The organism is Lysinibacillus sp. F12, assembly GCF_057773605.1.
This window is the reverse complement of sequence record NZ_JBYMLP010000005.1, coordinates 115,344-230,241: the sequence shown is the minus strand read 5'-3', so window position 1 is coordinate 230,241 and position 114,898 is coordinate 115,344. Positions and strand designations below refer to the sequence as shown.

The window sequence follows — 114,898 nt, the reverse complement described above, 5'->3', positions numbered from 1 at the left end:
TGAAATTCCTTTCTAAGAATATATACGATATTTTTTCTTAAACGAGCATCATCTTCTGCAAGTAATATTTTCAAAGTTGTTTTCCCCCTGTAAATTATATTCAATATACTATACAACCCTAAAATGAATTTAAACTGAAAATTGTAGCTTTGAAAAAAAGATGCGATGCTTTTTTTAAAGTAGTGGAGGTTTGACCATCGGTAATCAATATGAGAGCCGCACGATCAAGATGTATCGTCGATTTTTGAAATTATGATTTGGGTAAATCTTTTATTTCTGTGCAATGTGCCAGCCAATAGGTTTTGATTCGGGCATTGATCTACTCCCTTAGTTGGTTGTGATAAAAGTATACTACGAATATCACAGCAAGCGGCATAAAACGGAAAGAGCAAAATGAATCCCATAAAAATTATGACTGAACCTTGAAATAAATGAAAACACCTCTCTGATTAAGGAGGTGTTTTTATGAGAGGTATAGAGGGGTATTAATGGTTTTGGTTAATACTTTTAAATAATAATAATATTTTTCAATTTTTTCCTTTTGTACATCATTGTAAAGCCTCAATAGAATATGCATCATGTGATTTTAAACACCATTAGCATAATTTTCCGTTTGTGTATAAGGTATTTCTTCATATGTAGGAGATAGAGATCAAGCGTGTGCAAAAACTTATTTTTGTTCTAACGTCTAAATACTTTTTCGTTAATTGGCACTCATTTCTGAGTCTGAACAAAAATGCAGAAGTTTGTTTTAATTTTTAACAGGAACTAGTAAACAGTATATATGTACATAAGCTGAGTGGAGCTATTTTTATACTAAGTGTCTATACTGTTTAACCAATCAAATGTAAAATAAGTGATTCTTATGTATGTAATATGTAGATTTATCGAAAAAGGGACTTAAATAAACTAAACAGCTTGTATTCCTGTCAACATTATCGTTCTTTTTTTCTTCTGGTTAGAAGTAATTGATATAGAAAAATAATGGCCAAAAAAATTACTCCAAATAAATAAAACCAAAATATGGTTGTTTTTTCTCCCCAGTGAATACTTACTTGGCGTAAAAGAGCAATAAATAAGATTAGTAACGGGATAAGTATAGCTTTCCTATTAATCAAAATTGTTCACCACCTCTAATTTTCAATTTATGTTTCTGCATGCCTATCCAACTTTGAAACATTTTTTCAAATCTTAGCTAAAGTAAATGGAATCCCCTAAAAGCAAAGTGTTTCGCCATTTTAAACAAATGTCTATAACACCGATTACTAAAAGGGGATGATACAAATAAAAATTTAAATTCAATTACTTAGAACTATGTAATTAAATTATAATCAAAAAGTCAAAACTAAGTTTATTTTAGTTAGTCGTTACCTAACCATACTCCAACTACCCCACCTACTACGGCACCAGCAGCAATTCCCCAAGGTCCACCAAGTCTACCCACTTGAGCCCCTTTTTTTGCTCCTTGTACTAAAGCAACACCTGTCGCGCCAAGACCTGCACCTGTAGAAAAATTAAGAACAGAAGATGCAGCGCTCCCTCCACTAATCGATTTCAATCTTCAAGCCATCGCCATCTATCTCCATTAACTTTGCTTCAGATAATTCGTTCATCCCTAACTACCTCAACCTTTCTAGTAATTGGAATAAAACTAACAGTTATATTTAAATATATAGTACTTTTTTGATGTGGTTTACAACTGTGTAATTCCGCAAAGTACCAATTGCGTAATCACACAGTTGATTACAGATAGTAGCTCTTTTTAGGGGGAAATTAACACAAATTCATTAGCATTCTTTATGTAATTTTTACCTGAATTTTGATTACCTATTTTAGAAATATAGCAAAATATTAAAAAAACAACAAAATTTTACTATTCCATTTTATTGTTAGATGTTTATAATGAAATGTAAATATTTTAAATTAAAAGTGGGCGATGGATGGATTTGTTGTATCAAAACAATATACTTAAGGAAATGAAAGAATTAGTCGTATCGGAAGATTTCCATGAGTCTTTCAGAACTAACATTTTAAATTATATTGATGAAAAAAAAGATTCACATATGATTTTTGGCCATCTCTGTATGATTCACTATCAAGAGTTTGCCCAAGATGATAACTTGGAAATTATAAAGATAGCTGCCGCTATTGAACTAATAATTTTAAGTTTTGATATAATAGATGATTTACAAGACAATGATTCAGATTATATCTGGTGCAATGAACCTGCTTTTGCTATGAATGCAACTTTAGCCATGATTTTTTTAGCTATAAAGCTGATAAGTGAAAGTTCCTTTACTCATAAACAAATAGCTATAGGTGTTTTAAACGATTTTGTCTTAAGAAGTATTAACGGACAACACTTAGATTTATTAAATAATTGTAGAGTTGAAGAAAGCTATATAGAAATGATTACTTTAAAATCTGGATCATTGACTGCCTTAAGTAGTCAATTAGGCACGGTTCTAGCGTTAGGTAAATATGAACCCTGTGTAGAAGAGTATTCAAGCTATATAGGTGTTATTCAACAAATAAAAAATGATATTGAGGATTTAAACATGTGGAATAAGAAAAATGATTTGCTAAATAAAAAATTTTCCATACCTATTATTTTTTTATTTGAACAAAGTGAGGAGTATTCGAAAATTTTAACAGATTATTATTCAGGTACTACAGCATACTTAGATAATCAAATTTTTGAAGATGCTTTGATGAATAACGGAGCTATCCATTATACCGTTGCATTAAAAAATACGTTTAAATTTAAAGCACTAGATTTATTAAAGATAATGCCATTTAGCAAAAAAAGTAGGCTATATTTAGAGAAATTAATGGAATGAGGGCTGTAATTTGAGAAAATTAATTCAGTATTTATTAGAAAATCCTAGTTTAATTGTTTCCTTAAAAGAAAACAAATTGTCATTAGTAGGTGTTACAACACGAGAGCAACAGGCTATTTTAGAAGCATTTAAAGAGCCTATCTATTTTAGAGGGCTTGGATGGCGCGGGGCAGTGGATGAAAATAAAATATAGTGCGTTTTTATTTACGATTATTAGCTATACATTAGCGATCGTATATATGTTGTCTATCAGTTTCAGATTTCCATTGATCGGCATTGAAGTCGAAAGAGTACATAATGATTGGGTCATAAAGAATTTTACCTATCCTGAGTGGGCAAACCTCAATGATGCAGAAAAAGGGGATACTATTTTAGAGGTAGATAATAAAGAAATAGAAACAGGAAAAGACACAAAAGAATATATGATAAGAAGTGCAAATAGTATCTTGTTAGAAGATTCACAGGGTAATTTAAAGACTATACAAATTAAGTATTCAGAGTTGCCATATCAATTTCTGCATGCTTTCATTATTCCATTAGTTTATTTCTTTATCAATTTAACGTTAAGTATTTATTTATATATATATAAAAGAAAAACCTTTCAATCCTTGGGCATCTTTATTTTATTTATACTGACAGTTTCATTGACTTATAGCAGTGTGGGAGCTTCTACTCGATTAGATAGTTTAGGCATATTTATAATAAGCAATGGTTTAATATTAAGCTTAATTTTATTAATTCATTTTTTATGTAATTATCTTAAATCTTTAAGTATTCATTTCACTTTTATAGTGAATAAAATGATCTTATATGGATTTACTTGTATTGTTGGTTTATTGACGCTATGTGAGATGGTTGATCCTTTGATAAGACCATTCAATACAATTCTAATTTTAGTTATATTTTGTGTTCTAATACTTTATGCTATTTTTATAATGGGTATGTCTTACATAAGATATCGTAAGCAACAATTTTTGCTATTATTTTTATGTTTGATAGTACCATTCCTCCCGTTTGTGCTACTCTACGTTCTACCGATTCTTTTATTTAAACAATTTATCATATCATCTTCGGTTAGCGCTTTGTTTTTATTAGTTATCCCTATTTCTTTACTATTGGTGCAATTTCCTGAGCGGTTGTTTGATTTAGATTATCAAATTTCCAAGATCCGTAATTATAGTATGTTTTCATTAACGTTAGCTGCTTTAATATGTACAGGGATTTATCTTACTATTCATATTTATTTAATGGATTTACTGTATATCTTTTTATTTGTGTTTATATTATTGGTAGTTGCACTCTATATTAAAGAAAAGATAGATTATGCTAATCGGAAGCTACTATATTCCCCTAAAGGAGATTATATTCACGTTGTCCATAAAACTATCGAACGCATTATAAAAGTGACAACAGTTGAAGAATTATTAGAGCGCTTTACAGAGGAACTATCACAACAATTAGCTGTTAGTAATATTACTATTTATATCTACTCTACAGTTGATGGAACAGTTATTAAGAATGATTTACCGTCTGTTCCCGTCTTTAATTTTGATACTATTGAAAAATTAAGCTTAGGTGAGATAAAGAAAATAGGGGACCTTTATATAGGTTGTTTACATGAAACCTTAGATCAAAAATACATTCTTACGATTGGGGATAAAGATAAAGTTTATTTAAAAAGAGAAGAGTTATTATGCCTTGAACTGTTGATTATGTACATAAGTAACTTTATTGAAAATACGCAATTGGTTGAAGACTTAATCTACCAATTGAATACTTCTCAAAAACCAGGTAAGCCATATCCTCCATGGCTAAGGAAATTCGTTTGGATAAAGCTCGAAAACGAAAAATATCAGCTAGCTCAAGAGCTCCATGATACGATTCTTCAAGAACAAATCCATCTAATTAGAGAGATAGATAAATTTCAAGACAAGCAAGTACAAAAAGAAATACAACAACTCATTCAGCAGCATCGCGAAAATCTGGTTGAGCTTAATCACCAATTACGCTATTATTGTGGAAAATTGAAGCCACCACTACTAGAAAAGCAAGGTTTAAAGGCAGCATTAAATAAATTATTTGCAGAGACAGATCAGCGTGCGGATTTCGCTATCATTCTTGAAATTGAAGATGTAGAGTTAGCGAATGCTGATTATCCTTTACTCATTTATCGAACAGTACAAGAATTATTAAATAACGCAATAAAGCATTCACAAGCTACCTATGTGAAGATACAACTTATCTCTACATTATATGGCTTTGAGCTGGTGTATTTGGATAATGGTGTAGGCTGCGATTTGTCCGAAAGTGAACGGAAAAATTCTATGGGACTCCAAGGAATAATAGAGCGTATTTATGCTTATAACGGTTTTATCCAAATTGAGTCTGCTCCTGACGAAGGGATGCGCGTCCATATAAAAATAGAGGAAGGAGTTACTTATGATTAAACTACTTATAGTAGACGACCATCCTATGATTTTGGATGGCAGTAAAAAGCTTTTTAACGCCGTATCAGACATTTCAATTGATACATTAAATGATATAGAGTCATTTGCAGATGTTATTGAGAAAAAAGTGTATGATGTTTTTTTAATTGATGTTAATCTCGGTGCTTGCAGTGGTCTAACATTTGCTGAATTAGTGAAGGAAAAATATCCATCCTCAATTGTAATTTTATATACGGGTGATGATATTAAAGATTACTATTCCTTAATTATTGAAAAGAAAATTAATAATGTGATTTCGAAAACAGCAACAAAAGATCGGATATTAAAAACCATTTACGCAGCCATGAACAATGATCTGTTACTTCCTGAAAACTTTATTGATTATGTTAATGATCGGTATTCAGGGAACTCTCTCAAAAAAATATTGCGCTTCAATAACAGAGAAAAAAGAATACTCGAGCTCGTAATGGAAGGATATACGAATCAGGCTATTGCGCTTGAACTGGGTGTAAAGCAACGGACAATTGAAAATAATTTAACACAAATCTATGCACTGTTAAATGTGGGGACACGTGCTGAAGCGGTAATAAAAGCGAAGGAGATGGGGTTGATTTGAAAATTAGGGAGAGTAGTATAACGCTTATACTGCTCTTTTTATCCATAACCTTTCGAACTTAAATACTAAAAATCCTCATTAGAAGTCTTATGTAATTATTAACGTTATTGTAGGTTACTTTCAACTAGTATATAAAAATTTGATTAAACTCGTATAAAGGTAAATCATTTACCTTTATACGAGTTTTAACTTGGTGTAGCATTTTCTTTTTATTGGAATTACCTATCAGTCTCTTTCTCGGAAAATGCCTGAAGCATTTTTTTAATATCTTAATGCCGTAGCAGTCATAATATCTCGAATAGAAGTTTGGTTGTAACCTTGTTTATTAAATAAACTTAGTGAAGTTTGGATAATAAGATCACGTATTTGATCTTCTTTATTCATTGAATTTCGTCCATTTTGCACAATGATAGAAGCAATTAATGCTTAACTTTAAAGTATGCCTTACTTACAGTTTAAATATTATTTTTATAAATTTAATCCAAATCTTTTTAGTTCAATGAAAATCCCTTCCAAGCCTTTTCCCTTTTTTGTTAGCGTATATTCCACGCGAGGGGGAACCTCAGGGTATACCTTTCTTTCTAATATTCCTTGGTCCTCTAGCAACTTAAGTCGGAGGGAAAGTGTTTTCGGGCTAATTCCATCCATTGATTTCAATAGGTCACTAAAGCGCATCGTTCCTTCTATAAGCAGATCACGAATAATCAAAAATGTCCATTTAGTCCCAATCACATCCAGCGTTTTAGCAATGGGACAAGTCTCACCTGGAGTTCCTTTGGTCAACACGACTGGCTCAATCACATTCATCAGAAGCAGCCTCCTAAAATTTCTTTATCTAATTCACCCTATACTACCACAATAGTATCCTTTTAGAAACTTTATATAATAAATATCACTACTTCCATAAATGAAGTTACTGTATATATAATAGCGTTGTGGCTGGATTGAAGAGGTGATCTTAATGAGACTTCTGATACCCATTAAAAATTAATGCTTGATATATACATGCAAGAGAAATTAAATGTTTAATTTACCATTGGTAAATATAGGGGGGTAAAAACATGTTAAAAGATAAAAAGATTGTCATTATTGGTGGGAGCTCAGGAATTGGCTTGGAATCTGCGAAACAACTAATAGCCGAAGGTGCTGAAGTAATCATTGCAAGCCGATCTGAAGATAAATTACGGAATGCAAAAGAGCAATTGGGGGCGAAGGCTATAGCTTACATACTAGATACAACACAAGAACAGCAAGTTGTGTCTTTCTTTGAAAAAGTTGGTCCATTCGATCATCTCGTAGTAAGCGCAGCAGAAACATCCGGTGGCTCATTTCTCCAAACAAGTACAGCTCAAGCTCGACAGTTGTTTGAAAACAAATTTTGGGGGCAGTATTATGCAGCTAAATATGGCGCGTTAAACATTTTACCAAACGGTTCCATTACTTTGTTTTCTGGGGTTGTAGCCTATAAGTCTATGATTGGTTCAGCAAATCTAGGTGCAGTCAATGCAGCTGTTTCAAATCTGGGTCAAACTTTGGCATTAGAACTTGCTCCGATTCGAGTGAATATTATTTCACCAGGTATCATTGATACACCTTCTCGTAATAAAATGTCAGAAGAAGTACGTAATAATTTCTATGCTTCTGTTGAAAACAAACTTCCAGTGAAACGTATAGGGAGGGCTGAAGATGTTGCACAAAGCGTATTATACTTACTAAAAAATAGTTTCGTGACCGGAACCATTCTTCATGTAGAAGGAGGACACATTTTAGCTTAAGTCCGTAACTAAATGAAAAAATGCATACGGATTTAAGAAATGTTCAGATACTGATACTATTAAAAGGGAAAAGCTTCAATTTCATAAACAAAAGTCTGTGAGATTAAACAAATATAGCCTAGTAACCTTAGGCTTCATTTAAAAGGCAAATTTAATGATGTAGAATAAGAATTGCTTATGACCAAAGAAGTTATAAACAGGTTTTTTCTATTTTGAACAATATCTTGGAATATAGTATGTAATTTTTGGTATAATTACATATAAATATATTAAGGAGTGTACTATATGAAAAAACTACTTATCATAACAAGTTATTTAGGCTTTTTTATATTAGGAGGTTTAACCTTCACCTACCTTTCAACAACAGACGCAGCAAGCAGTTTGAAAAAAATAAATGTTTATCAAGATACGATTCATTACTATGTAGATAAGGTGGAAAAAAAGCCACAAGAGGGTCAATCTGGCTTTATTTATGAAGGAACTACCTATGTTCCGATGCGATTTATTGCTGAATCATTAGGAAAAAATGTGACATGGGATGGCAAATCAAAATCCGTTTATATTGGTGATGTTCCTAAATTCATCTCTTTAAAAGATGTAAAACCTATTGGGAGTGATGAAGATCACTTCTTCCATAACCCGAGCTCTATTGTTATTAGTACTGGAGAAAAGTTTGAACAATCCTATCAACTAGGAGGTTTCCACGGTGGAGGGGCTGTACAAGATCATACAGTTGAATACTTAGTTAATGGAAAGTATAAGACATTTGAAACATCTCTAACGCCTGTTAAAAAGCTAGCAGCGGGCTCATTCGGCATAGGCTATATGAAAATTTACGCGGATAATAAATTGATCTATGATAGTGGATCAATAAAAGAAAAGGTAAAGGTTAATGTTAATTTAGACGGTGCTTCAAAAGTGAAGTTTGAAATGGAAGGCAGTGGCCTTGGTATATTAGACCCTAAATTTACGCAATAAGCTTTAATTTAAAGGCGATGACAAGAATGTGTGTCATCGTCTTATTTAATGGGGTGAATATTGTTTAACATTGATCTTGAATAACTATAGCAACATAATTAAGTGTCCATACATTTTTGTAAATATTTTCACATTTACATATAAAATAGTTGGTATATTTATGGTATAATTTCAAACGTTGTAGTTAAGGAAGAAGAAAAGGGAGAGAAAATCTTATGATAAAAAAGATCATGAAACGTACAAGCGCTATTTTGCTTGGTGCTTCATTGATGCTAACAACGGTTGTACCTGTGATTCATGCGGAGGAGCAGTCACTGCCTCTAACACCGTCAATTAGTGAGTGGGCAATATCAACATTAAATGAGGGTGAAAAATACGGAATCTACCCAATGGAATGGTATTTTGATGGTTTCCTTCAAGAAATTCCGGTAGATAAAGTAAATGAACTACTAGCTTTAACAGAAAAGAAAATTGCATCTCTAGGCTTAGAAGAAAACAAACAATATAAACCAGTGAGTGTGAAGAACGATAACACACGTGGGGATATTGTAAAACGTTTATATAATATTGTAGCGCGCTATGATTTATCTGTGGGTAAAGATCCTATTCAATTTATGAAAGAGCATAATATTTTACAAGGCTCTTCAAACGGATTGCAACTGGAGAACAAGGCAACGACACAACAAGCTGTTATATTAGCTGTGCGTTTCATTCAGAGTACATATGCGCTTGCAGAGCAAGGTTCGAACGGAGTAGCTTGGGTTGTCGAGGATGAGGATACACTTGTATATTTACTAGGTTCTATTCATCTAGGAACACCAGACTTATATCCATTTAATAAAAAGCTAGTAAAGGCATTCAATGAATCGGATGCGCTATTAGTAGAGGCGAATATCTTGGATACGAAAGCACTCGAATACTATGCAGAAAAAGCAATGTATACAGATGGTAAAACACTAAAAGATACGGTTGCACCAGAAACATACGCGAAGCTTGAACAAGTCGCTAAGCTTTACAATCTTCCAATGGAGGAACTGACAGTGCAAAAGCCATGGATGCTTTCTAACGCATTATCAATGCTGGCAATGGACGATTCCTTTGGAATGACACCACAAGAAATGGCAATGCATGGGATTGATATATACTTTTTATTGAACGCACAGTTACAGCAAAAGCCAGTGATTGAATTAGAAGGTACAAGAGCACAGGTTGATATGTTTGAAGCATTATCCCCAGAGGCACAGGAGGAATCACTAGTTGCTGTGTTGGATAATATCATAAATCCATCTGAAGAAAATCAATCCGAAATGCTTCAAGAATGGTTTACAAGCTGGCAGCAAGGGAATGTTGAAGAATTCGCAAAAAGCTTCCAAGCAATGGAGGGTACATCATCTGAGTTCAATGAAATGCTTTTCGGTTTACGTGATGAGCAAATGGCCAAGAAGATCATGAATGTACTGGAAGAGAAAAAAGGGACGTACTTCGTTGTTGTGGGATCAGGACATTTCCTAGTAGATAAAAATATTCGTTATCATTTGGAGAAAAACGGATACAAGGTAAAGCCGTTTTATCAATAAAATTTGAAAAGGCTACCCAAAGCTATGAATTTAGCTAGGGTTGCCTTTTTTTTAGTTGCACCCATAATATCCTAACCCAATGATATAATCTAAAGCTAAAAAACAGAGGGTTTTAGATATCCTATCATAAACACTATTGCTACCTGTTTTTATTGTGAGGTTAATTGAATTACATAACAAGAAAGTTCTAAAAAAGATGAACCATTTCTAATAGTCATTTGTTTATAAAGTAGAACAGTCAGAAAGGAGTGACTCAGATTGACAGAACGAGAATTATTTGATTCATACAATAAGGATGTATACCGTACCTGTTACTACATGCTAAGAAATGCACAAGATGCAGAGGATCTCTGCCATGATGTATTTGTCACCGTGTTCCGTCAGGATTGGAAAAGCATTGAGCATACACGTGCTTGGATTATGCGCATTGCGATGAACCAATGCTTAAACTTGTTAAAAAGAAAGCAGGCTCAATTGAAAAAACAAGGTCAGGTTCAACTTCTCCATGAGCAGAATACGGCATTGGTCAAGTCCGTAGACACTATTGTCATGGAGAAGGTAGCTGGGGAGGAATGGGAGGAATTGCTCAAGCAGCTGCCAGAAAAGCTCATGGCCGTTGTCACCCTTCGTTTTATCGGTGAGTTGTCGTTAGTAGAAATCGCAGAAGCGTTAAAAATTCCTGTAGGTACAGTGAAGTCGAGGCTGCATAAAGCATTAAAAATAATGCGCAAAAAACTGGAACAAAACCAAAATCTATGGTTGAAGGGAGAGAATCAATTTGGAACGCACTGAACAGAAGCTGAAAAAATTGATGAAGGCAGATCATAATATGGTCTACCCTGACTTTGAACAAATGTGGAGATCTATTGAACAAGATGAGTTAAAGATGGCTGAAGGTGAAACGATTGAACAACGCCCCCGCAGAAGAAAGAAATTCGCTTTGGTGGCTGGACTAGCTGTCGCGCTCATGGCCACGCCAGTTTATGCAGCTCTGAATTATGATTGGTCAAACATTCTTTCATATAGAGCTGGTATTCAATCGGCATTAGCACAAGGCTTAGGTCAGACGATTGAGCAATCCATTACGAAGGACGGATTTACGTTAACGGTACACACGGCGTTTATAGATGATAATAGAACTTCTTTACTGTATAGCCTGAAACCTAACACCTCTTGGGATGGAAATGATGTAAGATTTGATCAGATTGGATTAAAAGATTCAGAGGGGAACTTTATTGAGGGAGTGTATTTACAGGATTGGAACGAAGAACTTGGTATGTTCCAAGGTATATTTGAGACAGAATGGGTGGCAAAAGACCAGACGACTAATATTGATTTTACGATAGAAGGAATTCAAATCATCGATGTTGGAAAGCAGTCTATCAACTATGATCCTAACAACTTTAATACTCAAGTCTTACCTATTCACAAGGATGGCATTGATAGTGTAACCTTACATTCCTTTGAACATTCAAAAGGGAAAGTACTACTTCAATCAACGGTTACATTTACAGATCCTGATATGCAGGATAAAGGGATTTTTATAGAGGCTATGAATGTAAAAGATAATTCCATCCAAAAATCTGAAACTTTTAGTTTCCACCCTCCAGGGGAAGTTACAGAGAGATACTTGAGTCAGCAAATATTTAAATCGGATGTGTTACAGGCTGAAGGCGCAAAATTCCAGCTTACTTATGATTACATCACAGAGACCAAAGAGAGTACCTGGAATATTAATATGGACCTATCAAAAAAACACTTGGAAAATGGGTCATTTAAACAAGTACTAAATATTCCATTGGACAATGAAATTGCTGTTGGGGCTAAAATCCATGAAATAAAAGTGACCCCGACTCAAGTACGATTGATTTTTACATCCAAAGATAAAGAGACATACATCCGTGTGCCTTACAATGACTATTACCTTGATGTAGGTGGAACACTATTAAAAGGAAGATTAAATTTAGAAGCAAACAGAACGGAACTTCATTTTGAAATGGTAGGTCTGAATGCTACTGCCTTAGCCAATCAACCTGTAACGCTTGTTGCGAAGGAACGAGTTAATGAGTTCGAAGGGGATAGTCAACCAGTTCGACTGACTAATATATCGGACAAACCTCAAACTAAAACGTCTAGTATTGGTGGATATCCTATCACATGGACATATTATAAGAAAGACAATTACTTCTATGTGGAGTCTTCTAGTACAAATCCATCGTTCGGTGGAGTTGGGCAAACATATTACTTGGATAATAATGAAAGAGTCGGTGGAATACCGCGCATACGCTTGGATCATAATAAAATAATAGACGAGTATGATAATTTCAATAAAAAAGACATTGATATTTATATTTGGAAGTACGCAACTCTCCAACCTGATGAAGAACTCCGTATACCTCTAAGAATAGGAGAATAAGGATGAAAATCCCCCCCATCTATTTGGACAATCAAAACTCAAATAGATGGGGTTTTTTACTCATTATGTCCATAATTGCTTTACTTACAATAATATTTAATATATAGTTAAGTTAACTTAACTAAATTATTAAATAGGAGAATCATTGTATGCCCTCTATTGAAAAACAAAAGTCCATTGCCTATAAATTGGGTATCGGGATTATTATTTTTTCACTTTCGTTGTGGTTAATTCCAATTATTACACCATTCACACCTATTCCTACGAAAGTAAAAGCAGGTATTATTCCAGGCAGCATCATTGTAGCTGAAATCTTATTTTGGTTGGGCGCTTTACTTGTCGGGAAAGAAGTAGCTAACAAATTTAAAGGCTATCTTAATCCTAAAAAATGGCGTGAAAAAGGTGATACTCAAAAAAATGAAGACTAACAATGTAGCAGAGCAAATTAATCATACAATTGAAGATATTTGGATTGTTCTTGAGAAAATGGAAAGAGACTATACTAAGTTCAATTTAAATAATCAGCAAGCGGTCCTTTTGGCATTAGTGATTCGTCATCCTTCCATTTCACCATCAGAAATAGCCGAGAAAATGACGATTACCAAAAGTGCCGTGAGCCAGCAGATAGCAAAGCTTGAAAAGGATGGCTATATTATAAAAAAGCAGCATGCCAAGGATAAACGTGGCTTTTCAATTGAATTAGGTGAAAAAGGGTTGCTGTATAAACAGGAAAGTGAAGCTTTTAATCAAGTAATCACTGAGAAATATCAAGCGCAGCTATCGGATGAGGATTTGGCGAATGTGCTAGAGGCACTAGAAAAGTTAAAAAAAGCGCTACTGTGAAATTATGTAAATAATTAGATATTTAACTTATTTAAATGCCTATAGTATCCCTAAACATAAAAGGGGGAATACATATGACAATCTACTTTGTCCAATCGTACACAACCAAACATCATCATAGTCAGTAGTCTTGCTATCTTTATTATTTAATTAATATTGAATAGGAAGACTTTTTCTCATGTAATCGTATAAATAAAGCTGATGGAGAGCTTTATCGAATACGGTTTTTTTATTTGTCAAAAAATGAGGAGGCAAAAGTGATGAAAAAAATGGATTACCAAAATGTACGTGGTACACAAGATTATTTACCTGAGCATGAGGTTACTAGGCGCACTTTAAAAGACACGCTTATGGCTGTAAGCAGATTGAGACACCTATACTTGATTTTCAATTTAAACGTAAAAGCATGTAGTCATTCATTGGGCTATATGCTTTTATTTTTATTTCACAAAAAGGAAAATTTTACTTGCATATTTGTATCGATGTGTATATATTGTATATAAAGTATATATACAATATTTCAAGAAGAGGGATTTGCATGCAAATTATTATTTCGAACAGTTCTAAAGAGCCTATTTATGAGCAGATCTATGCACAGATTAAAAAGCTTATTCTAACAGGGCAATTACAAGAAGGTCAGCCATTACCTTCTATGCGCCAACTTGCAAAAGATTTAGAGATTAGTGTCATTACGACGAAGCGGGCATATGAGGAGCTTGAAAAAAATGGCTATATTTACTCTATTGTTGGGAAAGGCTCATTCATCTCTGAACAAAATTCAGAAATGATGAAGGAAAGAAAAATGAAGGCCATTGAGGAAAAACTGTTGGTGGCGATTCAAAATGCGAAGGAAATGGATATTAGTTTGGCGGAGTTAAAGGCTATGCTTACTTTATTGTATACGGAGGATGAATAAATGGAAAATGTTATTGAATTACAGCATATACAAAAGTCCTTTAATGGTTTTCAAATAAAGGATTTTTCAATCCACGTTAAAAAAGGGTTTGTTACAGGGTTTATTGGAGGAAATGGTGCAGGGAAATCAACGACCATTAAAATGATTATGAATTTATTGCAGCAGGATAGTGGGACTATTTCTATTTTTGGTAAAAATTATGATAAACACGAAAAGGAAATAAAGGAACGTATCGGTTTTGTTTATGATGAGAATATATTTTATGAAAATATCACACTCAAGGATATGAAAAGGATTATTAAACCTGCCTATAAAAGATGGGATGATGAGGCATTTCAGCATTATGTGGAACAGTTTGAGTTGCCCTTGAACAAAAATATGAAGACCTTTTCGAAAGGGATGAAAATGAAAGCATCATTAGCCATCGCGTTAGCACATCACGCTGAGTTAATCATAATGGATGAACCAACATCTGGCCTTGACCCTATTTTTCGCAGAGAATTACTCAATATTTTACATGAGTTAATGCAAGATGAGGACAAAACTATATTTTTCTCCACACATATTACTACAGATTTAGATCGTATCGCAGATTATATAACGTTTATTCATAATGGCGAGCATATTTTTACAAAGGAGTTTTACAAAATTCAAGAGGAATACGCTATTGTTAAAGGAACCTTGGATTTATTAGATCGTGAAACGGAGCAGGAATTCGTCTCCCTTCGTAAAACAAACAGGGGTTTTGAAGCATTAACAACCAATAAACATCGGGTAGCTACTATATTTGGCGATACAGTTGTGATTGAAAAGCCTACGCTTGAAGACATTATGTATTATACAAAGAAAGGATGGTAAGGATATGTTGAATCTTATTCTAAAAGATATATTAATTCAAAAAAACATTCTAGTCATTTACATAGCAACGATTATTCTTTATTTAATGGTCAATGTTCCATCAGTATATATAGTATTTATATATAGTATCGTATTTGTTTTAAGTGCTTTTTCGAATGATGAAAAAGATAATGCTAATATTTTACTCAATTCATTACCTTATACAAGGAGAGAAATTGTTAGTTCAAAATATATTGGAGCTTTAATTTTTACAGGGCTTTTTATGTGTTATACGTATTTGTTCGACTTTCTTTTAAATGGGAAACAGGTAGCTGTATTGTGGAAAGAAATATTGCTAATTATGGGCCTCGTTATGATTGTCATTTCTTTTATTCTGCCGATTTCCTATAAATTTAAAACAAAGTATTTAACTATTGCTATTATGGGGTTATTGGGTGTTTATATGGTGATCATCAATTATTTTGTCCCTAACTTAAATAAACAAATAACAACTGTTGTGCAAAATTTCATGACTGTACAGGAAATACAACTATACCTTATTGTCTCATTACTAATCGTTCTAATATATATAGGCTCATGGATGCTCTCGGTAAGGATATATAAGCGCAAGGCATTTTAAAAGAAAACGGCCGGTCCCATATAAGGTGGGACTCGAGCCGTTTTTGTCATTTGAAAGCTAACTTCCATACTAGCATGTTGATGAAAAAAAGCACTATGAAATAAATAGTAGGTCCGAATGCCGCTTGACTAACAATTAAATAGTGGAGACCTGCCAGCATAGCTAAAGGGATAAACAATAAAACAGTTTTCCAGCCTTGAGCATCTCCAACCTCATCATATGGTTTGGTAAAAGGTATTTTATTGCTCATCATCAAGAAACAAAATAGTGTATATAACCAGCTTGTCACTAAAACTACTAGTAGATCTGGGATAATTCGAATACCGTAAATATAGCTAAAGACCAAACTTAGTACTAAAAATAGTGGGACATACAATTTGATTAAAAAAGCCTTTAAACTGCCTTTTTGTAAATTCGTATAATCTTTTAATGGAAGTATCTTATAAATCCACGCAGCTTTATATTTAGCCGAATGACCAAGTAAAAGTACTGCAGCTGGAATAATCATCATACTAAAATAAATATTTAAGTAGCTCATACTAGTAGCGTAATCAATCTTTTCGGATCTGCTAAAGGTAAATATAAAAATAAATGGGATAATAAATGAAAAACCTAATGAAGGGTAAACTTTGAGCTTAAACTCTCGTTCTTGTTTCATCATAAGAGAGGCGAAACGAAAGAATGCTCTTTCTTCATGTGTTCTACATAGCATTGCTAATGAATACGTCTTCAGTCGATTGTGCTTCTCTTTTTTTGATTTACTTGTACTTAATAATTTTTGAAGGTTACGTTCAAAGGTTGGAATGAGTTTAATATATAAGCCAATCGAAAGTATCGGTATGATTACGGCAAAGATGCTGTATAGTATTGTTAATAAAGAAGTATCACCATTTAGTAATAAGTCAAAGGGCGCTGCGAACCACATGGGTATTAGGAAGAGACTCCACCAATGAAATGACACTGTCATATCCAAATCAACGAATTCAAAGGATCGAATGAGAACCTGATAGCCGATCATGAGCATTAACGACAAGGCAATTTGTACATAGTTAATCATATCCTTCAGCTTTTCACCATCAAAGAAGCGTAAAATGGCAATATATAAAATGGCAGTGATCGCTACAATAAACAAATTAATTAATATAATCTCTAGAACGGTTAAAAGGAAAAATACAATTCCTTGCGTAAAAAGGCTGACAAGTAAAGGGATACCTGTTAAGGCAATCGTTAAATAGAATAAGTAAATGAAAATATGCATAAATTTTGCAGCGTTAATGGTTCTAGCAGAAATCGGCTTAGTTGATAGTATACTTTTATCTCGTACATCTAATAGTACTGAGGAAAAGTCAGAAATCAATGAAGTCATAATTAAAAAAATGATCATGGCAAACGCAATGCTCATTTGAAATAGAAAATTTTGACCAAACCCCATGAGTGGAATAAGAATAAGGCCGAATAAAACATAAATCCATAGCGATTTAATATAGCCATATTTTTGATTGTCCTTCTTTTTGTTCTGGTTAAATAGTGTGGGTACTTTACGTTCATCCATCGTTAATTTGATATGAAGAATTTTTCTCATTATGTCATAATCAATGCCCATTTTTACAAAGAGCCAGCGGAATAAATCAAGCAATTGGAGTGTTTTAAAATCGGTCATGATTGTACTCCTCGAACGATGGATACAAATTTCTCACCAATCTCCTGATGCTCATGAAATCCTGTTAATTGATTAAAGATCCTTTCTAGCGTTCCCTCAGTGTTACCGGCTTGTAATTGCGCAAATGTACCGTCCGCTGCTATGTTGCCATCATATAGCAGGATGATGCGACTACTGATCTTTTCCACGACATCCATAATATGAGATGAGTAAAATATTGTTTTTCCATTGGCTGCAAGCTGTGTTAAAATCTCTTTAAAAATCATTACACTGTTTGCATCTAAACCATTGATCGGTTCATCTAAAAATAGTAAGTCTGGATTATGTATAAGACTAGCAATGATTAATAGTTTTTGTCGCATGCCCTTCGAATACGAGGAAATTCTAGAATGGTATGCCTCACCCACTCCAAACAATTCCATGAGCGATTTCGATTTGTTAGCTGCTTCCTCTAGCTCTAGCCCATATAACTGACCGATAAAGGTTAAATATTCATAGCCTGTCAAATTGTCATATACATCCGCAATTTCTGGAACGTAACCAATTCTCCGCTTATAGTCTATTTGATCTTGCCCAATACTTTTGCCAAAGAGCTTAATTTCACCGCCATAATCACCTTCAAGTCCCAAAATAATTTTAACAGTCGTGCTTTTGCCAGCACCATTAGGACCAATATATCCGATAATTTCTCCTCTAGCTGCATGAAGGTTTACACCTTTTAATATTTCCTTATTTCCATAACTTTTCGTTAAATTTGTAATCGTTAAAATGTCTTCCAATTTCGTGCACCTCCATATTATAGAAAAAATATCCATTAATACACTATAACATATAAAAAGAAAATATATTCCTATTGGGAATGGTCCATTGTTGACCTAATGGACCATGAAGGAAGGTTAATGTCTTTTCGTCTAGGCGAATCATTTTTAAATCAATCACTATGTCCCTTATCATGTTAACAGTGTAAAAGATCGTTATCACGTTTGATACGGTTGACATTTTTGAAATAAGATAGAAAGAAGAACAACCACTATAATAGGAAATTACATGATGAGTGGACCTTTTGAGTTCGCTCTCGTTGTGCAAGAATGAAGCAAGGGGGTCAGGGATTGTTTAATGATTTTAAGATGGTGGATGATCGTCCTGTTTATGTGCAATTGAAGGATTATGTTCAAGACATGATTGTCAAAGGGCATCTGTTAGAACATCAAAAGCTTCCATCTACCCGTGAACTTAGTAAGCTATTAGCAGTTAGCAGAAATACAGTGTTAAATGCATATGCCGAGCTAGAGCAGGATGGCATCATTTATGCAGTGAAGGGAAAAGGCAACTTTGTAGGTAAGGTTACTACTTTGAAAACGTCCACTATCGAACTTGATTGGAAGAATAGGCTTAATACTGCAACTTTATTAGCTGATGAAATCGATTTAGTACGACAAGATATAAAGTGGCAAAAAGGAATGATCTCCTTTACCAGCATTGCTCCAGAAGAAAAGCTTTTTGATGTGGAAAATTTTAAAAGGGCTTTTCTTACACGGATGTCTCTTGAAGGCGATATTGTGCTGAATTATGGCTATGCAAAAGGGTATAAGCCTTTAATCGATTATCTCCTTCATTATATGGAAATGAAGGGCGTAGATATTTCTAATAAAGATATTTTAATTACTAACGGCTTTACGGAGGGATTAGATATTTTATTATCCTCAATAGCCAAAAAATCTGGGCGTGTACTATGTGAAAATCCTACACACCACGCAGCATTGAAGCTTTTTCGTTTACATGGGCTAGATATACATGGCATTGATATGAGAGATGATGGGATTGACATGGGGCAGGTGGAAAAAACGTTAGCCAAAATGGATTATGATTTTGCCTATCTTATTCCGTCCTATCATAATCCAACAGGAATTGTCACTTCTTCTGAGAAGAGGAATGCTATCTTTCAGCTATTTTCCAACTTTGAAATACCTATTGTAGAAGATGGCTTTAATGAGGAATTAAGGTATTCAAGCTCTCATTTGGCGCCACTCATCGCTTTTAGTGGGTCAGGTAATAACATTGTCTACATTGGCAGCTTTTCTAAAATTCTTTTCCCAGGTTTACGTGTTGGCTGGATTTTAGCAGATAAGGCGTTAATTGCCAGCCTAGAAAGCATGAAAAGAGCGCGAACAATTCATACATCGACATTGGATCAGGCAGTGTTATATCAATATTTACAGGATGGTTATTTTGAAAAATATTTAAAGAAAGCAAGATCCGTTTACAAGAAAAAATATGAGCTTGCTCGTCAAGCCTCTATGCAATATATCCCTTTTTGCAAAATCAGAGGGGATGGAGGACTTCATCTCTTTATTGAACTAGAAGAGGGCATTGATGCTCGCGAATTATTAGAAAAATGTTATGACAAAGGCGTGGTGTTTTATCCAGGAGATGTATTTTACACAAATGGACTTGGTAGAAACACATTTCGCCTAGGGTTTTCACGGTTATCAGAAGAAGATATTGTTCGGGGTATTCAAATTATCGGTGATACATTAAGAAATGATAGAAGGGGTTGAAAAAATGCGAGTTGGCGTAATCATGGGTGGCACCTCCTCTGAAAAGCAGGTCTCGATGATGACAGGGAAGGAAATGGTTGCTCATTTAAATAAACAAAAATACGATGTTGTTGAAATCTTATTGGAAGACCATCAAGAGGTAATAGAAAAAGTGCAAGGTATCGATGTAGCTTTATTAGCATTACACGGTAAGTTTGGGGAGGATGGCACGATTCAAGGTGTGTTAGAAACATTGGGTATCCCTTATACAGGAAGCGGTCTTCTAGCAAGTAGTTTGTGCATGGATAAAAATATGGCCAAAAAAATACTGCGCTATGAAGGGATCGCAACACCAGATTGGATGCATCTCATAAGGGGAGAGGTGCTACCATTACAGGACATAGAGCTGATAGGTTATCCGCTTGTTGTTAAACCAAATGCTGGTGGCTCTAGTGTAGGTGTTCAAATTGTCCATGATCGAAATGCCTTATTGGCAGCTGTTTCAGAGGTATTTAAGTGGGATAACGAAATCATTATTGAGCAGTACATGATTGGTGACGAAATTACATGCCCAATCCTCAATGATAAGCTATTACCAGTCCTCTCAATCAAACATACGGCAGTATTTTTTGATTACCAGGCGAAATATGATGATGCTTCAACAATAGAGGAGCCTGTGGAACTCCCACTTGCTATTCATGACCGTGTGGCAAAGGCTGCGATGACCAGCTATAAGTCTTTAAAATGTAGTGTGTATGCTAGAGTAGATATGTTAATTAAAGAGGGCGTTCCCTATGTGTTGGAGGTTAATACATTACCTGGCATGACCCAAAATAGCCTGCTACCCAAAAGCGCCCTTGCCGCTGGAATAAGCTATTCTGCCCTATTAGATAGCATAATTGATAGCTCCTTACAAATTGATAATAGATAAATAGAAAAAACACCTTTTTGTTGTCACATCCAAAAGGTGTTTTGACTATCTTATGATTTTGCTAATTCAATAAAGCCTTCTCCAAAAACATCCCTTACATCATGAATGGCAATAAAGGCATCCTTGTCGACTTCTTTAACTATTTTTTTGAGCTTTACAACTTCTTGCTTACTAATGACGATATATAAAATTTCTTTTTGTTCCTTTGTATAATAGCCATGACCAGAAAGTACCGTAACGCCACGGTTCATGTAAGCAGTTACCTGTCCAGCAATGTCTTCAGGTTTTTTAGAGATGATTGTAATTGCTTTTTTAGGATTAACTCCTTCGATAACGAACTCCATCACCTTTGTACCAACATAAAGCATGATTATCGTTAACATTAATGCCTCTGCACCGATGATAAAATAAGATGAAAAAGCAACGATTAAATCAAAGAATAAAAGTCCATAGCTAATACTCCAACCAAGGTATTTGTTGGTGATTCTAGCTAAAATCGTAGAACCAGCAGTTGTACCTCCAACTCGAATAATTAAACCAATACCGACCCCAGCAAATACTCCACCAAAAATCGTATTAACGATAATTTCATTTGAGGAAATCGACCAAGATTCCGTTAAATGTAAGAATAAAGAATGGAATGAGACGGCAATAATCGTATAAATTGTTGTTTGTCTATTTAGAAATTTATAGCCAACTATTAGTAAAGCTGCATTCATAATAAAGCTGACAATACTCGGAGACCATCCGAAAAGATAATAGGCTATAATCGTTAAACCCGTTACGCCACCTTCACCCAAATCATTCGGAATAACAAATAAGTTAACTGCCAGGGCAAAGAGCAGTGATCCAAGCATAATCATTAAAATATCCATTACGTATTTTTTCATTCACATAACACCACCATATCAAATTAGATTTTTTCTTAAATCCATACTATATCAGGTTTTCACCAAATGATATACTTTTTTTGTAATGTTCATTTAGGATATATCGTCCTTTTTTTACATGTCTTTAGTCTGGAAGACCTTGACTAATTAGAAAAAATATTTATAATAGTCATAACACTTTTTGGGAGGGTTATTAAAAAATGACATATTCGATGAGGCGACGTTGCCCTGATTTAAGCCAATAACTGAATAGGGTCAAAACGGTTTGTGAAGCCAGAGTATACGAGATAGTCTGTCCTTTTTTAATCATCTTCTATCATACAAGAAATAGAATAGCTCACGCCTTTATGTAGAGACATATTCTCTAAATATATTCTAGTTACTTGGATTACAGGCAAATTGTCTGTGATTGGTTGCTTTATCCAATAAGGAGGAATAGATCATGCATATGCTATTATTCTTTTGATACGAGCTTGAACTAAAAGCTCGTATCGGTACCATAGCTATCGATACGAAATGATTCAATTTCGGGAGGTAGTCGTATGGAAAAAGTTTGCTTTGAATTAGATCGCCTAATTGTAAGTTATTTAGATAAAGAGATTTTAAACATTGAAAAATTGGCCATTCACCAATTTGATCGTATCGGTATCGTTGGGAAAAATGGCGCTGGGAAAAGTACATTAATGAAGATACTGGCTAGCAAGATTCAGCCCACAAGTGGGATAGTAAAAAGTCATGTACATTTCGGTTATTTTGAACAAATGGAAGCACCAATGCTCGTAGAGGCGGAGGGACAGTTATTAGGGAAATTAGCTATTCCATCAAATTCTGAGGGACTAAGTGGTGGAGAGCAAACGAGATTAAAGTTAGCACAATTATTCTCCTATTATAAGGAGGCACTGCTCATTGATGAGCCAACGACACATTTAGATCAAGAGGGTATTTCATTTCTAGTGGATGAATTGCGTTATTACTATGGTGCGCTCGTACTAATTAGCCATGATCGAGCGGTTCTGGATGAATTGGTCACAACAATTTGGGAGATTGATGGGGGCACAGTAAACATTTATTCGGGCAATTATAGTAATTATGCTTGGCAAAAGCAGCTGGAGCGAGATCAACAACGTCATGCGCATGACTTGTACTTGAAAGAAAGAAGTCGTCTTGAAAAAGCTGCTGAAGATAAAATGAAAAAGGCTGAAAAAATTACCCAAGCAGGTAACATGTCAAAAAGAGAAGCTCATGCAAAACCGAACCTTACGTTTATGACAAAGTCCAAAGGTACAAGTCAAAAAAACGTACAACGGGCAGCCAAGGCAATAGAACAGCGAATAGAGAAGCTTCAGAAAGTAGATGCGGTGCAGGTAGACAGAAAAATAGTTTTTCGACAATCGAAAGCTTTAGAACTGCACAATAAATTTCCGATTATAGCAGATCAATTCACGTTACACGTTCCGGAAAAAGCACTATTGGAAGAAGTAAACTTCCAAATACCATTGGGTAAAAAAATTGCGCTTACAGGTAGTAATGGTTGCGGAAAGAGTACATTATTACGATATATTGCAACTAATGGGGAGGGATTGACCATTTCTCCTAAGGCTAAAGTCGGCTATTTTAATCAAATGAGCTATCAATTTAAAAGTGAGGAAACAGTTCTCCAATTTTTAAAAAATCGCGCTGATTACGATGAAGGCTTTTTAAGAAATATTTTAAGTTCCATGCAATTTGTAGGAACTGATATACAAAAGAGTGTGAACTCATTAAGCGGTGGGGAAGCAATACGCCTCCAGCTATGTTATCTGTTTTTGGGAAACTATAATATACTGTTATTGGATGAGCCAACCAACTTCTTAGATATTCAAGCATTAGAAGCGCTAGAGCAATTTATAACGGCTTATGAGGGGACCGTAATCTTCGTGACCCATGATAAAAATTTTATCGAAAATGTAGCAGACATACATCTCACAATAAAAAATAATAAGATATTTTAAATGTAAGGGTGCGATTCTACCATGAGGGGAATCGCATTTTTTTATTAAATTTTTAATAAAAGAGAGGGAAGAGGGATAATTTGGCGAATGTGATAGATAGACACTATAAAAAGGAAGATGATCGATGATGAATACGAATGTGACGACTAAATTAAAAATCAAGCAGCCAGCTCATAAAGTTTTTGAAGCCATTATTTCCCCTACTGAAATAGGACATTATTGGTTTTCTAGTAGCTCTGAAAGATGGGCAGAGGGGAAGAGGATTACATTGAGATACGAGGAGTATAGTGCAGAAGGAATTATCTCTGTACTTGAAATAGAGACTAACAAAAAAATTGTATTTTCTTGGGGGGAGGAGCATGGTGAAGTGACGATTGTTACTATGACTCTTGAGGAATATCAAGGTGAGACAATCATTGAGGTAGTGGAATCAGGACTGAACGCACATGATCCGGAAATTGTGACGAAAATGATGGGCCAAAAAGAAGGCTGGATTTATACATTAACCTGTCTCAAAGGATACTTAGAAAATGGCATAAATACTTTAAGAGCTTCATTAATTCATTAGAGTATTTAGCTTATAATGTAATGACCTTAAATATTGATGCCACTATGAGGGACAAGTCTTTTTTTAAAAGTCAGGATTTAAAACGTGTCAGGTAAACTATGCTTAATATTTAAAATAGACATAATCATTTAAATCTAATTTTATTAAAGATTAAAATGATTATGTTTTTTTTATTAAAAATTGAAAAGGTCTAAGATAACATAAATGAATGTTTTAATATTTTCCATATATGTTACCATATTAATTAGTTGTAAAATATTTTCCAAAATTAAATAGGATTGAAGTAATGAGATACTTATTGTTAACATTTTTAGGATTATTGTTATTTTTAGGGTTTTCAATTACACCAAGTTCTGCAGCAGAATTAAATAATGAGGAAATAGTAGTCGATAGAGCAAATTACAATTCTGAATTAGATTTCGAAAATGCTGTCAATAGTTATATGAAGATGAAAATATTTTAACTGTAACAGTTATTGATAGTAATAGAACAATTGAAGAAAATGTCGAAGAAAATTTACGTGTCCAACCAATGAGCGCATTCGTACCGTATGCAGACAATGTATTTCTTGCCGGTAGAACTCAAGGTACACAATTGCTTAATACGTTATGGGGAGAACCAGGAATAGAGATGAGCTTAACTAATACTTTTTCAGCTTCAGCTACTCTTGATGGTACAATAAGCGGTTTTAATAAAAATGCTGTTTCCATTGCAGTTGGGTTTAGTGTTTCAAGTACACATGCGGTAAGCTAAACTGGTAAATATACAGCTTCAGCTAACCACAATGGAAAAAAGTAAGACGAGTAGAATTAAGCGCTTATCCTGTACTTGATCAGTATCATTTTGATTATTGGGTTCCTGAAAGACAAATTATTTCTACTAAATATGTTCGTGCTGGGAGTGGGGTTGCAGGAAAACCAGTGGGAGTATCCTATACAAAAACTTATAGATATGTATAAACAGAATTGATAGGTGATTTTTTGGATAAAAAAATTTTTTCAACTTGTATAATTTTTATTGCTGTTATTTCGTTATTTAGTCCGACAATTATTTCTACTTTAATGCTACAACAAAGTTCAATACTTAATACTCATTATTACATTCAATACATTGCTAATTTATTAAGTTTCCATCTAAGTTTATTCTTTTTGGCTTCATTAGCATTAGTTTTATTTATCAAGAAGAGGGGCGATGACTAAATTAACACATTCAAAACCCACCTAAATCTCACGTAAATGGAGATTATAGATGGGTTTTTGTTTCTTACTATCAAATTAAATAAAGCTTTGGTATTAAAGCAAGACTTCTTCAGCTTTTGAAAAATAAAAAAGTGCTAACCGTCGTGTTTATTTACTGAACAATGATACAGTAACATTGGTTGCGCTAGATCAATGTTACTGCTAGTTATATGTTTAGGTCCGTCGAAAAAACGCTTAACCAGCAGTAATGTCATAAAGATGAAGTAAACACAGAAGTAGCGTTGCGATTAAACCAGTTGTCTACAGCATTACAGCAATGGTTGGTGGAAGTAGCAGAGTGATGGAGGGATTAAAGTGAAAAAAATATACTGGATGATGGGTGGCCTTTTAATTTGTGCAGGGTTTGTCATAGGTATAGTATTTTGGAAATTTCAAAAAGAGATGCAGAAGGATGACCCAGAATATATTGTTCAATTTATAAAGGAACATAGAGCTGATAAAAATGTTTCCGTAGCCATTCAACACAATCAGCAGTATTGGGTGGAACTAAACACCATGGAACAGCTACCATTAGCCAGTACAGTTAAAATCATCGTAGCTATCGCATATGCTCAACAAGCCGCAGATGGACATATTAATCCTCAGCAACAAGTTCGCTTAAGGGAATTAGAGACATTTTATATCCCTAAAACAGATGGAGGCGCCCATGAAGCGTGGCTAGCGCAGTTAAACCTCAATGGCAAGGAAAGTGTACCGCTGAGCGAGGTTGCGAATGGAATGATTACTTATAGTTCTAATGCCAATACAGATTATTTAATGCATATACTAGGGCTTCAAAATATCAATAAGGTTCTCACTCAACTGGGTGTAAAAGGTCATGAACCCCTCTATCCAATCACAAGTGCTCTCTATATCCCTATCCAACTACGAGATGAAAAGAGCCTAACGGAAAAAGAAACACTAACTGCCTTAAAAGATATGGGGATGGCTGAATATCGAGAAAGGGCATGGGCTATTCACAAAAATTGGCTAGAAGAACCTTTAACAAAAGAGCAGAAAGCTCAGGCCATAAAAATGCTCAATATGGATGTTCAAAGGGTATGGTCTGATCGTTTAATAAGGGCTTCAACAAGTGATTACATATCTATTTTAGAAAAATTGAACAGTAAAAATTACTTTACTGAAGATGTACATAAATATTTAGATCCTGTAATGGAAAAGTTGATGCAAAATCCGAAAAATCAAGAATGGCTTACACACGCAGGTCAAAAAGGAGGGTCAACAGCCTTCGTATTGACACTAGCTGCCTATGCGAAGGATAAGGAAGGGAATCAGACGGAGATAGCCTTTTTTGCTAACGATTTAAATACAATGGAACAAATTAAACTATCTACTAGTATGAATAGTTTTCAATTGAAATTTCTTACAGATGAAAAATTTAGGATGCGTCTTCAAAGTGAATTATCTGAGTGATGCATTGCCTCTAAAATCATCTATGTTCATCAAGCAACCTTTCAAGACAATCTGAGAATGTAGGATCATGTCATTCAAATAAGCCATAACACAGGATGGGAAGCTCCCCATCCCTTTTTTTATAATGATATCCAAAGAGCGTCCGTATAGCCGAGGTAGCTAGAATTCGTACATTCCTTCAACCGTCTGCATACTATACATTAATAATATGTGAGAGGATTGAGATGGATGCATTACCCTTATTATCATAATTACCCCGTTTATAATTACGGCTATCACCCTGTTTATTGGGCTTATCCAGCACAGCAACAAGGGAACAGAAGTAATATGCGGACAGATTATGGACCAGAGCCATTCGTTGTAGACATTGAGGAGGTAGCGAAGCATAATAAAAATTTCCGTACTGCGTTGTGGACAGGGTCCAACTTACAAGTAACTGTGATGAGCATCGATGTAGGAGATGATATTGGCTTAGAGGTGCATCCTCATGTTGATCAGTTCATTTGTATTGAAGAGGGTAAAGGAGTTGCCCAAATGGGACCGACGAAGGATTATTTAAACTTTCAAAGAAATGTTTCTGAAGATACAGCCATCATGGTACCCGCAGGGACATGGCATAATATTATAAATATAGGAAATGAACCATTAAAGCTTTACACGATTTATGCGCCACCCAACCATCCATTTGGGACTATTCATGTGACGAAGGCAGATGCAGTGGCTAAAGAAGCGGGCTATGGTCAAAATAACTAAAAGATAAAAAGCGTGTTTTATTAAACATGCTTTTTTTTCGATATATGGTAGAATGTTTTTTAATTGCAGATAATAAAGGTCCTTATTTAATGAAAGAAGGTAATGAATGATGAAATATTCAAAAGCAACAAACTATGCGTTACATACAATGGTGTTTTTGACGAATATGCCTAAAGGTAAATCAATGAATGTCGAGACGCTAGCAGACATGCAGAAACTATCCCCAACCTACCTTTCGAAAATTTTAACAAAGCTTGTAAAGGCTGGTTTAATTGAATCGAATCCAGGTGTTAATGGAGGGTATCGTATTTCTAAGCGACCTCAAGAAATTTCCTTTTTAGATGTGATTTACGCTATCGAAGGACAAACCACATTATTTAGTTGTTCCTCTGATCATGAGGATTCCTTTCATAACGAAGGTTGTCTCATTGAACAAGTAATGGTGGATGCTGAGAATAATATGAAAGAAGAGCTAAGTAAGAAATTTATTATTGATATAGCCCATGAAATCGATAAAAAATGAGGTAGGCGGATAGAAGGTTGAGACTGGCGGATAGGAACTAGGGGGACCCTAGTTCTGTTATTATTTCAATTGCATAAGGGCCCCGAAGTATTGCTGTGCGGTGGTGAAGCAAATAAATGCCAGTAGTTCACTGATTTCTGCCTCTGTTAAATAGTCCTTTAAGAGAGCAGTGATATAGGGTGCAGTATGCCCCTTAGTGACTAAGAATGCTTCAGCAAAACCTGTGCAAACAGTTGTTTTCTCATCGTAATGCTGAGGGTCTGGTAGACCTTTTGCCTGACAGTACTGACAACCATTTTTTTGTGCCAATGTTTTTCGGACCTCTTCTTTCAAATGTGCAGATAAATGACCGTCCTTTTCGACTGCTTTCCCAAGTTGTAACCAGTGCGACTGTATGTCCTCGTTATAGCCTAATAGTTGTTGAAATGGTGTTAATCCCTTGTTATATAAATGAATTAGTGTCATTAGTCTTCCCTCCTTTTAATTAGTGTAAAATATGAATAACGTAGTTAACATGCGAAATAGAAGGGAAATGTTTTCTTTCTCTTTTAAAATGAAGGGAATTTTCTATAATGGATTTCATTAACGAAAGAATACTAGAAGAATTGAAAAAAGACAGTCGAATTTCTATGAGTGAATTAGGCAGAAGAGTACACTTATCGGCACCTGCAGTTCGTGAAAGAGTACGGCATTTAGAGGAGCAGCAAATTATAAGGAACTATACGTTGGACATTAATACAAAGGCGCTAGGCTTTCCTATTGAAGCTTTAATTGAGGCAACAATTAAAAATAATCGCTATAGAGATTTTAAAGAGCATATCCAGACATTTACAAACGTAGATTTTTGCTATCGAATATCGGGAGAGACTTGTTTCTTATTAAAGGCTCATTTTCAATCTTTTCCTGATGTAGAGCAGTTTATTGATGATTTACAGCGATATGCACATACAAAAAGCAATTTTATTTTTTCTGATATATGTGAGGACAAATAAAAAAGGAGATTTTTATGGAAATCAAATTATTTACGGGTGAAGTAGATGCATGAGTCCATTTACTAACTCAAAATATTTGGATGTACCACACAAATCAGCACATAAAAGAAGAGACAGTTCGGGCAGCATTTGTAGAGGGCTATTATGGGAATGATCGTGAAACCCATTGGATACTGGAAAATGGAAAAAGGATAGGGATTATCTTTATTCATGATATCAGTGATACCATCCCACTGTTTGATATCCGTCTAGATGAAAATTGTAGGGGAAAAGGATATGGCGTAAGGGCACTTCAATGGTTACAAGAGTATCTATTTGAGGTAAAGGGTAAAATTCGTATTGAGGGCTATACAAGGGTTGATAATATAGGGATGCGGAGATGTTTTAGCAAAGCCAGTTTTGTGAAGGAAGGCTATTTACGAAATGCTTGGGAAAATGAAGATGGTACAGTGACTGATAGTATTGTCTATGGCGCAATTAAAGAAGATTGGATTTTAGGAAATCTAACGCTTATAAGCATAGATGACGTTCCATTTTAAGGAGAATAGTATGAAGATAAATGTACTAAATGCTTTAAGGCAAGCTTGGTCAGCTCAATCAAGTTCTAAATGGCGTATTGGGAACCCTGCAAAAGGACAATGTGGTGTTACTTCTCTAGTGGTACAAGATATTCTCGGCGGGGAAATTAGGAAAACACGTTTGGATGAAGGCTGGCACTTTTATAATGTAATCAATGGAGAGAGAATGGATTTTACGGAGGAGCAGTTTTCATCAAAAATTGATTATCAAGATATTGATTCAAATAGAGCGGAGGCTTATCTAGATACGAATCGTGCTCAATATAGCTATTTAAAATCACAAGTTAATAGACATTTAGAAAGGGCAGAGGGATAGATTCCTCTGCCTTTTCTAAATTTTAAAAACAAAGGTGTTGACGTTTAGGAAAGAGGCGTGTTATTATTATCTCGAATTCAAGATAAATAAATTCAAGATAAATGAATTCGAACCTTTAGCTTTCGTAAGGAGGTACAATAATGGGTTTTTGGAATAAATTATTTTCTTCAAAAAAAGAGGAGGAACAAACAATGGCAGAATTAAATATCGGTATTATTATTGGATCAACACGTGAGGGACGTGTAAGTCCTCAGGTGGCACAATGGGTAAAGGAAATCGCAGATCAGCGAGGCGATGCAAACTATACAGTAATTGATATTGCGGATTATAAATTGCCATTATTAGGAGAGCCAGGGCAAGATGCTTCAGGTGCACAGGCTTGGTCAGAAATTATCGCTAAACAAGACGGATTTGTGTTCATCGTACAAGAATATAATCACTCTATTACAGGTGCTCTAAAAAATGCGCTAGATTATTTACGTGTTGAGTGGAATAACAAAGCAGCAGGAATCGTTTCTTATGGTTCTGTAGGTGGAGCTCGTGCGGCAGAGCATTTACGTGGCATTATGGGTGAGCTTTTAATTGCAGATGTACGTGTTCATCCTGCCTTATCCTTATTCACAGATTTTGAAAATGGTTCAGACTTTAAACCAAAAGCTGTACAAGCGGACTCAGTCAATCAAATGTTAGATCAAGTAATCCCATGGTCAAAAGCTTTATACACAATTCGTTAAGCTTGCCTGTTTGAAATAGGACGATATTGGATAAAGTGTGGGAGAGAAAAATTAGACAGGAAAGGGCATGTTAACATGAAAAAACATACAGCAGGTATTCACCATATCACAGCTATTGTAGGCCACCCACAAGAGAATATTGATTTTTATGCAGGTGTGTTAGGCTTGCGTTTAGTGAAACAAACTGTAAACTTCGATGATCCTGGCACATATCATTTATATTTCGGTGATGAAGGTGGGAAACCTGGAACAATTATTACCTTCTTCCCTTGGGCCAATGCATATCAAGGGCGTATTGGTGATGGTCAGGTTGGTGTCACAACGTATGTTGTACCAGAAGGGGCACTACCATTTTGGATTAATCGCTTAGCAAAATTCTCGATTCCTTTCCAAAAAGCTGAACGCTTTGGTGAGCAAGTCATTCAGTTCGATGATCCACATGGTCTGCATATTGAACTCGTTGCCCGTGCTGCAGGTGAATTAAATAACAGGACATTTGGAGAAGTAACGCCAGAGGTTGCCATTAAAGGATTTGGTGGAGCTACATTATATTCTAGCCACCCTGAAGAAACTGCAAAAGTTTTAACAGAGGTAATGGGTCTTGAACGAGTAGCGACAGAAGGTGACTATACTCGTTTTAAATCCAATGCAGAGATTGGCAATACAGTTGATTTAAAAATGGTTGTAGGCCAACGTGGGCAAATGGGTGTAGGGACGGTTCACCATATTGCGTGGAGAGCACAAGATAATACGGATCATTTAGAATGGCAAGAGTATGTTATGAATCATGGACAACATGTAACGGAAGTCAAAGATCGTAATTATTTTAATGCGATTTATTTCCGAGAACCCGGTGAAATTTTATTCGAAATTGCTACAGATCCTCCAGGATTTGCTCATGACGAAACAATAGAGACGATGGGAAGTCAATTAATGTTACCATCTCAATATGAACAACATCGAGAGCAATTAGAAAGAACACTAATTCCGATTAAAGTACGTGAGCTTGACTAAGATATAGAATCTACTTAAATGAATGCGAAATGTTGAGAACTCAACATTTTCGCATTTTTTTGATCCGGCAAATCCTCATCTGCCGTTGAGCGCACGGGCCATGGCATTTTCTATGATTAAAGACAAATCACATATTTATAAAGCTCAACATAAAATGAATCTATAATTCTTTACAAGCCCAAGCATCGATTTCAACTTTTATGGCCGGAGCAGCCAGTGCCACTACATACAGCAAGGTTGTACATGGAAGATGCTCTTGCAAAAAATCATTAATTATTTCTTTTCGTTGATGAGCCTCCATATCGCCTACCAAATAAAACACGAGCTTTGTAATGTCTTGAATCCCCATATTAGCATGATCCAGATTTTTCCGAATATTCTCTAGCGCTATCTTCAATTGGGCGACAGGATCTTCAGGTATAGACCCATCAATATTCATGCCAATTTGTCCAGATAATGTTAACCATCTGCTTGGTTCTGTTATTTCAATTTGATGTACATAAGGGGCTACAGGTGGATGAATGTTTTCAGGATTTCTACTAATTTTCATGGAATCAGTCCTTTGCTATTATTCATTATTATCTCTCCATAAAAATAGCATAAAGTATTCATGGGTAAAAGTTATACAAATACCATTATAAATGAACTTTCAAATTGGATATGTGGTTTCAAAGGGTTATAATAGATTCATAAAATAAAGGCTTATACGCTGATAAAGCATTCAAAATAGATAAAAGTATTAACTTTTTAATTTGACTAGACATACAATTCACTTCACGCCCTTAGGTTTGATACAGATACTTCTAAAGAAACATGAATTTCGTCTTATTTTGAAGGTGGATGGTTATACTCATTAAATGAGAGGGAAATTTTTACATAAGAATGATGCGTATTGATGTAAATTAATGTTTACTACTGATGTTTAGTTACTAGTGCAACCTTAGGTAGCAGAGGCAGCGAGGCCGTTTTGTAGAAGGAGTGAATAAATGAGTAAATTCTTTCAGAGTAATGGATTTAAACGTTTTATTATTCTAGTTGGAATTGCTATTGCATTATATTTAATGCGAAGTATGATCAACTTAATTTTGCTTACGTTTATTATTACCTATTTGATGAATCAGCTTACTACGAAGACAACAAAAAGCATAAGAAAATACACACCTATGAATGAAAAAGCTGTTACTGTAACATTATATTTGTTACTGGTCGCTGGTATTGTCGCTGTGATCTATAAATACTTGCCAATTGTCACACAGCAAGTTACACAGCTTTTTGATCTTATTGCCAGTTTTAACCTTGATCCAGATGACAATGAGATTGCGAGATATTTAGCTCCAACTTTTGAGAAGATTGAGCTTGGCAAGTATTTAGAACAGGGTGTGGATATAACTCTCAAAAATATTACGAATATTGGTAAAATCATTATGCAAATTTTGATTTCCCTAATATTGAGTTTGTTCATATTGTTGGAAAAGAAGCGAATCATTGAATTTACGGCAAAGTTTAAGGATAGCAAAATTGGACCTCTTTACGATGAACTGAATTATTTTTCAAGAATATTCATCCGTTCATTCGGTAAAGTGATTGAGGCACAGTTTATTATTGCTGCTGTTAACTGTGTATTATCAGTGATTGCCCTTTCGATTATGGGCTTCCCACATCTAATTGCTCTTGGGATTATGCTCTTTATCCTTGGCTTAGTGCCAGTTGCAGGTGTTATTATTTCATTAATCCCACTCAGTATTATCGCCTATAGTATTGGTGGCTTAATGTACATTGTCTACATTTTAGTAATTGTTATGGTCTTACATGCAATTGAAGCTTATTTCTTAAATCCAAAGCTTATGTCAGCTAAAACAGATTTACCGATTTTCTACACATTCATGGTCATTCTTTTCTCAGAGCATTTCCTTGGTGTTTGGGGATTAATCATTGGTATCCCACTGTTCATGTTCTTGCTTGATATTCTAGGTGTTACTTCCTCGGAAGAAACTAAACAGAAAATGGACGCCGTAGAGAACAAAAAATTGATGGAATAGCTTTACAAAAGGATTCATCTCGTACGTAGAGATGATCCTTTTTTACTTTCTGGCTTAGCTCATTTAAAATAAGTAGGGGGTGTTTTTTACAATGATGGTAAAGGGACAGAAGGTATATTTAAGGGAAATCTCTGTTAATGATAGTGAAAGCATTGAAAGATGCTTTCAAAATGAGGAAATCATGTATATGACAGGGACTCGTAACTTGCTAACAAAAGAACAGATTAAAGAGGCTATCTACCGCTTTAAAGAAGATTCTACACGCTATGATTTTGCTATTTGTTTAGTAGATAATGATCAAGTAATTGGTGATTTAGCTATTATGGAAGTTGATCGAGATAATAAAAAGGCAATGTTTCGTATAGCCCTGCATGAGTTAGAGGATTGTGGCAGAGGATTTGGATCAGAAGCAGTTCAACTTGCTCAAAAATTCACATTTGAGGAGCTATGTCTGAATCGTTTGGAATTACAAGTGTACTCTCATAATATAAGAGGGATTAAATCCTATGAAAAGGTCGGCTTCAAAAAAGAAGGAGTGTTGAGGCAGGCATTATTGATGAACAATACCTATTCAGACGAAATCATTATGAGTATTCTTCTGGAAGAGTATATGAACATATCAAAATAGACATGGAGCCAGCATAAAAATTCTTTGTGCTGGTTTTAATTTTGCTAAAAGAAAAAAATGTTAATCGTGTATAAAAAAGTATGTTATTATAGGTGTGAATCTTTGTTGAAGGGGGCGGTCATTATGACAAATACATTTATTTTTATCGTTCAATACTGGGGGACAACGCCTTATTAACAGAGTGTTTAGTGTTTCCCTAAATTCGGAAGGGGACCATATATGTCTAGCAATACTGTAAGAATCGAAGAAGTAAATAATAATAATTGGTATGATTGCTGCCTATTAGAAATATCAGAAGAGCAAAGGGATTATGTTGAATCCAATGCTATTTCTATTGCGCAATCAAAGTTCGAACCGACTTTAAAGCCGTACGCCATTTACTATAAAGACCAAATTGTTGGGTTTTTAATGTTCAATGCTGTAAAGGAAGAGCTTGGCGGGTACTGGATCTATCGCATAATGATTGATCGGCACTTTCAAGGCAAAGGTATTGGCAAAGAAGCCACAAAGCAAATAATAAATGAAATAGCTAAGTTACCTGATGCTACAAAGGTTATAGTAGGCTATCATCCAGAAAATAAAGCCGCGCATCATCTGTATGCAAGTTTAGGGTTTGTCGATAACGGTGATCGTTTCGGTAAAGAAATGGCTGTTATTCAATATTTAACTGAGTAAATAGTAGGGAAAGGGACCTGTTTAATGACAAGGTCCCTTTTCATTTAAGCATCGCCAGGAGAGGCAATTATTCGTGGATTTTTTTTGATATACCCGTAAATAAGCAAGGCTGTAATCCCTTCTGCCACTGGGAAAGTCCACCAAATAGCTTGAGAGCCAAACACTTTAGGTAGAAGAATAAGCGTTGGAATAAATAAAATAATACTCCGAAGTAACATAATAGTCGTGGCAATACGAATTTTTTCGATAGATTGAAAGAATTCGGCGAGCACCATATTGATACCTAAAAATACATAGCCTATAGCAAAATGAACAAAGCCTTGAGTTGCCATATGACGAATTTCGAATGAACTATCTCCGAATAACGCCATGAGCTGTGAAGGAAAAAGCATGGCTATAAGTGCTGTTGTTAATCCTAAAATAAAAGCCGTAGCTAATCCGATTTTTAGTAATGCTGTTAACCTCTCCAATAATCTTGCCCCATGATGATAGCTAACTAATGGCTGTAGGGCCATGCCAATACCTAGAAAAATTGTTAACAGGACTGTATGAATATAATTGACCATTGCATAGGCTGTCACCCCACTTGCCCCTAGATAGTGTAAAAAGGTAACGTTATATAAAATGATAATAACTGCTACAGAGGCCTCGACAATAAAACTAGGTAAGCCTATAGCAAAAATTTTTCTTAAATCTGTTTTATTGAAGAATGAAGAGACAAACTTTAATTCAGATTGTGGACGGAAAAAATGAAGACATAGTACAGCTGTACCTATGATAGTAGCTATTGCTGTTGCTAATGCACAGCCTGTTACACCATAATCTAGAACGAAGATAAAAATATAATTTAAGATAATATTCAATACGGATGTTGTAATTAAACCTAGCATAGCTAGCTTTGGATTACCATCATTGCGAATAAAAATACTTAAAAGATTTTCAATTGTATAAAACACCCCAAATAACAAAATAACGTGTAAATACTCTTGCACATATGGATACGTATCATCACTCGCACCGAATATATAAGAAATATCTTTTAAATTAAACGCAAGGAACCCGATAATTGTTAACACGACCACAAGCATTGTAGTAAACGCCAACGTAAAGAGCTGATGGGCTCGTTGCTTATTGCCCTCCCCAAGAGAAATGGAATAGAGTGTAGCTCCACCCATCCCAATCCAAAGAGAAATAGACAGCAGAATAGAGAAAATCGGAACAGCAATATTAACGCCTGCTAACGCTGTAGGACCCACGCCGTGACTGACGAAAATGCCATCCACTAAAATATTCACGGACATTAGGAGCATGCCAATCATTGCTGGAAATAAATAGGATAAAAACAGTGGTTTGAGCGGCCTTGTTTCTATTGGATTAATGGTTGTCATGTCCATGCACCTCTAAGACCATTACTTTTTCCCCTTTATCATCTAGTTCACCATTAAATATAAAGCCAAACTGTTTATATAGCTGAATAGCTACTACATTATTGTCATAAACACTTAAATATATTTTGTGACAGTTGAATTTTTCTGTTAAGTAATGTATAAGCTGCTGTAAAAAATGTTTACCTAAACCTTGTCGCTGATAGCGCTCATCAATTAAATAACGATCAAGCCATACTCGTTGACTATGATCCTCATGAGGAAATACGCCATACATAGCGAAGCCTATCACGGTGCTATCCTTATACAAGCCTAAAGGTGTAAAGCGCCGATCCATTTCCGCCTCTGCTAAGCATTGGTCTGTACTTTCGATAAAATTTTGCTGATTGTCAGCAATGCGTAATGTTAATATTTCTTGTTTGTTAAAAGCTGTAATGTCACGAATCTCCGTGAACATAATGTCAAAACCTTTCTATTTTTATTGTGAATAGGTACAATTTAAAGTATATAGTTACTATATAGTCAAGAGAGGATACTCAAAAAATGCTTAATAAAAATGTAAAATATTTTACAACTGGTGAATTTGCTAAAATATGCAAAGTTAATAAACAAACTTTAATTTATTACGATCAAATTGGCTTGCTATCTCCTGTTATGAAAGATAGTAAAGATTATCGATATTATTCACTCGCTCAGTATGATTTTTTTGGTGTCATTGAGTTATTAAAGGCTGTTGGCATGTCTTTGAAAGATATTCAGCAGTATATGGCTGAGAAATCACCTGAAAATTTTTTAGAATTGATGCATCTACAAAAGGAAATTGTTGCGAAAAAGCGGCAAGAACTGGAGATGATTGAAGGTATTATTGATGTCAAAATTGATTTAACCAAGGAGTCCCTACAACTTGATTTTGATAGCATTACAATTGAACATTTTCCAGAGGCAACCTTGTATTTAAGTCAAAATATTGAGGATTCAACGGAAGAACAATTTGTGAAGGCGGTCTCTGATTTTATTGATGAATTGGATCGCTCTCGCTTAGACACAGGTTATCCCATTGGCGGAATTACCAAAAGGGAGCAGGTATTAGCGGGCAACTATGATAATTATAGGTATTTATATATTGAACAGCCACATCCACAGGAAGGTCATCCTTATTTTAAAGCGATTGAAGGAAAGTTTATTGTTGGATACCATGTTGGAACATCTACGACACTAGGTGAAACTTACAAGCGATTATTTCAGGTCATGAGAGAACAGGGGTATGAACTGGGGCAATATGTTTATGAGGAATATATTTATGATGCGGTTATTAAAAACCGTGAAGAAGAATATGTAACAAAAATTATGGTGGAAATAAAAGAAGGCTGTTGATGCATCTCTGCCTATCAACAACCCCAAATGTACTTAATGCAATGTTAAGTTTATTTCCGGATGTGCCTTTTGTATTTTATTTAATTTATTGTCTTGGATTCCTTTTAAATTTTTATCGAAAAAGCCAAGTGATAATTCATTAATCAATTTATAAATTGCATTTACGTCTGCCCCAGATTCATTAATAATCGGCGAAACGGCTGCTAAATCTGTAAAACTTCCGTGATTTGTTTTTGGAATAATAGCTGTGTAGACACCAGGCTTTTCAATTGTTTTATTTCGTAGATAAGCTTCTGCAAACAATTCATCACGATTACCAGGCTGCTGGTTATACGCATCTTTCATAAAGTTAATGGATGCCTCAGCATTCATCAGCATAAAAGGCTTTTTAGGACCATTTTTTGGCATTGGATCGCCATATAACCCACCATCCATATCAATGGCTGCTTTAATACGATTATCCTTTACTAGCATTTGAGCTGAAGTAGCACCGCCAAAAGAATGACCTAGCATACCAATGCTATCGTAGTCAATTAGTGAGGCTATTGCACGAAAGTTCTTATCAAAATCGCCTTTAATGACTTCATCTAAAACAAATGATGCATCCTGCTCCCAAAGATGGATTCGATTATTCAAGAATGTAATGGTGTTTTCAATTGGTGTAAAATCAACCCGATCACCATCGGGGAATATTGTTGTTGCCGCATCACCTGTAAAGTTAAGAGCAACGACAATATAGCCATGACTCACTAATTCTTCTAGTTGGAAGGTATTTTGGCGACTATATAAACTCATACCATGTGCAAATAATAAAAGTGGAAATTTTTCTTTAGACTTTATAGCTGTCGCATCTTGATAAGAATGGGTTTTCGTCAGTCCTAAATGCGTTGTCGCGATATTGGGAAAACCCTGTGTCGTTGCTAACTGTTGTGTTAACGCATCTATATCTTTAAAGTAGGGTGACGGTTGTCCTGTCTCTTTTTCAGCAGGATAATAAACTTGAATCATCAGTTCGCGATTTACCTGATGATTAGGTACGACAAATTCTTTGCGATTCTTATCGGTCAGGTGAAATGTCTGTGTTCCTACTGTGTATTTTCCTGTTGGCTCAGGAAAAGAAATGATTGGAAATAACGTTGGTAATGTGAACATTGTAATAGTGGCCACAACAATACCTGAAGTTTTAATTATTTTCATCCTTAATTTTTTTGAAACAATTGTACTTTTTGGCTTCACAAAAACTTGTAATGTTAATAACATCAAAACAAAATAAGCAGGGATCATGCGCCAGTTAGCACCAATTGTCATAATTGTTCCAATTAACAAAACATAATTGGTAGCTATCATAATAAGATTTATTGTAGTTACTCCACGTTGTCTAAAAGTTAGTGAGATACTCGATAGTATTAAAATAAGTGTAAATAGTACTTCTAAGGTTTTCATCATTTATCTCCTTTTTCATACATACAAATGTATGAAATTAATTAAAAATATTTTTAAGTATATATACATACGAATGTATGTATAAGATTAAAATAATAAACTACATATAGTAGTTTATTATTCCTGCACTTTATCAAATAATGCTAAAAAAACATCTTTCAATTCATCATTCATAAGTGGTATGCCAATTCCTTTGAACATCAAACTTATATGTTCAATTTTATGAATAAATTCAGCTCGGCTTACACGAAATATTTCAGGATTCATCCAAATGTCGAAAAGCATTGTAAAAGTTTCAGCTGCTTGCTTCGGGAAAGCAACTTGCAGTGAGCCGTCTTGATTGCCCTCATCAATAATTTTTTGAATTCCTGGTGCAACAACCTGAATTCCTTCTGTGATGCGGCTATAAACAAACTCGGCAGAATTCATTTTCAAATGAATCGAGGATAAGTTTTCTTCCTTTCCGCTTTGAGAAATTGAGAAAGAAATGCCTTGTCTTAAACGCTCTAAAGCATTTAAGTTTTCCAAATCTGAGATGTCATTAAAATAATTATTTGCTGTTAGAATTTCCTTTGTGATGGCATCAATAACATCAGCACGCGTTTTAAAATGATGATAAAATGCTCCTCTAGTAATATCCCCTACATCATCGACAATTTCTTGAATCGTTACATTATCCCAACCGTTTAAAGTAAATAATTTAACAGCTGATTCAATGATTCTTTTTCTCGTAACTTCTGGATATTTATTTCTGGCCATAAAATATCTCCTTATAGATACATTCGAATGTATTTATAATAATAGGCGCATCCTTCCAAATTGTCAACATGATACGATTTATGAGAATTGCTGAAGAAAACTAGAAAGAACTAGTAAAGGTAAGTAATTTAGCATATATTTTGAATTTAAATAGAAGTAAAATCCGAGTGTTTTTAGGCAAAGTAAAACCAAACTCTAATACATAAATGACTTTCTGACGATACATTAGTAGAGAAAAAAGTAGAGCATTATCCGAAATATTTTTCTAAGCATGGAGGAATAGATATGCAAATATGGGTTGATCGATGGACGCAATTATTAAAACAGCTTGAACAGCAGGGTGCTTGGATTCATCCACTGGAGATAAAGCCTATGGCTACTGTGCATGAACTATCAATGGTAGAGATGCGGCTCGGCGTCCCGATTCCTTCTGAGTTCCGTGATGTATTACTTCATTGTTCTCGACAAGTGGGGGTGTATTGGTCTTTACCTGACGAGGCACTACTTCCTATTGAGCTGGAAGACACACCTTTAGGTGATTTTGGCTGGAGCTTGGAAGAACTCGAATTCCCTGATTTTGGTGGAGACAGTGATAATGCAAAAGAACAACTATACCTACAATTTCATACGGCTGGCAATGGTGATGCGCTTCTTATTAAGATTGAGGATGGTTCCGTTTGGTATTGGAGTCATGAGGGGGGTGAGTATGACCTTCTTGCCTTGAATTTTAAAGATTATGTAGAGAGAGCTACAACTTTAGGATGCATAGGGGCAGATTGTGGACAGTATCTACAGTTTTGTAGTGAAGGTGGACTAGATTTAAGTCTGACCACTTCTCAAATCTGGCTGAAGTGGTTTGAACAATTTTTAACTTCAACGTGGGAGAACGTTATGTATCAACTGGATACTTTACTCCTATATGTGTCGATGCATGGTATGAAGGATACTAGGGTTCGTGAAGCATTTACACGGTTAAATACTGGGGAAGCGTTTGCCGCACTTCAAAATCAAATTGAACAATCACGGCGTTTATCAGATAAAGAAGTATGGTGCAAAGTGCTAGTAGAGGTTTGTGCAACAGAGGCAAGTCAATGGGTGATGACACTTTGGGAAGACCAAAATGATTTGCCTACTAGTATTAGAGATTATTTAACCGCCTACTGTCTACCAGAAGAAGTGGGGTTATCACTTGTTCTTCAAGATATTGAAAAAAGGAGAATTGAATCTTATACAGCTTTACATCGACTACGTCATTTTCATAACCCAAGAACAATAGCATGGATGAAACGTTATGTTTCTTTTCCGATAGAGGGGTGGGATACGCTTTTAGTAGAATCACAGCCGAGTGCAGAAACTTTATTTGAGTGGTTGAATGGTAGGGAAGTAGAGCGTCAAATAGCAATACGAGCCGTATGCCAAATGTTGCAGCAGGGAATTAAACCGACAACTCCAGTGGATATGGAGAAATGGCTGTCATTGCTTATGTTTTGGAAGGACAATGAAGTACTACGAAAACATAAACAATTTTTTAGCCAAGCTCTAGAGGGCATTGAACTTTGGTGAAATCTAATAATTGTAAGGGGGAGAAATAATTGAACAATTTCACTATATTCGCTTCTATGAATAATACAAAAGAAATCGAATGTAAGATTTTCGATGTTTTTAGTAAAGGTTTTGCTATTGAAAAAAATGAAGATAACTATCTTATAAAATCCAAAGCATTTTTTAACAAATATAAATTGATGGTTAGGGTGATGTCTGAAGATACAAACTCAGAATACTTTGTCAATAATATCCCTGGAATGATGAGCTATTACAACAGTATTCCATTTGAAGATAACCATTTAAAAGAATTAGTTTTAACGCAAATTTCTGTGTTAAATACAGTAATTGCGATCGAATGTGAAAAAGAAATAAAGGATGAACAAATGCAGTTATGTTTGAGCCTGCTATTAACCATTGGAGGAATTGGATTTTTACCAAATGGTACCTTGTTAGACAAAGAAGGTGCAGTCATTGTTTATCCTGATGGGCAATCAGGGCCATCTAACTTTAGGCCTTATACTTGTACACTGAAGGTGAGGGGACAAGAGGTGACATCGGAAGAAGGTCATCAAAGAAAGAATAAAACGATAGCGTATTTAAAAGAAAACGGTATTCCATACACAGATTCACTCCCGCAACTTCCGCCAATTGGAGCTTGTCAGCTTAAAGCCAAAGAGGATATTGCTAGAAGAGCTGTAGCTTTACTAATTGTTATTCAATTTGCTTGTGATGTGGCACAAGGAGAAAATGTTGAAGAATCAAGAGATTTCTTCATCAATATGTTGCATAAATATGAAGTGGAGGCAAATCTAACGGACAATGAAAGGGCCTTTTTATATGATCAACAACCAAATGCACAAGACGCCATTAATATTTCATGGCAATATGAAGCTTATTGGATACTGATTTGGGTACTGGGATTTGTTAAAGAGCTTGATTTCCCTGATGAAGTATGTGATTGTGAGTACGCTATTCAAGTTATTTCTAACTGCGAAACGTTTGAGCAATTTTATCTTCAAATTATGATGCGTAGTCAGAAAGAAATAATGGATGAAGCCGACAAGATATTCAGATTACACTGGGCGTGCGTAAATAGTCGTATACAAGAAAGACCGGCTCCTGTTGGAATGAATGAAAGTATTGTTATGGAAAGACGTAGAGCCTTATTCTGGTTGATCGGTCATCAAAATGAAGAGTGGGAAACGATATCAATGGATACTTAGAAAGTAATAGCAAACTAGGATACTAGTTTGCTATATTATAAAGGTTATTTTACATATGTGGGTTTATTCACCTTATCAATTAAAAGAATACCATCGTATTGATCTCGTGGAACAAGACTTTCTTGGATAACTCCCCAGCTATAGGATAAGCGAGGTTCAAACATCCATGAGTTACCACGTTCATTTTGACGATTACGTAAATCAATGAATGTGTAAGGTTCGTTGACTGACGATACAATATCTTCTATGGATCCTTTTATAGGTGGTAAAACGGCCATCGTCTCGCCTATATTATTGGCAGTCTCTCCGCTTGTCATATATAGACCTAATACATAGCTGTATTTTTTGTAGATATCCGGTAAACGTTCACCCATTAATTTAACTGGATATGGGGAGCCCATTACATCTGATTGTGCCTTACGAATATGGTCATTATGCGCCCAAACGATAAACTTTTCGGTTGGATAAACTTCCTCAGCTAGCCAAAGTAAGTTCTCCATCATTGCCTGATCACGCCACTCCATTGTTTTTAAAAATGAATCATAATTATTTTGCTCCATCTCGATGTTGGACTGAATTGTTAGCTCTACATATTCGTCTGCCAAACGGATACGGTCTGCTAAAGTGCGCTCCATCAATTTTACTATTTGAAGTTCATTCGGATAAACCTTTTGAAGCTCTTTTTCTTTCTGTTGAACTTGAGATTTTACTTGTTTATACACGTTGATAATAGCTGTTTTTTCTTTCTGGTAGCCTTTTAGATCTTTGCTAGAGCTCCACTCCGCGAGTTGCTTCTCCGCATCCCTAAACTGCTTAGCCAATTGTGGGGTTTGCAACCAATCCCCATTTGTAAATGCCCCTTGCTGTTGAATATCAAAGCCTGCTAGAACAAGAGGCTTCTCTGTAGCTTGAGTTGTTTTTGCATATTCAAAAAGAGGTAAAGTTTCTTTTGTCCACCATACTCCAAAAATAGCATCCTTCATTGTTTGTTGAGCAGCTTGTTTGTCAATTTTTCCTTGGGCATTCATGACATCGCCAAGACCACTTTCAAAGGCTAAAACATTGTAACCCATTTCTTGATGTAAAAATTGTATTAAACGTGTTTTAACGAGATTAAACTGTGCCACTCCATGAGAGCTTTCTCCTAAAAAAACAATGCGTTTATCGTGTAATATCGGCTTGAGCATCTCTAAATCCTCGAATTTATTAGAAGGGATTTTTTGCGAACTAGCTGGCTCTGGCTCAATGGAAGTCAAGCTGTAAGCATGATCATTCATCCATTTTTTCCAATCCTCTAATGTTTCAGTAGTAGTTCTAGCCTGTTGAACCACTCCGTATTTTTCCTGCTCCTTTAACGCAGGGGTAGCCGCTGAAGCACTTGCTATACCACTAAATACGATTAAGCCTGTCAGTGCTGTGTTTAATAAAGCTTTCCATTTTCTATAACTTTTCATTAAGAATCAGCCCTTTTCTTTATGTTAATCTCCTAAGTATAAGGGGCTAAGTTTAAAGCATAGGAGAAGTTTGTTTAAATTTTGTTTAAATTTGGACTGATTATAAAAAAGAAAGCATCTCCATTTGTAAGGCAAGAAATACAAATGGGGATGCTCAATAGCTATTTATAATGATACGTACTAGCTCTAACATGGTTACGTTGAATTTGGTTAAACCATGCCCGATCCTTTTCCTCTTGATTTAGGGTGCCAATAATAGAGGAGGAGCAGCTCACGCAAATTTTCGCTTGAGTAATTTGTCCACATCTTTCACAAGGTGCTCCTAAATTTGGGAAAATGGAATTTTTTAATTTTCCGGCTTTGACCCATTTGTACAGTAGCTCAGATGATACACCTGTCAAAGTCACGACCTCTTCGTTTGTTAAATAACGATTATTTTTTCTTAATAAAAAGTGATGTAGCTCTGAAAAGATATCCTCTTCTCTCACATCTATCTTTTTTTGAAATAGCAACATAACTAGTCATCTCCTCGATACATCAATGAATGCTTTCATTAACTGTTATAGGTTGTTCATCATATTTATAATTTTCCCAACGATTACGTGCTAGCTTTCGATATTTTGGCGAGACGTTCCTATCAGCAATTAACCTTGAAAATCCTTTTTTAGCTTCTGTCATATCACCAAGTCGGAGGCTTAGCTCGGCATGTAAAAATTGAATTCGCTCTCCACCTTCCTGATTAGAAGCAAATGATTTACTGTAAAAATCTCTAGCGGCAAAAAGGTAGCGTTTTTCTGATTCTTCATCGTTTTTTATACGATATAACCAGGCAATTTTTAAGGCGAAATTAGCCATCAAAAGCGATTCTTCCATTGATGCGCGAGATACTAAGTAAGCAAGCTTAAAGCTTATAATGGCATCATCGATTGTACGCTCTTGACAGATACTCATAGGTTTCTGTAGCTCTTTAATGTATAGTTCATCTATAAGCTGCATGAAAGGTCCGTATGTACGTGTCATGGATTTATGGAAGGCAAAGCCACAATGTGGGCACACGGCAACTTCATACAGCAAAGGGTTAAGACCATCATAGACGGGCATGAAATCTGTTTGTTCCTCGATAATTTTATATCGATTTGGGCGTACTTTATACGTTGTAAAATGCTTTTTGCAAAATTTACAATCTACGCTACTTTCATAGTAGTAGATGTTAAATGCCATAAGAATCAACTCCTTTGCATGCTCAATAATATTATTTCTTTTGTTCTATTTATACATAATCAATAATCGTTCAATGTATTTAATTCATTATCTTCCATTTTAACAATTCTGTGTTCTTTGGTATACTCCTTTGGAATTATAAAATTAAAAATAATACTCGTTTTTTTAGTTAAATATCATTAGAAATGTGCTTGTAATAGTATTTATCGGTGTAGTTAAAGTAAGTTATATAGTTACCGAAAAGTTTGTCGAATTATGTACAATTTATTTAATGGACGGTTCGAATTGTATAGTTCAAAAGTTTACTATGAGAGGGTGGAGCAGATGACGTATAAAATAGTATTTTTTGATGTGGATGGTACACTAATCAATTATGAGAATGGTGCTGTGGAGGAAAGTACGAGGCAGGCTATTCGACTATTACAGGAAAAGGGAATCTATCTTGTGGCTGCGACAGGAAGACCGTTGTCCATGTGTGAAGAGCTGAAAAATTTAGGGATTGAAACCTTTATTACGGCGAATGGGGCATATGTGAAACACAAGGATGTTGTGATACATAAAATTCCGATTGAGAAGGGCATTGTTCAAAATGTTCAAGCTTTTGCACAGCAACATCAGCATTCCTTAACATTTTTTACAGAACAACTTACGATGAATGATATACAAAATCCATTAGCCTTAAGCGCGATGCAAGAGACATTGTCTTTATGTGATTTTCCAGTTAGAAAAGAAAGCATTATGGATGAAGAGGTTTTTCTTATGTGCCTTTATGCTGATGAACAGGCTGAAAAAAGATTAGCTCGTCAATTTTCGAATATATTACGGCAACGATGGCATCCTTATATTGTGAATGTTTTACAGCAAGATGTGTCCAAGTCGATAGCCGTAAAGGCTGTACTGGATTATTTTGAGATTAATGCTAAGGATGCCATAGCTTTTGGAGATGGAGAGAATGATATAGATATGCTAGAGCTGGTTGGCCTTGGGGTAGCTATGGGGAATGGGAGCCAAGCTCTAAAAAATGTTGCAGATTTTGTTACAAAGAAATCCATTGAAGGCGGCATAGATTTTGCTTTACGAAAGCTGCACATTATTTAACGATATGGAAAGGAAGTAAAGTGGAGGCTTGAGAGACTCTTTTGGTATACAGTTATGAGTATATAGAACAATGTATTAGGTGGGATGAAAAATGGCGCAGCATGTGCAATCTCTAATTGAACATTACGGGTATTTTGGCATCATCGTGATCCTAATTGGAGGCATTGTTGGGTTGCCACTTCCCGATGAAGTATTTTTAACTTATGTAGGCTATAGTGTTTATCGAGAAAGCCTTGGACATATCCCAGCTTTAGTAAGTGCTCTGATTGGCGCAATGGGGGGGATTACTTTAAGCTACTATATCGGCCGTCGATTTGGCTTACCGCTCTTGCAGAAATATGGGCCAAAGATTCATATAACTGAGCAAAAAATTGAATTTACTAAAAAAATGTTTATGAAAGTGGGGCCTTTTTTATTAATTGCTGGCTATTTTATTCCTGGTGTACGCCATCTAACAGCCTATATCGCCGCTATCAATAATTATCCATATAGGAAATTCGCTTTCTTTGCTTATACAGGGGCATTTATATGGACTTTTACATTTATAACCTTAGGAAAAGTGCTAGGAGAGAAATGGCGATTCGTCGGTTACTATTTATCTCATTACAGTATGTACGTCATCTTGCTGTTTGTCCTAGTCATGTTAATTATTTATTATTTATTTAAAAAAAGAAACGTACAAAAGTAAAAGTCAGTAGGATTCCTACCGACTTTTTGTTATGGCAATATGGCAAATGAACGTACAGGGAATCCAGATGCTTTTTCAGGCTTGGGTACTATATTAAAAATAATAGCACCTTTAGGAGGTAGCTTGTCTAAATTAGTCATGAGCTCAATTTGATAAGTGTCTTGATTGAGGACAAAATATTCACCAACCAATTGGCCACTTTGACGAAAATCAGTGGCAGAATCAGTATCAAAAGTTTCATGACCTATTGCACTTACTTTACGTTCCTTGAATAGAAATTGTAAGGCCTCCAAGCCCCAACCTGGAAGATGATTATCTCCATTGACATCTTTATTACTAAATGCCTCTTTATCTGGCCAACGCTTACTCCAATCTGTTCGCAGTGCCACAAATGTACCTTCTTCAATCTGTCCATAGTGTGTCTCGAATTCTAGAATATCTTGTACACTGAGTGTAAAGTCATGATTACTAGCAGCCTCCTGTGATTTATCAATGACGATAAGCGGAAGAACAAGCTCCTTTAGTGCTAATTCATCTAGAAATCGAGTATCTCTTACAAAGTGAATGGGTGGGTCAATATGTGTTCCATATTGTCCAGGAAAAGAAAACTGCTGTGCAAAAAATCCATCATCATGCGAGAATAATGTTTCAAATTTAGCATCTTCAAACATGAAAAAATGAGGTGAGTCTGGGCCGAAGGTATGTGTCAAATCGACCCACTGTTTTGATTTTAGTAAGTGCAATGCTTGTAAAAGTTCGTTAGACATTAAATTCCCTGCTTTCTAAAAGTAGTAGTCAATAAAAAAGAGTCCTCAATCGAAGAGGACTCCCGGAATCAAACATAGGTAGTGCGTCTTCTCATCTTTCAGGCTTAAATTTTGCCAATAGGAATTAGCACCATACTGCTTGAGCTGGTTGCTGAGACTTCATCGGGCCGATCCCTCCGTCTCTCTAGATAAGAAATAGGATATAAGAATTTTCAGAAATAATAGTATAAATACTTTAACATATATTTTTATAGTTTACAACTTTGATAGGATTACAGGGTTAAAATTAATTTACTTACCAATTCAAAATTAACGTTACTCGACAGCAGGCACTATCCATAAGCTGTATTCTAAAATTATCTGGTGTATAGTTGGTTTCAAATTTTGTAGTAATGCCTGTGGATGTAATTAATTTTTCGACCTCTGTTTTATTTGAAAGCTGTGCAGCATTCTTTAAGTCATGTGCAAATTGTTGAGAACTATCAATTTTATCTGTAAGTAATTGTGCCTGCTGCATAATCGTCTTTATCCGCGTAGCTGAAGATATTAATTTTTGTGTATCAACAGGGGGAAAGGGACTATTACTAGTCGGCATTGCTAAATGTTGTGAAAAGGTTCTAGCTGCAAGTTGATGGTCTGTCGATGGTATCGGGTAATGGTAGGGGTGAATAAAATAAGGATAAGGATTATAATACAAATCAATTCCTCCTAGCCAGAAGCTGATATCTTATCTTATGTATCATGATCTTTTTAGGTGTTTGAATAACGCCATTCCTGTACTGAAGTGTTAATATACTATGCTGAATGGTATGCCACACAAACTAAAAAAGGAAGCGATGGAGCGCTTCCCTTTTGTTCTTTAGCCAAGAACGTTTAATACATCATCTATTTTTTTGCTATGTGACAGGATTCCATAATTCATCCACGTTAAAAAATCCACCTCATAGACACAGTTTCTTTTAACAGCCCTTAGGTTTTTCCACATAGAGGATGTTAAAATAGTACGCTCTTCATTCTCATAAATGGAGTGTTGCTTGTCGAAGGTGATAAACAAATGATCAGCGTCTAGTTGTTGCAGCTGATTTGAAGTCAGATGAGCTTTACGCTGATTAAGCGGTATTTTCCACACCAATGGATCAGGCGTTAAGCCTAAGTCACGGTATAGAATTGGCCCTGTATAACCGCAATCAGGGCCAGCATACAGTGTAATGCCAATGGCTGAAATGCGAAGAAATGCCACACTTTGTCCGTAAACGGATCTACCTAGAATTTTTCGAGCCCTCTGTACCTTGTCCTCATATTCCGTAATAATATCTTGCATCATAGCGGTTTTCCCTGTTAAATCTGCAATTTTAAATAGAGTCGATTGCCAGTCCTCTCCAGGGTTGTTTAGGTGACAGATTGGGGCCAACTTATTTAAATGAAGACAGGTTTCCCAACGCTCTATACCAGCATCTAACATAATTAATGTTGGTTTATAGTGAAAGAGGTGTTCCATTTTTCCATACTGTACATCGATATCAGGCACATCCTGTAGACCTAAATAGTCTTGTTTTCCCCACTTGGAATGACTGAATTGCGCAATGGGCGTAATACCTAAAGCTACAAAGAAGTCCTCTAAGAATGGTGCGAATACGCGTACATTATTGCTCTGACTTCGTCGGAATTGCCCTGGGGAAATACCTACATGCTCTTTAAAACGACGATTGAAATAGTATTCATTATTAAAGCCAATAGACTGACTTATTTCAAATAAACGATCATTCGTTGTCATTAATAACTGTTTGGCTTTTTCAATACGTATACTATTTAAATAATACAGAGGTATTTGTCCCGTAATATCTTTAAAAATGCGTGAGTAACTCCATTTTGGTACACCTGCCAGTTCTGCTAGCTGTTCGACAGTCCAATCCTTTCCAAAGTGGTTGTGCAAATATTGGATAGATTGCTCTACAGATTGACGATCACTTTGTTGTAGAGGCTTCGTTCGGTTTTGCTCAAAAATAAATAATATCAATTCTTGGAAACGAACATGCTGCTCAAAAACAGTGTGCTCATCTTTTGTTTGACGACACCGATAAATAGCTTCTAATAGTCTATTGCATTGAGAGAAGGGAAGAAGACGTAGTTCTCTAACACTTGTAAAGAGACTAGTAGGAGAATGAGCTTCACTAAGATAGATCGTATTAAATGTCAATTGGTAAAAGCAGAGTGTCTCATCGGCAATGTGAATTTCGACAGGGCTATTAGGTGGAATAATCACACATTTTCCTTTCATAAGGTGGATAGTTTCATGGTTTGTCTTAAGTGTTCCGTTACCACTAATAAGGATGAAAAGAGAATAGTATGTATTGCTATATGACTGCATACCTGCTGAAAGAATAGTATATGAAATAGTTTGTAAATGATAGATTTGTATTAAATTACCCATTGTCCACGCACTCCTAAGTAAAGTTTAAATTTGGAAAACAACACAAAGAAAGCCCCCTAAAGAGCTTTCTATTGTAAATTATTTCACGAACCATTTCTCAAGATCATCATATTTTAGTAGGTTTGCAGTAATGGCACCAGACTGCCAATAAGTTCGATCAGCAATATAAACTTGTCCATTTTTTACAGCAGGAACTGTTTTCCAAAGCGTACTATCTAACCATTTAATCGCCTCTTGATTTTCTTCAGTTTCCCAAGTGCCATTTGAAGGGAAGAGTATAATATGATCAGCATCTAATTCTGGAATAGCTTCTTCAGACAAGACCTCGTGGAACTCTGTCATATCCCGAGCTAATGGATGTGGATTTAAACCAGCTTCCGTATAAATGTAGCCCGTGTAGCGATTCTTTATACCGAATAATGCCAACGTTTTATCTGCCACATTTAGGCGGACAACGGCAACAGTTTCGTCACCAACGGATTCTTCTAACTTAGCTTTTAAATTCGTAACACGTTCCTCATATTTATCAACGATTTCATTCGCTTTCTCAGGGATATTTAAAACATCAGCTATCGTTTTCACAATTTCACGTGGATCTTGTAGTATGTCTTCTTTTAAGCGATAAGTAGGTGCAATCTTTGAATATTCTTCATACTTTGCCTTATCTGCTGCACCATCTACAATGATTAAATCAGGCTTAGCTTGAAGTAATGTTTCTAGACTACCTGTAACGTCAAACTCAGGTACGTCTAAGCCTAAATAATCTTGTTTACCCCAGGAAGGGTGATACCATTGCACAATAGGCTTGACATCTAAGGCAGTTAAATAATCTTCCATATAGATGGCTGCTACTCGCTGTGGATTTGTTGGAATTGTTACTTCTCCAAACTCATCCTCTACAACTCGCGTATCTTCTTTTGTTGGATTCACACTCTCTGAACTTGTTTGTGTTTCATTTGAACCACAGGCACTTAAAACGAACAGCAGTACAAGAATAAGTACAAATGTAAAATATCGACTGATACGCATGGCTATTCACTCCTATAAATTTACTAAAAACTGATAAATGTTTATCTTAATTTAGAATGATAATCATTCTCGTTTGATTCAAATAAATTATAGGATACCATATAAAAACAAACAATACATATTCTCTACATCTTTTTTATACAAAATGAAGAGTTTAGAGTCCTATTGATTCTTTTTATCAAAAAGTAGCCATAGGAGTGTAACGACCGCTGCCAGCATAACCATAAGGAATCCATATACAGGCGTTTGTGCTAATGATTGATGACGAATAATAAAACCACCAATATAGGAACCTAAAAATATACCAATATTGAAAGCAGAAATATTTAATGCAGAGGCCATTGAAATAGCTGATGGTATATATTTTTCAGACAGTATAACTGCATATAGTTGCAAGCCTGGGACATTCATGAACATAAATAAGCCCATTAGTAGGACCATGAATAACCCAATAATTGGCGATTCAAGAGTAAAGCCAATACCAAGTAAAGCTAATGCAAGTCCTACAAAAATAATAAAGATGGAACGAAGCGGATTTTGATTTGCAAAATGGCCTCCTAGTGTATTACCAATAGCAACGCAAATACCATAGACAACTAATATAATAACTACCGCGTGTGGTGAGTAACCCATATATTGCTCTAATATAGGTGAAACATACGTGTAGACCACAAAGGCACCACCATAGCCAATTGCTGTAATGAAAAGGATTAATAACATTCGAATATTGCCTAATACTTTACCGATATCACGAAGAGAGATTGGGTTACCTTTTGATAATTGGCTTGGTACTAACAAAGCATTACTTATTAAACCAATTATCCCTATAGTAACAATAAATATGAATGACATACGCCAGTCTGTTACTTGTCCAATGAATGTACCTAATGGGACACCCGTCACAGTAGCCAATGTAAGTCCAGTAAACATAAAGGCAATTGCACTTGCGCGTTTATTTGGTTCAACTACATCTGCCGCTATGACAGAAGCGATGGACATAAACACACCGTGTGCTAATGCTGAAATAATACGCCCTATTAATAAAATCGAGAAATTTGGTGCCATAGCTGCAGTTAAGTTCCCAATTATAAAGATTGTCATGACTAGCAATAAAACAGTTTTTCGACTAAGGCGAGATGTTAGGGCTGTTAATAATGGAGCTCCAACAGTAACGCCTAATGCGTATATTGAAACAGTTAAGCCGGCTGTGCTTAAAGATATACCGAAGTCATCTGTCATTAACGGTAAAAGCCCAACACTGATAAATTCAGTGGACCCTATTCCAAAAGCACTGATTGCCAGTGCTAGCAAAGTTAATTTAGCACTTGGCTTTTTTGAATGTGACATACTACTAATATCTCCTTTGATTTTTTTTATCATGTATAGTAATATTCATACATACCTAAAAGATATGTAGAGTACTTTTGGTTACTTTTGAATATTACGGGGGGTTTACAATGCAAAAAATTTATAATATTGGTGTAGAAGCTACACTTGAAGTCATTGGTGGTAAATGGAAACCAGTCATTCTTTGTCATTTAAACCACCATGGTAAAATTCGCACAAATGAGTTTCGACGATTAATTCCAGGAATCTCGCAAAAAATGCTCACTAGTCAATTAAGAGAGTTAGAGCAAGCTGGATTGATCCTTCGAAAGGTCTTCAATCAAGTTCCGCCGAAAGTTGAATATTCCTTAACGCCTTATGGACAAGGAATGGAGCCTATTTTAAACATGCTTTGTACTTGGGGCGAGAAGCATGTTGAAGTATTACAGGATAAAGGCGAAGATGTACTATTAAAACAACGTGACGAAGATATAGCTATGCAGCAAACATCGTAATGAGGGAAAAAGAGACTGTCAAACACGCGGCAGTCTCTTTTCCTTTTTAATGCTTATAGAGCAAAGTCATATTCATCAGGATTAGGTCCAACACGTTGTTCAAGGTTCATCGCATTGATGATAGCCATCTCTGCTTCTGTTAAAGTAAAGTCAAAGATATCGGCGTTTTGTATCATGCGTTCTCTACGCACAGATTTAGGAATAGTAATCACGCCATTTTGTACATCCCAACGCAAAATAACTTGAGAGTTTGATTTTCCGTATTTTGCTGCTATTTTAGAAATTGTTTCATCTTCAAGAAGCCCACCTTGCATTAAAGGTGCCCATGCTTCAAGTTGAATTTGGTGCTCTTTACAGAATGAACGAAGCTCCGCTTGCTGTAAGCGTGGGTGGAATTCCACCTGATTCACAACAGGTTTAATACGAGCAAATGATAATAAGTTTTCCAAGTGTGCCACAGTGAAATTACATACGCCAATGGCTTTGATCTTACCTTGTTTATATAGGTCTTCAAGAGCTTTCCAAGATTCAGCAAACTTATCTTTACCTGGCCAATGAATCAGGTAAAGATCTAAATAATCTAACCCTAACTTTTGTAGGCTCTCTTCATAGGCAGCCTTCGTTTCATCAGAGCTTAATCCATCATTCCACACTTTTGATGTTATAAACAGATCTTCACGATTTAAGCCAGTCGATGCTAGCGCCTGTTTAATGCCATCCCCGACACCTACTTCATTGCCATAAATAGCGGCAGTATCGAGGCTGCGATAGCCAACTTCTATAGCGTTTTTAACCATTTCAGCAGTAGCATCATTTGCTACTTGAAAAACACCTAATCCCATACCAGGCATTTGAAGACCGTTATTTAATGTAATTGTATCTTGTAAATGATTAATCATTGCGATTCCTCCAATTGTTTGGATTGCTTATTGCTTTTTCATTATGCTGCTAACATACCTTCAAAAAAAGTACGCACTTTTTTGTGTCATAGAAACGTAGAGGTAACTTTTGTGAGCTAACAATGGCTAGAGGGATAAAAATATTCATCAGCCTCTTATTCAATATCAGATAAATGAAGTTGTCCAATAAAATAGTAAGCACCTTTATTGGCTATATCTACTAGTCGTTGTGGCAAGATAATTGTCTACAAAATGAACAGACGGAAATCTTGGCTTTATTTAAGTAGTAAAAGGAAATGTTTGTTCGATGGAGAATATATGTAGTAATACTGTAAAAGGGGTTTTGAAGATGAATCGTTTAAATTTAATTACATTAGGTGTTAAAGATATGGTGAAGTCTCTCGCTTTTTACCGAGAAGGTCTAGGTTTTGAGGTTGTAGTTTACGGAGAGGAAACAAATCCTGATGTTATATTCTTTAATAATGGTGGGACAAAAATATCACTATTTCCAATTGAAAGATTGGCAAAAGATATTAATGAAGCTAACCCACCTGAAATTGACCATGGCTTTGGCGGAATCACTCTTGCTTATAATGGTAAATCAAAAGAAGAGGTGGACAGTATTTTTGCATTAGCTAAAAAGGCTGGTGCAAAAATTATTAAAGAGCCTGAAACTGTATTTTGGGGTGGTTATAGTGGCTACTTCCAAGATCCGAATGGCTTCTATTGGGAAATTGCTTACGGCGATATGTGGCAGTTCGATGAGAACGATATGCTGATTATTCAATAATTGATATAGATAATTTAGATAAGAAGAGCGTCTATTTTTTATTTTATAACATAAAACGCAACTTTTTTAATTAATAAAAAGTTGCGTCAGACTGTCGACAAAAGGAATTGAGAAGTTCACACTCGATTCCTTTTGTCACTTTTTTTCTTTCATTATGTTTAAAAATGGTAATTTTATATCCCATAAAACAGACTCTTCAAGTATAAGAACTCTTTTAAACCGCCAGCCACGTCCAAGTAGCTAGTTTCTTTAAATTCATGGCAGCAAGAGTAAGCATCGCCTACATGGACAATTTTTTCAGACCTCTAGGCTGTCCATCGCATACCCTGCTTTTCCTTTGCATCGGCAAAGACACGCTCAATCGTTTCTTTACGCTTGCATAAATTTGTTTGATGTCATAGGAATGGCGTAAATGTTCAGCTTCCTCCGCATACAGTTCCCCAATATGGCGTTGAATGAATTTTTTGTGATTCTTACTTTCTGTACATTGGGAAAGGCTTGACACTTCGCACCATTCAAAGGTTTCGATGTATTATCACCCCAAAAATTTACCTATGTAGATGGGGTACTTTATGTAGAAGTTGATGTGAAAGAAGGGCGGTGACTCCAGCGGGAAAAGCGGGAGAAGCGGGAAAGTCGAGATCCTGGACTGAGTGAAGCGAGGGAAGCAGTTCGACCCCGCCCGCGGAAAGCGTCCGCCCGTAGTGGAAATCAACGGCTTTACTTTATTTCATTGAGTTTGTCTACAGTCTGATGCAACTTTTTTAAATTAGTAAAAAGTTGCGTTTTTTTCACTTTCACGTTAAAAAATAGGAAGAAAATAAGTAGGGGATTACCATATAATAACCAAGTATGGAATTTATCTTGTACTTCAATTTAAGATAAATGTATAATGCAAAATATGGTATTTTGGGATAGCTTTCGAATAGATATAAGGAGGGTGAAACAATGATTCGTATATTATACATAGAGGATGAAAAGGAAATAGGATATTGGGTTAGTAAAGAGTTAACTGAGAGGGGCTATGAAGTAACATGGTTAGAGTCTGGGGACGGTATGGAGCAACATATTTCCTCAAAGGATATTGCCATACTGGATGTGATGTTACCTGGTTTAGACGGCTTTTCTATCGGTAAAAGAATTAAAAGGGAAAATAAAGAACTGCCGATTTTAATGCTATCTGCTAGAACGGCAGTCGAAGATAAAATAGAAGGTTTGAACTTCGCAGATGATTACTTAACAAAGCCTTTCCATCCAGATGAATTAGTAGCAAGGCTAGAAGTATTACTAAGAAGATATCAAAAAAATGATGATGTGTTGGAACTACAGCATCTTAAAATGTATACAAAAGATATGAGGATAATGAATACATTGACTGAAGAAGAAATTCTCTTGACGGGTAAACAGTTTTATCTTTTACAGTATTTCATTCGCCATCTCAATCAAATTTTAACGAAAGAGCAACTTTATGAGGGGGTTTGGGGTGAGAGCTATATCGAAGGTGATAAAACATTGATGGTACATATTCGATATTTAAGAGAAAAGATAGAAATAAATCCCGCAAAGCCAACGATTATTGAAACGATTCGAGGGATTGGTTATAGGGTGAAACTATGAAATTCTTCCAATCATTACAAGCTAAATATATGTTGATCATCATATTAGCCTTATCAATTGTTCAAATTTCTTATATGGTAACAGCCATGTTTGTATTAGGAATTACAAAGACTGGGGTGGGCGAGTTTTCTAGTGAGGTACTTTTGGAAAGTGAAATCGAGAAACAATGGCATGCACAATCTAAAAATATAAGCAATGTATCAAATGATGCCATTACCCAGCTTTTTCAAAAGTGGCAAGAGCAATTACCTTCGGCTTCTATGTTCTGGGTAAGTGAGGATGGGACATTATTGACTACAGTAAATGTTCAGGAGGAGCTTCCAGCAAAGTGGACACCCGCATTTACTACTAAATTCATAAAACAGCGGTATGGGGAAGACCCATTTACAGTTATTTCCTTCTTGGGCGATGATGTATCCAATGGCTTTATTGTTTTAGAAGTTCCAAGGAACGTATTTAATCCGCCACTTATCAATATTTATGAAAACTATGGTAACTTCTTATTTCTTGGCGTTATAGCCATTATTCTATTTTTCATAGTCGTATCTTGGTTATTTTTCAAAGGAATCCGAAAGAGACTTTTACATCTTCAAGATGCCATGGAAATACGGGATGTAGATGGTTTACCTATTGAAATCCATGTGAAAAAGAAAGACGAAATTGGGCAACTGGAGCATAGTTTTAATAGGATGGTTTGTGAGCTGAGAGAAAGCAAACAGCGTCAGCAAAAAGAAGAGCAACTAAGACGGGAGCTGATTGCGAATCTCTCACATGATTTGCGAACACCTTTAACAAAGGTAAGAGCTCAATCCTACTCAATTAGTAAAGAAGCATTGTCAGAGGAAGGTACGCATGCATTACGAGCGATGGAAACATCTATAGTGAATATTGATGCTTTAATCGAAAATTTAATGTCCTACACATTGCTCATGTCAAGTAAATATAAATTTGAACCGAAAGAAATCAATGTTATTCGTTTTGTACGAGAGCACCTGACGACCTGGTATCCCGTTTTTGAACGAGAAGGCTTTGCCATTGATATTGAGCTACAAGCATTTGAGCATCATGAATGGTATATAGACCCCATTTGGTTAGGCCGTATACTGGATAACCTCTTCCAAAATGTACTACGACACGCCAATAGCGGGAAATACATAGGTGTGAAAACAGAGTCGACAGCGAGTTATACGGCATTTATTATTGAGGATCATGGAAATGGTATGAAAAATGAATCAAATGCAAAGGGTGCAGGAATAGGTTTATCAATTGTAGATGTTATGGTAAAGGGCATGCATTTAGATTGGGATATTTGTTCGGATCCATCGGGTACAAAAATTATAATAAAACATGTAAATCCATCTGCGAAGCTTGGTCTGTAAAGGCTCGCAGATTTTTTTAGTCTTTTTTAAACAAAATTTAAACTTAGCCCTTACCTGTTTTTAAACTTCTATTCTTATGATAGTTAAAGAGGTGAGGAGATTGGAATATATCGTACAAACACAAAACTTATCAAAAAACTTTGGAAAAGAACAAGCTGTATCAAATATAAATTTGCAAATACGCAAAGGTGAAATTTATGGGTTTTTAGGGCCTAATGGAGCGGGGAAAACAACAACGATTCGTATGCTTCTTGGTCTAATGAAGCCATCCTCAGGAACAATAAAAATTTTTCAAAAGGACATAGTGAAGGATCGTATTCAAATATTAGCGAATGTAGGTTCATTAGTTGAAAATCCATCTTACTACCCACATTTGACGGCCTATGAGAACTTGGAGGCACTACGAAAAATACTAGGTGTTCCAAAAACCAGAATCGATGAAGTTCTGCAAACTGTTCGTTTGAAGGAAGCTGCAAATAAGAAAGTAAAGGGCTTTTCACTAGGAATGAAACAACGCCTTGGTATTGCTGCTGCTTTACTGCACAACCCGGAGCTACTCATTTTAGACGAACCAACGAATGGTCTCGACCCTTCAGGTATTATTGAAATTCGCAATTTAATTAAAAGACTACCAAAGGAATACGGGATGACCATTATTATTTCCAGTCATTTATTATCAGAAATCGATCAAATGGCTACACAGGTAGGTATTGTTTCTAAGGGGACATTGATTTTTCAAGATTCCATTGAGGGAATGCGTAAATTTGCACAACCAAAGGTTACTTTTAAAGTGAGCAATGGTGAAAAAGGATGGCGTTCCCTTTTAGCAAATGGCATTAAGGCAAACTATCAGGATGACGTCATTTTCTTAGAGGAATGTTCTGACGAGAAAGTAGCACATATTGTTCAGGTCCTGGTTCAGGAAGGGATTTCAGTATTTCGAGTAGAGGAAGAAAAACGCTCATTGGAGGATATATTCCTGCAAATGACGGCGGGAGAGCTAAAGTTATGATGAGTAAACTATTAATTGCTGAATTTTTAAAGATCAAACGGAAAGGTATATGGTTTTTAACGCTTTTAGGTCCCGTTGGCGTAGTTGCTCTGCAAATGGTCAATTACGGTGTGAGGAAAGACTATCTTTTACAGCAGAGCGAGAATGATTGGGGTTATTTTTTACTGAACATTCATTCCTTTACACCGTTGGCAGTTGTATTAGGTATTGCTATCCTAACGTCATTCATGGCGAGTATAGAAAACGAGACAAATGCGTGGAAACAGCTCATCGCTTTACCTGTTTCAAAGCTATCCGTGTATTTATCTAAATTTACAGTATTAACGATTCTGTTATTTTTGTCTTCAACACTATTAATGATTTTTACACTGAGTTACGGACTAATTTTAAGCTTAGGTGAAACGGTCCCTTACTTAGAGCTCGCCAAGTATAGTTACTTCCCAGCTCTTGCAGCATTACCAATACTAGCTCTTCAGCTGTGGATTGCTAGTGTTTGTCATAACCAAGGTATCTCGATTACTGTAGGAATTTTCGGAGTGATTTTTTCCTATTCTTCCTATGTTTTACCGGATTGGATGATATGGAAGTGGCCATCATTGATGAATCAATGGGATGAGCCGATCATCAATGTCATGTTAGGAGTGGGGATTGGTATCTTACTCTATATTGCTGGCATGATTGATTTTGCAAGAAGGGACGTGAAATAATGACGGCTATACTGCGAGCTGAATGGTTTAAATTACGAAAATCAAAAATGGTACCAATTATCTTAGCAGGACCCATTATTGGGCTATTTATCGGATTATCAGCCAATTTAGAGGATAATATGTCAGGGGTATCAATCAATGAATGGTATATTGCGTTGTTCTCCATGAATTTAACATATGCTTTATTATTCTTACCACTTATTACGGGGGTTTTGGCTAGCCTCATTTGTAGGTACGAACATCATTCTGGTGGCTGGAAGCAGCTATTAGCATTGCCTGTAACGAGGGGGAAAGTATTTGTAGCTAAATATGTGTTAATCGTACTGCTTGTTATGGCGATGCAGCTACTGTATCTATGTTCAGTTTTTGCTGTAGGGATGATAAAGGGGTATACGGATCCTTTTCCAATGGAGATTGTATGGAAAAGCATTGTGGGAGGATGGGTAGCGACATTGCCTTTAGTAGCCCTTCAATTATGGATGTCGATAATGTTTAAAAGTTTTGCTGCTCCTTTTGCAGTCAATGTGGTATTTACCTTACCCTCTATTTTTGCTATTAATTCTGAACGTATTGGACCTTACTATCCATGGGCACAGCCCTTTTCGATGATGTATATTGGTGGAAGTACAGACGATGTATTTTTTGTGCCATGGGAGCAATTGTTAACAGTTGTCGGTGGTGGCTTCATCCTATTTTTTCTTGGTGGGTATTTCTACTTCCAACGAAAAGCCATTTAACCTAAAGGGGAGAATTGACATGAAAATGAAACGAAGTTTGAGAATATTAACTACATGTATACTACTAGCAGTTTTAGCTGGCTGTGGACAGGGGGCGGCTGTCAAAGATGCCTCTCAATATAGTAGTGAAATAAAAGATATTACTATACCTGATGATGTAAAAGTTATTGGCTTTGGAGAGGCAACACACGGAAATGTGGAATTCCAAGCCTTAAAAAAGGATCTATTTGAAGCAATGATGAAGAATGAAAATGTTCGTGTCTTTGTTTTAGAGGGGGATTTTGGAGGAGCCCAACAAATAAATCAATTTATTGTCAATAGTGTTGGCACGGCGCAAGATGCTATTAAAGCACTGGATTACGGCATTTATCAAACTGAACAAATGGTGGACTTTGTGCAATGGATGCATGACTATAACCTAACAGTCAAGGAAGAAGATAAAATTTATTTTTATGGTAATGATATGCAGCGCTATGATGATAGCAAAAAGGGCTTACTTGATTATTATGGGGATGTCGATGCTGAAACAGCTAAGCAATATACGGCTCAGCTTGAACATGTGTCCAACAAAACAATGAGAGATTTATCGAATAGCCAGTTAGTAGAGCTAGATAAAACAATTGATGCCATCATCAAAGATTTACAATCAAACAAGGAAGCCTATGAGAAAAAGTCATCAAAGGATGCCTTCTCTTTTGCGGCGCAATATGCACAAATTTTAAAGCAACGTACGCAATTGTTTTTAAACGATGGTAATTACATGAATTTACGTGATGAATACTTAGCTCAAAATTTACAATGGATTGTTGATTTCGAGACGACGAAGGGCCATGATAAAGTATTGATGTCTGGTCATAATGGCCATATAGATAAAACGTCTGCTACAATGGCAGGTTATAAGTCGATGGGACAATATTTAAATGAGTACTATAAAGATCAGTACTTTGCCATTGGTACGGATTTTGTGACAAATACATTCCAAGCACCGAATGGGTCTGGTGAACGTAAGGAGTATACGATAGAACATCATAACGCTCTAGTGGATGCCTTTAGTGATATCCATGACAACATCTTTTATGTGGATTTTGAAAATGCTAGTCAATCAGAAGAGCTATCAAATATCCTTACAAAGGAGCAAAGAATGGGCAATATAGGCGATGATTTTCGTCCTTGGTATAAGCTTACAAAAATGCTCTATACCATTAAAATGACACCAGCAGACGCATATGATGGTCTAATAATTGTGCAGGAAGCGACACCAACCAAAGTAACCGATTAGTTAAATATAGCAATCTCCATCAAAAAATCTTTGTTCTTCTCCATTATGATAAAAGTGAGGTGAGAAATATGGAGTATAGTCAGGCAACACAAAGGATTATTACTTATATCGAGGAGCAATTGATGGAAGAAATAGAACTTGAGTTTATGCCGAGTATTACGGGCTATTCGAAGTTCCATCTAAGTCGAATCTTTAAACAAGAAACAGGGCTTACGATTGGTGAATATATTCGGATGCGGCGATTAGCTGTGGCTGCCAGTTGTTTAATATACTCCAATGCATCAATCATAACGATTGCCTTTAAATTTCAGTTTCAATCTCAAGAGGCTTTTACAAGAGCTTTTAAAGAAGTGTATGCTTTACCACCAGGAAAGTACCGAAAATTGATGCAATCATTAGCTATGATGGAGGAGGAAAAGTTGATGGAATTAAATGAACAGGTTAAGGGATGGATGCTGAGCGGCGCAAATCCAGAATTATATCAATTTCATACGGATGATAAGGTATTTCATTCAGGAAAGCGCAGTGGTGTATTATTTTCCACCAATGCATCAGCAAATAATGGGCAATTTGCTACGATGATGCAAGGATTTCAGGCAGCTGACTATAAAGGCAAGAGGCTGAAAATGTCATGTTACTTAAAAACGGCTGAAGCTACAAAATGTGGGGCGTGGATGCGTATAGATAATGGTACGGGTGATACGATTCAATTTGATAATATGGATCAGCGCTCTGTGACAGGAACTACTGAATGGAATCATTATTCTATTGTTCTAGATGTACCCGAGGAAGGTGATTCCATTTATTTTGGTGTGTTGTTAATCGGCTCAGGAAAAGTGTGGGCAGATGGTTTCCGCTTTGAAGAAGTCAACAATTGGGTACCCACAACCAATATGCTTTCGCAGGAACGTTTACCGAAACAACCAGCTAATTTAGACTTTAGCATGGAGTGAATTGGATACGCTACACTCACGTGTGAACCGAGAATGGACTTTGTTGAACAACGTATTGTTTATCTCTAATTTGTTAAAGCTAACAAAGAGGAGGTGTGAAACGATGGCACAAGAAATTCTTTGTGAAGTCAATAACTGCACATTTTGGGATTCTGGAAACAAATGCACAGCAGAAAAAATTTATGTTGTCAGCCAGAAGGGACAACATGCTTCCAACAGTGAGGAAACTGACTGTAAAACTTTTGAACCTGAAACGCATTAATGCAAAAAAGGGTAGCCACTTATATGGTTACCCTTTTTCCCTGTCTTTATTAATAAGCATCGACCTTTTCTTTATTAAATAAAAGTTCATGTGCATTGTTTACTTTTTCCTCTACGTAATCCAAGGAGTACTTACCCACCGAATCTGTTAAATCACCAATTGCCCGCGACAAGTTATCAATGATCGAGATTAATTTATGCATTTCCGTGTGGTCTTTTTCTTGGTGCATCTCATCCATAATTTCATATGCAAGACGCTGAATTTTCCTTAGTCGCAATTTCTCAGAGTGCATTGAATCCTCCTTATTGAACCAATTTATGATGTCTAAATATATGAAAAATAAGTAGGTTTCATGAATGACTTTTTTTAAAAGTAATTGTTAGGATCATTAAGGGACAATGAAATTTCCTTTATACCAACATCAATTTTTGACTCTTCCACATTGGAAACATTTAATTTCAACATTCGCTCATGAAAAAATCCCTCTAAATAATTACGGTTAATCGAATCTAAAAGTATATTGCTTTGTTTCAAGTGCTGGATAAGCTTATCGATATTGACCTGTCTTGGTAGAATAATATGGCTATGCATACAGATTTCCTTAGAAGCTTTAAATTTTGCTAAATGGGCTGTTATAGATTGTTGAAGTCTGTTAGCACGTATGGCATAAGACTCGCTGACCTTCTTTTGATAACGTTCAAACATACCACTTTTTAAGTAAAGCTCTAAGGCTGCCTGGGAGATCATTGAGCTATCAATATCAGTTGTATTTTTAAATTGCCTAAATGTTTGAATGAAGACCTCTGGTAAAACGGCTAGCCCTATACGTAAACCCGGAAACATGATTTTAGAGAAACTTTTTAAATAAATGACATGTTGCTGTGTATCATCTGTATAAATAGGATCTATTTTCGAATTTTGCTCGAAATCCGCTAAATAATCATCCTCAACAATGTATACATGATATTGATAAGCAAGTTGACGAATCATATCTTTCTCCTGTTTGCTATAAGAAGTCCCTAGAGGGTTGTGCAAGCGAGGCATAGTGTAAAAAAACTTAATGTCATAACTATTAAAAATGCGCTCTAACTCATATAAATTAATGCCATCTGTTGTTCTTTTTATGCCGATGGCAGGAATTCCATAGGTTTTCAAATAATCCATATACAAATGATAACTAGGTTGCTCCACTAAAATTGTTGAGCGACCATTTGGAAATGGCATAATACTCAGCAAAGACAGGGATTGTTGTACGCCCGAAGTGATAAAAATGTTTTCTTCTTTAGTGAACACTTGATAGTTTGTTAATAGTTTTTTTGCCTCTTTTATTAAGGAGGGTAAGCCTTGTGATGTCCCATATCTAAATAGGTCTGCTTGGTATGTATCGATTGCCTTGTTGAGGCAATGTTGAAAGTCTTGGTACGGAAAAGCATGCCAGCTAGGTGAGGAGGTAGCAAAATCTATATGGTCTTGAACCTGTGGCTGAAGGGGTAATTGATGGTCAACAACATAGTGGCCGCTTTTCGGTAATGCATAGATAAGATGCTGATCCTCAAGTTTTTTTAAAGAAGTTAAAATAGTACTTTTACTGCAGGAATATTGTAGTGATAACTGGCGTATTGAAGGGAGCTTTGCCCCTGATTGAAGAGTACCTGTTTGTATTTGAGTCAAAAGCTGTGAATAAATCCATTCATATTTAAGCATATATAACCTCCAGCACACCTGTATCGGTACAGATGCGTTTTTTTCATATCGTCAATGTGTGTTCTTTTTTATACGATAACATTACCGGCCAGAAATGATGGAGAAGGAGCGTTATCGTATGTTAGAAAAAAGAAAAGCCTATATAGCAGCAATTTCGTATGCATTTGTTATTGGACTTTCATTCCTATGTGTGAAACTTACTTTGTCGGTGGCGAGCCCTATTGATACATTAGCTCACCGCTTTACAGTTGCTTTCATCGGCATTGTTATTTTACTAGTATTTACGAAAAATAAGCTAACAATAAAAAAACAGGATTTATTAAAAATTTTACCTTTAGCCCTATTGTATCCTATAGTTTTTTTCACGTTTCAAGTGCTTGGGCTTGCTAGAATTTCATCCTCAGAAGCTGGAATTATTCAAGCAACAATCCCTATTTTTACATTAGCACTAGCAAGTTTATTGTTAAAGGAAAAAGCTACATGGGGACAGTATGTTGCTATCTCGATTTCTGTACTTGGTGTGATTTATATGCTAATGATGAATGGGGCAAATGCTACTACTGGAAATATTTTTGGCAGCGGATTTATTTTGCTTTCAGCTTTTGCAGCATCAATTTATAACGTCTTTGCAAGAAGGCTTACAAAGCAATATTCTTTACTGACATTAACCTATGTCATGACGTTATGTGGATTTGTTATTTTTAATGGGATAGCTATAGGAGATCATGTGATGAAGGGCACCATCCATGATTTTTATAAGCCATTTCTACATGTTGACTTTATCATTGCCATTTTATATTTAGGCCTATTATCCTCGCTAGGCACGTCTTATTTATCAAATTATGCTCTATCTATATTAGAGGCCTCTAAAATGAGTGTTTTTAGTAATTTGGCTACGCTTATTACTATATTTGCGGGTGTTTTATTTTTACATGAAACCTTCCAGAAGTACCATTTAATCGGGGGAGTCATGATTGTTATGGGGGTTATAGGAACAAATTATTTCGGCATGAAGAGGGTAGCGAAAAATGAGCAAATATAGCCTCTTATTATTAATAAGCTGTATATGGGGGTCTCAATTTTTCTTTGTAGCGCTAGTGACAAATGATGTTGGTGCAATAACCTTATCGTTGTTGAAAGCGCTAATAGGTGCCATTTGTTTAAGCGTCATTAGCATATTTTTGAAAAAGGACAGCAATCATGTGAATAATAAATACTATTGGGCAATCGCCATTTTTGAAGTAGTAATTCCATTTGTCCTGATTGCACAAGGTCAAAAATATGTTAGCAGTAGTAATGCATCTATTGTAATAGCTATGGTTCCCATAATCACGTTAATTTTTGTCGTTTTTTTCTTTAAGAAAAAGGTTAGTAAGTTCCAACTCATTAGCATTTTATTAGGTCTCGTGGGAATCAGTATTCTTTCATGGCCAACACAAGAGATGGACGGTTCAAGTACAGTATTTGGCAATGCATTACTGCTCTTGGCCGCAATGAGCTTTGCACGATCATTAATATTAATGGAAAAGCTGGGGGCTGGCTCACCTATCGTACATATGCGAAATGTTTTAGGAATAGCCACGGTCATTTTATTACCAATGGCGATGATCTTTGAACAGCCATTCCAACTAAATATGAGTGGCATACAGATTGTTGCCGTAACCATTTTGGGGATTTTCCATTCGGGGATTGTTTACATGCTTTATAATTTATTGATAAAAAAAGAGGGTGCCTTATTTGCATCTCTTAGTAATTATGTAGTTCCTGTAGTAGGTGTACTATTGGGTTATTTTATACTAAAAGAGACATTGGAAATCAGACAATTCGTAGGCATATGTATTATCCTTTGTGCCCTGTTATTATCTAAAGAGCGGGTTGTTCATAAAAAGACAAATGATGAAAATTAATGATTTGGGATTATTTAATGACGTACAATTCTAATAAAACTACTTTTTCAAGACGGGAGGCATTTATGAGTAATATCTATGTCATTAGACATTGTCTTGCACAAGGGCAATCACCTGACGCCCCTTTAACACAGACAGGCATAAGGCAAGCAGAAAGCTTAGCTGATTTTTTCAAAGATACTACCATTCATCGAATTTTCTCAAGCCCCTTTTACGCGCAGTCCAATCCATTGAAGCTATCAGTAAAGAAAAAGGTATTCAAATTGAAATAGATCATCGATTGTCTGAACGACTTTTAAGTACAAAAGATTTGCCAGATTGGTACGAAAAATTACAGGCAACATTTATGGATATGGACTTATCATTTGATGGGGGAGAATCCAGCAAAGAAGCAATGGACCGCATTGTGAATGTTGTAGAGGAGGCTATTGCTCGAAATGTTGAAAATACCTTACTAGTGAGTCATGGAAACATTATAATAAAGATATTGATTTTCAATGTTGGAAAGATTTAAGTAATCCAGATGTTTTTGTATTACAGGTAAAGCACAATAACATCGTAATAGAACGGGTATGGAATCCACAGTAGGAAAGCCTTCTGCCGTTGCTTCGCTGAAGGCTCAAATCGTTCAATATTGAAAGTTCACACGGACAGAGGCATTTATGTCGATTTGCCCTTGTTCAATAGGTGTCATATCGGAGGAAATTGCCATTGAGCGATATAGAATAGGCGTATTAACTTGTTCTTCCACAATTTCAGTGGGGAGTAGCTGCAAAGGTAAATGCATCGTTTCAGCAATGGTTTTCGCCTTTGCCTGAGCATTATGCAGCGCTAAACTCAATGCTTGCTGATAATAGGCATCTACATGGTCAACTTTGAATTGAATGTTTGTGATACGATTTGCCCCATTATCTACTGCTGTATCAATGATTAAGCCAATACGTTCAGGATTTGATACATGGACGGTAATGGCATTAGTTACTTCATAACCATTAAAGATTTGTTGGCCGTCTTCAAAATGATAAAGTGGGGTAATTGTATAGGCAGCTGTTTGAATTTGTTCGCTTGGAATGCCAAGGGCTGTAGTGGATTGAATAACTCGATTCATAGTTGCCGCATTCTCCTGCTGTGGCTCTTGTACATTTTGGCCTCGCGTTTGAACTTCTATTTGAAGTTGAATGGAGCTTGGCTTAGCCTTTACCTGCCCATCGCCCCTTACAGTTATAACACGTGGGGGAATGGATGCCTGATGATGGAGCTGAGCATAGTACATACAATACCACCTTTCATAAGATTTTTTATTCATCATAGTATGCAAAAAATGATTTTATTTGTTTAATCTCTTTAAATATTTATCATGGAGCTTTGTCAATAAAAGCAAGGTAATAATAGAACCTAGCAACGCTAAAGACATGTCCCATTGAGCGTCCCAACGATCTCCCTGCATCCCTAAAAAGTCTTTGGCCCCTTTACTGCCCTTGGAGATTCGGGTGCTTAACCATTCAATGATTTCATAAAATGCAGCAATCGCAAGTAAAATACTAATGGAAATGAACGATAGCCAAGCGCCTTTTGTAAGAGGCGTTTTTCGAATTAAAATTTCCCTTATAACAATCGCCAGCAAGCCTTTTAAAAAATGTCCGAAGCGATCGTAATTATTACGGTGCAAATTAAATTCTTCTTTTATCCAATTAAATAGTGGCACCTCCGAATACGTATAATGCCCACCAATAAATGTTAGAATCGATAATAAGGCAATGATTGAGTAAGAAATGGTTGTGAATCGAAATTTAGGATAGATACAAACTACAATAATAATCGCAACTATTCCTGGGCTAACTTCAGCCAGCCAATCTAAGTAGGAAGATGGTTTAATAACAGACCAGATCAAAACAATTAAAGTGATGGCAAGAAAAGTTACATGTATTTTAAAATGCTTATTACTATTCATGACAACACGCTCCTTTGTCCCACAGTATGGGGAAGTAGGAGTTTGCTTATTCAACCGATGCTGCGTTAAAAAAAGGAAAAGCGTCTAGTTATTCGTTCTAAAACTGACGCTTTTGTACACATTAAATCATTTTTAAAAGTGCTTCGACACCACTCATACCTTCTGTAATGCCAAGTTGCTCGGCTTCATAAGTCACGGATTCTAACGGGGCTGTTAATAACTCATCAATCGTTTTTACACCAACTGCCCGACCAGCAATGATTTTTCGATCCACTAAGCGACTATTTAAAAGACCTACATCTAATGCGCCGCACATAATGTAGCCTGTATTATTGGAAATGGTTAATAGTGTTGTTTTAGGTAATTGAACAACTACTGCAGTAAAGAAATGCCCCTTAATCATGATAGGTTCAATTGTCACCATTGAAATCACTCCTTTTCTCTATATACATATGGCGATAACTAGCAAGGTGTTCGACATTTCTAATAAAAAATCTTTTAATAGTAAAGAAAAGAAGTCCAATATCAAAATAAAAGGAATCTACTCTTGGCGAATAGATTCCTTTTAGCATTTACTTGGTATAAGACAATAAAGCTGTTTGTTTAAATGTATTTAATGCAATGGTTGCTTCACTTTTAGAAGTATATTCAAACATACGATACGTGTTTTCTTCAAATACGGTAATGATCCACATTTATATTATCCCCTTTTGTGTTGCATAACATTTATTGAATTTAATTAATTGTTATATATCAGTGATGATTTTATTTTACATGAATAAAGAAAAAAATAAAGGAATATTAATGATGTTTCACATTTCGTTCAAATTTATAAAATTTTTTTAAAATAATTAAAACAGGAAAACAGACAATCCTTCACAAGTATAATTCACTGTAAATCGCAAATAGTAAGTTGACGGAGTTCTGTGAATATGGACTTGGGAGGTGATGCTATGACACGTAAATATGTAAGGGTTTTAACGGTTTTCGTTTTAATCATCTCGGGATTTTTTGTAGGATACAAAGCCCAGGCTAATAAAGGACGTCCGTATTATGAGGAAACAGGAAAAGTTGTGTGGGATATTAACACAGAGGATAAAATAGTGGCACTTACCTTTGATGATGGACCACATCCCAAATACACAGCGGCGGTGCTTGATTTATTAGCCAAATATGATGCCAAAGCTACCTTTTTTATTATTGGAAAAAATGCTGACAAATATCCAGAGCTTGTTTTACGTACTTATACAGAAGGGCATGAATTAGCGAATCATACGTATACACATCCGTTTAAAGTTTCCATCAATAAATTGCAAGAAGAGCTTCGACAGACGAATAACACGATATATGGTATTACTGGATTTTCCCCAGTTTTATTCCGTCCTGTTGGTGGAAATTACACAGATGCTATGATAAATGCCGCTGTTAAGGATGGCTACAAGGTCGTGATGTGGTCTTGGCATCAGGATACTCAAGATTGGAAAGAGCCCGGTGTAAAGAAAATTGTACAAAAGGTTATGAAAGGCACAAAGCCTGGCGATGTCATATTATTTCATGATGGTGGCGGTAACCGTACACAAACCATTAAAGCATTAGAGGAGATAATACCGGCATTAAAGAAGCAGGGCTACACATTTGTTACAATATCCGAGTTGATTGAAAGTAAACAGCAGCAAGAACAAGTTCAATAATGAAAAATGAGCCATCTCAACAATGTTTGAAATGGCTCGTTTTTCACATATATAAAATCGCTTAGGCTAGAAGAAAATAATTGGAGCTAGTGCAATACCTAGAACAGTCCCTAGTGCAATACCAACGCCAAAGCCGCCTCCACTAAATCCCCAAAAGCCTAAACCATAACCACCATATCTTCTATCAGGTAGAATCCATACCTGTCTTCTGTCGACCCTCGTGATTTCCCCAACATGTACTCTACCAGATGTATCCGAAATTCTAACTCGTTTACCGTGATATTTACAACAAAGATTGTAAGCATCAGTTGGATTCACAATAATCCCTCCTTTCTACTTCATTACAAGTTAATATATGCTAATTAATGCATTTATCTTTAGCCGATTGTCTATCCATCACATATACTATCAAGAGGTGATGACATGGCAGTTATGCCTACAGATAAGTGGCTTGAGGAGTATGAATTTTCCAGAAAATCTAAGAGCAGTGATGAGCTATATAGCTTACAATGCTCGGTGCTATGTGATCGTTTGATCAAACTATTTCAAGAGGGATATACAGAGGAAATACACTTTGAATTACAGCAGCAAGGTCTTTTCCTACCAGAGGAAGAGATTAATTTAAAGAGACTAAAACAGATGAATGTGTGGGGCTGCGTGGAGCAGGAGTTTATGTATCTACAGCAGAAGTGGAATGGTCCAGCTATACCTATTTATATCTTTCCAATTACAAGGCAGCAGAATATCACTAATAAAAATGGTGTGGCTTATCCTCATTCGCTTTTTTTATTTGTGGGAGAAGTAGAAAAACAGGAGCTTCAAGCATTACTCGCCCATGAATACAACCATGTTTGCCGTTTACATTATCTTAAAAAATCCTTAGATGAAATGACTTTATTGGATTCTCTTATATTAGAGGGTTTAGCAGAATGTGCTGTGAAAGATCTTTACGGAGATAGATGGCTAGCACCATGGTTAACTAACTATACATTTGAGAAGCTTATCAAACTATGGAAATCTCAGTTTTTGCCAAACCTACAACTGCAGGGATTGGAAAAGCATCGACCATTCTTATACGGTGGGGAGCTTCCGCTGTGGATAGGCTATTGTATAGGCTATCAAATTGTTCGGTCATATATGAAGAATCTTTCATCACAGCTTCCTTTATTAATAACAAGCCAAGATATACTTGCTGGCTCAGAGTTTCCGCTACAATAGAGTAAAGGAGTGATTGCTGTGTCTAGTGAAATAAAAAATGTATTATTACCAATTGTAGATTCATCCACAAAGGTGCTAATTGTTGGATCCATGCCAGGAAAACAGTCATTAGTAAAACAGCAGTATTATGGTAATCCACGCAATCACTTTTGGCCTATCATTGGCCAGCTATTACAGGTCGAGGTTCCTGAAGATTATTGTGAGAGAATAGCTTTATTAAAAAAGCGTGAAATCGGTCTTTGGGACACAATTGAAGCCTGTGAGAGAGAAGGGAGCTTGGATGCAGCGATTCGTAATGAAAAGCCAAATGATTTTCAAACCCTTTTTGAAACCTACCCGAACATCAAGTTAGTACTCTTTAATGGGGCGAAGGCAATCGATGTTTTTAAAAAGCATATTGGATTAGAGCTTTTAGCAGGACGAGCCTATAAAAAAATGCCATCAACGAGTCCGATACCCGGGAAAAATATTAAATCCTTTGACGAAAAAGTTGAGGAATGGCGAATTATATTGTCATATTTATCACAATAGTTTGCGGGTCATTCAAGCATTGCTTTGTACATAAAAATTTACATAGTTAAGGGTGATGATATGGCGAGAAAGAATGATAAAAAATCGTTAAAGAACTCGTTTTCGCTTCCTGCATAAAAAGATGTATGAAGAATGTTCATAAGAAAAGTCACGAAAACGTTGATATCTCAACATTCGTGGCTTTTTGATGTGTTTTCAAACTTTTATTTGGGAACGTTTTTTTGTTTGAAATTTATATTATATTTACTAAAAAAGCGATAGTCTATCAGCCTTCTATAGTTGGCTAGAAGAAAGGGAATAAAAAAAAGAGTAAGAGTAGCAACTTCTAATCCATTTTAATTTTCTTATACTTTGTGAAATACATTATAGAAAAAAATATAATCCAAAAAATAATTATTAAATACACAAGAGCAGTGAGAGGTTCGGTAAACGGATTAACATTATTTTGATAATCTTTAATAATTAGAATAGCTAACACCAAAATTGAACTCCAAAACATAATCATCAAATATAATTTCATAAGATTCTAGACTCCTTTCTATTAACATTTTTTTATTTATAATGTAAATTATGGATATATCGTTAAAAGGGATGGAGGAAAAGTATACGACTGTTAAAACTAGTAACAATTTAAAATTTTTAACTTCTTTCGTTACCATCTTTTTATTAAGTGTAATTTATTTTTCGGAAAATTCCAACGTTGAAGAAAATATTACTCATACAGTAATTGAAGTGCATAAACGTGAAGAAAGTAAGAGCATGGAGCGTTAGAAAGAGATGTATATTTTTAAAACAGAGTTTTTTTCGGAGCAAATAATAAATATATATTTATTATTAAAATGATTAATTACTTTATTTATATTTTGGATAGGCTATAAACCTTAGAGCTGCAAATGTTTCAGGTTTTAAATGTGTATTTAAAATCGTTCCTAAAGACGCAACTTATCCGTTAGTTTGTTGTTGAAAATAAAAAGACATATCAAAAAATACTTTTCCTATGCGATAAAGTTGGAAATCATAAATATACTTTATTAGAAATGCCAAAGGTTATAGGATGAGGAAAATTGGCCTGTTATTATCTTCGCTTAGGTGGGCAATGGCTCAACGGTTAAATGCCCTATTACATATATTGAATTATGTAAAAGGAGGGCTTGTGTGTACAATAATCCATTTAGAGAAGATAATTTTAGAAGACCTGGCTGGGGTGGCAATGATAATTTTGAAACACCGCCATTTGGTCCACCTAATTTTGGTCCGGCTCCAGCTGGACAAATGCCAATGAGTGCACCACCAGGCTTTTCACCGCCAGTGCCCGCACGGCGAGAAGGATCAAGTGGTATTCACTCCTGCTTATTTAGAAACACCTTTATTTGGTTGAATACAGGTAGGAGCTTTTGGTTTTTCCCCACAGTTATAGGAAGAGATTTCATTGCGGGTTTTCGTTGGAGTAATCGGTATGGCTGGTATTTCCGTACCATAACAAGAAATCAAATTCGTTCATTTGAATGTTTTAGATAAAGCTCACACAAAGAAAGTTTCATTTTCAAAAAAATGGTGTTACAATGACGGTAATAAAAGATGAAGGGACGATGGGTGGCTAATGAATAACTAATCTTATTTTTTAAAGATGAAATTAAAATTTCACCAGCAATAAAAATAGGATTAGTCTGCCCATTTTCCATAAATAACACTTGTATTGGTCTTAATCTGCCAATATAAAGCGATTCCGCAAGCTTATTTTACTATGTCTAAAATAAGTAATGGAGTAACAAATATAGCTGTTGCAACAGTTTATTTGTGTATATGTAGCGATGACTAATCCTTCCAAAATACTTGGAGGGATTTTTTTGATTCCTCCTACTGGAGAGGATGAATGTTATGAAGGAGCTTTTAAAATTACAGGATATTAGTTATGAAATAAAGGATACATTCCTATTTGAACATGTGACTGCTACCGTAAAGCAAGGTGAGGTAATCGGCATTATTGGTAGAAATGGTGCTGGAAAATCCACATTGCTTCAATTGATTCGAGGTATGTTAGTGCCCACAACAGGAGAAATCAAGGGGCTACAAACTGTAAAAACGGCATTTGTAGAGCAGGAATTAGCTCATTTTAATAGGATGGAAATAACAACTAAAGAGGCAGATTTGCTATCTAAATGGAAAGTGCCGAATGTGCCATTTGCAGCATTAAGTGGTGGGGAAAAACTCAAAATGCGCCTGACGGAAGGTTTCTCGCAGGGAGTTCAACTTCTAATGCTGGATGAACCAACCAATCATTTAGATGAACAGAGCACCAATTTTTTGATTAAACAAGTACAAAACTATAGGGGAACGGTTATTGTTGTCTCGCATGATCGATACTTTTTAGATAGCGTAGCGACCAAAATTTGGTCGATTGAGGACAATAGACTTATAGAACATAACGGCAATTATTCAAACTATATGGCTGAAAGAGAGCATCGAAGATTAACACAACAACGTGCATACGACAAGCAGCAAAAAAATATTGAGCGCATTGAGGCACAAATGCAGGAATTGACAGCATGGTCTCAAAAGGGCCATGCTCAGTCTACAAAGCTAGAAGGTTTTAAGGAATACCATCGTGTGAAAGCAAAGCGTCTTGATTCCCAGGTGAAATCCAAGAAAAAGCGATTAGAAGCAGAGCTTGAGAAGGCAAGGGTGGAAGCTGTAAAGCCTGAGGCAGAAATACGCTTTTCTTTAGGCACCCATCAACGTGTCGGTAAACGCTTTTTAGAGACCAAAAATGTATTCTTACACTTCAATGACAGAGTGTTGTTTAAGGATGTGAACGTCACTGCGCAGTTTGGAGATAAAATTGCCATCACAGGAATAAATGGTAGTGGAAAAACAAGTTTTTTAAAAGTCATCTTAGGTCAATTAAAGGCAGAGGGCAGAGTATGGCTATCTCCGGCTGCTAACATTGGTTATTTATCACAAGAAGTCTTTGATCTACCTCTTGAACAGACACCGGAGCAGTATTTTTATCAAGAAACGTTTGAAGAGCGAGGGAAAGTCCGCAATCTCATGAAAAATCTAGGATTTACTTCTACTCACTGGACATCTGTTATAGGGGAGATGAGCATGGGTGAGCGGGTAAAATGTAAACTGATGGCTTATATATTAGCAGACAAGAACGTTCTTATTTTAGATGAGCCAACGAATCATCTTGACCTGCCTTCCCGTGAGCAATTAGAGCAAACGCTTGCCCAATATAATGGGACATTACTTGTTGTCTCACACGATCGCTACTTTCTAGAAAAGGTAACGAATAGTGTATGGGAGATTCATGCTCAACAGATAGAGAAAAAATGGAGAAAAGAGGTTAAGCAAGACGAGGGTGTAGTGACACTTCGCTTAAAGCTAGAAACCGAGCGGCAGGAAATATTAGGTAAACTTAGCTTTCTCACAGCTAAAGATAAGGACTATGTAATGCTTGATGAAAAATTTAATGAACTGACGAAGCGAATTAACGACCTAAAATAGGTAACGTTTAAGATGGTTTTCACTAGGGAAAAATACCGAGAGAGGGAAATTAATAGATGGAGGTACACGCAATGAAAAGAATGCTAGTTCTCCTTTTTTTGAGTATTTGCTTTATAGGTGCTTGTGCTAATCGGGAAGAAAATCAACAAGCACATGAAAGTGAGACCCAAATACCTGTCGAACAAGCTAATCAACATGATAATGGAACAGCTATGGAACAAACAGAGGTCCTGCAACAAATCAAGGATCAAATACAAGCTGATTTCACCATAAAAATGCCAACAACTTTACCTATTACACAGGATTCTTTTTTATCAGCTACTACAAGGACAGAAGGGAATCAGGTGGAAATTGTCTTTTATGAAAGTAAAGAGAGTATGCCGATTAATGATATTCGATTAAAGAAATCAGCAAACGTTATAGCACGATTGCTCGTTAAGCAATACAATAATGCAGAAGGGGCAAGCACCCAAATAGCGTTTGATAATTTTAATCAAAATGGTGGACAAAAAGTGGATCTTGGTGACAATATTAAAGGTTATCAAGACGCGGGGGCAGGCTCCTTATGGACTGGATGGAATGAAGGACGCTGGGCAATTGCCACACATACCCGAACAGAAAATCCTGAGGCTGGTGTCAAGCTTGCAAAGCAAGTAGTAGAATATTTAAAAAGTCATATGCTCCCTATTCCAAAGCAATATGGCATGGCTCAATTGGACGTTTATCAAACAGGCAATTTAATCGTTTGGCAGGATGAAAAGCTTGTGTATACACTCGATTCCATAAAAGACCCTCTAAAGGCCATAGAAATAGCTACAGCGTTTGACCAATAATTAAAACCCTAGAGTCTTGTGGCTCTAGGATTTTTTTAGTTGTTTTACTTTATAGAATCAATAAGGCCACTGTAGTCGTGGAATCGCTGTTGCCAACTCTCCATTGGGAAATTTAGTTGTTCCTTTCTATCTAGCAAATCAGCCAGCAAGTTTAGACATATATGCCACCCCGCTAAATCCTTTGGCGTATGCTCTGTCAATTCTTGAAGTGTCTCTACTAATAGGAGGAATGTGCCCTCGTCATTAGAAGAAAGTTCGAATCGTACCGTATCCGTACCCCAATCAAATTCGAGAGTTTCATTTTCTGCATAATCGGTAATGGCTATTGTTTCATAGGCATCTATTCCATCGTTCATATTAAAATGCATCTTCCCATTCTTACGAAGATCAATGATTTCTAAATTGCTCATCCACTTTTGCAGCTTGTCATTTTCAGTGATTGCTGCCCAAACAACATCTATTGAATGAGGGAGCTGGCGTTTGAATGTTGCAACATGATGATTGGATTGTTCTTCAATAGTAGCTAGCATAGTATCCTCCGTCTTTTATGTGATTTTGTCCTTATTATAGGTGTTCTTTATGAACTGTTCAAAGGAGAACATCCCATAAATATATTATTTATAAGAAGTGAGATTTGGGATACTATTGTTAAAAAGGGGGCGTGAACATGACATATGAACAAGCATTAGAACGTTATATCCAAGCAACAAATACTCATGATTTTAATAAGGTAAAGGTTATTTTGCATCCACAGGCTGTCTATTGGTTTTCGGATAAAACATGTACGACTACAGAAGAAATTGGTGCTTACTTCAATCACGCATGGAATGTAATTCAAGAAGAGGTCTATTCAGCAACTGATATAACTTGGCTAACCGTTGATGAAAAAACAGCCACCTGTATTTATACATATCACTATGAAGGCTATCATAATGGGAAATCTGTATCAGGTAGCGGTAGGGCGACAAATATTTTTACATGGATGAATGGTGAATGGAAGTTAATTCATGAACATTTGAGTGGATATATTAAATAATTTCCCATACCATCTGAATAATCAACATCGAGATAATCACAGTTAGTAGTCGTTTGGCTACTTTTATTGGAATGTGTGGTAGCACTAGGAGGCCTAATTGAGAGCCTATAATGGAGCCTAAGGCCATGGCAATTGCATAATGCCATTGAATAAAGCCTGTTTGATAAAAAACAATAAAAGCTCCAGTACAACTTCCAAAAAGCAGTGCACGCGTGAGTTGTACGGCCTTTATGTAAGTGTGTTGGCAACGCCAATAATATAAAATACTAAAAGTTGAAGAACCAGGACCAAACCCACCATCATACATAGCGATAAAAAATGGCTGCCAAAGGGAGGACGTTGTATGCTCTGTAGGATTCACAGTGTCAGTCCAAGCCTTGTTTTTTAAAGTGACAACTAATGCAAAAATCAGTAGGATACAGGCTGTAACATTCATATTTTGTTCGGATTGTGACACGGCTAGAAGTGCACCACCAGCTCCTCCTATAACAGCAATAGCTATGTATTTTAAAATAACTTTGAAATGTAGCTCCTTATGATACAGTAAATAAAAAATGCTAGATAAAGCCGATATACCGGTCGAAAATTTATTTGTAGCAATACTAGTTTGAATGGGAATACCGACCAGCATCATAGCGGGTAGCGTCATAAGACCTCCACCTCCCGCAAGTGTACCGATAAAGGCAGCTATTATACCAATGCATACGAGGGTTAAAGAGATTTTTGTATAATGTGCCATGAAACTAAGGAGTACAAGGAACAATATCCATAAAATTTTTTTCATAGGCTACTCTCCTCACTTGGATAGCTTTAGGGTAAAGGTATTTAATTTATAAATCTAATATATTATTTTTGAGTACATATAAATATTATTTATCTTTTGGAAGACTAAGGGAGATTGCTGCATACAAAGGAAGAAAGAGGCGAAATCCAATGCTGCGAGACAAAAAGTCGATTATTAAACACTATGAACATTCTCTTCATTGGGTAAAGAATTTGAGGAATTTAACTGAGGAGCAATGGCGTATGCCAATTGAATCTGGAAAATGGTCAGTTGCAGAGGTGATAGGGCATCTTACACCCTGGGATAAATTTGTGTTAGAACAACGAATACCATATTTATTTACTAATACATCGTTACCTAAAGGACCAGATGTCACGAATATGAACAGGAGGGCAGCTGAGAAAAGTCGTGAACAGCAGTTAGAAAAAACGATTATTGAATTTGTTTTGACAAGACGTCAATTGCTTCAAACCATTCAGCAATTTACAGATGAGCAATGGCAGCAGTCGTTCAATATTGGACAGTCTAACATAACGATGGCTGATTATTTTGGCGGATTAATTGACCATGATTTACATCATTTTTCACAAATTCAGAGTGTTTTACATGTATAGGAGCTAGCACATGGATATCAAGTATTTAATAGATTACTTTGCACAGGCATCTGTAAAGTTTACCGATGTCTTTACCAAAAGAATGGAGCCAGGAGAGGTTGATTTAGGGAGAACTACTGCACCAGAAAAATGTGGAATTATTGTGCCGCTTGCAGGAAGTGCTATCTTTAGCTTGAATGGAACGCCATATGTGATGGAGCCAGGAGTAATAGTGCATGCTGGTCCTCAAATGCCAATTGAAGTGAACGTAACAAGTCAGAAGGTTTGGGAATATGCTGTAGTTCACTATAATCTACCTATGGAGGAGACGGCATTATATCCACTGGTGGAACAACATTTTCTCATTAAAACAGGACATAATACGCAAATTATTACCCAGGTACAGCAGCTAGTAGAAAGCTATTCCTTTCCAGGTAATATGGCCGTATTTAAGTCCAAGACATTATTCATGAACTTGCTGGAACACATTCTTATAGCGGCAAAAGTGAAGGTTCTGGATAATGCCAATGAATTAATGGAGCAGGCTTTACAGTATATACATGAGCACTATGCGGAGCAGATTTCGGTATCAAATATTTCTAGTGAATTTGACATTGAACGGCGTCGTTTTGCCTATTTATTTGAGCAGCATACAGGTATGAATCCAAGCAAATATATAACAGAATACCGTATACGACGTGCGAAAGACTTACTAGAATATGGTGGAATCCCTGTAGCTGAAATTGCAGAATGTGTTGGATATGTAGATTGTTTTTATTTTAGTAGAGTATTTAAAAAGTGTACGGGTTTATCTCCCTCAGCCTATCGCAAGTTAAAAATAGAGGAAGCCAAATATGTATGAATGACTGTTTCTTATAAAAAAGGAGCAGTTTTTTTATGGCATAAATCGGCAAAAGTCCATGTCATTTTCGAAATCGTCCATTCACAATCTATTTTCACTTTGTTAGGATAGTATCCGTAAATGATAATGAGTATCAATTATATGTTGACATACATATGTAAATGATTATCATTATCAATATGAGCTTGTTAGGAGAGAATATCTATGAATAAATATTTTAAAATGTGTGCACCAGCACTTTTAGCACTATCATTAGCTGCATGTGGAACAGATAAGGCAGAGGAGTCTACTTCAACAAATAATACAACGGAGACAAGTGTAACAGAATCACAGACAGAACTAGCTAAGACACAGACAATTACGTACTTGGGTGAGAAATATGAGCTTTCAGTAGAAGTGAAAAATATTGTCGCTGCAAGTCTTGAATCTATGGAAGACGCTGCAATGCTTGGAATTAAGCCCGTAGGTGTACTTGAAGTAGGTGGCAAAGTGCCAGCATATCTAGCATCTGATTTTGAAGGTGCTACACTGGTAGGAAATAAAATGGAGCCAAATGCAGAGGCCATTCTTAATTTGGATCCAGATGTCATTGTAGGTACTTCAAAATTCCCTAAAGAAACGGCTGAAAAGTTGAACAAAATTCAAACAATGATACCTTACTCACATATTTCAACAAACTGGAAGGAAAATTTGACAGTGCTTGCACAGCTAGCTGGTAAAGAAGATGATGCTAAAAAAATCATTTCTGACTATGAGGCAAAAGTTGCTGATGCACAGGTTAAATCGAAGGAGCAATTAGCTGATAAACAAGTATTAATCATCCGTGTTCGCGGTGGTGTAATGTACATTTATCCAGCTGGTGTTTATTTAAATCCTGTTTTGTATGAGGATTTAGGTGCTCCAGTTCCAGAGGTAGTGACGACAGCTAAAGCGCAGGCAGAATTATCGCTAGAAACATTAGCTCAAGTAAATCCAGATGCAATTTTCCTTCAATTTGAGGAATCCGAAAATAAGGATACTCCTAAGGCGTTAGAGGAGCTACAAAAAAATCCAATTTTCACTAGCTTAAAGGCATCACAAAATAATGAAATTTATGTCAATACAATTGACCCGTTAGCACAAGGTGGTACGGCTTGGTCTAAGGTTAAATTCTTAGATGCAGCAGCTGAAAAATTACTTAAATAGTATACACAGGCTGGTAGTAGGTTTGGTGATATCACCAGGCTATTACCGGCCTTTTGTTCAGTAGAAGTTTGGATACTAAAATGGTATAGAAAAAGGTGTGAAAGTTGAAAAAAACAAACGTAGTGTCATTTTCAATATTAGCAGTATCTCCTCTCCTTATTGCCCTTGTGGCGCTTGTTTCTGTTATGTATGGAACAAAGGATATTAGTGTAATCACTGTGTGGCAAGCAATATCAGCATTCGATCCTTCTAATGTTGATCATCAAATTATACGGACAGGACGTATTCCTAGAATAGGCGCAGTCTTGTTAGTAGGAGCCTTTTTGGCAGTTGCGGGTGCAGTTATGCAGGGAATTACACGAAATTATTTAGCATCTCCTTCATTGATGGGTGTCAACGATGGCTCTGCATTTGTTATAACATTAGCCATTGTCTTTTTCCCAGGACTGCCTAATTATCAAATGATTTTATTGTCAATGCTAGGTTCTGCACTGGGTGCGGGCATTGTTTTTGGCTTTGGCTCGTTAATTCGGAATGGTTTATCACCAGTAAGGCTAGCCATTATTGGAACCGTTATTGGGACATTTTTAAGTAGTATAGCTACAGCGATTGCGATGTATTTTCAAGTATCACAAACAGTCAGTGCTTGGTATAACACTAAGGTACATATGGTAGATATGGATATGTTGATGCTCTCTATTCCATTTGGATTAGTTGGTTTATTATTGGCCTTACTATCCGCGAGGGCCATTACGATTACCTCGCTAGGTGAGGATATTGCAATGGGACTAGGTCAAAAAACAAAGGCAGTACGGATTATTAGTATGCTAGCTGTCGTATGCTTGACAGGGACAGCAGTTGCTCTCGTTGGGAAAATAGCCTTTGTAGGGTTAGTTATTCCGCATATTACTCGTTTTCTTGTTGGAGTAGATTATCGCTATATTATCCCTTGTGCGGCGGTTATTGGTGCCTTTTTCTTGGCGCTTTGTGATGTCCTTAGCCGCTTTGTTAATTATCCATTTGAAACGCCAATAGGAGTCTTAACAGCATTAGTTGGTGTGCCATTCTTCTTATATTTAGTTCGAAAGCACGGAGGTGAAAAACGTGCGTAAACATACCTCAAGTGTATTCTTAATGACTATGTCGACGCTTTTACTTTTGATTTTAGTTGCAAGTTATCTACATATTACAAATGGTGTTTTTGATATGTCTGTGATGGATGTCATAAAAACATTATTGCGTATTGAACCTAATCCAAAATTTGATCTTGTTATTTTTGAATTCCGCTTACCACGAATTGTCATAGCTGGGCTCGTTGGTATTGGATTAGGAATGGCGGGGGTTGTATTACAGGGTATTACGCGCAATGGGCTCGCAGATCCAGGGATATTAGGAATTAATGCTGGAGCTGGTGCCGCGGTCGTAATTTTTATGTTTTTCTTTCAATTAAAATTAGTGAGTGCAGATATGAACAGCTGGCTATCCATTTTAATGATGCCATTGTTCGGTTTTATCGGTGGAACAATTGCGGCTATATTAATTTTTACGTTTGCTTTGAAAAATGGTCATCTCGATATGCAGCGATTAATATTAACTGGGATTGCCATTAACAGTGGATTTGGCGCTTTATCATTGTTTCTATCTCTAAAAATGAGTGCGCAGGATTTTGAATCTGCAGCTATTTGGATGGCAGGTTCCATTTACAATGCGAATTGGATTTTTGCTCTTACTATGTTACCTTGGCTTGTAATTTTAGGAATTTATGTGCAAAAAAAATCGTATTTACTTGATTATTTTCAGCTGGAAGAGGATAACATCACAAGTTTAGGAATTGCTGTTGAAAAAGAGAAAATGAAGCTGTTATTAGCCAGTGTAGGACTAGTTAGCGCATGCGTATCTGTATCAGGAAGTATTGGCTTTATTGGGTTAATGGCACCACATATCGCCAAGCAGCTTGTTGGTATTCAGCACCGCTATGTCATGCCAGTAAGTGCATTAATTGGTGCAGGCTTGCTAATTCTAGCTGACTTTATCGGCAAAACGGTATTCGCACCGTCTGAGCTGGCTGTTGGAATAGTAGTATCGATTATAGGAATTCCATATTTCTTGTATTTACTAGTGAAATCTAAGGCATAGGAGGAAATGGTGTGCAAACAGCGTTTAGAATGGAAAATTTGGCTTCAGGCTATGAGCAGGTTCGAGTGTTTGAAGGGTTAAATTTAACGATTGAAGAGGGCAAGGTCACAACGATTATCGGACCGAATGGCTGTGGTAAATCAACGCTTCTCAAAACAATAGGAAGAATTTTGAAAAAGCAACAGGGCACGGTATACTTGCAGGAGCAAAATATGCAAAATCTGTCGACAAAGGATATTGCACAGAAGCTAGCAATATTATCACAAACACCCGTTGCACCGGGACAATTAAAAGTCAAGGAACTTATTGCTTATGGCAGATATCCGCACCGCAACAATGTCAATCGATTAACAAATAAGGATGAAGAAATGATTGAGTGGGCGTTAACGGTCACAAACACGGTGGAATATCGAAATCGGGAGCTAGCACAGCTTTCTGGGGGTCAGCGTCAACGTGTATGGCTCGCTATGGCATTGGCACAGGAAACAAATATTTTGTTGCTCGATGAGCCGACTACGTATTTAGATATGGCCCACCAATTGGAAGTACTTGATATCGTGAAAAATTTAAATGAACAGCATCAATGTACAATCGTCATGGTTCTTCATGATATTAACCATGCTGCTAGGTATTCAGATCATCTGATCGCCATGCGAAATGGTGTTATCATGCAAACAGGAACACCACAGGAAATCTTAAGCGCAGAGGTGATGCGTCAAGTCTTTAACATTGATGCACGTATTATGGAAGATCCAGCAACCAATACACCTGTATGCTATGGCTATGACATATTGAAGGAGGAAAACAAATGAATCCAACAGAAATAGATTACTCAACACAGCAAATGACTTCAAAATTGGCAGACTATACGTATGGGATTAACGTTTATGTACCAAATGAGGAAGCGCCAACGGAAGGCTTTCCGGTCATCTATGTATTGGATGGTTCTTCTTATTTTTCTCTTGTTAAGGAAGCAGTTCGATTGCAAAGTCGTAATGCGCCAAAAACGGGTATTTTACCATCCATTGTTGTTGGTATCGGGCATGGTGAAGATATGCGTGAACGACGTTTTTATGATTTTACGGCACCAGCAGAGACGTATATTTATCCCGCAAGATTTAAAGGTAAAGGGCATGAAAAGCTTGGTGGGGCAGTAAACTTTAGTCGATTCCTAGAAGAAGAACTAAAGCCAATGATTGAAGCCAACTATCCAGTAAATAAAGCACAGCAATCGATATTTGGTCACTCATTAGCTGGTTATTTTACGCTTTGGCAATTATTTCACCATCCAACAAGCTTTCAACATTACCTGGCTATCAGTCCTTCCATCTGGTGGAATGAGCATGAATTAGTCCCATGTGCCTCAGTATTTTTAAATGAGCATCAGGCTATGAAGGAAACATTGTTTATTAGTGCTGGTGAACTGGAAACCTTTATGGTGGATGATGCACGACAAATGGCAACAATACTTGAAAAAGTAATGAAGGTTGATTTTTATGAAGCTTTAAACGAAAATCATGCATCTGTTGTGCCTACAGTTATGAGTAGAGCCATACGTTTTGCTTTTACAAATGAATAAACAATAGCCGCATTATCTATTGGTAGTGCGGTTTTTTATTTTCAAGAAGTTTTGATTTATAAAATACTTGAAGGAAACTCATAATAAAGGAAATTTGGTAAAACGTCTGGGATTAATGGAGGCGCTGTATGCAAAAAATTAAAAATTTAATCAACCCAGTATTTATTATTTCTAGTGGAGCCATTTTATTTTTAGTAATGATTGGGGCAATAATACCGGAACAGTTTAAGAATGGTGCGAACAGCGTCTTTCATATGACGACGGATTTTTTTGGTTGGTTTTACTTAATGGCGGTCTTTATAATCGTGGTTTTTCTATTTGGCTTGGCGATTAGTAAATATGGCACTATTCGGTTAGGAGCAGAAGATGGTCGACCAGAATTTAGCTTTCTCACATGGATTTCTATGCTCTTTTCTGCAGGTCTAGGGGTTGGATTAGTCTTTTGGGGAGTAGCTGAACCAATGAGTCATTACTTTTCACCGCCCTTTAGTGACACAACACCTCTAACGACAGATGCAGCGCGACTGGCAATGGGTTATTCTTTCTTTCATTGGGGAATCAGCCAATGGTCTGTTTATGCTATATTGGGGCTTGTCATGGCTTATGTGCAATTTAACAAAAAAAGAAATATGCTCATCTCTACCGCTTTAGAGCCTGTAACGGGGACAAATCGAGTCGTGAAGGGCACAATTGATATTTTAGCGGTTATTGCTACAGTTATGGGGGTAGCTACTTCTATTGGCTTGGGCGTGCTCCAAACAAACGGAGGTTTAAGCTTTGTCTTTGGTTTACCTAATACATTTCTCATACAGGTAGCCATTATTCTTATCATGTTTATTGGCTATATGTTCTCTGCCACTACGGGCCTTCAAAGGGGAATGAAAATCCTAAGTAATGTCAATATGATGCTAGCGATTGTTTTACTGCTATTTGTCTTTATAACTGGCCCAACAGTTTTTATTATGGAAACCTTTACACTAGCAATAGGGGATTATATTTCAAACTTCATTCAATACAGCTTAAGGATGCAACCGTATATCGGGGGGACTTGGGTGAAGGATTGGACGATCTTTTATTGGGCGTGGGCGATAGCATGGTCGCCCTTTGTTGGTTCTTTTATTGCCCGTGTATCTAAAGGAAGAACGATTCGAGAATTCATTGTTGGCGTATTAATTATTCCTCCTCTTATTGCTTGTTTTTGGATTGCTGTTTTTGGAGGAACTGCCATGTGGTTCGACCTGCATAAAGAAGCTGAAATTGCGCAAACCGTTCATAACGACGTAACAGTGGCCTTGTTTCAAATGCTAGAGTATTTACCTCTTTCAATGATAGCTTCTTTTATTGGAATTTTGCTCATTTTCATTTTCTTAATTACATCAGCCGATTCAGCTACTTTCATTATGGCGAGTATGACGACAAGGGGGTCTTTAAACCCGACAGTACTATCCAAGTTAGTATGGGGTATATTGATGGCCTCTATATCAGGTGTTTTATTGTATACAGGTGGGCTGGATGCACTACAAACAGCCTCATTAATTGCCGCGTTACCGTTTACAGTCCTATTACTGTTGTTAATGATTTCTTATATTAAAATGATGAAGGAAGAGATTGTTCCTCTGAAGAAAAAAGACATTCAACGATTGAAGATAGCAAGGAAGCATCTTGAAAAAGAAGCAAAAGCCAAAGAAAAAAAATAAGGTGATAAGCTGTATTATTCTTTGATGAGTAATACAGTTTCTTTTTGTGTTATTGCTATTTGGTATTTTAATGAACGGAATTGTCTGTAATAATTGAGGGTAAAAAGAATTTTTTTAGGGGATGGGGGTTGTCGTGAGAAGATTTGTCCTTATATGTATGATGCTGTTAGTGGTAGTAGTTATACAAATATAGGTAAAATTGTAATAACAGAGAATGCCCCAGATTTTTTGCAAATAAGTGATTTTGCAGCTATTAATTGGAATGAAAAAGCAGTGAATTTGGTGATAGAGCCATTATAGGTAATGCCAATAAATCGGGTGTTATTGGTGCTAGTATGCAAAGTATGAGCCCACAAAATGGATGTGGCATCTTTGAAGAATTGAAGGAAATGGTAATACAGAGTTAACAGTTGTAGGATACTATAGAGATTCTAAAACTAACCAGTCTATTTTAGTTGGCGGATGGAGCACAGGTCTTAGCGGGCCAGCAAACGAAGCAGATGCTCATAGCCCTTTAAGCGTAAAAATTCCTAGTCCTGGAAAAGGGCTGTTTTACTGATACAAATGGAAAACACTTTGATACGTTGATTGTTGATATCCAGGAATAATAATGACCTAAACATTTTGGAAAAGTAAGAGGGAAAAATGGAGGAGAGCAATTTGATTGATTTACGATATCCCATTGGGGAGTTTCAATGTCCAAAAGAAGTGACATCACAGCAAGTAAAAGAATGGATGGGAGATATTTACCTATTACCAAAGCAGCTTAAAGAAGTATTAAGTGAAGCAAGTGAGCAGGCATTGGCAAAATCGTATCGTGAAAATGGTTGGACCGTTAGACAGCTAGTCCATCATATTGCTGATAGTCATATGAACAGCTATACCCGTTTTAAGCTAGCACTAACAGAGGATGTACCAACGATTAAGCCATACAATGAGGCTGAATGGGCAATGCTCCCAGATTCAGAAATGCCAATAGCAACTTCGCTGACATTAATTGAAAGTTTACATGAGCGTTGGGTTTATTTACTGACAAATTTAACGGATGAACAATTACAACGAGCTTATAATCATCCTGATTCGGGGTTAACAACATTGGAACAAGCAGTAGGTTTATATGCATGGCATGGCAAACATCATTTGGCACATATCCAGCATGCATTAGCATTTTAGCTACATAAAAAGTAGACGATTTAGTTAAAATCGCCTACTATAATTTAATTATTAGGTTTGAAAAGATACTTATAACTTTAAGAGTTAGCGTTATTTACTTATACAATAGTAATTCCTGCACTTGCGTTACCAGTAAGAGTAACCAGAACAGTAGCTCCTGAAGTAGTCATGGAGAACACCATTAATAAACGATCACCAGTAGTTACTGGCACTGATACGTTGGCACTACCGCTTGCAATTGCACCAGCTAATAATGCTGCTAATGGTAAAGCTGGAGTTAAATCAACAAATGCTGCAGTAGGGCTGAAAACATTGCTTCCTTGAACTGCACGGTAAATTTGTGCTCTCACTGTAGCTGTTCCTGTTAGTGTTAAAGCGGCAGTTGCTGAAATTGTTGCAGCAATAGATGTAATTGTTCCTGGACGTGGAACAGTAAAAGCTTCTGTGGCAAGAGAACTTGTTAAATCAATATTAACGCCAGCAAGAGCTACACCTGGAACAGATGTACCAAAACCAACAAGGCTTACAGTACTAACTAAACCAGTTGCAAGAGATACTAATACAACAGGAATTGTTCCTGAAGAAAATGGGATAATGGAACCTGTAGCTGCTGGTGGAGTAATACATGCCGCATCAATACCGATAAATGGTCCAAGGGCAGTACAATCACCATTGCCTTTAGAGCAACCACACATTGAGTTGTTAAAACACATTTTTACACCCCCTTTCTTCATTATTCTATTCATATGTGAAAAGGGGGGAAGGGCAAATATCTACCTCTCCTATAAATTCAATGATTTCATAAAATCAATTTTCTATTGAAACAAAAAGACATCCACTATGTGTTTTCATACATAGTGGACGTCTTATAAAGTGATAAATTTAACTCCATCTTTTAAAGAAATCAAAAAATGAATTTTTTCCCTTCTTATTTTCTTCCTCAATCGGCATATTTACAGGATCAGGTTGCTTATTTTCTTCTTCCAGGGATGGATGAACCTCATAGACTGCTTCAGAATTATACACTTCGACATACTCTTCTGTTTCGATTGAAGGAGAATGATGTGTTTCAACTGTGTCAGCTGGCTGTGCTACTGTTTCTGAAATGACTTCGTTGAGAGGCTCACTAGCTATTGCAGTAGTGTCTTCACTAACTGTCTTGCTAAGTTTCTCTGAATTAACCTGTTCAAACGATCCTTTAGTTACTTCGGAAATCTCATGGTTGTTACGTTCATTTTCCGTTGGCACAGCCTCTGTAGGATCATCTAATTTTTCGGTTCCAGTACTCGATTCATGAACAATAGTTGATAGTAAATGATCATTCTCGATGTTTTCCTCACTTAAAGTGGGCTGTACAGCAGATGGATCATAAACACTTACTGGAACTTCCTTTGCATCCGTGGCATTTTTAAAATGGAAGGTGGATTCAACTGTCGTGTTTCTGAATAAACCATTGTATATATGGCTTGGATGCGTATTAATGGATTGAAAATATTGCTGATTAAAATGCCGCTCTTCTGGTTTAGCTACCTGCTGGTCATTGTGAGGAGGTGGAGCCCCATTATTATTGACATTTTGTTGGTGGTTTATGGCTTTACCTGCCAAACTTTGTAATAGTCTATAAGATGGTTGTGCTGATGTTATCGTAGTTTTATCTGCTGTCTGTGTCATTCTAGGTTGTTGTCTAGGCAAATGAGTAGCCGAAGTTTGAGAAGGCATTTTAATGGCGGGAGAAATGGTTGTTGTATCATTTCCTTCAACAGTTAATAATTTGTTTAAAACTGCTAAAATTTCTTGATTCATTTCTTCCATGGTTTGATTCAGAGACTCAATCTGTATGGAAAGAAGCCTTATTTGATCATCATATCCTTTTATATAGGAATTTTGCTTAGTATCCAATGTCTCTGTAATCCCCTCTAAATGGGCTATCTGTGTTTTCAGTCCATCAAACCCCTGCTTCATATAAAGGAAATCTTCAATTGACGATCCCGTTTTTAATGATGATAACGATTCTCTATAGGTTTCAATTTTTTGCTTTAAATTTTCAATTTCTTGAGTGGTATACAATTTTGACTCCTCCATTGTAGTTCACCCCTTTCATTCCATTATTAGTTTATTAAAAATATTGACTTTCTGTTACAAATATACCTGTTCCTTCAACATTTTAGTTCTTATTATAAAGAAAGAACTGTAAGACAAAATGATTGTCGCTGATTTTTATAAATATCCAATGTAACTATTTATTAGCCCATGCACTTATAGCTGAAAAACATATGCTACAAACGAAAGATAAAAAACTTATGGAGGTGTCAAAAGGATGCAAGAACATATGCCATCCCAGGCGCAGGAACTGATTTGTATAAATGTTGATAAGGTATATGACTGGATTGTAAAGGAAATGTCATTTGATATTTCACCAACTGGAGCAATTACATTCCCAGGCGTAACAGCAGCTACTGACTTAACAGGTGCTATTGTTACATGTCGAGTAATTCCAGCAGCTACAAATCCAATTGTGATCCTAAACCGTGAGAATCGCCAATTCTCTATCGATGGATCAACTGTTTGTCTACAACATTTAAATATTCAAAAGAATTTCATTCTTACGATCGTTGTTACATTACCAAATGGAACAATGTTCACAAGCGCAGAGATTCCTGTTTCACGCTGTGAGCAAGTGACATTATGTGCACCTAAGGGTACAGATGTAGAAATTCTATATACAGATTTAGATTGCTTCGTTTGTACAACTGGTACACTTACAGCTGCAGCAGGTGCAATTACGTTTTCTGCGTTAACAATTACTGTTGCTGTTTGCCAAAGCATTCAATCAACATTCCCAGTTACTGTGGAATTTTTAGCAACTTTCTGCGAACCAAGAGCAGATTTACCATTCACATGTCCAACTGCGGTTCGTCCACAACAATGCCCAGTTATTTTCCCAACTGTTGGTTAGTAGTGCTAACAAATAGAGGAAAGTCATATCATGAAGAGAGGGTTATCCTCTCTTTTTTTTTATGAATCATAGTAAGGGGGCATTAAGTGATAACACGAATAGAAGACAAGATACAAGCGGTGAAAGAACAGACAAACATGTATGTTCAAGAAATAAAAAAGCTGGTAGAAGAGCTAGCAGTTCAAAATAAGATTAGTCTAATCAGTTATTTTACATCCTCGTTCAATATATCCTATGACTCTGAGCAAGAAAGTCTTTGTTTAGGCTCCTACCATATTCGTAATATTGGTCAAACACCCGTCACAAATCCATATCTATGTATTAAATTACCGAAAGATTCTCCGTTTTATTTCTCGGGAAGGTATGTTCACGAAAATTACACACCTACTTTAAAGACACAGGGGCAAAGTAATTGGGAACGTTTTAATGACAAGTCTAGTAAAGAGGAATATTGGCTTAGACCAGTAGGGAAGTCCACCATCGAACCAAATGAAACGATTTCATTTACCAATTTTCAAATTAAATGGTCCCATAATTTATCGTATTCTGGCACTATTATGGGTTTTACATATTGTGATCAGCTAACAGATGGTGTGGTTGTGTTAAACCCAATTAATCTCAATGGAATTAGTCAAACGCAGGAGGGAAACAGTGGTGGATCATGAAAAACAAGAGCTTAGTAGCGTAATCCAACAATTGCTGAAGGACCAGCTTAACCGCCGTAATGTACAAGATAATAGCTTTGCCTTTCTTGAAAAAGATACATTGCAACAATTAATTGGCTATCTTGTCTCTGGGGAAAAAAATAATATCTTTGAACAACATGAACATTCGAAGCTACAAACAAAGTGGTTAAAACAACTAGATGAGGTGTTAGATGACAGTAAAGCACAGTTTGAAGAAGTCATTGAAATTCTAAAAAGTTTTTCAGGCTAGGAGGTGCAAGGATGGACAACGATATTGTCAAAAACAATGATCCTCTACAGCTCCAACAAATGATAATTTTTTTAAGGGCCGAATTAGCCAAATATAAAAATGAAGTGAAAAGGCTAAGGGATAGTGATTATTATGCATTAGTGCTACGGCTTGAACGGGAAAATATACAATTAACAAGACTCAGAAAAGATCTCTCGATGGAGCTATTAAAGTTGAAGAGAGATTTTGATAAGGAATTGGAAGCATATGATGAAGAGATACAAAAACGAGAGTTACAAAGGAAAAAACAAATTACTTCGATAGAGTCCTTATTAAAAGAGCTAAATGAGTTGCGAGCAGAAAATAAGTTATTAAAGGACAGCGTTAACGTATCTAATGAAGATAAAAACTATAGGTCAATGATTGAAGGGCTTGATAAAAGATTACATGACTTTACCATCGTTACAGGTGGACAAATGGAACGTATCGTAGAGACAATAGAACAATCCTATAGAGACAAAGTAGAGACGGACAGCCTATGTCAACAATTAGTCAAAGAATTAGAGACGAAAAATCAAGAAATCGAAAAACTAACGAATGAGATAAAAGGCTATAAAAATCAAACTGATGACAGTAGAGTAAAAATGAATGGATCTATTAATCTAGACGAGCAGATCGATTATAGATTACGAATGCTTGATGAACTCGATCAAAAATTGAACGAGCTTGCATTCGAAATAAATAGAGAATAGATGGGATAAAACACTGTTTCTAGGGGGTAAGCATACCCCTTTTGAAACAGTCCCCAATTAATTAACTACTGCTAAATTACTTTGTTTCACGATGTAAAGTAGTTCGTTTTAAGCGAGGGGAATACTTTTTAAGCTCCAATCTCTCTGGATTATTACGTTTATTTTTCGTCGTGATATAGTTTTTATCACCAGTTTCTGTGCAGGCTAGAGTTATTTGTACGCGCATAATTATGCCTCCTTTTAAATAGTAATGATTACGATTTAAACAATATATTTTAGGTTGTAAATTGTCAAGTTTAATTTCGTATATAATAAAAAGCTTTGCATTTTATAAAATTATATGTTTTAATTACAAATTGTAAATAGTAATGATTACGATTTAAGGAGTTGGAGAGATAACAATGAAAATACCTGTGACTGTATTAAGTGGATACTTAGGTTCTGGTAAGACCACAATGATGAATCATGTATTGCAAAACGAAAAGGATTTACGTGTTGCTGTTATTGTGAATGATATGAGTGAAATTAATATTGATGCTGAGCTTATTGCAAATGGCAGCGGTATCTCACGAACAGAAGAGAAATTTGTGGAGTTATCCAACGGCTGTATTTGTTGTACATTGAGAGAAGATTTATTACAGGAGGTGGAACGTCTTGCGAAGCTTGGCAATATTGATTATATATTGATTGAATCGACAGGTATTAGTGAGCCGATTCCAGTTGCACAAACATTTAGCTATTTAGATGAAGAGCTCGGCATAGATTTAACGAGATTTTGTCAATTGGATACGATGGTAACGGTCGTAGATGCGCATCGCTTTTGGCATGATTTTCAATCAGGAGAGAGTTTATTAGAGCGTAAGGAAGCAATTGGTGAATTAGATGGACGGGATGTTGCAGACCTTCTTATTGATCAAATAGAATTTTGTGATGTCCTTGTATTAAATAAGTGTGACTTAGTTTCAATAGAAGAGTTAGAACGGTTAGAGGGTATATTGCGCGCACTACAGCCCGAGGCAAAAATAATCCGAACGGTTAATGGTGAAATTGATTCTACTGACATTTTGAATACAGGCCGTTTTGACTTCGAGCGTGTATCAGAATCAGCTGGCTGGTTAAAAGAATTAGAGTTGGGGCATGAAAACCATATGCCGGAGACGGAGGAGTACGGGATATCTTCATTTACCTATACAAGTAGAAAGCCATTCCATCCGATGCGCTTTGTCGAGTGGTGTGACCACATGCCCCAATCAATTGTGCGGGCAAAGGGGATTGTTTGGAGTGCTAAACATCAAGATGTTGCGTTATTGCTATCACAGGCAGGTTCATCTGCAAAAATTGAACCTGTTTCTTATTGGGTAGCTGCACTACCAAAAGCTCAGCAGGAAGATGTTTTCCAACAAAGTCCAGAGGTGTTGGAAGACTGGGATAGCGAGTTTGGAGATCGCATGACCCAACTTGTTATTATTGGTATTGACTTAGATAAAGAACGTATTTTCAAACAGTTGGACAGCTGTTTATTAACAGATGAAGAGTTTCGTAACCCGTGGGAACAACTACAAGATCCGTTTAACTGGGAATGGCATTAATAAAAAAGAAGATTTCGGCTACGACTCCGAAATCTTCTTTTCAAACACTCGATTATAATTAGTGGCATCTCGTAAAGCCTTTTCTTCTATTGGGATTCGTACAGATAGCATTGTAATGTTTAATAGTGTAAAGCAAAACGCTGTAAAATATGCCTGGAACATAAGAGGTAGAAGGAGAATTTCCAAGCAAACGACGGCATAATTAGGGTGGCGCATAAATTCGTAGGGACCTTTACGCACAACTTGTGCGTGAGGTAGAATGAGAATCTTTGTATTCCAAAATGTTCCCAAAGAACGGATACACCATATACGCAATGCCTGAACGGCTACAAACAAAATAAAAAGTAATGGGAATAAGGGCGAAATACCATTGTTATTTGTTACTACTTCAACAATTAGAAACAAGAAGAAACTAATATGCATAGTGACCATATAAGAGTAGTGAGAGTTACCTACCTCATAAGCTCCCTGAGAAAACATCCATTTCTCGTTTCGTTTAGCAATGAAAACCTCTGTCAATCTTTGTAGAATGACAAGCGTCACAATTAAATAGAAGATCATGCTACTCCCTCCAGTTTAATAATACAGCTTCTGCACAAAAACCAGGGCCAAGAGCGACGAGTAAACCTGTATCCCCCACTTGTCCTTCATGTAACATAAATTGTTTTAACACGTATAACACGGTTGGCGAAGACATATTACCATGTTGTCGTAATATTTCCCGAGAAATGTCGGTTTTTTGAGAAGAAAGATAAAGTGTGTCTTCATAGGCTTTTAATACTTTTTTTCCTCCAGGATGTGCAATGAAATGAGTAAGCTGTTCACTGTAAATTCCTTGTTCCAGTAAAAACTGTTCAATATATGGTCCAAGCCAACTAGTAATAATAGCCGGAATGCTTTTTTGAAAAATGACATGAAGCCCATTATTTTTAATGTCCCATCCCATTACATTTTCTGAATTAGGCATCCATTTAGAGCCTGTCGCTAGAATAGCTGGTGATGGTTTTTTTGTATCAATCATGATTTCATCGCCACACACGAGCATACAGGCAGCACCGTCAGCAAAAAGCGAAGCCCCAATTAAATTACTTTTAGAAAAATCGTTTGGCTGAAATGTGAGGCTACATAATTCAACACAAACAACAAGCACCTTTGCATTTGGGTGTGCTTTACAAAAATCAAAGGCTCTGCTAACACCCGCTGCTCCTCCCGCACAGCCTAAGCCCCATAATGGAATACGTCTTAATCGATCGGAAAAAGTAAGCTTGTTCATAATACGAGCATCAATGCTAGGTGTTGAAATTCCCGTACTACTAACAAATATGATGGCATCGATTTCTTCAGGAGAAATGGGTGAATGTAAGAAGGCTTCATTTTGTAAGCATGCCTGAATGACGCTTACGCTGTATTGTGTAGCTAGTTCAATATATAAATTATTTCGCTCCTCAAATGAGTGATTTGTACGATGCCACTCAGGTGGTACACAAAAATGACGTGTTTCAATTCCACCATTTTCGAAAACCTTTAGATAGCGTTCTAATTTTGGGATTTTTTCATAGAAAAGCTCTTTTGTTAGTTCCTCTGCATTTGATTGCTGTAATGTGTAAGGTGGTTGATGTGTGCTAATAGAAATGATTTTAGGCAATTCAACATCTCCTCGCATTTATTGGTCTTGTACATTCTATGCGTTGAGGAAGTAGATACATGCTTATAATATTGTATTTGACAATTCCTAAAATTTTGTATATATTGGTAACAACTAAATGGAAAGTAGGTGATGTGACATGATGAATAAATCTATTTTTAGCGAACTGCAATTCGGTTTGTTTCATTTCACACGCCTAATATATACAAAGAGACGTCGTGCATAGCTCGATGTACTTGTATATCCTTTAAACGTGCGTGTGAAACCTTGTAACTGCCGAATTATGCAGGTACAAGGTTTTTTTATCGTGGTTCAAATTTGCTGAATCAAGATAATTGCTTCTTGTGGAAGTCTGCACAGAAGCCTCATAGAAACGCATATTTAGGAGGAAATTAATTTGAATTTAACAACATTAGGTTTTACAAAATATTTTGAAGAGCAAATATTAGAAATGAAAAAACAATCTAAGTTTAAAAATTGTGTGCCTGCGAGGGTCACTTTAGAGCATAAGCATTCCTATCGAGTGTTAGCTCAAGAAGGGGAATGGCTTGCAACAATCGCTGGTCATTATGCCTATACATCTTTAGCTCGTGAAGACTATCCGGCAGTGGGCGATTGGGTGCTGGTAGAGAAAATGCCTGGTGAGGAACGAGCAATTATTCATCAGTTATTCAAACGAAAATCTGTCTTTTCGCGAAAAGTTGCTGGTCTAGAGATACAGGAACAGATTGTTGCATCGAATGTGGATATTGTGTTATTAGTCATGAGCTTGAATGCTGATTTTAATATTCGCCGTTTGGAACGATATTTAGTAGCTGCCTGGGATTCAGGTGCAAAGCCTATTATTGTTCTTACAAAGGCAGATTTATGCGAGGATGAATCAAACTTAGTAAAAGAAGTTGAGTCAGTAGCATTGGGTGTAGATATTTTCGTAACGAGTGCTATTTCTGGAGAAGGCTTAACGGAAATTCAGGCCTTATTTACTGAAGGGGTCACTGGAGCATTGCTGGGCTCCTCCGGTGCAGGAAAATCTACATTGACGAATGCTCTGTGTGGCGAAATGCTGATGAAGGTATCAGACATTCGTGAAGACGATGCAAAAGGACGTCATACAACGACCCATAGAGAGCTAGTGATATTACCCTCAGGTGGCTGTTTAATTGATACGCCCGGAATGCGTGAGCTACAGTTATGGAATCAAGGTGATAGTTTATCATCCAGCTTTCAAGATGTTGAGGAATTAGCAAAAGCTTGCCGTTATCGTGATTGTACCCATCAAAAAGAGCCGCATTGTGCAGTGCGAAAAGCTATTGCTGATGGTGAACTTGATCAAAATCGTTTGCAAAGCTATTTTAAGCTACAAAGAGAATTAGCTTACATGGAACGTAAAACAAATGTCCAGGCAAAGCTCGAGGAGCAACGTAAGTGGAAGCAAATTTCTAAAGGTGTAAAAAAGGGAAAAAACAAATAGGAGCACACATATGACAGTACAAAGCATAAATCATCTACTCTTTTCAGTGTCTGATCTAGAGAAATCCATTGCATTTTATGAAAATGTTTTCGGTGCTAAGTTACTTGTAAAGGGAAACAGCACAGCCTATTTTGATGTAAATGGGCTGTGGCTTGCCCTCAATGTTGAAAAAGATATACCGCGCAATGACATTCAATATTCCTATACACATATCGCTTTCACGATCTCTGAGGATGAGTTCGATAAAATGTATGATAAATTAGTACAATTGAAGGTTCTTATTTTAGATGGCCGACAAAGAGATGAAAGAGATAAAAAATCAATTTATTTTACCGATCCTGATGGACATAAGTTTGAATTTCATACGGGGACTTTACAAGATCGTTTGGATTATTATAAGAAGGAGAAGTTACATATGGAGTTTTTTAATCATTAAGCAAGGAGTGATTTTATGACGAAAGCTTTTATTTTTGATATGGATGGCACTTTATTTCAAACAAATCTTATTTTAGAACCTGCGCTAGATGCCACATTTGATGTGTTGCGTACAAAGGGCTTATGGCAGGGAGAAACACCCATTGAAAAATACCGTGAAATTATGGGTGTTCCTCTACCGGTAGTATGGGAGACCTTATGTCCAATGCATTCAGTAGACATACGTGAGGAGAGCAATGTGCTCTTTCATGTAAAGTTGACGGAGCAAATCCGTAGTCGTAAAGGTGCGCTTTATCCACATGCTGAGCAAACTCTTGCCACATTGTCAAAAAGCTATCCGTTATACATAGCGAGTAATGGACAGGTTGACTATTTACAGGCAATTGTAGAAACCTATCAATTAGAGCGATTTATAAAGGGGACTTACAGCATTCAATCCATTGCTAGCGGTCATAAATCAGACTTAGTGAAAAAAGTAATGCAAGACAATGGAATTCAGGACGGGGCGGTAGTTGGTGATCGTTCTTCCGATATTCAAGCTGCCCGCGATAACGCGCTACTTTCAATAGGTGCTCGCTTTGACTTTGCTCAGGACCATGAATTGCAACAGGCACATATTGTGATAGATGATTTAACGGAGTTACTAAACATAGAGTTAGGCTAATTATGATAAACCCATTAACATTAGGTGAGCCTATTCGAAAAAATGGAAGCGACTTAACGACAATTATTGCATTTCATCGTAATAAAGCGTAGAATAGTGCCAATCCTATAGATAAAGCATTGAAAAGGAAAAGTAGATAGGAATAGCATTTTGTAGAGAGCCTCTGTTGGTGGAAATGAGGTAAATGAATCCTTTTGAAAATGACCTTTGAGCTTCGTACCGAAAGCTTATAGCAAGTAGATTACGACGAGATGGGCACTCGTTACAACAGCGGCAGTATCTCTTACTTTAAAAAAAGACGTACTGAATAAGGCAAATAGTGTGAGCTATTTGTAAATATAGGTGGTAACACGGGTAGACTCGTCCTAATCAGATTTGATTAGGGCGATTTTTTTTTACCATTTTTAATGAGAGGGGAGCAATTTAGAATGACTATCGTTATTGGAGGCGCTTGGCCGTATGCAAATGGCTCTTTGCATTTAGGGCATGTAGCCGCATTATTACCAGGTGATATTTTGGCCAGATATTACCGTCAAAAAGGTGAACAAGTATTATACGTATCGGGTAGTGACTGTAATGGTACACCAATTTCTATTCGTGCAGCTCAGGAAAACACAACAACCGAGGCGATTGCTAATCATTATCATGAAGAATTTAAAAAATGTTTTAATAAGCTAGGATTTACTTATGATTTATACACAAGAACGGATGCAGAGCACCATCATGAATCCGTTAAGGGCTTATTTTTACAGCTACTTGCCAACCACTTTTTATATAAAAAGAAAATTGAACAGGCTTACTGTGAGACAGATCAGCAATTTTTGCCAGATCGATTTGTAGAGGGTATATGCCCAAATTGTGGTGCAAAGGCGAGAGGAGATCAATGTGATAACTGCTCGGAAATTTTAGACCCACTAGATTTAATCGATAAGAGCTGTAAAATATGTGGGAATGAGCCAGTAATTCGAGAGACAGAACATTTTTATTTTACCTTTAGTCAATTTCAAGGGAAATTAGAGTCCTTCTTATCCGAGGCAAAGGCAGAGAAACGTTGGAGGGATAATGCATTAGGATTGACAGAGCGCTACTTAGCAGAGGGCGTTCCTGACCGAGCAGTAACGAGAGATTTACCAAATGGAATAGATGTTCCGGTTCCTGGCTTTGATGGTAAGAAAATATATGTGTGGATTGAAGCAGTGGCGGGGTATTTAACTGCTAGCCTAGAATGGGCAAAGCAACATCATATGGCGATTGAAGACTTATGGAATGAAGAAACGATTTCGTATTATGTCCATGGTAAGGATAATATTCCATTCCACACAGTTATTTGGCCAGCTATTTTGATGGGACTAGGTGTGCAAGCTTTACCGACACATATCGTATCTAATGAATATTTAACATTAGAAAAACGCAAATTATCGACGAGTCAAAACTGGGCAGTATGGGTTCCTTATATTTTAAGTCGTTATGATGCTGACTCTATTCGCTATTTCTTAACGACTAATGCACCAGAAAATCGCGATACTGATTTTTCATGGCGAGAATTTATTTACAGTCATAACGGTGAATTACTTGGTGCCTATGGTAATTTTGTGAACCGAACATTGAAATTTATAGAGAAATCCTTTGCTAGTCAAGTGCCACAGGCTGAAGTGGATAGTACTATTCGTAAACAAACTATTCAGCTATTTAATGAAGTGGGTATTCTTATTGAGGGAGGCCGTTTCAAGCAAGCGTTAGAGACCATTTTTGAGTATATTCGTGGAGCTAATCGTTACTTCGATGAACAACAGCCATGGTTACAAGTAAAAGAAAATGTGGAGGCGGGCAATTGTACACTAGCTACCTGTGTCTATATCATTGCCAATCTCGGACAATTACTACAACCATTTCTACCGTTTTCAGCAGCGAAGGTAAGAGATATGTTAGGAATAGATGAAATAATGTGGCATGAGCAAGTAGAGTTACCTAAAACCATTGAAGACATAACACCTTTGTTTGAACGGCTGGACATTGAACTAATAGAAGAAGAATATCAAAAGTTAGTAAGGGATAGTCGCTAGACTTGAAAAAGCAGTATGGCTGAATGAGGCCATACTGCTTTTCTTGTTTAATTCATAACAGGTGTTAATTTGGCCACGACAATGCTATTGATGGCATTCATATAGGCTAGGGCACTAGCTTTTAAAATGTCAGTATCTGCAGCTTTTGCCATATACTTTTCACCCTCATGCTCGATCGTGATTTTTACTTTTCCTAGCGCCTCTTTGCCGCGCGAAACACTATTGATATTATATTCCACTAGTTTTACATCCATGCTTGTAATTTCTGCAATGGCAGAATAGAGAGCATCAATTGGACCTGAGCCAACTGCGCTAGCCTTCAATACTTCGTTACCTTTCCGTACTTTAACGCTCGCTGAAGGGAAACTTGTATTGCTGACGACTTGTAAATCTTCAATATCAAAGAATTGGTCACTATAGTGAGTTGCATTCTTGTGAGAAGCATCATGTTTTTCATAATAGCTTTCAACAATAACGTATAAATCGTGATCGTATACTTCCTTTTTGGCATCCGCTAGCTTTAGGAAACCTTCAAAGATTCCCTCAAATTCATCTGTAGAAAGATTTGAAAACCCTAACTTTTCAAGAGCATTTTTCACAGCATGTCGGCCAGAACGTGCTGTCAGTACTAGCTCCATATCATCAAGACCAACGTCTTCAGGGTGCACAATTTCATAAGCATCACGAGATTTTAGTAATCCGTCCTGATGGATACCCGATGAATGGGCGAATGCATTATCTCCCGTAATAGCTTTATTGACTTGAACATCTAAGCCCATAAAACTAGAAACAAGACGAGAGGTATTAATAATTTCTTTAGTGTTAATACGAGTATCAGCATTATAGATAGTGCTACGCGTTTTTAGTGCCATAACGACTTCTTCTAATGCCGCATTACCTGCGCGTTCACCGATACCATTAATTGTACATTCGACTTTGTCGGCACCATTTTTTATGGCAGCAAGCGTATTTGCAGTTGCCATTCCAAGGTCATTGTGGCAATGAACGCTAAGAAGGACACTGTCGTCTAAATTTTTCATACGGTTGTTTAATTTAAAAATCATCTCACCAAATTCTTCTGGTTCTGCAAATCCGACTGTATCAGGTACGTTAATCATAGTGGCACCAGCCCTCATAACAGCTTCAATTGTTTTCCAAAGATATTCAAAATCTGAACGAGATGCATCCTCTGTGGAATATTGAACTTGAGGCAAAAGAGTTTTGGCATACTTTACAGCATCTACTCCAATTTGCAGAATTTGATCTTTTGATTTACTAAATTTTTTCTCCACATGTATATCGGATGTCCCAAGAACCATGTGAATCATAGGGTTTTCAGCGTATTTCACAGCATGGTAGACGGCATCAATATCTGCCTTTACTGCACGTGCTAATGCTGTAATCATAATATCGCCAGTAGTACCGACCTTCTCAGCTACAGCTTTGACAGCATCAAAATCTCCCTGTGATGAAGCGGGGAATCCAGCTTCGATAATATCGACACCTAATTTTTTCAGTTGCTGTGCTATTTCTACTTTTTCATATAAATTTAGCTTAGCTCCTGGCACCTGTTCACCATCACGTAATGTTGTATCAAATACCCAAATTTTTCTTCCCATTCTTTAACACTCCTCTTGTAGTTATCAGTATCTAAAAGCTACACGTAGGCCAATGATTCACTAAAAAATAAAAAAACTCATCTCTATTTAAAAATAGAGACGAGTTTATGCTCGCGGTACCACTCTAATTGACCTTCTCTGTACAGAAAAAGTCCCCTTATCGACAGCTATCACTGTCTATCCTGTTAACGGGGGAAACCGACATCCCTTACTAGACTGTTCAGGGAGTAGCTCATGGACGAGTTCAAAATGTGTGTCTACCGATTTACACCAACCATCGGCTCTCTACAAGTACATCACCATTTTTACTATTTCCAATCTTGGCCTGCAATGTGTTGTTGAAAGCAATATTACTTGGATATTAATAACCTGTCAATAATTTTCTAAAAATTTTTTTAATTCTGTCTAAAGTAGTGCTCGTTTTGATAAAAATTTGATAATTGTGAAGTAAATAAATGGCTACTAAAAAAGCAATGTCTGTTAGAAAATAAAAGTTGTGAATGAACGTTAGAAAGGTAGAAGAAAAGAAGAAATTTGTCTTTGATTTAGAAGGTACAATTTGCTTTAAAGGAAGTCCTTGAATGGGGGGTTATCAATGCGTATAGACATGTAGACAAAGTGTGCATGCAGTTATTTTTTTGCCTCCTTTAGAGCAATACGTAAATCTATTGTGTTTGTTTAGGGAAGCGTCAGGTTGGTAAGAGAGCTACTTTACAAGTTGCTAGTGAGGAAGCAGCCATTATATGAAAAATATAAGTGAGTGAAAGCCTATACATATATAGAAAAAAACTGCTCGTTTCCTAGAAGGAATTCGAGCAGTTTTCATTTATTCTATTTTAAAGCGAGAGACTTCTGTTTGAAGCTCCTCAGCCATATTTGAAAGTGTTGCTGCGGAAGCAGCGACTTCCTCGATAGTTGCTAACTGCTCCTCAGAGGCAGAAGCGACATTTTGTAAATTACTAGAAGACATTTGAGCGATTGTTGCTATTTCATCGAAGGATGCATAAATTTGTTCCGCACTGGATGACATTTCTTCTGAAACTGTAGTAGCATCTTGAATTTGCATGGACACTTGTTCAATTAACTCTACAATTTTAGAGAAGCCTTCTTCAGCTACCTGTACCACCTGCATACCGATTTGAACCTCTTGTGTCCCTGTATCCATCACCTTTACAGCACGGTTTGTATCTTGTTGGATTTCTGCTATTAACGTAGCAATTTGCTCTGCAGATTTTTTGGATTGCTCTGCTAACTTTTTCACCTCGTCTGCCACGACGGCAAAGCCTCTCCCGTGATCACCCGCACGAGCTGCCTCAATAGCGGCATTGAGTGCTAATAAATTTGTTTGCTCTGCAATATCTGTAATAATGCCAATAATGTTACCGATTTCTATAGAATGACCGTCTAAATTCTTAACTACGCTTGCAGATTCTAATACAGCAGTATTAATAGTAGTCATTTGTGAAATCACTCGATGTAATGATTTATTGCCCTTTTGAGCCTCTGAATTCGTTTCCATTGCTAGTTCCGAAACCGCCGCCGTAGTAGATGCTAATTGCTGTATGCCCTTTGTCATATTTTTCATCGCTTCAGAGCTTTCTGTAGCATTTTTACCTTGAGCTTCAGAGCCACTTGCCACTTCTTGAATCGAAGAAGTAATCTGCTCTGTCGCTTGGATGGTTTGGTCAGCACTTGCTGTTAATTCTGCAGCAGAGCCACTAACTTGTACAGTGTTGTGACGTACATTTGTAATTAAATCTTTCAAATTAACGGCCATTTGATTAAATGCTTGGGCTAAGTCACCCACTTCATCACGATTTTTAATACGAATCTGTTCAGCCGTTAAGTCACCTTCTGCTATTTTTTTAGCTGCCTTAGCCATACCGTTAATTGGTCGAGACATTAGACTACCAACAACCATTGCAATTATCAGACTTATGACAACTGCAAGAACCCCAAGAAGTATCATTTGGAACTTAATATCTTGAATTTGTTGAGATGTGGCAGCAATTTTTCCGTCAATATATTCATGTTGATAATTGGAAAGGTTTTCAACGCGTTCGTCAAATTGTTTAATAATGAGCCGCCCTTGCGTACTATCGAGCTTTTCGTACTTTTCCGTTTCACCTGAAGCCTTTAACTCAAACATACGATCGGCAAACTGCTGAACATTTTGCTCGCTTTTATTAATAGCTTCTAGAAATTTAATGGATTTTTCGGTCGTCAGAGATGCCATGAGCTCTTCAGATTTTTGTTTAAATTCTGTCCGAGAGTCTTGATTGCTTTGGAGATTTTGTTTATCTCCAAGCAGTAAATAGCCACGCAAACTAACAATCTCTTGTTTGGCAATAACGCGTAATTCCTGAATAGCGATAGATTTAGTTGTTTGCTCCTCCAATAATGTACGATAAGTTTTGTTCACAGAATCAAGCTGCTTTATATTTAAGCCGATAGTAGCAACTAGAACTAAAATAACTATAAAAAAACCGAGTAATAATTTCTTGTAGATAGTAAATCGCATAGATGAAATTTCCTTTCTCAGTATTTAGTAGAAATGTTACAAATTAATGAAATATGTATATATATCATTTATATCAGAAAATATGAATTTTACAAAGTATTATGAGTATTTCTACTGTAATAAATAGTTTAAAGGTGGCAGAAATTTGTGATTGAAGTAATAAAAAAAGAAGATTTTTTGCTAAAATATGCTAGAAATAAAGCGATAGTTAATGGTGTATATTGAATATTAAGCCAATATTCATAAATTTTGAAACTTATAGAGAAGTCAAAACGTAAATTACATATGAAGATGAACTGAGGTGGCAGGTAATGTATAGGCCTATTTTAAAAATACCTAAAACAAAGTCTGAAAAGGTTTGTGATTATATTGGAGTTATAATATTCCTCTTATCTATCCTTTATATTTCAGTTATGTGGGGTAAATTGCCTGAAGAAATTCCTGTTCATTTTGATGGTAAAGGTGAGGTTGATCGATGGGGTTCGAAAATAGAGCTCATTATTCTTCCGTTTATAGGTGTGTTTTTATGGATAACAATGAGCCTTTTAGAGAAAGCTCCACATATCCATAACTTTCCGGCTCGTTTGAATGAACAGAATGTAGCAGCATTTTATTTGAACAGCAGAAAAATGTTAAACGAAGTAAAAAATTTCTGTCTTATTTTATTCGCATGCTTATCATTCCAAATGGTACGAATTGCTCTGGGAGAGACTACTTCCATAGGATGGTGGTTCTTGCCAACTGTCATAATTGGGATAATGATGCCGATTATTAAAGGCATAGTAGGTACGCGCAAAATAAAATAAAGCTGAACTGTAAACGCTTGGAATATTTCGAGCGTTTATTTTTTGTTTCCAAGCTGTCATTTATTCAGTATACTATCAAAACTAAGATGCAAATGTATGAGCATTTCTTTAGCGGCTTAAAATGAGGGGGAGAAGAGGTGTTTAAATGATGCAAAAGAAATTTAAATTAAAGGATGATTTATCTATTTCCATTCATATCCAGCCACCTCATTCGATAGTAGATGATGTTTTTCACTCTAGAGAGGCACCGTATGACCGTATTATTTCTTTTGCGTTTTCCATAGATGCCATGGTAACTTATTTACAAAAAAGTGGTAATAGATAATAGTCTAATGGAGCAAGGCTATTTATTTTTTGTTTATCCTAAAAAGGGTAATAAAAATATGAACAATTTTTTTATCGAGATGAAATTTCCTCAGCAATCCATGTGCATGAGGAAAGGTATGCTGATGGTAGTGATTTAAAGTTTTCTAACCTAATGTCATTAGATGAAACTTTTTCAGTCTTAAGTATTAAGATGGATGGTAAAGGAAGAGGCAAGAAGAAATAAGCCAATAGTCAATGTGTAAGGGATTATGTATGATGAGGGAGCGAAAAAATAGATGAAAAGCGCGACAACTTTTTTAATGTTTCAAGGGCAAGCACATGAAGCTATTGAACAATATCGGCGATGGTTTACAGATTTAGAAGTTGTGCATGTAGAATATATGGAAAATTCTCAGCAGGTAGCAATGGCCACCCTACAATTAAAGGGGTTAAAACTAATGGTGAATGATAGTGTCATACAACATAATTTTTCGTTTACGCCATCGACCTCTATCTTTCTAGAGTGCGAATCTGAGGAAGAAATAAAGAATTTAGTAGCCCAAATAGTGGAGAGTGGGCAAGCGTTGATGCCACTTGATCATTATGGATTTTCAAAGCGATTTGCGTGGATTCAGGATCGCTTTGGTGTCTCCTGGCAGCTATCGTATAGTTGAGAATGGAGTACGACAATAGAATGTTAATAAAAGGGGAATAGAAGATGACGGTAACTTTAGTGAGACATGATATCAAATATGCTGAGGCCATGCATGAGTTGTCTTCTATGCCACAGGTTCGAGATGCACTTGGGTTACCTGTTGGTAAAGTAGAAGATACTATACATTTTATCAAACGTGAATGTATCGATGAAGAAGAAGGGAAGACCGTTCCTCGAGTTGTTTTAAATGAAGAGGGACAGCTAATCGGTGTAACGGCATTAATGTTTATAGACCAACAAAAAAATAGTTGTCATATCGGTTCTTGGCTCGGCCATCCATTTTGGGGGAAAGGTTATAATCTTGAGGCTAAAACAGCTATTTTAGATATCGCCTTTTTTGAGCTTGGATTAAAGCGCGTTTTTGCGGGAGCTAGGAAGGTGAATATTCGTTCCCAAAAGGCACAGGAAAAGCTGAGCTTTATTCGATTAGGGGTGGAAGAAGATTATCCAGAAGAGCATTCATGGTTAGAAGCTAAGGAGAAACAACCATGTGTTTTAAATGTTTTTGAACGTGAGGATTTTGTACGATATCGAACATCTCTAAAAAAAGTAAATGGGAGTCGAGAGGCCTTTTTACCACAACTTTTACTTGCAGATGAGAGTGAAGAGGCTATCCAAAAATACCTAGATGAGGGTACCTTATTTGAAGTAAAGTGTGGAGAAAATCTTGCGGGAGTAGCATTATTAATCCCTCAATCTAATACAACCATCGAGCTGAAGAATATTGCCATTGTGCCAAAATTCCAAGGGAAAGGGCTTGGCAAAGAGGTATTGAGACAACTCACGACATTTTGCGAGAAGGAAGGCTATGAAACGCTTTTAGTTGGAACAGCAAATTCAAGTATTGATAATATAGCCTTTTATCAGAAGGCAGGCTTTCGCATGGAGTCTATTGAAAAGGATTTCTTTCGTGTCTATCCAGAGCCCATATATGAAAACGGCATTCGTGCATTAGATATGATTTTCTTTACTAAGCAATTGTGAATATTTTCATAAAGAAATACCCGTCCAACATAGGTTGAGCGGGTATTTTTATTTACCTAGCAGGAGAGCCATTAATTTTTCCTTCGAATGTAAAAAGTCATCTAATGTGTAGCGATCCAGTACAGTCAAGTAAGCCTGTAAAGCTTCGTATAGTACACCTTTTAACTGACATTCAGGAGCTATTTTACATAGATTATTCTCTTTATCGAAACATTCTACTAAATGAAAATCCTCTTCTGTATGACGAACAATTTCACCAATGGTGATGGATTTTGGATCGATGGCTAAGCGAATACCGCCACCTCTTCCGCGAATTGTTTCTATATAGCCTAACAATCCAAGCTGGTGCGTCACTTTCATTAAATGGTTTTTCGATATATTATAAGCCTCTGAAATCTCTTGAATAGTTGATAATTGGCCATCTTCTTTAGCACCTAAGTAAATAAGCGTACGAAGAGAATAGTCTGTGTATAAAGTTAAGCGCATAAGAACACCCTACTTTCTATAATTCAAAACAATTATAGCATTTTTATAATGAAGTATAATATTTTCAAACCTTTTTTAAAGATGTATTTAAAATACATTAATTATGTCCATTTTGTTAAAGATGTATTTTACATATTGCTTTAAGAAAATGAAAGCGTTATATTGTAATCACGAAAGGATGGTAAGCGATATGTTAAAACAAGAAACTATTCAAATCATTAAGGCAACAGTTCCTGTATTAGAAGTTCATGGTGTAGAAATTACAAAGACGTTTTACAAAAATATGTTTCAAGCTCATCCAGAATTACTGAATATTTTTAACCACACTAACCAAGAAAAAGGTCGTCAGCAAACAGCATTAGCAAATACAGTTTATGCTGCGGCCGTTCATATTGAAAATTTAGAGGCTATTTTACCAGCAGTCATGCTTATTGCACATAAACACCGTAGTTTAGGTATCTTACCTGAGCATTATCCAATTGTTGGTGAAAACTTACTAAAAGCGATTAAGGAAGTACTTGGCGACGCGGCGACAGACGATATTATTAATGCATGGGCTGAGGCATATGGCGTTATTGCAGATGTTTTCATTCAAGTAGAAGAAGAGTTATACCAAAAAGCGGAAAATAATGGTGGATGGCGTCTATTTAGACCATTAAAAGTGGCGAAAAAAGTGGTAGAAAGTGACTTAGTTACATCTGTTTATTTTGTCAATGAGGATGGCTCAGCATTGCCAGCTTACGAACCGGGACAATACATTAGTATTCGTGTGAAAGTTCCTGGTGAAGAGTATTTAATGAACCGTCAATACACACTTTCTCAAGCAAGTGCAGAAGATGGTTACCGTATTTCAGTAAAACGTGAAAGTGATCAGACGCCAAACGGAAAAGTGTCAAACTTTATTCATGATGACTTACAAGTTGGAGATTTAGTAGATGTAAGTGTGCCAGCAGGATTATTCGTTTTAGAAGAAACTACTGCTCCTATTACATTTGTTAGTGGTGGTATAGGTGTAACACCATTAAACAGTATGCTACAATCCCTAAAAGATGATGCAACGAATAAAGTTAACTTTATCCAATGTGCACGCAATGAGAAAGTTGTAGCGTTTAGCGATGATATTCAAGGAAAGGTAAATGCGCTACCTAATGCATCGTATACGGCTCTATATTCTGATGAAAACAAGCAAATTACGAAAGAATTATTAGCAGAAAGAGTGGCTGATAATGCTGATGTCTATGTATGTGGACCTGTAGGCTTTATGGAAGCAGTTATTAAAAACTTACAAGAAATTGGCGTTAAAGATGAAAAAATTCACTATGAATTCTTCGGACCGGCTATGCAATTAGCTAAATAATATGGTGGAATCCCTGTGATGAGTAATGACTCATAGCAGGGTTTTTTGTATAAGTCGATACCGATAGTGGTCTTCAAGAAAAAGAGTTGAAGCTTTCATGTTGACAATATACCTATTGGGGTATAATATGAATCTCGTAAGTAAGTTCAATCTATCGTTTTGAAAGGAGGCTGGAACAGAATGGCTTATGACTCTAAAACAGCTAATCGAGTAAAGCGGATGGAAGGTCAATTACGCGGAATCTTACGCATGATGGAGGAAGGTCAAAACTGTAAGGATGTGATTACACAGCTGTCGGCCGTGCGTTCAGCGGTTGATCGGACAATAGGAGTTATTGTTAGTGAAAATTTATTAGATTGTGTCACCACTGCTGAGGGCAATGCGGAAAAGATGAACTCAGCCATTCAAGAAGCAATGGATTTAGTGGTGAAAAGCAGATAGTTTTATATACCCTTTAACGTATAAAAAAGGAGGAGTGATAACTTGGAAACATGGATCGTTATTGCAATTATTGCAGCATTTTTCATTTGGCGAATGAAACCAACAAAGGGTGTTCAATCTATTTCTACAGTCCAATTAAAAAATATGCTGAATGATAAGGATAAGATATTTATCGACGTACGCACGCCAGCGGAGTTTAAAGGACGCCATATCTCTCAGTTTAAAAATATGCCGCTTGGGTCCGGCTTTGAAAAACTACCGAAGGATAAAGAAGTGGTTGTGATTTGTCAAAGTGGTATGCGTAGTAGTCAGGCATGCAAGCAATTGAAAAAGCAAGGCTTTGAGCGTGTTACCAATGTTCGCGGTGGAATGAGCGCGTATTAGGAGGAAAGTAAATGAAGGAAATTACAGCAAAGGAAGTAGAGCAAGCAATCATTCAGGGGAAAAAACTGAGCCTGATTGATGTACGAGAGGTAGAAGAGGTAGCGGCTGGTCATATTCCGGGTATAATCCATATTCCACTCGGTTTATTAGAGTTCCGCGTACAGGATTTGAATAAGGATGAACCGTATATTATGGTTTGCCGATCAGGTGCTCGTAGTGCTCGTGCTACCGAAATTTTAGAAGGTAAAGGCTTTCATGTTTCAAATATGGTTGGTGGAATGTTGTCCTGGGAGGGCGAAGTACAATACTAGCTTATAGCTATATTTTTTTGTTGAAAATAATACCCTTATAGGTATATGGAGGTTGTAATGAGAATGAAGGCAGATTTTCAGCTAGATGCCAAGGGCCTTTCTTGCCCGTTACCCATTGTTAAAACGAAAAAAGCAATGGCTGATCTTATAGACGGTCAAATTTTAGAAGTATGTGCGACAGATAGAGGCTCTAAAGCTGATATTGCAGCTTGGGCAGAAACTGTAGGTCACCAATATATTGGCACTTTAGAAAATGAAGGGGTGCTCAAGCATTATATTCGCAAATGTACAAACGATCAAATAGAAGAAATTTCGTTTGATCAAACGATTGATTTAGAGCAAATCATCAATCGTGACGGATTAATTCTTGATGTGCGTGAAGAAGCAGAGTTTGCCTTTGGACATATTGAGGGCGCTAAATCTATTCCAATGGGTGAATTGGAAGCGCGACTGTCAGAGCTCGATAAAGAGCAAGAGATTTATGTTATTTGTCGTACTGGAAAGCGCAGCGATATGGCTGCACAGAAGCTAGCCTTACATGGTTTTATAAAGGTCTTTAACGTTCTACCAGGAATGACATCCTGGCAAGGTAAATTAACAAAAAACATTTAATAGGAGGAATTTTATTATGTCAAACAAAGTAGCAATTATTGCAAGTAACGGTGGTTTATTTGATGCGTATAAGGTGTTTAATATTGCAACAGCGGCAGCAGCTTCTGAGAAGGAGGTAGCGATTTTCTTCACGTTTGAAGGATTGAATCTCATTCATAAGCAAGGGATGCATGCGTTACCAATACCTGCTGGAGCAGAGCAATTTGAGGAAGGCTTTGCGAAAGCGAATGTTCCTGCCATTCCTCAATTAGTGGACATAGCCCAAGAATTAGGTGTTAAATTTATTGCTTGTCAAATGACTATGGATGTAATGGGCTTATCGACAGATGATTTTATTGATGGTATTGAAGTAGGAGGAGCTGTTACTTTCCTTGAGTTTGCAAAAGATGCAGCACCATCACTAACTTTCTAAAGAATTCTTTTGTACCAGTAAGGCGGAGGGGAATACCTCTCCGCTCTAAAAAACTTTGAAATTATACCTATGGGGGTTATATACATGCCGATGCAGAAATGGAATGCTTCACAAATTGCCAAAAAGGTCATTAACAATGAAGAATTGTTTATTTTAGATGTTCGTAATGCAGATGCATTTGAAGACTGGAAAATAGAAGGACATCGATTTGAGTACTTAAATGTACCATATTTTGAACTGTTAGATGGTGTTGAGGAGATCTTGCCGAAAATCCCCTCCAATAAAAAAATTCTAGTCGTTTGTGCTAAAGAAGGATCATCATTGATGGTGGCTGAAATGCTATCGGAAGCTGGTCGAGATGTTGCCTATTTAGCAGGTGGTATGAAATCTTGGAGTGAATATTTAGAGCCTATTAAAGTGGGTGATTTAACGGGTGGGGGAGAGCTGTATCAATTTGTCCGTTTAGGGAAGGGCTGTCTTTCTTATATGGTGATATCTGAAGGTGAGGCAGCTATCATTGATGCTGTTCGCTTTACAGATGTATTTATAAGTTTCGCTGAACAGAAGAATGTGAAAATTACACATGTTTTTGATACACATTTACACGCCGATCATATTTCAGGTGGACGTCATATAGCTGAGGCAACTGGTGCGGTCTATTACTTGCCGCCGAAAGATGCAGAAGAGGTTGTATTTTCCTATATACCGTTAGTTGATGGAGTGACTGTTCAAATTGGTAATTCAAAAATAGATGTAGGAGCTATTTACTCACCAGGTCATACAATTGGTTCTACATCATTTGTAGTCGATAGCAAATATTTGTTAACAGGGGATATTTTATTTATCGATTCTATTGGACGTCCTGATTTAGCAGGCCTTGCTGAGGATTGGGTTGGAGATTTACGAGATACACTTTACAAACGTTATCGAGAATTATCGGGTGAGCTTATCGTGTTACCAGCTCATTTTATGATAATTGATGAACTTAACGAAGATGGGACAGTAGCAAAACGACTAGGGGATTTATTTGTACAAAATCATGGTTTGAATATTTATGATGAAGTTGAATTTAAACGTGTCGTGACAGATCAATTACCACCACAACCTAATGCCTATCAAGAAATCCGTCAGGTAAATATGGGGAAAATAACTCCCACACCAGATGAACAAACTGAAATGGAAATCGGTCCAAATCGCTGTGCTGTTCGATAAAATTTGCTAAAAGTACAATAGGTACGTCTGTGTATTATAAATGTGGATATTCCAGATATTGAAGGTGCTCATCCTTCAGGAATCTAAAATAACAAGAAGAACCGGCAAATCGCTTACAACCTTTGCCGTGCTGAAGGGGATCAATATGAAGTCAAATTTACAATTAGATGCAAAAGGTCTTTCGTGTCCAATGCCCATTGTGAAAACAAAAAAGGCGATAGATACATTAAATACTGGAGAAATTTTAGAAGTTCAGGTGACAGATAAAGGAGCTTTAGCGGATATTCCTGCTTGGGCAAAAGCTGGAGGTCATAATATATTAGATCAATCTGAAGAAGCAGGTGTTATTACGTTTTTAATTCAGAAAGCTTAAGGCTAATGGAGGGTTGTCTATTAAATAGAACAACCCTTCTTTCACTTTTCGGAAGGAAGGAAAAATGTATGGATATTACATGGATATTAACGATCTTTTTGATTGGTTTTCTTGGTTCGTTTGTATCAGGGATGTTAGGTATTGGTGGTGCCATTATTAATTACCCGATGCTACTGTATATTCCACCATTATTAGGATTTATGGCCTTTTCAGCTCATGAGGTTTCCGGAATTATTGCCATACAAGTATTTTTTGCTTCCATAGCTGGTGTATGGGTATATCGCAAAGGTGGATATTTAAATAAATCACTCATTATCTATATGGGTGGTGCTATATTAACAGGAAGTTTTGTTGGTAGTTTTGGTTCCAAATTTTTATCAGAGGCAGGCATAAATATAGTTTATGGTGTGCTAGCCTTAATAGCCGCAGTCATGATGTTTATTCCCAAAAAACAAATTGACGATCAACCTATGCAGGATGTTACTTTTAATAAAACATTGGCCATTTTATTAGCCGTAGTTGTTGGTATTGGTTCAGGTATTGTCGGAGCAGGTGGTGGGTTCTTATTAGTCCCCATTATGCTAGTGGTTTTAGGAATCCCTACGCGTATGACCATTGCGACTAGTTTAGCGATTACATTTATCTCCTCTATAGGGGGAATGGTTGGAAAATTAATGACAGGACAAGTTGAATATTTCCCTGCGCTCATAATGATTATTACCAGTCTTATAGCGGCCCCACTTGGTGCAAAGGCTGGGAAAAAATTGAATACCAAAAGCTTGCAAGGCATTTTGGCAATGCTCATATTGGCTACTGCCATTAAAATTTGGGTAGATATTATTGGGGGGGGATAACTTTGAAAATTGAAGTTTTCACGGATTTTACTTGTCCATTTTGTTATATTGCCAAGCTAGAATTGGAACGTGCAATTGATACAAGTGGCTATTCGGGACAAGTAGAAATTGAATACAAGGCTTATCAAATAGCTCCGGATACGCCTAAAGTAAATGCACCGACTTTTTTAGACGCGTTGGCTATAAAGTATAACGCAACGCGTGAAGATGTATATGATATGACAGCGAATATGGCATCCAGAGCTGCAGAAGTTGGGTTGTATTATAATTTTGAAAAGATGAAAACAGCTCACACAGAAAAAGCACATCGTTTAGCAAAATGGACGCAGCAATTTGGTCAAGCATCGGCATATACAGAAGCACTGATGGCTGGTCATTTTATGGCTGGCGAAGATGTGAATGATGATTCTTTTTTATTAAAAGTGATTGGGCAATTAGGCTTAGATATAAATGGGGCGCAGGATGTTCTAGCTACTAATGCCTTTCTTGAGGCTTTAAACCTGGATCGATATGATGCGCAGCAACTTGGTATACAAAGTGTCCCATTCTTTGTATTTGAAAATCGTTATGGCATTAAAGGGGCAGAGCCAAATGAAGTCTTTGTGCGAACTTTACATCAGACAGCTAAAATAGTGGGAATTCAGCCAAGCATTAAATTAGTGGGAACAGGTGAGGATACGTGTACAAATGGGGCGTGTAACCTGTAAACTGATGAATGGGTGTCGAGTACTTAAAGTACTCGACATTTTTTTGATTCAACTACATACTGCAAGAGGTATTAAGTCTTGATTTTGGTGTAGTAGTACAATAAATTATGGTTAATTTATCCATTTTTATCATCTGAATGGTTCTATTTTATAGTAGTGTGAGAAAAATCACATCCAATAAAATGCTATGTTGCTAAAATATAAGTGAGTATACAAAGGGGGGTATTATAGATGAAACCTATAGTTGCAGGAGTAGCAGGGACAGTATTGTTAGTAGGCACAATTTTTGTAGCAACAATTATTAGTGACAAAATTACAGTTGATTCGATTGTGGAGGAGAACGATACGACAGTGCAGGCGCAATTACCAACGACAGCAGCTGCTCAGTCAGTTGTCTACGCTCCACCAAGTATTGATGAAGTGCCAGAAGGACCTATGAAAGAGGCAATATTAAACGGCTATGAGCTTGTTAATAATACGCATGTTGCGGCGGACGAATATGTTGGGAATCAATTATCATGCACAAGCTGCCATGCTGGTGCTGGCTATGACGAGCAAGCATCTTCATTAGTAGGAGTAATGGCCAATTATCCACAATATATTGGACGCTCGGGTGGTGTAGTTACAATTGAAGAGCGCATT

General features: G+C 36.4%; 126 protein-coding genes, 2 pseudogenes, 1 riboswitch and 2 other annotated features (2 of these 131 only partly in view). Of the genes and pseudogenes, 89 read left to right on the top strand and 39 right to left on the bottom strand.

What is annotated here, in order from left to right; all coding sequences use genetic code 11:
* Together AC3CH7_RS20425 and AC3CH7_RS20420 are read right to left on the bottom strand one after the other, a co-directional pair.
* Positions 1-74, bottom strand: the beginning of a protein-coding gene (locus AC3CH7_RS20425) for a response regulator transcription factor (RefSeq protein ID WP_012296018.1). It extends 604 nt beyond the left edge of the window; only the first 74 of its 678 coding nucleotides appear in the window; it begins with the start codon at positions 72-74; the stop codon falls past the left edge of the window.
* Between the two features lie 1,286 nt (positions 75-1,360).
* Positions 1,361-1,558 (bottom strand): Blp family class II bacteriocin, encoded by a 198-nt coding sequence (locus tag AC3CH7_RS20420; RefSeq protein ID WP_488381851.1) that lies wholly within the window; start codon positions 1,556-1,558, stop codon positions 1,361-1,363.
* Between the two features lie 382 nt (positions 1,559-1,940).
* On the opposite strand from AC3CH7_RS20420, the gene AC3CH7_RS20415 reads away from it, so the two are divergent.
* The 4 genes from AC3CH7_RS20415 to AC3CH7_RS20400 are packed head-to-tail and all read left to right on the top strand — an operon-like array spanning position 1,941 to position 5,903.
* Positions 1,941-2,840 (top strand): polyprenyl synthetase family protein, encoded by a 900-nt coding sequence (locus tag AC3CH7_RS20415; protein WP_416277812.1) that lies wholly within the window; start codon positions 1,941-1,943, stop codon positions 2,838-2,840.
* 10 nt (positions 2,841-2,850) lie between these two features.
* Entirely contained in the window at positions 2,851-3,033 is a 183-nt protein-coding gene (gene comX, locus AC3CH7_RS20410; protein WP_036164729.1) for a competence pheromone ComX, read from the top strand.
* Positions 3,017-5,287, top strand: coding sequence for a sensor histidine kinase (locus AC3CH7_RS20405; protein WP_416277813.1), 2,271 nt, complete (start codon positions 3,017-3,019; stop codon positions 5,285-5,287). Before comX ends, AC3CH7_RS20405 begins: the two co-directional genes overlap by 17 nt.
* The gene (locus tag AC3CH7_RS20400) at positions 5,280-5,903 is read left to right on the top strand and encodes a response regulator transcription factor (RefSeq protein WP_036162429.1); all 624 of its coding nucleotides are present in this window, start codon (positions 5,280-5,282) and stop codon (positions 5,901-5,903) included. Before AC3CH7_RS20405 ends, AC3CH7_RS20400 begins: the two co-directional genes overlap by 8 nt.
* A 468-nt stretch (positions 5,904-6,371) precedes the next feature.
* Here AC3CH7_RS20400 and AC3CH7_RS20395 read toward each other — a convergent pair whose 3' ends face one another.
* On the bottom strand, positions 6,372-6,710 hold the full coding sequence (locus tag AC3CH7_RS20395) for a winged helix-turn-helix transcriptional regulator (RefSeq protein ID WP_012296009.1): 339 nt from the start codon (positions 6,708-6,710) through the stop codon (positions 6,372-6,374).
* A 254-nt stretch (positions 6,711-6,964) separates the two neighbouring features.
* On the opposite strand from AC3CH7_RS20395, the gene AC3CH7_RS20390 reads away from it, so the two are divergent.
* The 10 genes from AC3CH7_RS20390 to AC3CH7_RS20345 all read left to right on the top strand — a co-directional run bounded on the left by AC3CH7_RS20390 (position 6,965) and on the right by AC3CH7_RS20345 (position 15,885).
* Entirely contained in the window at positions 6,965-7,678 is a 714-nt protein-coding gene (locus AC3CH7_RS20390; RefSeq protein ID WP_031416686.1) for an SDR family oxidoreductase, read from the top strand.
* A 285-nt stretch (positions 7,679-7,963) separates the two neighbouring features.
* Positions 7,964-8,656 (top strand): stalk domain-containing protein, encoded by a 693-nt coding sequence (locus AC3CH7_RS20385; protein WP_012296007.1) that lies wholly within the window; start codon positions 7,964-7,966, stop codon positions 8,654-8,656.
* A 215-nt stretch (positions 8,657-8,871) separates the two neighbouring features.
* The gene (locus AC3CH7_RS20380; RefSeq protein ID WP_012296006.1) at positions 8,872-10,233 is read left to right on the top strand and encodes a TraB/GumN family protein; all 1,362 of its coding nucleotides are present in this window, start codon (positions 8,872-8,874) and stop codon (positions 10,231-10,233) included.
* 258 nt (positions 10,234-10,491) lie between these two features.
* Positions 10,492-11,025 carry an RNA polymerase sigma factor gene (locus AC3CH7_RS20375; protein ID WP_031416685.1) on the top strand — a complete coding sequence of 178 codons (534 nt, stop codon included), beginning with the start codon at positions 10,492-10,494 and terminating at the stop codon, positions 11,023-11,025.
* Positions 11,012-12,649: a DUF4179 domain-containing protein gene (locus AC3CH7_RS20370; protein ID WP_488381850.1), complete on the top strand. Its 1,638-nt coding sequence runs from the start codon at positions 11,012-11,014 to the stop codon at positions 12,647-12,649. Before AC3CH7_RS20375 ends, AC3CH7_RS20370 begins: the two co-directional genes overlap by 14 nt.
* A gap of 149 nt (positions 12,650-12,798) precedes the next feature.
* A complete protein-coding gene (locus AC3CH7_RS20365) occupies positions 12,799-13,077 on the top strand; it encodes a transporter suffix domain-containing protein (RefSeq protein ID WP_012296003.1) in 279 nt (92 codons plus the stop codon).
* On the top strand, positions 13,067-13,492 hold the full coding sequence (locus AC3CH7_RS20360; protein WP_332291129.1) for a MarR family winged helix-turn-helix transcriptional regulator: 426 nt from the start codon (positions 13,067-13,069) through the stop codon (positions 13,490-13,492). Before AC3CH7_RS20365 ends, AC3CH7_RS20360 begins: the two co-directional genes overlap by 11 nt.
* Before the next feature lie 538 nt (positions 13,493-14,030).
* A complete protein-coding gene (locus AC3CH7_RS20355) occupies positions 14,031-14,408 on the top strand; it encodes a GntR family transcriptional regulator (protein ID WP_031416681.1) in 378 nt (125 codons plus the stop codon).
* Positions 14,409-15,266 (top strand): ABC transporter ATP-binding protein, encoded by an 858-nt coding sequence (locus AC3CH7_RS20350; RefSeq protein ID WP_012296000.1) that lies wholly within the window; start codon positions 14,409-14,411, stop codon positions 15,264-15,266.
* Between the two features lie 4 nt (positions 15,267-15,270).
* Complete coding sequence (locus tag AC3CH7_RS20345) at positions 15,271-15,885, top strand: ABC-2 transporter permease (RefSeq protein ID WP_031416679.1); 615 nt, start codon at positions 15,271-15,273, stop codon at positions 15,883-15,885.
* Between the two features lie 46 nt (positions 15,886-15,931).
* Here AC3CH7_RS20345 and AC3CH7_RS20340 read toward each other — a convergent pair whose 3' ends face one another.
* Entirely contained in the window at positions 15,932-17,545 is a 1,614-nt protein-coding gene (locus AC3CH7_RS20340) for a hypothetical protein (RefSeq protein ID WP_447402615.1), read from the bottom strand.
* Positions 17,542-18,324: an ABC transporter ATP-binding protein gene (locus AC3CH7_RS20335; protein ID WP_036164988.1), complete on the bottom strand. Its 783-nt coding sequence runs from the start codon at positions 18,322-18,324 to the stop codon at positions 17,542-17,544. The genes AC3CH7_RS20340 and AC3CH7_RS20335 overlap by 4 nt, the downstream gene beginning before the upstream one ends.
* A gap of 309 nt (positions 18,325-18,633) precedes the next feature.
* Here AC3CH7_RS20335 and pdxR point away from each other — a divergent pair, with 309 nt between their 5' ends.
* Both pdxR and AC3CH7_RS20325 read left to right on the top strand, forming a co-directional pair.
* Positions 18,634-20,103, top strand: a complete 1,470-nt coding sequence (gene pdxR / locus AC3CH7_RS20330) for a MocR-like pyridoxine biosynthesis transcription factor PdxR (RefSeq protein WP_012295996.1) — start codon at positions 18,634-18,636, stop codon at positions 20,101-20,103.
* A gap of 4 nt (positions 20,104-20,107) precedes the next feature.
* Positions 20,108-21,013, top strand: a complete 906-nt coding sequence (locus AC3CH7_RS20325) for a D-alanine--D-alanine ligase (protein WP_036162422.1) — start codon at positions 20,108-20,110, stop codon at positions 21,011-21,013.
* A gap of 50 nt (positions 21,014-21,063) precedes the next feature.
* Here the strand turns inward: AC3CH7_RS20325 and AC3CH7_RS20320 are convergent, their stop codons facing one another.
* Positions 21,064-21,903: a YitT family protein gene (locus AC3CH7_RS20320; protein ID WP_012295994.1), complete on the bottom strand. Its 840-nt coding sequence runs from the start codon at positions 21,901-21,903 to the stop codon at positions 21,064-21,066.
* Between the two features lie 542 nt (positions 21,904-22,445).
* On the opposite strand from AC3CH7_RS20320, the gene AC3CH7_RS20315 reads away from it, so the two are divergent.
* The 7 genes from AC3CH7_RS20315 to AC3CH7_RS20285 all read left to right on the top strand — a co-directional run bounded on the left by AC3CH7_RS20315 (position 22,446) and on the right by AC3CH7_RS20285 (position 28,410).
* On the top strand, positions 22,446-23,894 hold the full coding sequence (locus AC3CH7_RS20315; RefSeq protein ID WP_447402614.1) for an Msr family ABC-F type ribosomal protection protein: 1,449 nt from the start codon (positions 22,446-22,448) through the stop codon (positions 23,892-23,894).
* A 124-nt stretch (positions 23,895-24,018) separates the two neighbouring features.
* Positions 24,019-24,462 carry an SRPBCC family protein gene (locus AC3CH7_RS20310; RefSeq protein ID WP_025113581.1) on the top strand — a complete coding sequence of 148 codons (444 nt, stop codon included), beginning with the start codon at positions 24,019-24,021 and terminating at the stop codon, positions 24,460-24,462.
* A 286-nt stretch (positions 24,463-24,748) separates the two neighbouring features.
* Positions 24,749-24,925: a hypothetical protein gene (locus AC3CH7_RS20305; RefSeq protein ID WP_012295988.1), complete on the top strand. Its 177-nt coding sequence runs from the start codon at positions 24,749-24,751 to the stop codon at positions 24,923-24,925.
* 68 nt (positions 24,926-24,993) lie between these two features.
* Positions 24,994-25,215 carry a hypothetical protein gene (locus tag AC3CH7_RS20300; protein WP_036162419.1) on the top strand — a complete coding sequence of 74 codons (222 nt, stop codon included), beginning with the start codon at positions 24,994-24,996 and terminating at the stop codon, positions 25,213-25,215.
* An 800-nt stretch (positions 25,216-26,015) separates the two neighbouring features.
* Positions 26,016-27,134: a serine hydrolase gene (locus tag AC3CH7_RS20295; RefSeq protein WP_488381849.1), complete on the top strand. Its 1,119-nt coding sequence runs from the start codon at positions 26,016-26,018 to the stop codon at positions 27,132-27,134.
* 228 nt (positions 27,135-27,362) lie between these two features.
* On the top strand, positions 27,363-27,887 hold the full coding sequence (locus AC3CH7_RS20290) for a cupin domain-containing protein (protein ID WP_031416663.1): 525 nt from the start codon (positions 27,363-27,365) through the stop codon (positions 27,885-27,887).
* Positions 27,888-27,993: 106 nt separating this feature from the next.
* Positions 27,994-28,410 (top strand): Rrf2 family transcriptional regulator, encoded by a 417-nt coding sequence (locus AC3CH7_RS20285; protein WP_012295985.1) that lies wholly within the window; start codon positions 27,994-27,996, stop codon positions 28,408-28,410.
* 60 nt (positions 28,411-28,470) lie between these two features.
* On the opposite strand, the gene AC3CH7_RS20280 is transcribed toward AC3CH7_RS20285, so the two are convergent.
* Positions 28,471-28,875: a carboxymuconolactone decarboxylase family protein gene (locus AC3CH7_RS20280; protein ID WP_012295984.1), complete on the bottom strand. Its 405-nt coding sequence runs from the start codon at positions 28,873-28,875 to the stop codon at positions 28,471-28,473.
* A 107-nt stretch (positions 28,876-28,982) separates the two neighbouring features.
* Between AC3CH7_RS20280 and AC3CH7_RS20275 the strand changes: the two genes are divergently transcribed.
* From AC3CH7_RS20275 to AC3CH7_RS20255, 5 genes are all read left to right on the top strand, one after another.
* On the top strand, positions 28,983-29,402 hold the full coding sequence (locus tag AC3CH7_RS20275; RefSeq protein WP_099805390.1) for an Lrp/AsnC family transcriptional regulator: 420 nt from the start codon (positions 28,983-28,985) through the stop codon (positions 29,400-29,402).
* Positions 29,403-29,482: 80 nt separating this feature from the next.
* A complete protein-coding gene (locus tag AC3CH7_RS20270; RefSeq protein ID WP_488381848.1) occupies positions 29,483-29,941 on the top strand; it encodes a GNAT family N-acetyltransferase in 459 nt (152 codons plus the stop codon).
* 10 nt (positions 29,942-29,951) lie between these two features.
* Complete coding sequence (locus AC3CH7_RS20265) at positions 29,952-30,296, top strand: YunG family protein (RefSeq protein ID WP_012295981.1); 345 nt, start codon at positions 29,952-29,954, stop codon at positions 30,294-30,296.
* Positions 30,297-30,436: 140 nt separating this feature from the next.
* Complete coding sequence (locus tag AC3CH7_RS20260; RefSeq protein WP_012295980.1) at positions 30,437-31,030, top strand: NADPH-dependent FMN reductase; 594 nt, start codon at positions 30,437-30,439, stop codon at positions 31,028-31,030.
* Positions 31,031-31,105: 75 nt separating this feature from the next.
* A complete protein-coding gene (locus AC3CH7_RS20255; protein WP_031416660.1) occupies positions 31,106-32,044 on the top strand; it encodes a ring-cleaving dioxygenase in 939 nt (312 codons plus the stop codon).
* Positions 32,045-32,204: 160 nt separating this feature from the next.
* Here the strand turns inward: AC3CH7_RS20255 and AC3CH7_RS20250 are convergent, their stop codons facing one another.
* Complete coding sequence (locus AC3CH7_RS20250) at positions 32,205-32,594, bottom strand: RidA family protein (protein WP_012295979.1); 390 nt, start codon at positions 32,592-32,594, stop codon at positions 32,205-32,207.
* 436 nt (positions 32,595-33,030) lie between these two features.
* Between AC3CH7_RS20250 and AC3CH7_RS20245 the strand changes: the two genes are divergently transcribed.
* From AC3CH7_RS20245 to AC3CH7_RS20235, 3 genes are all read left to right on the top strand, one after another.
* On the top strand, positions 33,031-34,083 hold the full coding sequence (locus tag AC3CH7_RS20245) for an AI-2E family transporter (RefSeq protein ID WP_012295978.1): 1,053 nt from the start codon (positions 33,031-33,033) through the stop codon (positions 34,081-34,083).
* A 91-nt stretch (positions 34,084-34,174) separates the two neighbouring features.
* A complete protein-coding gene (locus AC3CH7_RS20240) occupies positions 34,175-34,711 on the top strand; it encodes a GNAT family N-acetyltransferase (protein WP_196243928.1) in 537 nt (178 codons plus the stop codon).
* Between the two features lie 219 nt (positions 34,712-34,930).
* A complete protein-coding gene (locus AC3CH7_RS20235; RefSeq protein WP_012295975.1) occupies positions 34,931-35,386 on the top strand; it encodes a GNAT family N-acetyltransferase in 456 nt (151 codons plus the stop codon).
* 44 nt (positions 35,387-35,430) lie between these two features.
* Here the strand turns inward: AC3CH7_RS20235 and AC3CH7_RS20230 are convergent, their stop codons facing one another.
* Together AC3CH7_RS20230 and AC3CH7_RS20225 are read right to left on the bottom strand one after the other, a co-directional pair.
* Positions 35,431-36,774, bottom strand: a complete 1,344-nt coding sequence (locus tag AC3CH7_RS20230; protein WP_036162418.1) for an MATE family efflux transporter — start codon at positions 36,772-36,774, stop codon at positions 35,431-35,433.
* Positions 36,761-37,228, bottom strand: a complete 468-nt coding sequence (locus tag AC3CH7_RS20225) for a GNAT family N-acetyltransferase (RefSeq protein ID WP_447402613.1) — start codon at positions 37,226-37,228, stop codon at positions 36,761-36,763. Before AC3CH7_RS20225 ends, AC3CH7_RS20230 begins: the two co-directional genes overlap by 14 nt.
* Positions 37,229-37,314: 86 nt before the next feature.
* Here AC3CH7_RS20225 and AC3CH7_RS20220 point away from each other — a divergent pair, with 86 nt between their 5' ends.
* On the top strand, positions 37,315-38,145 hold the full coding sequence (locus AC3CH7_RS20220; protein WP_012295972.1) for a MerR family transcriptional regulator: 831 nt from the start codon (positions 37,315-37,317) through the stop codon (positions 38,143-38,145).
* A 33-nt stretch (positions 38,146-38,178) separates the two neighbouring features.
* On the opposite strand, the gene AC3CH7_RS20215 is transcribed toward AC3CH7_RS20220, so the two are convergent.
* Both AC3CH7_RS20215 and AC3CH7_RS20210 read right to left on the bottom strand, forming a co-directional pair.
* Complete coding sequence (locus tag AC3CH7_RS20215) at positions 38,179-39,588, bottom strand: alpha/beta hydrolase family protein (protein ID WP_447402612.1); 1,410 nt, start codon at positions 39,586-39,588, stop codon at positions 38,179-38,181.
* Between the two features lie 117 nt (positions 39,589-39,705).
* Positions 39,706-40,347, bottom strand: coding sequence for a TetR/AcrR family transcriptional regulator (locus AC3CH7_RS20210; protein ID WP_447402611.1), 642 nt, complete (start codon positions 40,345-40,347; stop codon positions 39,706-39,708).
* A 285-nt stretch (positions 40,348-40,632) separates the two neighbouring features.
* Between AC3CH7_RS20210 and AC3CH7_RS20205 the strand changes: the two genes are divergently transcribed.
* Positions 40,633-41,910 carry an SMI1/KNR4 family protein gene (locus AC3CH7_RS20205; RefSeq protein WP_447402610.1) on the top strand — a complete coding sequence of 426 codons (1,278 nt, stop codon included), beginning with the start codon at positions 40,633-40,635 and terminating at the stop codon, positions 41,908-41,910.
* Between the two features lie 29 nt (positions 41,911-41,939).
* A complete protein-coding gene (locus AC3CH7_RS20200; protein ID WP_488381847.1) occupies positions 41,940-43,115 on the top strand; it encodes a DUF4272 domain-containing protein in 1,176 nt (391 codons plus the stop codon).
* Positions 43,116-43,159: 44 nt separating this feature from the next.
* Here AC3CH7_RS20200 and AC3CH7_RS20195 read toward each other — a convergent pair whose 3' ends face one another.
* The 3 genes from AC3CH7_RS20195 to AC3CH7_RS20185 form a co-directional block, all read right to left on the bottom strand.
* A complete protein-coding gene (locus AC3CH7_RS20195) occupies positions 43,160-44,569 on the bottom strand; it encodes an erythromycin esterase family protein (protein ID WP_488381846.1) in 1,410 nt (469 codons plus the stop codon).
* 161 nt (positions 44,570-44,730) lie between these two features.
* A complete protein-coding gene (locus AC3CH7_RS20190) occupies positions 44,731-45,084 on the bottom strand; it encodes a hypothetical protein (RefSeq protein WP_012295965.1) in 354 nt (117 codons plus the stop codon).
* 22 nt (positions 45,085-45,106) lie between these two features.
* Entirely contained in the window at positions 45,107-45,790 is a 684-nt protein-coding gene (locus AC3CH7_RS20185) for a DUF2225 domain-containing protein (RefSeq protein WP_012295964.1), read from the bottom strand.
* A 324-nt stretch (positions 45,791-46,114) separates the two neighbouring features.
* Between AC3CH7_RS20185 and AC3CH7_RS20180 the strand changes: the two genes are divergently transcribed.
* On the top strand, positions 46,115-46,888 hold the full coding sequence (locus AC3CH7_RS20180; protein WP_031416644.1) for a Cof-type HAD-IIB family hydrolase: 774 nt from the start codon (positions 46,115-46,117) through the stop codon (positions 46,886-46,888).
* Positions 46,889-46,979: 91 nt separating this feature from the next.
* A complete protein-coding gene (locus AC3CH7_RS20175) occupies positions 46,980-47,576 on the top strand; it encodes a DedA family protein (RefSeq protein WP_031416642.1) in 597 nt (198 codons plus the stop codon).
* 29 nt (positions 47,577-47,605) lie between these two features.
* Here AC3CH7_RS20175 and AC3CH7_RS20170 read toward each other — a convergent pair whose 3' ends face one another.
* The 5 genes from AC3CH7_RS20170 to AC3CH7_RS20150 all read right to left on the bottom strand — a co-directional run bounded on the left by AC3CH7_RS20170 (position 47,606) and on the right by AC3CH7_RS20150 (position 53,150).
* On the bottom strand, positions 47,606-48,343 hold the full coding sequence (locus AC3CH7_RS20170; RefSeq protein WP_031416641.1) for a cyclase family protein: 738 nt from the start codon (positions 48,341-48,343) through the stop codon (positions 47,606-47,608).
* A gap of 88 nt (positions 48,344-48,431) precedes the next feature.
* Positions 48,432-48,538, bottom strand: a riboswitch (SAM riboswitch).
* A 100-nt stretch (positions 48,539-48,638) separates the two neighbouring features.
* Positions 48,639-49,040, bottom strand: coding sequence for a YuzC family spore coat inner layer protein (locus AC3CH7_RS20165; RefSeq protein WP_031416640.1), 402 nt, complete (start codon positions 49,038-49,040; stop codon positions 48,639-48,641).
* 162 nt (positions 49,041-49,202) lie between these two features.
* Positions 49,203-50,774, bottom strand: a complete 1,572-nt coding sequence (locus AC3CH7_RS20160; RefSeq protein ID WP_447402607.1) for an AraC family transcriptional regulator — start codon at positions 50,772-50,774, stop codon at positions 49,203-49,205.
* Positions 50,775-50,852: 78 nt separating this feature from the next.
* Positions 50,853-51,803 carry an ABC transporter substrate-binding protein gene (locus tag AC3CH7_RS20155; protein WP_447402606.1) on the bottom strand — a complete coding sequence of 317 codons (951 nt, stop codon included), beginning with the start codon at positions 51,801-51,803 and terminating at the stop codon, positions 50,853-50,855.
* A 162-nt stretch (positions 51,804-51,965) separates the two neighbouring features.
* Positions 51,966-53,150, bottom strand: a complete 1,185-nt coding sequence (locus AC3CH7_RS20150; RefSeq protein WP_447402605.1) for an MFS transporter — start codon at positions 53,148-53,150, stop codon at positions 51,966-51,968.
* Between the two features lie 110 nt (positions 53,151-53,260).
* On the opposite strand from AC3CH7_RS20150, the gene AC3CH7_RS20145 reads away from it, so the two are divergent.
* Positions 53,261-53,644 carry a winged helix-turn-helix transcriptional regulator gene (locus AC3CH7_RS20145; RefSeq protein WP_012295955.1) on the top strand — a complete coding sequence of 128 codons (384 nt, stop codon included), beginning with the start codon at positions 53,261-53,263 and terminating at the stop codon, positions 53,642-53,644.
* Between the two features lie 53 nt (positions 53,645-53,697).
* Here AC3CH7_RS20145 and AC3CH7_RS20140 read toward each other — a convergent pair whose 3' ends face one another.
* Positions 53,698-54,543 (bottom strand): aldo/keto reductase, encoded by an 846-nt coding sequence (locus tag AC3CH7_RS20140; RefSeq protein ID WP_036164948.1) that lies wholly within the window; start codon positions 54,541-54,543, stop codon positions 53,698-53,700.
* A gap of 349 nt (positions 54,544-54,892) precedes the next feature.
* Between AC3CH7_RS20140 and AC3CH7_RS20135 the strand changes: the two genes are divergently transcribed.
* Complete coding sequence (locus tag AC3CH7_RS20135) at positions 54,893-55,333, top strand: VOC family protein (protein WP_012295953.1); 441 nt, start codon at positions 54,893-54,895, stop codon at positions 55,331-55,333.
* A 283-nt stretch (positions 55,334-55,616) separates the two neighbouring features.
* Here the strand turns inward: AC3CH7_RS20135 and AC3CH7_RS20130 are convergent.
* A pseudogene (locus AC3CH7_RS20130) lies at positions 55,617-55,861 on the bottom strand (transposase); the annotation flags it as partial.
* Positions 55,862-56,281: 420 nt separating this feature from the next.
* Here AC3CH7_RS20130 and AC3CH7_RS20125 point away from each other — a divergent pair.
* The 8 genes from AC3CH7_RS20125 to AC3CH7_RS20090 all read left to right on the top strand — a co-directional run bounded on the left by AC3CH7_RS20125 (position 56,282) and on the right by AC3CH7_RS20090 (position 63,279).
* Positions 56,282-56,950 carry a response regulator transcription factor gene (locus AC3CH7_RS20125; RefSeq protein WP_036164918.1) on the top strand — a complete coding sequence of 223 codons (669 nt, stop codon included), beginning with the start codon at positions 56,282-56,284 and terminating at the stop codon, positions 56,948-56,950.
* Positions 56,947-58,329: a sensor histidine kinase gene (locus AC3CH7_RS20120; protein WP_447402604.1), complete on the top strand. Its 1,383-nt coding sequence runs from the start codon at positions 56,947-56,949 to the stop codon at positions 58,327-58,329. The genes AC3CH7_RS20125 and AC3CH7_RS20120 overlap by 4 nt, the downstream gene beginning before the upstream one ends.
* Positions 58,330-58,429: 100 nt before the next feature.
* Complete coding sequence (locus AC3CH7_RS20115; protein WP_031416626.1) at positions 58,430-59,341, top strand: ABC transporter ATP-binding protein; 912 nt, start codon at positions 58,430-58,432, stop codon at positions 59,339-59,341.
* On the top strand, positions 59,338-60,048 hold the full coding sequence (locus AC3CH7_RS20110; RefSeq protein ID WP_031416625.1) for an ABC transporter permease: 711 nt from the start codon (positions 59,338-59,340) through the stop codon (positions 60,046-60,048). Before AC3CH7_RS20115 ends, AC3CH7_RS20110 begins: the two co-directional genes overlap by 4 nt.
* Positions 60,048-60,785 (top strand): ABC transporter permease, encoded by a 738-nt coding sequence (locus tag AC3CH7_RS20105; protein WP_031416624.1) that lies wholly within the window; start codon positions 60,048-60,050, stop codon positions 60,783-60,785. The genes AC3CH7_RS20110 and AC3CH7_RS20105 overlap by 1 nt, the downstream gene beginning before the upstream one ends.
* A 19-nt stretch (positions 60,786-60,804) precedes the next feature.
* Positions 60,805-62,064, top strand: a complete 1,260-nt coding sequence (locus tag AC3CH7_RS20100; RefSeq protein ID WP_031416623.1) for an erythromycin esterase family protein — start codon at positions 60,805-60,807, stop codon at positions 62,062-62,064.
* A gap of 68 nt (positions 62,065-62,132) precedes the next feature.
* A complete protein-coding gene (locus AC3CH7_RS20095) occupies positions 62,133-63,017 on the top strand; it encodes a helix-turn-helix domain-containing protein (RefSeq protein ID WP_012295945.1) in 885 nt (294 codons plus the stop codon).
* 103 nt (positions 63,018-63,120) lie between these two features.
* The gene (locus AC3CH7_RS20090) at positions 63,121-63,279 is read left to right on the top strand and encodes a DUF1540 domain-containing protein (protein ID WP_004231699.1); all 159 of its coding nucleotides are present in this window, start codon (positions 63,121-63,123) and stop codon (positions 63,277-63,279) included.
* A gap of 49 nt (positions 63,280-63,328) precedes the next feature.
* Here the strand turns inward: AC3CH7_RS20090 and AC3CH7_RS20085 are convergent, their stop codons facing one another.
* Both AC3CH7_RS20085 and AC3CH7_RS20080 read right to left on the bottom strand, forming a co-directional pair.
* Positions 63,329-63,571 (bottom strand): hypothetical protein, encoded by a 243-nt coding sequence (locus AC3CH7_RS20085; protein ID WP_031416620.1) that lies wholly within the window; start codon positions 63,569-63,571, stop codon positions 63,329-63,331.
* Between the two features lie 74 nt (positions 63,572-63,645).
* The gene (locus AC3CH7_RS20080; protein WP_012295943.1) at positions 63,646-64,983 is read right to left on the bottom strand and encodes an aminotransferase-like domain-containing protein; all 1,338 of its coding nucleotides are present in this window, start codon (positions 64,981-64,983) and stop codon (positions 63,646-63,648) included.
* A 118-nt stretch (positions 64,984-65,101) separates the two neighbouring features.
* Here AC3CH7_RS20080 and AC3CH7_RS20075 point away from each other — a divergent pair, with 118 nt between their 5' ends.
* The 3 genes and pseudogenes from AC3CH7_RS20075 (at position 65,102) to AC3CH7_RS20065 (ending at position 67,404) form a co-directional block, all read left to right on the top strand.
* Positions 65,102-66,025 carry a DMT family transporter gene (locus AC3CH7_RS20075; protein WP_036162410.1) on the top strand — a complete coding sequence of 308 codons (924 nt, stop codon included), beginning with the start codon at positions 65,102-65,104 and terminating at the stop codon, positions 66,023-66,025.
* The gene (locus AC3CH7_RS20070; RefSeq protein WP_200990718.1) at positions 66,012-66,890 is read left to right on the top strand and encodes a DMT family transporter; all 879 of its coding nucleotides are present in this window, start codon (positions 66,012-66,014) and stop codon (positions 66,888-66,890) included. Before AC3CH7_RS20075 ends, AC3CH7_RS20070 begins: the two co-directional genes overlap by 14 nt.
* Positions 66,890-67,404 (top strand): annotated as a pseudogene (locus AC3CH7_RS20065) (histidine phosphatase family protein). Before AC3CH7_RS20070 ends, AC3CH7_RS20065 begins: the two are co-directional and overlap by 1 nt.
* A gap of 114 nt (positions 67,405-67,518) precedes the next feature.
* Here AC3CH7_RS20065 and AC3CH7_RS20060 read toward each other — a convergent pair.
* The 4 genes from AC3CH7_RS20060 to AC3CH7_RS20045 all read right to left on the bottom strand — a co-directional run bounded on the left by AC3CH7_RS20060 (position 67,519) and on the right by AC3CH7_RS20045 (position 69,536).
* Positions 67,519-68,163, bottom strand: coding sequence for an SIMPL domain-containing protein (locus AC3CH7_RS20060; RefSeq protein ID WP_012295939.1), 645 nt, complete (start codon positions 68,161-68,163; stop codon positions 67,519-67,521).
* Positions 68,164-68,217: 54 nt separating this feature from the next.
* Positions 68,218-68,841, bottom strand: a complete 624-nt coding sequence (locus tag AC3CH7_RS20055) for a DUF2238 domain-containing protein (RefSeq protein WP_036162408.1) — start codon at positions 68,839-68,841, stop codon at positions 68,218-68,220.
* A 121-nt stretch (positions 68,842-68,962) separates the two neighbouring features.
* Positions 68,963-69,265 carry a YunC family protein gene (locus tag AC3CH7_RS20050; RefSeq protein WP_008175342.1) on the bottom strand — a complete coding sequence of 101 codons (303 nt, stop codon included), beginning with the start codon at positions 69,263-69,265 and terminating at the stop codon, positions 68,963-68,965.
* Between the two features lie 148 nt (positions 69,266-69,413).
* A complete protein-coding gene (locus AC3CH7_RS20045; RefSeq protein WP_012295936.1) occupies positions 69,414-69,536 on the bottom strand; it encodes a hypothetical protein in 123 nt (40 codons plus the stop codon).
* A gap of 258 nt (positions 69,537-69,794) precedes the next feature.
* On the opposite strand from AC3CH7_RS20045, the gene AC3CH7_RS20040 reads away from it, so the two are divergent.
* A complete protein-coding gene (locus AC3CH7_RS20040) occupies positions 69,795-70,532 on the top strand; it encodes a polysaccharide deacetylase family protein (protein WP_031416614.1) in 738 nt (245 codons plus the stop codon).
* A gap of 66 nt (positions 70,533-70,598) precedes the next feature.
* Here the strand turns inward: AC3CH7_RS20040 and AC3CH7_RS20035 are convergent, their stop codons facing one another.
* On the bottom strand, positions 70,599-70,850 hold the full coding sequence (locus AC3CH7_RS20035) for a hypothetical protein (RefSeq protein ID WP_012295934.1): 252 nt from the start codon (positions 70,848-70,850) through the stop codon (positions 70,599-70,601).
* A 105-nt stretch (positions 70,851-70,955) separates the two neighbouring features.
* On the opposite strand from AC3CH7_RS20035, the gene AC3CH7_RS20030 reads away from it, so the two are divergent.
* The 5 genes from AC3CH7_RS20030 (at position 70,956) to AC3CH7_RS20010 (ending at position 76,621) form a co-directional block, all read left to right on the top strand.
* Positions 70,956-71,750, top strand: a complete 795-nt coding sequence (locus AC3CH7_RS20030) for a DUF2268 domain-containing putative Zn-dependent protease (protein ID WP_012295933.1) — start codon at positions 70,956-70,958, stop codon at positions 71,748-71,750.
* An 18-nt stretch (positions 71,751-71,768) separates the two neighbouring features.
* Entirely contained in the window at positions 71,769-72,281 is a 513-nt protein-coding gene (locus AC3CH7_RS20025) for a DNA-deoxyinosine glycosylase (protein WP_281486844.1), read from the top strand.
* A 1,155-nt stretch (positions 72,282-73,436) separates the two neighbouring features.
* Positions 73,437-73,799, top strand: a complete 363-nt coding sequence (locus AC3CH7_RS20020; protein ID WP_036162402.1) for a hypothetical protein — start codon at positions 73,437-73,439, stop codon at positions 73,797-73,799.
* A 360-nt stretch (positions 73,800-74,159) separates the two neighbouring features.
* Positions 74,160-75,788 carry a ribosomal protection-like ABC-F family protein gene (gene abc-f, locus AC3CH7_RS20015; protein ID WP_447402602.1) on the top strand — a complete coding sequence of 543 codons (1,629 nt, stop codon included), beginning with the start codon at positions 74,160-74,162 and terminating at the stop codon, positions 75,786-75,788.
* A gap of 71 nt (positions 75,789-75,859) precedes the next feature.
* The gene (locus AC3CH7_RS20010) at positions 75,860-76,621 is read left to right on the top strand and encodes a hypothetical protein (protein ID WP_036164885.1); all 762 of its coding nucleotides are present in this window, start codon (positions 75,860-75,862) and stop codon (positions 76,619-76,621) included.
* Positions 76,622-76,665: 44 nt separating this feature from the next.
* Here the strand turns inward: AC3CH7_RS20010 and AC3CH7_RS20005 are convergent, their stop codons facing one another.
* The gene (locus AC3CH7_RS20005; protein ID WP_447402601.1) at positions 76,666-77,151 is read right to left on the bottom strand and encodes an SRPBCC family protein; all 486 of its coding nucleotides are present in this window, start codon (positions 77,149-77,151) and stop codon (positions 76,666-76,668) included.
* A gap of 137 nt (positions 77,152-77,288) precedes the next feature.
* Between AC3CH7_RS20005 and AC3CH7_RS20000 the strand changes: the two genes are divergently transcribed.
* Entirely contained in the window at positions 77,289-77,657 is a 369-nt protein-coding gene (locus AC3CH7_RS20000; RefSeq protein ID WP_012295925.1) for a YybH family protein, read from the top strand.
* Here AC3CH7_RS20000 and AC3CH7_RS19995 read toward each other — a convergent pair.
* Entirely contained in the window at positions 77,650-78,396 is a 747-nt protein-coding gene (locus tag AC3CH7_RS19995) for a sulfite exporter TauE/SafE family protein (protein WP_012295924.1), read from the bottom strand. The two genes, AC3CH7_RS20000 and AC3CH7_RS19995, sit on opposite strands and share 8 nt — an antisense overlap.
* A gap of 194 nt (positions 78,397-78,590) precedes the next feature.
* Between AC3CH7_RS19995 and AC3CH7_RS19990 the strand changes: the two genes are divergently transcribed.
* The 9 genes from AC3CH7_RS19990 to AC3CH7_RS19950 all read left to right on the top strand — a co-directional run bounded on the left by AC3CH7_RS19990 (position 78,591) and on the right by AC3CH7_RS19950 (position 87,666).
* A complete protein-coding gene (locus AC3CH7_RS19990) occupies positions 78,591-79,055 on the top strand; it encodes a DinB family protein (protein ID WP_488381845.1) in 465 nt (154 codons plus the stop codon).
* 10 nt (positions 79,056-79,065) lie between these two features.
* A complete protein-coding gene (locus tag AC3CH7_RS19985) occupies positions 79,066-79,896 on the top strand; it encodes a helix-turn-helix domain-containing protein (protein ID WP_012295922.1) in 831 nt (276 codons plus the stop codon).
* Positions 79,897-80,100: 204 nt separating this feature from the next.
* Positions 80,101-81,081, top strand: a complete 981-nt coding sequence (locus AC3CH7_RS19980) for an ABC transporter substrate-binding protein (protein ID WP_281486846.1) — start codon at positions 80,101-80,103, stop codon at positions 81,079-81,081.
* 104 nt (positions 81,082-81,185) lie between these two features.
* Positions 81,186-82,193 carry a FecCD family ABC transporter permease gene (locus tag AC3CH7_RS19975; protein WP_036162397.1) on the top strand — a complete coding sequence of 336 codons (1,008 nt, stop codon included), beginning with the start codon at positions 81,186-81,188 and terminating at the stop codon, positions 82,191-82,193.
* Between the two features lie 28 nt (positions 82,194-82,221).
* Positions 82,222-83,217, top strand: coding sequence for a FecCD family ABC transporter permease (locus AC3CH7_RS19970; protein WP_488381859.1), 996 nt, complete (start codon positions 82,222-82,224; stop codon positions 83,215-83,217).
* A 29-nt stretch (positions 83,218-83,246) separates the two neighbouring features.
* Positions 83,247-84,029: an ABC transporter ATP-binding protein gene (locus AC3CH7_RS19965; RefSeq protein ID WP_200991391.1), complete on the top strand. Its 783-nt coding sequence runs from the start codon at positions 83,247-83,249 to the stop codon at positions 84,027-84,029.
* Positions 84,026-84,796, top strand: coding sequence for an alpha/beta hydrolase (locus AC3CH7_RS19960; RefSeq protein WP_036164871.1), 771 nt, complete (start codon positions 84,026-84,028; stop codon positions 84,794-84,796). The genes AC3CH7_RS19965 and AC3CH7_RS19960 overlap by 4 nt, the downstream gene beginning before the upstream one ends.
* Before the next feature lie 128 nt (positions 84,797-84,924).
* On the top strand, positions 84,925-86,493 hold the full coding sequence (locus tag AC3CH7_RS19955; RefSeq protein ID WP_099805374.1) for a BCCT family transporter: 1,569 nt from the start codon (positions 84,925-84,927) through the stop codon (positions 86,491-86,493).
* A 645-nt stretch (positions 86,494-87,138) separates the two neighbouring features.
* A complete protein-coding gene (locus AC3CH7_RS19950; RefSeq protein ID WP_012295914.1) occupies positions 87,139-87,666 on the top strand; it encodes a YfiT family bacillithiol transferase in 528 nt (175 codons plus the stop codon).
* Positions 87,667-87,764: 98 nt separating this feature from the next.
* Here the strand turns inward: AC3CH7_RS19950 and AC3CH7_RS19945 are convergent, their stop codons facing one another.
* On the bottom strand, positions 87,765-88,379 hold the full coding sequence (locus AC3CH7_RS19945) for an exosporium glycoprotein BclB-related protein (protein ID WP_031416594.1): 615 nt from the start codon (positions 88,377-88,379) through the stop codon (positions 87,765-87,767).
* Positions 88,380-88,548: 169 nt separating this feature from the next.
* Positions 88,549-89,733 (bottom strand): hypothetical protein, encoded by a 1,185-nt coding sequence (locus tag AC3CH7_RS19940; RefSeq protein ID WP_488381844.1) that lies wholly within the window; start codon positions 89,731-89,733, stop codon positions 88,549-88,551.
* Between the two features lie 250 nt (positions 89,734-89,983).
* On the opposite strand from AC3CH7_RS19940, the gene AC3CH7_RS19935 reads away from it, so the two are divergent.
* The 4 genes from AC3CH7_RS19935 (at position 89,984) to AC3CH7_RS19920 (ending at position 92,289) form a co-directional block, all read left to right on the top strand.
* Complete coding sequence (locus tag AC3CH7_RS19935; protein ID WP_012295911.1) at positions 89,984-90,622, top strand: BMQ_0737 family morphogenetic spore coat protein; 639 nt, start codon at positions 89,984-89,986, stop codon at positions 90,620-90,622.
* Positions 90,623-90,708: 86 nt separating this feature from the next.
* Complete coding sequence (locus tag AC3CH7_RS19930) at positions 90,709-91,287, top strand: hypothetical protein (RefSeq protein ID WP_036217671.1); 579 nt, start codon at positions 90,709-90,711, stop codon at positions 91,285-91,287.
* Complete coding sequence (locus AC3CH7_RS19925; RefSeq protein ID WP_230584499.1) at positions 91,277-91,558, top strand: hypothetical protein; 282 nt, start codon at positions 91,277-91,279, stop codon at positions 91,556-91,558. The genes AC3CH7_RS19930 and AC3CH7_RS19925 overlap by 11 nt, the downstream gene beginning before the upstream one ends.
* An 11-nt stretch (positions 91,559-91,569) precedes the next feature.
* Positions 91,570-92,289: a hypothetical protein gene (locus AC3CH7_RS19920; RefSeq protein ID WP_447402598.1), complete on the top strand. Its 720-nt coding sequence runs from the start codon at positions 91,570-91,572 to the stop codon at positions 92,287-92,289.
* A 76-nt stretch (positions 92,290-92,365) separates the two neighbouring features.
* On the opposite strand, the gene rpmG is transcribed toward AC3CH7_RS19920, so the two are convergent.
* Complete coding sequence (rpmG, locus tag AC3CH7_RS19915; protein ID WP_012295907.1) at positions 92,366-92,515, bottom strand: 50S ribosomal protein L33; 150 nt, start codon at positions 92,513-92,515, stop codon at positions 92,366-92,368.
* Positions 92,516-92,690: 175 nt separating this feature from the next.
* On the opposite strand from rpmG, the gene AC3CH7_RS19910 reads away from it, so the two are divergent.
* Positions 92,691-93,878, top strand: coding sequence for a GTP-binding protein (locus tag AC3CH7_RS19910; RefSeq protein ID WP_012295906.1), 1,188 nt, complete (start codon positions 92,691-92,693; stop codon positions 93,876-93,878).
* Positions 93,879-93,896: 18 nt separating this feature from the next.
* On the opposite strand, the gene AC3CH7_RS19905 is transcribed toward AC3CH7_RS19910, so the two are convergent.
* Both AC3CH7_RS19905 and AC3CH7_RS19900 read right to left on the bottom strand, forming a co-directional pair.
* Positions 93,897-94,439 carry an isoprenylcysteine carboxyl methyltransferase family protein gene (locus AC3CH7_RS19905; RefSeq protein ID WP_012295905.1) on the bottom strand — a complete coding sequence of 181 codons (543 nt, stop codon included), beginning with the start codon at positions 94,437-94,439 and terminating at the stop codon, positions 93,897-93,899.
* A 1-nt stretch (position 94,440) separates the two neighbouring features.
* A complete protein-coding gene (locus AC3CH7_RS19900; protein ID WP_031416591.1) occupies positions 94,441-95,523 on the bottom strand; it encodes a type III polyketide synthase in 1,083 nt (360 codons plus the stop codon).
* A 391-nt stretch (positions 95,524-95,914) separates the two neighbouring features.
* Between AC3CH7_RS19900 and rsgA the strand changes: the two genes are divergently transcribed.
* The 4 genes from rsgA to metG all read left to right on the top strand — a co-directional run bounded on the left by rsgA (position 95,915) and on the right by metG (position 100,156).
* Complete coding sequence (gene rsgA, locus AC3CH7_RS19895) at positions 95,915-96,994, top strand: ribosome small subunit-dependent GTPase A (protein WP_196243927.1); 1,080 nt, start codon at positions 95,915-95,917, stop codon at positions 96,992-96,994.
* A 10-nt stretch (positions 96,995-97,004) separates the two neighbouring features.
* Positions 97,005-97,430 (top strand): FosM family fosfomycin resistance protein, encoded by a 426-nt coding sequence (gene fosM, locus AC3CH7_RS19890; protein ID WP_031416589.1) that lies wholly within the window; start codon positions 97,005-97,007, stop codon positions 97,428-97,430.
* A 15-nt stretch (positions 97,431-97,445) separates the two neighbouring features.
* Positions 97,446-98,093 (top strand): HAD-IA family hydrolase, encoded by a 648-nt coding sequence (locus tag AC3CH7_RS19885; protein ID WP_012295901.1) that lies wholly within the window; start codon positions 97,446-97,448, stop codon positions 98,091-98,093.
* Positions 98,094-98,203: 110 nt separating this feature from the next.
* Positions 98,204-98,464 (top strand) — a binding site (T-box leader).
* 57 nt (positions 98,465-98,521) lie between these two features.
* Entirely contained in the window at positions 98,522-100,156 is a 1,635-nt protein-coding gene (metG, locus tag AC3CH7_RS19880) for a methionine--tRNA ligase (protein ID WP_036162391.1), read from the top strand.
* A gap of 47 nt (positions 100,157-100,203) precedes the next feature.
* On the opposite strand, the gene AC3CH7_RS19875 is transcribed toward metG, so the two are convergent.
* Complete coding sequence (locus AC3CH7_RS19875; protein ID WP_036162389.1) at positions 100,204-101,775, bottom strand: 2-isopropylmalate synthase; 1,572 nt, start codon at positions 101,773-101,775, stop codon at positions 100,204-100,206.
* A gap of 92 nt (positions 101,776-101,867) precedes the next feature.
* Positions 101,868-102,106: a binding site (T-box leader), on the bottom strand.
* A gap of 495 nt (positions 102,107-102,601) precedes the next feature.
* Positions 102,602-104,296: a methyl-accepting chemotaxis protein gene (locus AC3CH7_RS19870; protein WP_012295897.1), complete on the bottom strand. Its 1,695-nt coding sequence runs from the start codon at positions 104,294-104,296 to the stop codon at positions 102,602-102,604.
* A 311-nt stretch (positions 104,297-104,607) separates the two neighbouring features.
* Between AC3CH7_RS19870 and AC3CH7_RS19865 the strand changes: the two genes are divergently transcribed.
* From AC3CH7_RS19865 to AC3CH7_RS19850, 4 genes are all read left to right on the top strand, one after another.
* Positions 104,608-105,102 carry a DUF1648 domain-containing protein gene (locus AC3CH7_RS19865; protein WP_197224175.1) on the top strand — a complete coding sequence of 165 codons (495 nt, stop codon included), beginning with the start codon at positions 104,608-104,610 and terminating at the stop codon, positions 105,100-105,102.
* 145 nt (positions 105,103-105,247) lie between these two features.
* A complete protein-coding gene (locus AC3CH7_RS19860) occupies positions 105,248-105,427 on the top strand; it encodes a hypothetical protein (protein ID WP_036164848.1) in 180 nt (59 codons plus the stop codon).
* A 277-nt stretch (positions 105,428-105,704) separates the two neighbouring features.
* Positions 105,705-106,082, top strand: coding sequence for a VOC family protein (locus tag AC3CH7_RS19855; protein ID WP_012295893.1), 378 nt, complete (start codon positions 105,705-105,707; stop codon positions 106,080-106,082).
* 44 nt (positions 106,083-106,126) lie between these two features.
* Positions 106,127-107,107, top strand: a complete 981-nt coding sequence (locus tag AC3CH7_RS19850) for a GNAT family N-acetyltransferase (RefSeq protein ID WP_036164845.1) — start codon at positions 106,127-106,129, stop codon at positions 107,105-107,107.
* A gap of 48 nt (positions 107,108-107,155) precedes the next feature.
* On the opposite strand, the gene AC3CH7_RS19845 is transcribed toward AC3CH7_RS19850, so the two are convergent.
* The gene (locus AC3CH7_RS19845; RefSeq protein ID WP_012295891.1) at positions 107,156-107,593 is read right to left on the bottom strand and encodes an Rrf2 family transcriptional regulator; all 438 of its coding nucleotides are present in this window, start codon (positions 107,591-107,593) and stop codon (positions 107,156-107,158) included.
* A 190-nt stretch (positions 107,594-107,783) separates the two neighbouring features.
* Here AC3CH7_RS19845 and hmpA point away from each other — a divergent pair, with 190 nt between their 5' ends.
* From hmpA to AC3CH7_RS19790, 11 genes are all read left to right on the top strand, one after another.
* On the top strand, positions 107,784-108,950 hold the full coding sequence (gene hmpA / locus AC3CH7_RS19840) for an NO-inducible flavohemoprotein (protein ID WP_036164842.1): 1,167 nt from the start codon (positions 107,784-107,786) through the stop codon (positions 108,948-108,950).
* 180 nt (positions 108,951-109,130) lie between these two features.
* A complete protein-coding gene (locus AC3CH7_RS19835) occupies positions 109,131-109,391 on the top strand; it encodes a metal-sensitive transcriptional regulator (protein WP_012295889.1) in 261 nt (86 codons plus the stop codon).
* Between the two features lie 42 nt (positions 109,392-109,433).
* On the top strand, positions 109,434-109,775 hold the full coding sequence (locus tag AC3CH7_RS19830; RefSeq protein WP_488381843.1) for a rhodanese-like domain-containing protein: 342 nt from the start codon (positions 109,434-109,436) through the stop codon (positions 109,773-109,775).
* A gap of 11 nt (positions 109,776-109,786) precedes the next feature.
* Positions 109,787-110,086, top strand: a complete 300-nt coding sequence (locus tag AC3CH7_RS19825) for a rhodanese-like domain-containing protein (RefSeq protein WP_012295887.1) — start codon at positions 109,787-109,789, stop codon at positions 110,084-110,086.
* A gap of 63 nt (positions 110,087-110,149) precedes the next feature.
* Positions 110,150-110,698 (top strand): sulfurtransferase TusA family protein, encoded by a 549-nt coding sequence (locus tag AC3CH7_RS19820; protein ID WP_031416580.1) that lies wholly within the window; start codon positions 110,150-110,152, stop codon positions 110,696-110,698.
* Positions 110,699-110,714: 16 nt separating this feature from the next.
* Positions 110,715-111,110, top strand: a complete 396-nt coding sequence (locus AC3CH7_RS19815) for a DsrE/DsrF/DrsH-like family protein (RefSeq protein ID WP_012295885.1) — start codon at positions 110,715-110,717, stop codon at positions 111,108-111,110.
* An 84-nt stretch (positions 111,111-111,194) separates the two neighbouring features.
* Entirely contained in the window at positions 111,195-112,322 is a 1,128-nt protein-coding gene (locus AC3CH7_RS19810; protein WP_031416578.1) for an MBL fold metallo-hydrolase, read from the top strand.
* A 145-nt stretch (positions 112,323-112,467) separates the two neighbouring features.
* Positions 112,468-112,695 (top strand): sulfurtransferase TusA family protein, encoded by a 228-nt coding sequence (locus AC3CH7_RS19805; RefSeq protein ID WP_012295883.1) that lies wholly within the window; start codon positions 112,468-112,470, stop codon positions 112,693-112,695.
* Between the two features lie 68 nt (positions 112,696-112,763).
* A complete protein-coding gene (locus tag AC3CH7_RS19800) occupies positions 112,764-113,549 on the top strand; it encodes a sulfite exporter TauE/SafE family protein (RefSeq protein WP_012295882.1) in 786 nt (261 codons plus the stop codon).
* 2 nt (positions 113,550-113,551) lie between these two features.
* Positions 113,552-114,256: a DsbA family oxidoreductase gene (locus AC3CH7_RS19795; RefSeq protein ID WP_488381842.1), complete on the top strand. Its 705-nt coding sequence runs from the start codon at positions 113,552-113,554 to the stop codon at positions 114,254-114,256.
* A gap of 231 nt (positions 114,257-114,487) precedes the next feature.
* On the top strand, positions 114,488-114,898 hold the 5' end (the start) of the coding sequence (locus AC3CH7_RS19790) for a c-type cytochrome (protein ID WP_031416576.1). Its footprint extends 540 nt past the window's final position; 411 of the gene's 951 nt are visible here — the first part of the coding sequence; the start codon lies at positions 114,488-114,490; the stop codon falls past the right edge of the window.

Coding starts and splice junctions, on each gene's coding strand:
- AC3CH7_RS20280 (WP_012295984.1), bottom strand. CDS start 28,875: ATGACACTAATTCATTTATATAACAAGGGATTAACACCATTTCAACAA.
- AC3CH7_RS19995 (WP_012295924.1), bottom strand. CDS start 78,396: ATGGCACATTATACAAAAATCTCTTTAACCCTCGTATGCATTGGTATA.
- AC3CH7_RS20405 (WP_416277813.1), top strand. CDS start 3,017: ATGAAAATAAAATATAGTGCGTTTTTATTTACGATTATTAGCTATACA.
- AC3CH7_RS20040 (WP_031416614.1), top strand. CDS start 69,795: ATGACACGTAAATATGTAAGGGTTTTAACGGTTTTCGTTTTAATCATC.
- AC3CH7_RS20275 (WP_099805390.1), top strand. CDS start 28,983: ATGGATTTCATTAACGAAAGAATACTAGAAGAATTGAAAAAAGACAGT.
- AC3CH7_RS19810 (WP_031416578.1), top strand. CDS start 111,195: ATGCCGATGCAGAAATGGAATGCTTCACAAATTGCCAAAAAGGTCATT.
- AC3CH7_RS20120 (WP_447402604.1), top strand. CDS start 56,947: ATGAAATTCTTCCAATCATTACAAGCTAAATATATGTTGATCATCATA.
- AC3CH7_RS20395 (WP_012296009.1), bottom strand. CDS start 6,710: ATGAATGTGATTGAGCCAGTCGTGTTGACCAAAGGAACTCCAGGTGAG.
- AC3CH7_RS20055 (WP_036162408.1), bottom strand. CDS start 68,841: ATGAATAGTAATAAGCATTTTAAAATACATGTAACTTTTCTTGCCATC.
- AC3CH7_RS20060 (WP_012295939.1), bottom strand. CDS start 68,163: ATGTACTATGCTCAGCTCCATCATCAGGCATCCATTCCCCCACGTGTT.
- AC3CH7_RS20240 (WP_196243928.1), top strand. CDS start 34,175: ATGATGGTAAAGGGACAGAAGGTATATTTAAGGGAAATCTCTGTTAAT.
- AC3CH7_RS20315 (WP_447402614.1), top strand. CDS start 22,446: ATGGAAAAAGTTTGCTTTGAATTAGATCGCCTAATTGTAAGTTATTTA.
- AC3CH7_RS20160 (WP_447402607.1), bottom strand. CDS start 50,774: ATGGGTAATTTAATACAAATCTATCATTTACAAACTATTTCATATACT.
- AC3CH7_RS19845 (WP_012295891.1), bottom strand. CDS start 107,593: ATGCGCTTAACTTTATACACAGACTATTCTCTTCGTACGCTTATTTAC.
- AC3CH7_RS20220 (WP_012295972.1), top strand. CDS start 37,315: ATGCTTAATAAAAATGTAAAATATTTTACAACTGGTGAATTTGCTAAA.
- AC3CH7_RS19865 (WP_197224175.1), top strand. CDS start 104,608: ATGTATAGGCCTATTTTAAAAATACCTAAAACAAAGTCTGAAAAGGTT.
- AC3CH7_RS20170 (WP_031416641.1), bottom strand. CDS start 48,343: ATGTCTAACGAACTTTTACAAGCATTGCACTTACTAAAATCAAAACAG.
- AC3CH7_RS20285 (WP_012295985.1), top strand. CDS start 27,994: ATGATGAAATATTCAAAAGCAACAAACTATGCGTTACATACAATGGTG.
- AC3CH7_RS20385 (WP_012296007.1), top strand. CDS start 7,964: ATGAAAAAACTACTTATCATAACAAGTTATTTAGGCTTTTTTATATTA.
- AC3CH7_RS19950 (WP_012295914.1), top strand. CDS start 87,139: ATGGAGGAGAGCAATTTGATTGATTTACGATATCCCATTGGGGAGTTT.
- AC3CH7_RS19935 (WP_012295911.1), top strand. CDS start 89,984: ATGCAAGAACATATGCCATCCCAGGCGCAGGAACTGATTTGTATAAAT.
- AC3CH7_RS20125 (WP_036164918.1), top strand. CDS start 56,282: ATGATTCGTATATTATACATAGAGGATGAAAAGGAAATAGGATATTGG.
- AC3CH7_RS20090 (WP_004231699.1), top strand. CDS start 63,121: ATGGCACAAGAAATTCTTTGTGAAGTCAATAACTGCACATTTTGGGAT.
- AC3CH7_RS20250 (WP_012295979.1), bottom strand. CDS start 32,594: ATGAAAATTAGTAGAAATCCTGAAAACATTCATCCACCTGTAGCCCCT.
- AC3CH7_RS20110 (WP_031416625.1), top strand. CDS start 59,338: ATGATGAGTAAACTATTAATTGCTGAATTTTTAAAGATCAAACGGAAA.
- AC3CH7_RS20100 (WP_031416623.1), top strand. CDS start 60,805: ATGAAAATGAAACGAAGTTTGAGAATATTAACTACATGTATACTACTA.
- AC3CH7_RS19825 (WP_012295887.1), top strand. CDS start 109,787: ATGAAGGAAATTACAGCAAAGGAAGTAGAGCAAGCAATCATTCAGGGG.
- AC3CH7_RS20265 (WP_012295981.1), top strand. CDS start 29,952: ATGAAGATAAATGTACTAAATGCTTTAAGGCAAGCTTGGTCAGCTCAA.
- AC3CH7_RS19885 (WP_012295901.1), top strand. CDS start 97,446: ATGACGAAAGCTTTTATTTTTGATATGGATGGCACTTTATTTCAAACA.
- AC3CH7_RS19820 (WP_031416580.1), top strand. CDS start 110,150: ATGAAGGCAGATTTTCAGCTAGATGCCAAGGGCCTTTCTTGCCCGTTA.
- AC3CH7_RS20360 (WP_332291129.1), top strand. CDS start 13,067: ATGAAGACTAACAATGTAGCAGAGCAAATTAATCATACAATTGAAGAT.
- AC3CH7_RS20345 (WP_031416679.1), top strand. CDS start 15,271: ATGTTGAATCTTATTCTAAAAGATATATTAATTCAAAAAAACATTCTA.
- AC3CH7_RS20235 (WP_012295975.1), top strand. CDS start 34,931: ATGTCTAGCAATACTGTAAGAATCGAAGAAGTAAATAATAATAATTGG.
- hmpA (WP_036164842.1), top strand. CDS start 107,784: ATGTTAAAACAAGAAACTATTCAAATCATTAAGGCAACAGTTCCTGTA.
- AC3CH7_RS19960 (WP_036164871.1), top strand. CDS start 84,026: ATGAATCCAACAGAAATAGATTACTCAACACAGCAAATGACTTCAAAA.
- AC3CH7_RS20390 (WP_031416686.1), top strand. CDS start 6,965: ATGTTAAAAGATAAAAAGATTGTCATTATTGGTGGGAGCTCAGGAATT.
- AC3CH7_RS19905 (WP_012295905.1), bottom strand. CDS start 94,439: ATGATCTTCTATTTAATTGTGACGCTTGTCATTCTACAAAGATTGACA.
- AC3CH7_RS20185 (WP_012295964.1), bottom strand. CDS start 45,790: ATGGCATTTAACATCTACTACTATGAAAGTAGCGTAGATTGTAAATTT.
- AC3CH7_RS20075 (WP_036162410.1), top strand. CDS start 65,102: ATGTTAGAAAAAAGAAAAGCCTATATAGCAGCAATTTCGTATGCATTT.
- AC3CH7_RS20180 (WP_031416644.1), top strand. CDS start 46,115: ATGACGTATAAAATAGTATTTTTTGATGTGGATGGTACACTAATCAAT.
- AC3CH7_RS19910 (WP_012295906.1), top strand. CDS start 92,691: ATGAAAATACCTGTGACTGTATTAAGTGGATACTTAGGTTCTGGTAAG.
- AC3CH7_RS19945 (WP_031416594.1), bottom strand. CDS start 88,379: ATGTGTTTTAACAACTCAATGTGTGGTTGCTCTAAAGGCAATGGTGAT.
- AC3CH7_RS19920 (WP_447402598.1), top strand. CDS start 91,570: ATGGACAACGATATTGTCAAAAACAATGATCCTCTACAGCTCCAACAA.
- rpmG (WP_012295907.1), bottom strand. CDS start 92,515: ATGCGCGTACAAATAACTCTAGCCTGCACAGAAACTGGTGATAAAAAC.
- AC3CH7_RS20010 (WP_036164885.1), top strand. CDS start 75,860: ATGAAAAGAATGCTAGTTCTCCTTTTTTTGAGTATTTGCTTTATAGGT.
- AC3CH7_RS20205 (WP_447402610.1), top strand. CDS start 40,633: ATGCAAATATGGGTTGATCGATGGACGCAATTATTAAAACAGCTTGAA.
- AC3CH7_RS20290 (WP_031416663.1), top strand. CDS start 27,363: ATGCATTACCCTTATTATCATAATTACCCCGTTTATAATTACGGCTAT.
- AC3CH7_RS20190 (WP_012295965.1), bottom strand. CDS start 45,084: ATGTTGCTATTTCAAAAAAAGATAGATGTGAGAGAAGAGGATATCTTT.
- AC3CH7_RS20150 (WP_447402605.1), bottom strand. CDS start 53,150: ATGTCACATTCAAAAAAGCCAAGTGCTAAATTAACTTTGCTAGCACTG.
- AC3CH7_RS20310 (WP_025113581.1), top strand. CDS start 24,019: ATGATGAATACGAATGTGACGACTAAATTAAAAATCAAGCAGCCAGCT.
- AC3CH7_RS20175 (WP_031416642.1), top strand. CDS start 46,980: ATGGCGCAGCATGTGCAATCTCTAATTGAACATTACGGGTATTTTGGC.
- AC3CH7_RS20030 (WP_012295933.1), top strand. CDS start 70,956: ATGGCAGTTATGCCTACAGATAAGTGGCTTGAGGAGTATGAATTTTCC.
- AC3CH7_RS20320 (WP_012295994.1), bottom strand. CDS start 21,903: ATGAAAAAATACGTAATGGATATTTTAATGATTATGCTTGGATCACTG.
- AC3CH7_RS20135 (WP_012295953.1), top strand. CDS start 54,893: ATGAATCGTTTAAATTTAATTACATTAGGTGTTAAAGATATGGTGAAG.
- AC3CH7_RS20305 (WP_012295988.1), top strand. CDS start 24,749: ATGAGATACTTATTGTTAACATTTTTAGGATTATTGTTATTTTTAGGG.
- AC3CH7_RS19965 (WP_200991391.1), top strand. CDS start 83,247: ATGGAAAATTTGGCTTCAGGCTATGAGCAGGTTCGAGTGTTTGAAGGG.
- AC3CH7_RS19835 (WP_012295889.1), top strand. CDS start 109,131: ATGGCTTATGACTCTAAAACAGCTAATCGAGTAAAGCGGATGGAAGGT.
- AC3CH7_RS19875 (WP_036162389.1), bottom strand. CDS start 101,775: ATGGGAAGAAAAATTTGGGTATTTGATACAACATTACGTGATGGTGAA.
- AC3CH7_RS20245 (WP_012295978.1), top strand. CDS start 33,031: ATGAGTAAATTCTTTCAGAGTAATGGATTTAAACGTTTTATTATTCTA.
- AC3CH7_RS19870 (WP_012295897.1), bottom strand. CDS start 104,296: ATGCGATTTACTATCTACAAGAAATTATTACTCGGTTTTTTTATAGTT.
- AC3CH7_RS19970 (WP_488381859.1), top strand. CDS start 82,222: ATGTCGACGCTTTTACTTTTGATTTTAGTTGCAAGTTATCTACATATT.
- AC3CH7_RS20085 (WP_031416620.1), bottom strand. CDS start 63,571: ATGCACTCTGAGAAATTGCGACTAAGGAAAATTCAGCGTCTTGCATAT.
- AC3CH7_RS20155 (WP_447402606.1), bottom strand. CDS start 51,803: ATGCGTATCAGTCGATATTTTACATTTGTACTTATTCTTGTACTGCTG.
- AC3CH7_RS19955 (WP_099805374.1), top strand. CDS start 84,925: ATGCAAAAAATTAAAAATTTAATCAACCCAGTATTTATTATTTCTAGT.
- AC3CH7_RS20140 (WP_036164948.1), bottom strand. CDS start 54,543: ATGATTAATCATTTACAAGATACAATTACATTAAATAACGGTCTTCAA.
- AC3CH7_RS20045 (WP_012295936.1), bottom strand. CDS start 69,536: ATGTGGATCATTACCGTATTTGAAGAAAACACGTATCGTATGTTTGAA.
- AC3CH7_RS19805 (WP_012295883.1), top strand. CDS start 112,468: ATGAAGTCAAATTTACAATTAGATGCAAAAGGTCTTTCGTGTCCAATG.
- AC3CH7_RS20230 (WP_036162418.1), bottom strand. CDS start 36,774: ATGACAACCATTAATCCAATAGAAACAAGGCCGCTCAAACCACTGTTT.
- pdxR (WP_012295996.1), top strand. CDS start 18,634: ATGAAGCAAGGGGGTCAGGGATTGTTTAATGATTTTAAGATGGTGGAT.
- AC3CH7_RS19800 (WP_012295882.1), top strand. CDS start 112,764: ATGGATATTACATGGATATTAACGATCTTTTTGATTGGTTTTCTTGGT.
- AC3CH7_RS20210 (WP_447402611.1), bottom strand. CDS start 40,347: ATGGCCAGAAATAAATATCCAGAAGTTACGAGAAAAAGAATCATTGAA.
- AC3CH7_RS20005 (WP_447402601.1), bottom strand. CDS start 77,151: ATGCTAGCTACTATTGAAGAACAATCCAATCATCATGTTGCAACATTC.
- AC3CH7_RS20225 (WP_447402613.1), bottom strand. CDS start 37,228: ATGTTCACGGAGATTCGTGACATTACAGCTTTTAACAAACAAGAAATA.
- AC3CH7_RS20340 (WP_447402615.1), bottom strand. CDS start 17,545: ATGACCGATTTTAAAACACTCCAATTGCTTGATTTATTCCGCTGGCTC.
- AC3CH7_RS19855 (WP_012295893.1), top strand. CDS start 105,705: ATGAAAAGCGCGACAACTTTTTTAATGTTTCAAGGGCAAGCACATGAA.
- AC3CH7_RS19815 (WP_012295885.1), top strand. CDS start 110,715: ATGTCAAACAAAGTAGCAATTATTGCAAGTAACGGTGGTTTATTTGAT.
- AC3CH7_RS19980 (WP_281486846.1), top strand. CDS start 80,101: ATGAATAAATATTTTAAAATGTGTGCACCAGCACTTTTAGCACTATCA.
- AC3CH7_RS20080 (WP_012295943.1), bottom strand. CDS start 64,983: ATGCTTAAATATGAATGGATTTATTCACAGCTTTTGACTCAAATACAA.
- AC3CH7_RS20400 (WP_036162429.1), top strand. CDS start 5,280: ATGATTAAACTACTTATAGTAGACGACCATCCTATGATTTTGGATGGC.
- AC3CH7_RS20000 (WP_012295925.1), top strand. CDS start 77,289: ATGACATATGAACAAGCATTAGAACGTTATATCCAAGCAACAAATACT.
- AC3CH7_RS20255 (WP_031416660.1), top strand. CDS start 31,106: ATGAAAAAACATACAGCAGGTATTCACCATATCACAGCTATTGTAGGC.
- AC3CH7_RS20145 (WP_012295955.1), top strand. CDS start 53,261: ATGCAAAAAATTTATAATATTGGTGTAGAAGCTACACTTGAAGTCATT.
- AC3CH7_RS20355 (WP_031416681.1), top strand. CDS start 14,031: ATGCAAATTATTATTTCGAACAGTTCTAAAGAGCCTATTTATGAGCAG.
- AC3CH7_RS19990 (WP_488381845.1), top strand. CDS start 78,591: ATGCTGCGAGACAAAAAGTCGATTATTAAACACTATGAACATTCTCTT.
- AC3CH7_RS20050 (WP_008175342.1), bottom strand. CDS start 69,265: ATGGTGACAATTGAACCTATCATGATTAAGGGGCATTTCTTTACTGCA.
- AC3CH7_RS19850 (WP_036164845.1), top strand. CDS start 106,127: ATGACGGTAACTTTAGTGAGACATGATATCAAATATGCTGAGGCCATG.
- AC3CH7_RS20270 (WP_488381848.1), top strand. CDS start 29,483: ATGTACCACACAAATCAGCACATAAAAGAAGAGACAGTTCGGGCAGCA.
- AC3CH7_RS20215 (WP_447402612.1), bottom strand. CDS start 39,588: ATGAAAACCTTAGAAGTACTATTTACACTTATTTTAATACTATCGAGT.
- abc-f (WP_447402602.1), top strand. CDS start 74,160: ATGAAGGAGCTTTTAAAATTACAGGATATTAGTTATGAAATAAAGGAT.
- AC3CH7_RS19860 (WP_036164848.1), top strand. CDS start 105,248: ATGATGCAAAAGAAATTTAAATTAAAGGATGATTTATCTATTTCCATT.
- AC3CH7_RS20415 (WP_416277812.1), top strand. CDS start 1,941: ATGGATTTGTTGTATCAAAACAATATACTTAAGGAAATGAAAGAATTA.
- fosM (WP_031416589.1), top strand. CDS start 97,005: ATGACAGTACAAAGCATAAATCATCTACTCTTTTCAGTGTCTGATCTA.
- AC3CH7_RS20105 (WP_031416624.1), top strand. CDS start 60,048: ATGACGGCTATACTGCGAGCTGAATGGTTTAAATTACGAAAATCAAAA.
- metG (WP_036162391.1), top strand. CDS start 98,522: ATGACTATCGTTATTGGAGGCGCTTGGCCGTATGCAAATGGCTCTTTG.
- AC3CH7_RS20260 (WP_012295980.1), top strand. CDS start 30,437: ATGGGTTTTTGGAATAAATTATTTTCTTCAAAAAAAGAGGAGGAACAA.
- AC3CH7_RS20095 (WP_012295945.1), top strand. CDS start 62,133: ATGGAGTATAGTCAGGCAACACAAAGGATTATTACTTATATCGAGGAG.
- AC3CH7_RS20350 (WP_012296000.1), top strand. CDS start 14,409: ATGGAAAATGTTATTGAATTACAGCATATACAAAAGTCCTTTAATGGT.
- AC3CH7_RS20070 (WP_200990718.1), top strand. CDS start 66,012: ATGAGCAAATATAGCCTCTTATTATTAATAAGCTGTATATGGGGGTCT.
- AC3CH7_RS20300 (WP_036162419.1), top strand. CDS start 24,994: ATGAGCGCATTCGTACCGTATGCAGACAATGTATTTCTTGCCGGTAGA.
- AC3CH7_RS20365 (WP_012296003.1), top strand. CDS start 12,799: ATGCCCTCTATTGAAAAACAAAAGTCCATTGCCTATAAATTGGGTATC.
- AC3CH7_RS20195 (WP_488381846.1), bottom strand. CDS start 44,569: ATGAAAAGTTATAGAAAATGGAAAGCTTTATTAAACACAGCACTGACA.
- AC3CH7_RS20325 (WP_036162422.1), top strand. CDS start 20,108: ATGCGAGTTGGCGTAATCATGGGTGGCACCTCCTCTGAAAAGCAGGTC.
- AC3CH7_RS19985 (WP_012295922.1), top strand. CDS start 79,066: ATGGATATCAAGTATTTAATAGATTACTTTGCACAGGCATCTGTAAAG.
- AC3CH7_RS20380 (WP_012296006.1), top strand. CDS start 8,872: ATGATAAAAAAGATCATGAAACGTACAAGCGCTATTTTGCTTGGTGCT.